The sequence below is a fragment of the Sinobaca qinghaiensis genome (assembly GCF_003610495.1).
GTDB lineage: Bacteria > Bacillota > Bacilli > Bacillales > Marinococcaceae > Sinobaca > Sinobaca qinghaiensis.
Window position 1 is genome coordinate 115,343 of record NZ_RAPK01000011.1, and the last position, 114,633, is coordinate 229,975.

Genomic DNA, 114,633 nt, shown 5'->3' on the forward strand with positions numbered 1-114,633 from the left:
AAATCTGCTCTTTCAGGCTGTTCGTTCCGCCTTTGTGCAATCTGACGCAGGCACTGTTCATTCGTTACGTTAAGGAACATCAGCTGATGATCGGCATGGACATCTGATGCCATCTCCAAAAACCACTTTCGCTGCTTTTGCGTATTAGCTGGAAAATCCATTACTACATTTGTACCGACATTTAATATATTTTGGACATGTTTTTTCACTAACGGTTTGATCAGCATCGAAAATTTTAGATAATCCTCAAATACTTCAATTTGATTTGGATAAAGAGAAGTGAGCCATTCATCCTCAGACAACAGGACCGCTTGTTTATCTATGGCCAGTTGTTTTGATTTCGTTGATTTACCCGCCCCCATTTTCCCACAGAAAAAGTACAGCGTCCCTGATTGTTTCATTCTTTTGAACCTCCTGGCCTATTTTACTGGCGTTTTACTGGCGGTATCGCACATCCTCTATTACCGCCACACCGTCCGTTCCTATCCGCAGAAGAACATGGCTGATTTCTCCTTCTGGTGCGGGATACGAATCAATTCCAAATTCTGTCCCATTCCAGCTATTAACTCTGCCGCGAAAAGAAGGAGATCCTGCTTCTTCTTTATCTGCTTTGATATCCAACAGCCGATAACTGTCATTTTCTGTTTCCTCCAATTGGGCGTGAACATAACTCCCTGACGGAAAGTTTTCCTCGTACGTACCGTCATAAATATTTATATAAGCTTGATTTTCTGCCTCTTCATACCCTGGACCGTAGTCTTCCACCTCCAGCCAGAGTACCTCTCCGTTTTGTAAGACCATTTCTTTTTGAACGGCTGGAATCAGCAGAATCACGGCAGCAAGCAGCACCGCAGCAGCCGGCAGTTTCCCTAAGCGCAGCGGTGCTTCTTTTAAAAGAGGCTGCTTTTTCTTTTCCAGTATATACGCAGTGAGGAGAAATCCCACTCCGAGAAGAAAAAGAGTAAATGCCAGATGAACATACGTCCAGAAAAGATCAACATACTGGGTAAAAAGAAAAACGAACCAGAGTACAGCCGTGATGGTGACAGCGATGCTGTCTTTTTGCCGCACCTGAACATAGAGCAGGCCGGTAAGCAGCAAAAAGTAGCCGAACAGATAGCTCCAGTAGAGAAGCTCCGTCTCTATTACGGTATAAGGAAGCTGAAACAAAAGCATCAGAGCCGCAAGGTATCCGAGCAGATAAAGCAGTCGAATGGAAAGCCGCCAATATGCTTCTGCAGCAATCAGGATATTCAGGCCGGCAGCCGTCCAGACCACGGCATGTGTGTTCTCCACTAACAGGAAAAGCCAGGTAAGCAGGGCTGCGTTGGCTAATCCATATACAACGATCCGGTAAAAAGGACGATCATCACGCATCCAAATCCATCCGGTTAACGCAAGCAGAGGAAGCATCTGCCAGACAGCCGCGTCTGCACTCAAAACCACTAGTTGAATCATACTGAAAAATACGATGGCCTGTGCAAAAGAGGAATCAAGTTTTCTTTTCCACAGCACAAAACTGAACAGGACCAGAATGCTCACAAACAGCACAGCAGGCAGCGCCTCAAATAAAAACAGGCCGACAAAACCACTGAAGGCGCCTGCCGCTATTAACGCTCCAACTAAAGTCACTGTATGCAGAAAAAATAATTTAGACTGCATGCTCCGGCCGCGTTTTGCAAACGAAGAAATGAGTTTCACACTGCCGTAGACAGCCCCGGCAGCAAAGAGAAAAATAATAATAAAAACGGCTCCGCTGTAGATATCCATCATCGTAATAAACAGAAACTGAAAAGCGTACAGGCCCGTAAATACAATCGTTATTTTAAGCGTAGCAGGTCTGCGGCGCACCGCATAAAAGGACACTGCGAGAATGGCAAGATACGCTGTACCTGCGAACACCTCCACTTCCGGAAGCACGTAACGCACCGCACCGCAGAATGGAAACCAAAGAACAGCAGTAAACCAGGCATGCTGCAGCAAAACATCTTTCCCTTTTCTTAGACTCCACCAGTAGATAGATGCGTTGACAGCCGACGCTGCTAACAGACCTATCAGCGTGCCCGCTTCCGGCCAGTTATAATACACCGGGAAAATAATGGTCCAGAGAAGCGTCTGAAACAGCAGAAATCGAAGTACGAGCAGGGATCGCATTTTTACTTGAAGCGTCACGACCATTACGGGAAGCAGCCAGAAGAACAGCAGCCACCAGCTTTCTGCCTGGGAATGGTAAATGGTCCCTATCAGTGCAATAGCAGGACCTAGGCAGATATATCCCGCCAACAAGCTCAATCCACTGAAGAAAGAAAACTTTTTCCGGCAGAGATAGGCCAGCACGAAAAGCAGTAAAAGAAAACCAAATACAACACCTGCCTGCTCCACCCGATCAAATAAATGCCACCAGCTCTCCATATAAACCAAAGCCGCAGCAATAAGCAAAGCCATGCCTAACACGTACGTCCATTGAACCATTCCAGCTTCCCTCGTTCTCATCGCAGCTTCCTCTCCACCCTGTCCAGTGTGTAAGTCCTTCCTTTTTATAATTGCATTCGTGATGTCTTAGGATATGTTTATTATACTTCAGCATTTCTTTTATTGGATAATTTTTGAAATTATTTTTTAAAAATTATCATTTCGAATTATTATTCAGCATAAACTCTTTTAACACGGCAGCCAGTCTATCCTCAGCTTCCAAAGCCAGGCTGTGGCCGCACTCTTCAAATAACTCGGCGCGCTCCACGTTTTCTGCCGCATGCTGCATTTGTCCTTCCACCAGTTCCCCAAAAAATTCAGGAGCACCAATAGTAAGAATGCGCAGATCCAGCTTCTTTTTTAAGAGGGTTTCATTAATTTCTGCATTCTTAAGACCGGCCCGGTATGTTTCCAAACAACCTCTCAGTCCGCCCGGCGCCGACAGCTTTGCAATCCATTCATCAAGTGCCTCATTCGTAATAGCATTAGGGTTCCACGTTTCCTGCTTGATCCAGAACTCCCAGAATTCACGCTCATGTCCGCTGATCAGCATCTCGGGAATATGGGGAATCCAAAAGAATGGGATATGCCAGAGCCATACGCCTTTCAAGTTATATTGAGCGGAGACATTTTCCGGCGTGAAGTTCGACCATTCTTCCAGCCCCTGTCCGGATAGAAGCATTTCGGCAAAACACAGTGCCTTTACACGTTCTGGATAACTTGCTGCCAATGCGTAGGCAAATTCTGCTCCGCGGTCTTCCCCGTGCAGGTAAAACTGCTCATGTCCCAGGCCTGTCATGAGTTCTGCCATATCTTTTGCATTCGTTAACGAGTCGTACCCTTCCTCTGCCGGCGGCTTGTCCGTATCGCCAAACCCGCGGAGGTCCGGAGCTACTACCGTAAAATGTTCTGTTAATAAAGGAAAAAGTTTATACCAGTAATAGTGGGTTTTCGGTGTCCCATGAAGCAGCAGCAGCGGCTCTCCCTTTCCTGCCGTGATATAGTGCATTCGAATTCCATTAACTCTTGCTCTGCCATGCTTTACAGGGTGTCCATTATGATCATACATTTCAGCCATCTTATTCAGCTCCTTATTCTGTTTTTTCAGCGGCATTATAAATTAAAGATAACGCTTTCAAAAAAAGATAATTTAACCGCTCTTCTTTTTAGTATAAGGGCTTTTAAAAATGCTGCCTATAAAAAAAGCGCCTTCCGTATTGGAAAGCGCTGCTGTTTTACGTGGTTTTCGTACGTTCCCGATCCAGGGCGTTCTCTTTTTCCTGCACGCGCTCCTGCCAGTATTCTTTATCCCAGTCGGCAAGCTGTTCTTCAGCTACCGCGTCTTCCATATAGCGGGAAAAGGAAGTCACTTCCTGAAGCACACGATGGTTTCCTGTTTTTATGAGCATCGTCAACGCTTCTACACACGCCCCCATAACAGAAATATCGTTCTGGCCGTACAGTCTGATCTGGTAAAAGCTTTTGTACAAATATTCTTTATAAGGCTTTACGGGCATCACTAGACGCAGCTGCCCTTCATCATCCGTAAAATACTGATCGTTCGTGTGGACATGGCTTAGTTCGGATAATAATGCCCCAATACGATTGATACAATTTGCCGCTGTATGGGGATCATTTATGGCCGGCGAAATCGCCCGCAGCGCAATTTCTACAATTTTCTGCATCGAAAACTCGATATCCTGATCATTGCTTCTTTCTTCTCCCACTAATAGAAAACTTCTTAATTTCTCAGGCGGAATATCATGCTTTGACCAGCATCGGAACAGAGCCTCTCCGCGGTGCACATAATCGCCAACATGAAACAGGCTCTCGAACACGCCTTCCTGATGTTTCGCCCAGTAGATCAGCTCTTTCATTTTGACCATGTTCGTATAGCCTGAGCGTTCAGCGTAAATGATCGTTTCTTCTCCCTTACGGAAATCGCTGTTCCATTCGCTAAAGCCATCTATCCCTTTATACGTGTACGTCTCTGCGATGACTTTAGAAGCATCGGAGCGGATATGGCTAATTAGATGATTGACCTGCAGCCACTGGGTGGAGTGGTATATAAAGACAATAAAAAAAGCCAGACAGCATAGTGCAACCAGGACGGTAAGCATCGGCATAAGAATCTGGTTGTTGCCTTCGCTCGAGAAAAGCAGCATGTTCACGAGAGTAAACAGAACGCCGAATGTAAAAACGCCGAGCGTATGCTGTGTAGTTGGACTCTTCATGAAGTCCTGCAGAGCCCGTGGCGTAAACTGGGTGGAATATGTCGTCAGTACGACCATAATTGATGAAAAGCTGATCGTCGTCAGCGTCAGTAATGCTGTTACCAGGGCACTGTACATTGAAGTCGCTGTATTATCCGTAACCAAAAGCATGGCTGGAACATTGTTATAAATCGGCCGAAGCACCTGCTGATCCATAATAGAAGCTCCAATGACGATAATTAAGCTGAGTACGGCGTAGCACCCCGGGATAAACCAAAATTTATCCCTGATTTGTATGTACCATCTCTGGTGCTTCATGACTTCCCTCCTCTTTCTAACGTGCAATCCGTCTATTGTAAAGGAAATCATTCAGCAATGCATTGGGTTTACCTTATAAAAATATTTTGTATAACCATTAGTTTCATGTATTCTTACAAAGTGAATTTTTTTCAAAGTAAATATATGTTAATTTAATACATATACTTTCTTAAATTATAGATAAAAATCATCATTAATAAGAAAGCGGGGACGACAATGACTATAAGATTTTTGGATATAAACGATGTTTATGATTTTCGTGAGCTGCGAATAAAAGGATTGCAGACCGACCCAACAGCCTTTGGTTCTACATATGATAGAGAAATTAACCTGCCTTTGGAAAAATTCGAAGAACGTTTGAAGCATTCACCGAACCAATTTACGGTAGGTTGTTTTCACAGAAATAAATTGATTTGCAGCGCTTCTTTTATAAGGCATTCTGCTGATAAATTCAAACATAAGGGGATGATAGTAGCTGTATATTGTGAGGAAGAATACAGAGGCTCCGGCGCGGCTAAGAAAACTATTCAATTTCTACTAACAAATGCTAAAAAGCTTCCTGGTTTGGAAATACTACATATAACCGTTGTGTCTGACAATATAAGAGCCAAACACTTTTATACGAATATTGGTTTTCAAAAGTACGGACAGGAGCCTCGAGCTTTATTTTATAAGAACCGTTACTATGATGAAGATTTGATGTATCTGGAGATACAGAAAGGATAACTTATTATGGCTAGTTTTTATGGGAGCTTATCTGCAGAAGTGTATGATTTTGATAAATATATAGGTAAATCCTATGGAGACGTAGAGTATTATTCTGAAAGATTACGCGGCACAACAGGGAAAATCCTGGAGCCTGCAGTCGGAAATGGAAGAATACTGCTCCCGCTGCTGGAAAAAGGCTTATATGTAGAGGGTTTTGATCTTTCTACTAACATGCTCGATCTGTGCAGACAACATTTGACAGAGAGAAAATTGCAGGCAGCATTATTCCTATTAGACATGGCTGAATTCGAATTAAATGAACGTTATGGTGCCGTGATCGTACCTACGGGCTCTTTTCTGCTTGTGCACAATAGATCGGAATCTATTTCAGCACTGCAATGTTTTTACCGTCATTTAAATAAGGGAGGTCGATTAATGATAGATATCTTCCTACCAGAAAATTTCAATCCCGGTTTTATATCCAAACGAACATTCGAAAATGAACGCAATGAAACAATTACTCTAGAAGAAACGTTAGTTGAGGTCGATTACATTCATCAAGTTACCTGGAGTCACCACAAATATGAAAAGTGGAACAATAATAAGTTAGTGGATACAGAGCTGGAGGTCTTTCCTCTTAGATGGTATGGCGTAGAAGAATTCGCTCTTGTATTAAAAGAAATTGGCTTCAGGGAGATCGTTGTATCTGCTGACTATAACTATGGCAGCTATCCCGACAATGACACCCGGATGATAACTTTCGAAGCTGTGAAATATTAGCTGCACGATTATTTGAAATCAATTTCTATGAGATCGAAACAGTGATAATCTGTGTTAAAATTCACTTAATACTCTGTAAAGGAAGTGTCCTTGTATGTCTTTCTCCTTAGATCAAACAGACGAAGCCATTATGTACTACTTAAAACAGAATGCGAGGGAATCTTATTCAGCCATCGCTCGATCCTTAAACGTCAGCGAAGGTACAGTACGCTCCAGGATAAATAAAATGCTGGAGGACGAAGTTTTTGAATATGTTATTCATACGGATCCGAAAAAAATTGGTCTGGACGTCCAGGCGATTTTTGGTATCAACACCAGGCTTGGAATGCAGGATACAATAGCTGAAAAGCTTCAGGCTTTTGACTCCGTACGCTTTGTAGGTGCTTTTTCCGGTACCCATGATCTGATGCTGCAGGCCTACTTTTCTGAGAATGATGATTTGGTCTCGTTCATTAATACAGATTTGGCGGCCCTGGACGGAATTATTGATATCGATGTGAACGTCGAACTCAAACAGTATAAGGATAGTTTTACATACTAGATCTTCAAACTGCTAAAGCTTTTTAAATAAAAAAGAATTGTCTTTCTCTCATTCATTTAACCAGAAGCAATAAATCATTTACTTAGAAAGATTCAAAGGAGGCTGCTATGAGTTCTGTGGTAATGATCGGTCCTATCTGCAGCGGGAAAAGTACAGTTTCCGCTTTACTAGCTGATATGTTACAGAGTCCTCGCTGTTGCATGGATAGTATACGTTTTTCCTATTATAAAGAGTTAGGCTTCAGTGAAGAAAAACAAGAGCATATAAGAAAAAAGGAAGGGTTTCCCGGCGTATATCAATATTGGAAACCTTTTGAAGCCCATGCTGTTAAGCGGGCTCTTGAAGATTTTCCGGACCATATTCATGATTTTGGGGCCGGACACTCCGTACAAGAGGAACAAGGCAGTGCATCTGTAGTCAAAAAAGCACTACATGCTGCCGAAGTGTTTCTTCTTCTCCCCTCTCCGGATATAGAAAAATCTAAGAATATTCTACGCCAGCAACTTTTACATCGCACACATAACCCGGCTGTACTAGATATTAATGATTATTTTGCTGAGCATGGCATGAATCGAGAACTGGCTGATCATATCATTTATACAGATAATAAATCTGCACAGACAGTAGGAATCGAAATAAAAAAGATTTTACAAGAATCTGCCAGACACGCTTGAAATACATATGCGGTATTGCTTAGAAACAGCAACACCTTACATACCTGGTAATTGTATTGAACAGCTTCACCTTAAAAATAACTAATAACATCAATAATTTTAACCAAATAGTACATACAATATGAGAGCCACCACAATTAATAATAAAATTCCCTTCGGCCCCATACTGTTGGAAACTTCTGATACCCCTCCCGTCTGAGAGCGTTCGAAAGCATCTCTTGCATTGCCTCCTGGATTATTTTTATACTCTTCCAGTCTTTTATCGTCTGCTTGTTTTCTTTTATCTTTAGAACCGATAGTACCCCTCTTTTCTAAAAGATTCATAAGTTTGTTATACCGCTCTTTTGTCTAGTGGTCGCTTTAGCTGCTAGTTAAATTATAGATAAAGTGCACCATGGGTAAGTATATAAGACCTTCTTAACCATTAGAGGTTAGAAGGTCTTTTTTCATTTTTTTGAGAATACCACTGCGTGTGAAATACTGCTTATCCATACTAAAAAGCTTATTAACACACCGAATGCAACAATAATATTTTCACTGCTGAAAGCCATAAAAATGGTAGGGATATACCCTGCAGCAAAAAGGATGCCTAATACCATTCTGCCAAGATAAAATTGACCCATACCTGGAAAAAGAAAGGATAAGAGGCCGGCTAACCAAGTCTTTTTCATACTTTAGCTCCTTTTTGTTTTTATTTAAGAATTTCATTTAATTATTTAAATATCTTTTTTCACTGCTTGCCCTATCACCAGATAAGCTGCAATAAAGCCGAAGATTCCCAGCAATACAGGAACTGCTGTAATCGAGAAAAGAGTGGCACCGCTTGTGTCTACTGCTGATGACAGCAGGGCAACAATAACAATAGAAGAAATAATCGTTGCCGGTACCGAATATTTTATCATCCCGAAAAACAATGGGATTAAAGACAGTCCTGCACAGGCAACAGCAAGCACCATTAAGTGAACCAGATAATCAGAAGGCAGCGTAAACCCGAGCTCGATAGGGGTGAACATATACATGCGATTAAAAATAGCAAAGCTGTAGTAGACAATCATCACCGACATAGTTACGAAAAAAAAAGTCAGGACGCTCACAATGATCAGTTTGACCAAAAGTATTTTTTTTCGGCTGATCGGATACATAAAGAGAAATGAAATCGTTTTGTTCTTAAACTCTTCAATAATTATCTGTGATAATAAAACGGAAGCATAGATGATAAAAGCTGCAATGACGAACAGTTCAATCAATATTCGAATGTCTTCAGCGTTTGCTAAGAACTCAGCCGCTGCCTCTGGTTCGATACCGAGTACCATGAGCATGCCGATGATAGCTGCATTTATCAGTAAAAAACTCAATGCTATACTTTTTATATTCATCCTTTTTAGTTCCAGCTTGATCAAATTAAACATTCGACTGCCCTCCTTCTATGAGCTGCAGAAAATAGTCCTCGAGGGGCTGTTTTTTATGATGAATGGACTGGATTTCAACCTGGTTTTGATTCATTGACTGAATGATATCATTTTGTGAAATATAATCTTCGTAAATTTGAATAATGCCCTTATCTTCTTTCACAAGGAAGTTATGCAGTTTTAATTCATTTTCAAGTACGAAAGCAGCTTTTGGGTAGTCTTTAACACTCATTTCCAAATGAACGGTGTGGGTACTGCGTATCTCTTCCATAGATGCTTCTTTAATCAGCTTCCCTTTGCTGATAACACCGATCGTATCGGCAATTTGCTCAATCTCCGCCAAATTGTGGCTTGAGATCAGTAATGTGATGCCATACTGCCGGCTGAGCTTTATAAATAAGTCACGTATCTCATGCATTCCAACAGGATCCAGACCGTTCACCGGTTCATCTAATATAAGAAACTCAGGTTTCGTAATAATAGCGCGTGCGATACCGAGCCGCTGCTTCATGCCAAGAGAAAAATCTTTAACAGATTTATTGTCTGCATTTACTAAATTCACCAATTTTAATGTCTCGGAGATGGCCTTTTTATCGTAATAACCCATATACTCGCAGTGAATCTCCAAATTTTTTCTGGCGGTAAGCTTTTCATAAAATATGGGGTATTCAATAATGCTCCCCATTCTCTTCAACTGTTCATAAAACGTATCTTTCACTTTCTCTTCAAATATTTCAATTTCTCCTCCAGAGGGCTTTACCAAATTAGTAATCATTTTCATAATAGTTGTTTTACCTGCACCATTAGGTCCCAGAAAACCATAAATTTCTCCGCGTCGTATGTTCATACTAACTTCAGATACTACTTCTTCGCCTCGATAAACCTTTGTCAGCTGGTGTGTTCTAAGAATATAAGCCATGCTGCATTCTCCTCTCTTACTTCCTAGACTCACTTTAGCAAAAGGTTCTGTCATTTTACTTACTTAATCCTTAAGGATTTCTTACGTTTTATATTTTTTGAATGTAATGGTAAAAACCGTTTTGTCAAAAGGCGAACTGAAAAAATCAATGCTCCCATTCATCCGTTCTACCAGCCTTTTAGCAATTGTCAGTCCAAGTCCGCTGCCTTTAGTGGAAGAATCTCTTGCGTCTTCCAAAGTGTATAGACGTTCGAAAATTTTATGCGCATCTTTTTCCTTAATTCCTCTGCCCTTATCCCAAACTTCAATCTTTACTTGATCAACTTCTTGACACAGCGTCAGGCCCAGCACATTTCCATCTTTCCCATAGCGGATGGCATTGGATACTAAATTATCCAGAACACGTATAAGAGCTTCTCCATCGGCATCGATGAATACGGCTTCTTCCGGTATATCGATCATCACGTTAAAGCCGTTGACGGTTAATGTATCATAATAGCCAAGAATGGTTTTTCTGCAGATTTCGCCTGCATTAATTTTCTTCATTTTAATTGGCCAGTCATTTGATTCCAGCTTCGCCAAATCAAAAAAATGGCTAATCAGGTTACTTACTTCAACTACTTTTCTATTCACCTTTGCCAGCAGTTCCTCCTGCTCTTCACGCGTATATCTTTTGTCGTGCTGAATCGTCTCGATATACCCTAGAATAACAGTCAGTGGTGTTTTTAAATCATGAGAAACGTTGGACAGCATGCGGTTCATAGAGGTTCTCACCCGGATACCGTCAGCCATATACTCCTGATGATAATCAAGCAGCGAATTGATTCTGTTTAGCAGCTCTTTCAATGACTTTTCATTGGTTATAACGCGAAGCCTTTCAGTCGACTGCTTCTCAATAATCTCGTCCAGCTTTCTTGAAACATAAGGAAGGTCTTCTGTTATCATCTTTTTAATCTTGTAGTATCGATAACTGACAAATAGCAGCAGTCCTAAAAGAATCCCGCTCAAATAGATCATTTTTCAACCTCAATTTTGTAGCCGATACCCCAAATTGTTTTTATGTATTTTGGTGAAGAAGGATCTTCTTCAATTTTTTCTCTAAGTCGGCGAATATGCACATTAATAACGTTGTCATCCCCGTAATAGACTTCTTTCCATACGCTTTCAAACAGCTGGCCTTTCGTAAAAACCTGATTTGGATTGGTGGCAAGCAATTTTAAAATCTGAAATTCCTTAGCCGTCAAATTTAACTCTCTGCCTTCTCTTTTAACTGAAAAGTAAGAAAGATTTATTTCTAAACCGCCTATTTGTACCTTTTGCTCTGAATGATTCAAAGCTGTGTGACTATACTGCTGGGACCGTCGTAACGCTGCCCTTACCCTGGCTGTCATTTCAATTAAGGAGAAAGGTTTGGCAATATAATCATCTGCCCCAAATCCAAGCCCCAGTGCCTTATCCAAATCGCTGCCTTTGGCAGACATGATCAAAATGGGCAGCATGCTTTCTTTTCGAATCGTCTGAAGTATATCCAGTCCATTTGCAGTGGGGAGCATTAAATCCAAAATGACTAAATCGTATGTTCCTTTTGAAAAAAGACGCAGGGCTTCATTACCATCAAAGGCTGAGGTCATCTTATATCCTTCTTTTTGCATATGATTTAATACCATTTCATGAATTTCCTGGTCATCCTCTATAAGTAGAATAGAGTCGTTCATTATCATCACTTCTCTCTTTTTAACGTATTACTACCACGTATCTATATAAATTCATATTATATGATAGCCGGCTAAAAAGAAACTTAACCCATATCTGGTAAATGATATACTTTATTCACTGATGATTCTTTTAAGTACAGCGTTAATGAGCCTGTCATAGGGCTTAAATGAGTCATTATATTCTAAAAATATGTTCAAGGAGTGTCACTTTAAGTGCTATATTGCACGCGTTTTGTAACATAGATGATAGATTCTGTTAACTATACAATGTAATAATAAACTACCGGTAATCAAATTCGGATCATAGAAATAAGTAAGCCAAGATGCCTTATTTTTGTATAGAGTCTAAAAAACCAGTGATCTTGTAAAAGAGCACTAGTTTTTAGAAATATAATTTTTACTTAAAGTGGTAACGCCAAAAGAGTAAAAAGTCACCGATGACCATACGTAAATAATTAGAAACGTTTATAATTATCATAAGAGAACGCTGTCTAATTGATAAAGGAACGCATTAAAGATGTGGAGGCGATGATGAAATGAAAAGTTCTGTCATGAGTGCTGAGAGGTTGACACTAATAGGAATGAATAGGGACGATGTCCAAAATTTAATGAAAAAATTCTCCGACCCAGTGGCGATGCAGTATTACGCATCCAAAAAAGCTGCTGAACGAATTAGTATGACTGTTGAAAAGACCGTTCAACAATGTTGATTACGCAAGCACTTTTAAGAGGGGGCATACCACTTATTATTTTGGGAGGTATTGCTTTTTTATTATATTTCCAAGGCGAGTATGGTGATGCTAAAGGAACATTTGTGGCCAGTCTAATAGCTTTTTTTGTGGGTGCAGCTACTGTTATTTATGACATTGATCATTGGAGTTTTACTAAGCAAAGTGGTGTTCATTTTTTAATCATGTTAATAACAGTTTATCCGATTCTATTGTTGAGTGGCTGGTTTACAATTACTTCTATATTGGATGCATTTATAATTTTCCTCCTTTTTGTTTCAGTTGGTGTAGTTATATGGATGGTGATGTGTATACTAGCTAAAATATTCTCTTGGTAAATATTCAAGAGATATTCGGTTAACGAAGTACTATTGTTAAAGGTTACAACAGCTATAAAATGATCGAACTTTTTTATAAGGCTCTGTTAAAAGCTAGTGTTGATATTTATAGAAAAGACGGAAGTTTCGTTTGATTTTATTGTCTTATTGAACTAACGCTCTCCGTTACTTCAATAACGAGATTCAAAATTCATTAAAACATTTTCGACAATTCCTTTTTGTATGCCTTCTTCTTATTCATAGAGGTCAGTAGTTAATCATTGATAAATAGGTCATCGACAGTAGTACATAAAATAGAAGCCAAATTAAAAGCTAATTGTGATGCAGGGTCATATTTGTTGTTTTCTATCGCGTTTATTGATTGTATTGATACTTCACATTGTTTCGCAATTTCATCCTGAGACAACTTTTTTGCTTCTCTGAGTTCGCGGATACGATTTTTCATTACTATGCACTCTATTTCTTTTTAAAATATAGCAGGGTAATGAGATTGATTATGGAAATATATACTATAAAAGAAAAAGGCTGTATACCTCCGTAATACCATCAATCCAACGATTAATATAAATAGAGTTTCCCAGTGGAAATAATAATGCAAATGAGAACGGTACTATTTATAAATGATAAAGAATCCAGTAATCTTAGAATAAGAAGTTGCTGGGTTCTTTAATCATTTACGCAAAATAAAGCTCGAAATTGATGCAAGTTAACTCTTGAAGTGACAAAGGAGTTCTATAAATGCTGCAATTAAATGGAACATTAATAACACTATCAGAACCAACAGAATCGGATATTAAAGCGCTGTATTTTTGGAAATACGAAGAGCAGAAACAAGAAGCTAAAAAGTGGAACGCTCCCTATATTCAAGAAAAGATGTTAACAGAACAGGAATATTTCAATACCTGGTATCATCCTCATCACATCATCGATTCCGTTCCCCATTCTCTCGTTATTAAAGTGAATAATATTCCTATAGGCTATGTCGGTTCTTATTGGGTTGATAAAGCTACCCAGTGGCTGGAAATTGGGATTGTCATTTATGATTCCAGCTATTGGAATGGTGGTTTCGGCAGTGAAGCCTTTTATTTATGGATCGGATACTTATTTAAAGAAACCCGCCTCCATCGATTAGGCATTTCCACCTGGTCCGGGAACAAAAGAATGATACAAGCAGCAAAAAAATCCGGAATGGTTGAAGAAGCAAGGATCCGCCAGGCTCGAATAGTAAACAACGAATATTTTGATGCAGTAAAGATGGGAATATTAAAAAGCGAATGGGAGACTTTTCACAACTGAAATAATATTATGAGGAAAAGATATGTATACGATAGGAGGATATGTATGACAATAGAGGATATGTTAAAAGAAATTCCGGTTTTGGAAACCGACCGGCTTTTATTAAGAAAAATAATATTAACTGATGTCGATGATATCTTTGAATTTTCTTCCGATCCGGAAGTCGCTTATCATATGACATGGGAAGCAAATAGATCAAGACAGGAAACATTAACCAACTTTTTAAAACCAGTAATAAAAGGCTACGATTCAGGCTCAAGCGCGGAATGGGCTGTTGTACATAAGGAGAGCGGGAAAGTTATTGGTACGTGCTCACTAATTGATTGGTCGAATGAACATCATAAGGCAGAAATTGCCTATGTACTAAATAGACAATACTGGGGCTCTGGATTTACTACGGAAGCAGGTAATGAGGTAATTAAATATGGATTCAATACTCTCCAGCTAAATCGTATGGAGGGCCGTTGTGATATTGATAACCCTGGTTCTGAGAAAGTGATGTTAAAGCTTGGTATGCAATATGAAGGGCTTCTGAGAAAAAATGAATTTATAAAGGGAACCTTTCGGGATACTAAAATATTCTCCCTACTAAATGATGACTTTTAAGGCAACACATTACTTTTAATCTGAAAATATCGGGGAGAATAACATAAAAAAACCACCTCTAGGGTGGCCTTTTTCTAGTGCTTGATTAGTAACGTTCCAATTCTAATAAATTATTCCCTGTCTCATCATCGGGGCTGGTTCTTATATGCTTTCCAGAATCTCCTGAATTTTTTACGGAAACAATATCTGCTTTTTTATTTTCCAATGTATAGTAAAAGCTTTGCGCATTTCCATCAATTTCTCTAACTACCTGGGAAACAGATTTTGTAGAGCCTCCCGCAAGTTTTACTTCATTAATACCGGCTTCGCCCTGATTTTCATCCTCAAGGTGTACTGCAATTACTTCTGTCATACATATTACCTCCTAATTTGGTGACGCTCGGAAACTTTACCCTGAAAATAAAAAAATATAACGTATTTTCCTATTTTTAGTTTGAAAAAATCTCAAAAAAATACAAATAGAACAAGAGAATCGACCTTATGTAACACTCGTTCATGTGAAAAGGCTCCAAGAATAACATATTCTCAGAGCCTTCTTTGTGCCTTTTATAATGTCAGGTCATCTACCCTTGCCTCACCAGCATACTGCTTCACAGCATCAATACCATGTTGACAGCTCTGCTTCGTTGTATACCGCTCACTTACTGCAACAACTTCTCCATTAGGCGCTTTTAGTACAAAATAGAACTGTACATCTTTGCTTTCTTTGATTTCAAATTTACTCATTTGAAGCCGCCCTTCTTTATATAAATTTAATAGAAATCCGTTCAAGACTTTCTTTCATGTCTTCCGGCACATTTTTCTCAAAACGGGGATGAATGACAAAGTAATCATTACGCCAGATATCCGTAATGTTCCAGGTGTGCAGCACGTTCCCGTTCATGTCTTTTATATAGAAGATCATTTGATCCTGTTTGTGAACCTTCCCGTACCTTTTTTTCCAGCCATTATACGGGAAAAAGAATCCATAAATATGATCAGCAGTCTGCTTTTCCCCATGCGTTTGTTCTAAACTAATGTTCAACGTTAGTCTTTCACTAGTTTTCATCACGACAATTTCTCCTTTTTTAATTAGTATAGTGTTTTTTCTGACTCAGACGGCCCTTTGCAACAAAAAATGCTCGATCATCGGTTTCTTTTCTGCGTATTTTTTGTAGAACAACCGTATATCTTATTCCTTCTATCACGAGCTCATATGGGGAATTTGTTTCAAGGGCATCTTGAATCGCAAACACTACCTTACCAATAGGACTTCCCCCGGCTTCTCGTTCATTTAAAGCACTCTTCATTGCTTTGTTTTTTCTTCTTTTAGAAATAAGAGGATATTTAAAATGCATCAAAATGACACCGCACGTCACGACCCCGTTTTCCAAAAATAAGGCTGAACTGGGCTTAACAGCCATGTGTTCTCCCCCTTTCTTTTTAAAAGTCATGCCAGCATATTTTAGAATGAAAAAAACAAATGAACCAGGTGTTCCTTATCGATATAGGCACAAATGCTATAGTTCAATTCATAAGGATGAAAGTGCCAAGCCCTATAGCAATAAGGATAATAAATGCAATAACCATATACGTCGTTAAGCTGTTCATGCTGCTCCCTCTCTTCCTATCGAGGAACGATATCTGATTCTTTTGTTTTAATAAGCAAATGAAGTCGTTCTTCCAAGACTGGCAAAAAGGACACTTTCGTAATAATCCATTCCCGGGGGTGATAGGGAGCAATGGCCTGATAAAGTTCCTCCTCCGTAATAAAACAAACAAGCTGGTATCCCTGTTCCCTCCAAGGCTTGAGATCAGTTAAAGTACCAACGATAATTTCCTGGTTCTGTCTACGGCAAAGATAAGCTACCAAAGGGATATTGTTCATAGAAAACTTCCTTTCTAATCTTACAGACTACTTTCATATCTGAAATTATTAGGCTATCCGGAGCCATGGACTCTACCGGCTTTTATATTTTACGAAATATTCTAATTCAATCTGAATGTAAATAAGATGTTTTTGTCCGTTGCCCGAAAGGTCATTGGATATCTCTTGGGTGATGTTCTTGAACTAACTGCTGTAATTTTGGTGTCGATGTTAGCTGCATATAGTGAGTATGCCCCATCGATTCTTGGATCATAGCAACAGAAATCAAATTCCTCTGCTGTAACTGAAGGATAAGATTGCGAAGACGGATTCCATTGTCATTTTCATTAGAGATAAAAATCCATACATGGACAGAATGATGAAAAAGAACAGAAGAGATGTTATACCCAATATATTCATCTATTTTTTTCATCAGCTGTAACTCTTTTTGTTGAATGATCATTTCCTCCTTTTCCGTAATAGTCCATAAAAAAAGCCACACCTGCCTTTAGAGAGCGGTGTGGCTTGGACAACAAACTTCCTTGTTTGCTGATCGCATACCATAGGTTTATAGAACGGCCGCGCCGAACATTTGATGCTTATATAAAGAACAATTCCCTTTATAAAGAAAATCTAATCATAAATCATCTTTTATTTTAGCTTAGCGTTCATATTAGTATTATTTAAATAGATGGAGGTTTTTTCTAAAATACGAACATCCTTTTCCCATTCCAGCTGCAAAGCGGAAGGATAAGAGATGAACGTAATAATTATTTCCTGAGAACGATAAACCTGGAGGGCCTGTACCAATTCTTCCACTTCATGAAACAAGTTTTCCGTTGTTTTTCCCGTGATTCTTTTAATTTCTGGTTCCGTTCCCACAAATACTTCATTACTTGCAACAACATAGATAAAAGCTAATATTGTCATGATCATCCCTCCTTTGTATGTAACATGAAAAAAAGCCACATCTGCCCTGAGTAGGAGATGTGGCTTGGAAAACAAACGTTATTGTCTGCTATCTGTACCATAGGTGTATAGTACGGCTGAACCGCAATTTTTACTTTTTTATTGTATCGTACTTTTGTTTCTACTTCAATCCATTTTTGGTTTTCCTTCCCTTTTTTTACGATGTTCTTTGGGATTTTCTAAGCCGATCAGTAAATATCCTTTGTCTTTCTGAAAATGCCAGTCGACAAATGTTTCGTGAATCTTCTGCTGTAACAGGCTTTCCAGCACATGCTTAGCAAATAAATTTTTTTCCAGCGGCCGCTTCACAATTTTTAAAGTTTCTCCGTAGTTTTGTTCGATCAATGCATTTTCAATTTCAACAAAAATGCCAATTCGCTCTACTAAAATCAATCGGGGACTTAACCAAAACAAATTGGTTTCCTCCGGTTCCTTCTGCACTTTTTTGCTAAGCGCAATAATCTCGCGCCGAAACATGTTTTGGTTTAATTCTTTAGGCCAGGAAAACGTATCCAGTTGCTTCGGGGAAACATCGAGTGCAATCCACACCATACCCGTACATTTCTTATTCTTCCGAAAATTCCAATCATAATACATATCCAGAACCGTCTCGTCGGTTTCCTCCTCCACAATCTGCTGAATGACAGGAAGAACTTTAATCATCATCTGTTCACGTAATTGCTCTAGCTGCAGCTGCTTGTCCTGGTGCAGTAATACTTCTTCCATAGGAGCCAGAAACCCTTGTAAATGAATCGTTACAAAAGGGGGGGTAATCATTACGTATATGCTTTCAGGACCTTTCCCAAACTGCGTTTGAAACATTTTTCCTAATCGTTTTGCTGCCTGCTGTTCGTTTTTTTCGTCTATTTGCATCTAAGGCGTCCCCCTTTCAAAAAAAAAAGCCTTTATTATATCTACCTTTTTCTAAAAATGTATAAACAAAAAAACTCACATGCCTGCCCCCCGGGGAAACAAACATGTGATTACTTCTATGAGAAGGAACCTTTGTTTGCCCCTTTCGCTCTTAGTATATACCAATGAACTCTTTTCCCATACGAATCAAGAAAGTAATTTGGTTTCATTTAAGAACAAAGAGACAAATAGAACTTAAGTAGAGTTTTAAAATGTACTTTTATTAATGGATCACCATAGTTACAAATAATACGAGAAAAGGTGAAATATAGGCAGATAAAAAAGATATCCAATTGTGATTATTGTCCAGCAGGAAATGGAACCAAATTTCCGAAAAGTCATAGCTGCCCCTTATGAACGTGACGTATAAAAAGAAACATTAATATACTTTTTGCAGACCTTGCAGATTTTATTAGTTCTACTTCTCTATTTACTTATTTACCCTTGAAGTCTTTCAAATATAGTTAAAATATAAAAAAGGCTGTTCCAAAATGGAGCAGTTTCTTTGTCGTTTTGTGGAAACTCTGGATCCAGTAAAGCTCTTTGTTATATTATCTGCTAAATGTATCTGCGAAACCTCAATGAACACATCATTAAATTAGTTATTATGCATAAACAAATATTAAATCTTTAATCAAAATGACTAATGAACTCTCCCTGTGGAGTCACTAGTATAAAACGTAAGAAATTCATATAAAGGTGGACATAAGATGAAAGAACGTATTGAAAAGATGGATGCAAAGCAGTCGCATCCGCACAAAAAGAAAAAGTTTCAAATGCCGCACATCTACGTAATCTTATTTATTTTTATTGCTTTAGCAGCGCTTGCTACTTACATAGTGCCTGCCGGTTCGTTTGAAGAAATACCCGGACCGGAAGGCAGAACGATGATTGATCCTGATTCCTATCAGGAGATTGCTTCCGATCCAATAGGTCTCGTTGATTTTATGCTCGCTGTGCCTAATGGACTGGTAGCCGCAGCTGAAGTGGTGTTTTTCACTTTTGTTATCGGCGGTATGTTTATGGTAATCCGCAACACCGGCATTATTGAAATAGCCGTTGATCGATTAACCAGGAGATTTTCAAATAAAAGCCTGGCAATTGTACCCGTCCTTATGTTTGTTTTTGCTTTTATATGCAGCCTGATAGGCACTCAGGAACTCAGTCTTGTCTATGTACCCGTTATTTTACCATTGATGATTGCTTTAAAGTATGACTCGGTAACCGCGGCAGCAATTGCGTTGATCGCAACTACGGCTGGATTCACAGCCGGCTTTCTAAACCCTATTAATACGGGACTCGGGCAGCAGGTTGCAGATGTGCCGCTTTATTCAGGACTGGGCGTGCGTATTGCCCTGTTTCTTACTCTAACAGTGATTGGCAGTCTCTGGGTGCTCAAATATGCGAGAAAAGTAAAACAACAGCCTGAAATGAGTCTAACCTATGAAGAAGACACAGAAAAACGATCGCTGTATCTACATACAGATGATACAAAAACCTATACTTTTCATACCCGTCAAAAAATTGCTTCTATTTTTATTTTCATATTCTTTGGCATCCTCGTATATGGGGTACTTGCCCAAGGCTGGTTCATGCTTGAAATGGCCGGGTTATTTATTATCATGGGTATCGTAGTCGGCATGATTGCCGGACTTACACCAACCGAGGTGTGCGAAGGGTTTAATGAAGGGTTTCGGGATGTGCTCGTAGGCGCGATGATTGTTGGTGTAGCGAGAGCGGTAGCTGTAGTGATGGAGGATGGACAAATCATGGACACTATTGTTCATGGACTGGGCACAGCGGTCGTTGGCATGCCGGTTATCCTTAGTGCTGTCGGTATGTTTATTATCCAGTTTTTTTTCAACTTTCTAGTGCCTTCAGGGAGCGGCCAGGCGCTTGTCACCATGCCTATTATGGCTCCTCTCTCAGATCTTCTTGGGGTAACACGGCAGACATCAGTACTTGCTTATCAGCTGGGGGACGGACTGGGTAATATCATTTTCCCTACATCCGGCTACTTTATGGCCACCCTCGCTCTTGCAGGGGTACCCTGGCATAAGTGGGTAAAATTTTATTTTCCGCTGCTTCTCATCTGGATGGGTATTGCTATGATTTTCTTAATAGCGGCTCAGATCCTGCAGTGGAACGGCTGAATCGACTTACGTTTTCTATTTACAGTTATTCCAATCACATAGATATATTAAAAAGCCTTTCTCTCACTGGAGAAAGGCTTTTACATGGTCTACACTATAATTTTTATATTTCTTTTTCCCAGTTGTCTTTTTCTTCCTCTCTCATCGCTTCTGCTGTTTTGTCCGGATAAGCGGTCCTAAACTTATGAGAATGTTTCGGAATTATGTTTACCATCTCAGCAATCATGTCTTCCGGGTCATATTGATCTGCCATGGCCTGGTCCTTTTCCTTCATTTTTTCCTTTGGCGTATAATGTATCTCCTCATCGTACCATTCCCATTTCTCCTCCACCGCCCGGTCATTAAATCCCGTAGAAAAGGGGCCTGGGTTAATGGTTGCTACCTGTACATTAAACTCCTTCATTTCCTGATACATTGATTTTGCGATGGCTTCCAACGCATGCTTTGAAGCGGCATAAAGTCCTGTGTATTCAGAAGCCATCACCCCGGCCATAGAAGACATGAATATGATTTTTCCGCTGCGTTTTTCTACAAAGTGAGCAGCTGCTATTCGAGCGGTCTCCAGGGTACTGAAAACATTTACTTCGAATAGATTTCGAAACGCTGACATTGGTACCTCTCCGAGCGGGCCTCCTTCATTTACAGCAGCATTTGCTACAAATACATCATAGTCATACCGATGCATTCTCTCGCGGTCAGCCGGATTTGTAATATCCATTTTAAATATTTCCATCTCTACGTTCGCTTTAGCTGCCGCTTCCTTTAACGACGTAACCTGAGGGTGGTTTTCCACCGACGCGACAACGTGATGGCCCTCCTTAGCCAGTCCCAAAGCCGCTCCTTTCGCCAGTCCTGTTCCAGCTCCGGTAAAAAAGATTTTTTTACTCATTTGATTGACCTCCATTTGGTTTTATAATTACACATTTGTTTTTTTCACCTATATTTTTTCGCTGAAAATAAAAAGGGATGAACTAAAAAACTTACCCCTATCAGGCGAAAAGAAAACCAGCTCTATTTATATACAAATAATATAATACCGCTTTAAAGATGCTAATAAACAAATAGATAACCATTTATTCCTTTATATCTCCGCTGATTATTAGTACAGATATGAATATAGTCAGGCTATTTTAATTTTTACGGACTATTAAAACCAAAAATTCCCAGAAAAATAATAAACAAATGTAAAAATGTAATGATTATATTTATACTAATTAAGAAAAAACGATATTCTTTTTTTGAAAAAATCCCAAAAAGCATTCCTAAAACTGCAAATGATATTGGAATAAAATTACTTATTACTCCAGAATTATTGTATATAACATCTATACCTAGTGACGTTACAAGAATTGGCAACACTGATAAAAATAGAAATAACCAAGATAATATAGTACATAGTAATTTAGTCAAAAAATCATCCTTTAGGAAGGTTATGTTTTTAAGAACGATGATATCATTCTCTTTTATTAATAGTTGGCGATATAAATTAAAATTTGACTATATGCTTATATATCTAAGTATATCGCCATCACATCTCAGTTGTAAGAAAAATGATCATCGTCCCTGTCTTTAAAGTCTTCCCCCAAAATTTCATTCGTAGTTACCTTCCCTCGTGTGTACAAAGAAATTGATAAAGCAAAATCGCGGCCCTGGACAAGGTGGAAAAATCTTTGACATAAGAAAAAGCCCGGCGCGGAAACTGCTTCTCCGGCCGGTCTTTTTAGATGGGAATGATGCATCACTGCTTAGCTATTACCCTTTTACTCAGCAGAAGCTTTTTCGATAAGCCCTTTAATGTCGGTGTTGTTCATATAACCGGTGAAGTGCTCACTGCCGGCGCCTGCAGCAAAGACTGGAACCATCTCCCCTGTATGCCCGCCAGTATCACTCTCTACACGTATTTCGGTGTCGAGAGCACCTACACTATTATGATCTGCAATGATGGAGCCAATTTCCCAGCCCACCTGATATTCGGGATATACCTCCCCTTCATCGTCTTCAATATTCGTACGGAATGCCTCTAATTCTTCGTTTGTTATATCAATATCTGCGTATTCCGAGAATACCTGCTGAATACTTTCATAGGTGTATTCATCAGAACCATCCTGGGTCTCAAGCTGCTGGGCCATATATTCTGGAGACACTTCAATATTTTTCAGGCTGTCCACATCCATATTTTCTGTCGCAGACATGCCAAGCGTTTCATGATCGGAAAGTACAACGACAAGCGTGTCATCGCGATCTTCCGCCCAGGTAACGACCTGTTCAACTGTTTGATCAAATTCAATCATTTCCTGCCACACACCGGTAGCGTCAGCCGCGTGGGCAGCGTGGTCAATCCGAGCGCCTTCGATCATCATAAAGAAGCCGTCATCGTCCTGTGAAAGTACATTCAGTCCAGACTTTGTCATAGCCTGGAGGGACGGTTCTTCGCTTTCGACCTCATCTTTGTCCGTTTTATAGTTCATGTACGAATCATTAAATAGACCGAGCAGTTTATCCGGGGTTTCAGCTTCTTTGAGTTCTTCTTCAGTAGTTGCATATTCATAGCCGCTTTTCTGAAAATCATCCACGAGCCTGTCTTCACTTTCCTCTTCATCCGCCCCGAAAAATTCACCGCCGCCCCCAAGCAGGACATCATATTCCTCTTCGTACTGCTGCATGGCAATGTCCTCTTCGCTTCCGCGGTCAGCCACGCTTGCAGTGAATGCTGCCGGAGTGGCATCTGTAACCGTATTATTGGAAACAACGCCCACCTTTTTTCCATCGTCCTGATACTGATCCAAAATACTGTCTACTTCATTGTCGTTCTCATCGACTCCGATGCTTCCATTATTTGTTTTCGTACCGGTAGCGATTGCGGTGCCGGCAGCGGCTGAATCAGTTACATTGTTATCAGCCGAGTATGTGCTGATCATACCTGTATGTTCAAGCGATTCCATGAATAGTTCGCCTTCTTTGCCGTATTCAAGCATAGAAGCGATTTCCATCTGCCCCATTCCCATGCCGTCTCCAACCATTACAATCACATTTTCAGGCACATCTTCCTTAGCATTTTTACTGCGGTGTTCGACTCCATTTTCATTGGCGTTATCATTAACTGATCCGCTTGCATGAAGAAGGCTCCCTGAGCTGATAACCATTCCCGCGAAAAACCCTAAGGTTAATTTTTTTGAAAAATACATTCTGCCCCTCCTGTTAATAATTCATAATTTTTGTTATTTTTTGAAATTTCATTTAATGATAAATGAGCTGATGGAGGCTGTCAACATTATCAAAATTTTTTAGCCAGGTATTCAATAGATTCACCTCAAATTATAAATATTGAAATAATTAACAAATTTTACTTTACGCTAACAGTTAATATTAAAAATAGAAAAAAGAATAATCAAATCAGTAGAATGAAGAGTGGATACTATTTTTAAACATGAAATCAACACCATCGAAGAAAGGCAACAAAAACATAAAAAGAAATCATACATGAAAAGAAGAATGATATTAACACTTAGCTTAGTGTAGCCATAGTAATTCTAATCAATTTAGGATCCTACCTTTGCGGTAAAAACAATCCAATATATGTAATAACCCCATTTGCCGAACACGATATCATACTTCTTTTTATAAAGAATAATTATTGAATGTTAATATATTCTTTCTGGATAGCGTTTTCTCTGCTTGTTTGATTCTAGTTTCCACTTTTTTATGAAGGATCTTCCTCTTTTCTGCTGTATATTTCATACGCAGCACAGCCAAGCAATAAACCCAGTCCGACCCCCAAACTAAGGGTATATTGGAATGACATTGTAAATAATGCGCTGCTCAGCATGCCGACAAAGAAGCCAAAAGCATTCCTAATGGAATCAAACTATCCAGCAAATCCTGCGCCTGTTTTGTTTTTTTTCTGTAGAGTGTCCCTCGTTCGTTTTTACCTTTCATCTGTTTAATGACAAATAATGCGCTGCCGCTCACAATAATCACTGGCAGTAAGATAAGCGTTATTTCTATAAAAAAACCCATGTCAAAATCCCCACCCTTTTTAATCAGTCAACGCCTGGGTTCTAATCGTTGATTTATCTATTGGAATAAATTCGACGAATAACCGTATACCTGAATATTTGCGGTAGGAAGCAGCCAACCAGCTATCGTTTATCAGAAAGCCAATTTCTTTCTGATTTTGGATACTTAGAGATGCTTATATACAAAAGTAAGATAAGTAAAACACTCATCACATTTACTACAGTAATGAGTGTTTCATTGTTTGAAAGTATAGTAATAAGAAAACTTATAAAAACGGTTCCTAATATAAAAAATGGAGCTCTATGGGCTAAGAATTTCATTTTACGTTTCTCCTTTTGTTAACTTGTGTACCGTACATACGCTTCAAAGGAATATATACATTTTAAAAGTTTGGTGAATAGATATAGATTGACCTCTCTTAAAACGTACATTTAGCAACAATGATTCACATGCTGGATACCTCTACGCAGAGCATCTTCCGTTAATACAGCTCCGCTTCCTTCTTTTGCGCCCGCGGCGCTCGATATACAAGCAGCACAACTGCCATGGCAATCACAACGAGCGCACTGCCGGCCCAGGAAGTGGCCACGACGGCCGACTGCTCTACGACAACGCCGCCGAGAATTGATCCTAACGCAATGCCGACTTGAAGTGCCGAGGTATTAACACTCTGCTGGATGTCTGACGTTTCTGGTGCAACGGCGATCAAATAGCTCTGCTGCGCCGGGGCAATCGACCAGCTGAGAATGCCCCAGATGACAACCGCTGCAATAAAGAGCGGCATCGAGTTTGTTGTAAACGGCAGGATGAATAAAATGACCGCAAACGATGCAATGAATGTGAGCGACATTTTTTTGGAGCCGAACTGGTCGGTCAACCAGCCTCCCACACCTCCTCCGGAGACCGCGGCTGCCCCGAAGATGAAAAATATAGCGCTGATCCAGAATGAGTTCAGTCCCATTGTTTCCTGCATGAACGGGTTAAAATAGCCATATAATGTATAGTGGCCGGCAAGGACGAGCAGCGTTACGCTGTGGATTCCTACAATTTTGATATCTTTAAGCGAGCTGATTTGCTGACCGATCGTAACTACCTGCACCGGCTGCATACGCGGCAGGAAACGAAGCATTATTGCTCCAATCAACACTGACAATACGGCTATTAAAACAAAAATAATCCGCCAGCCAAACGCTTCACCGATAAGTACGCCGAGCGGCACTCCTAACACGAGCGCCGAGCTGACGCCCATCGTTACAACTCCAATGCTGCGGGAGCGGTATTTCGCTTCTACCAGCTTCGGTGCCATCGTAAGCGCGAGCACAATAATCAGCGCCGCGCTGGCCGCCGTTACGAAACGAGCCGCCATCAGCATCGTAAACGTTGGGGCCAGGCTTGCCCCAATATTAGCAATGGCAAACACAGCAAGCGCCCACATATATACTTTTTTACGCTCTACATTTGATGTAAACGACAAAAGCAATGGTCCCGCTACGGCAAAAACAAGGGCAAATATCGTAATCAGCTGGCCGGCAATCGCAATGGACACCGATAGATCCTCCGCAATAATGGGAAGAATGCCGCTGACAATTAGTTCGACCATGCCGACGATAAACGCCGACACCGCCAGTAAATAAACATGTGAATTCATAGCATAGTGACCTTCGAAAGAAACTTTCGTCTTTCGTTCCCTTCTATTCTAAAATTTTCTATTCACTTCATCCATGAATAGATTTCTTCTCTAATTAGTGCTTCAACTATTTCATTGTCTATATTACCTTTTTTAAAAAGAATGTGCATGGCTATACCATCGACTATTGCATATGTTCGTGCAATCAACAGTTTTTCATCCACATTTTCATTCAATACGTTTTCCTTTCTAAACAATTGTATACACTTTTTTATGAGCAGTTCTATGTCATCTTCAACGACAGAATCATTTTGTAAATGCAGCTCATAGTTAAAGGCCATCCAAACGACCATATCCGCATACCGCTCAGCATCCAACGGTATAACAGCAAGTATGCTGCTCAACACTCGATCAGTAACTAATAGGTTTTCATCCATTAGAATAACTTCAATTCGTTTTCGTACCTTATAAATCACTCTATCCATAACTGCTTTTAACAACTCAGAATGAATGGGGAAATAATAACGAATCTGCCCCGGGGCCATATTAGCCAAGTTTGCAATTTTTCTGATACTTGCGCCTTTTGAACCTTCATTTACTATCGATTGCCAGGCATAATTAACAATCTCCTTCTTTCTGCTATCATGATCAACAATTCTTGGCATTGCTATCCCCCAAATATTTGAGTAATAATTTGTATTGGAAAGTTCATTAGTCCATGAATGAGAATCAAAACCCAGACATTTCTATACTTTGCCCATAAAAATCCTAAAAATAGTCCAATTACGCCTTGATAGACAATTGCATTTGTTATCGCAAGGTCCAAAGAGCCGCCGCCTTGTATTGCAGTATGCCAGAGCGCCCATAACATTGCGGTTGCACAAACGGCCGGCCATGTTCCTAACAGAACTTCCAATCTTGTTTGCAGCCATACCCGATAAAAAAGTTCTTCTAAAACGCTATTTAATATAAAGGAAACCGCAGCTCCAATGAATAAATACAGCAGACCTATCTCATAATCAGCATTACTTGTAAGCGATAATGGACTGAAGAAATACATATAGATCCATAAAACGGCGACAAGCATTGGATACAGCCATTGAACGGGCTTTGCATAGGATTGATTCATAGGAGGTGCTGGAACTATTTTTATGATAATGAAAGGAATAATAAAAAGAAAAAGCAGTTTATATAAGTAAAAGTAATCAAATACAGATTCCTCAGGTGTCAGCATCATTGCAATTAGAAATAGCAGTCCCATAATAAATAAAATAGTGGCTTGTAATCGTAGTTTTTTGATAGGTGACTGGGAAAATGGATTATTGGAAGCTTTTTGTTTTGGCAGCAGGTAAAGTAATAAAGCAGGAAGACCCACAACGACCCATATCTGAAAAAAAGAAGTGAGTTCTTCATAATCTGCGCTGGTTTTTATCATTCCATTGTTTCGGATAATAAGCCATATTGCTGACACAATAATTATTGTGAAGGTCAGCCAGACGATCCAGGTGTACGACTTATATCTTTTCATAGCGCCCCCCCTCATTTAATTAATACAGTTGTATTAATTAAAATTACCACATATATGGTAACAAAAGGAACTATTTTATATAAATTAATTACATAATAACGAATATCAAAACCTTTTCATTATGTTTATAAACTCGTGCTCTTAGTAATGAATAAATCATTTATTCATTTCCTGGCTCTCTTCATCATATTTCACACACCCAAAATCATGGTGCCCAACATCATATATAAAAATGGAAAGAAAAAAAGAACACCGTTTACTAGTGCTCCTATTAACGCCATCCGATGACCTTTCTCTTTATAAACCTTCCATGCCAACGCAAAACCAACAGGACCGCTTATCAAAGGAAAAAAGACGGCAACTCCTTCGTTGCCGGTAGATGTGATCGAAAAGAAAAAATGAAAAAGCAGATAGACTGAAAGTATCGCCAGACCGATCGAACCAATCGTTCGTTCATGCATAAGGTTTCCTCATTTCAGTCAAGATATATTGTTCATTCACTTTTGGCTGTAGTTTATCACTATTTCCTGCTTCGTTTGTTCAAGTGGTAAGTGTATGGTGAATTGGTTTGTTTCATGCCAGATAATATCATCGTTTGTTGGAGAAAAATTATCTACACCATCGTTTGTTTTTATATCTGCTATTTGTTCCGCATACCAATGATTATGTATCTGATAGATATCATTTTGGATATTATGCAGAATATCTTTTTGAAGAATAGCAAAGCGATATTGATTATTGGGAGATGAAAAAAAGATCGTTTCATTGCTGTTTATTGAAAGAGCAAAGGCTAAACAGAAAAGGAGAGATCCAGTAAATCCAGAAACTACCAAAAAAACAATAAGATATTTATTATATATAAAAGAAAGGAAAAGAGCCATGAGTAAGAGGAAGAAAAGATATAAAAAACCGCTAACTATCGCCTCTTGGGTAAGAAAAGTATGAAATAATATGGTTGGAAATATGTATATATCATTTAATAGTGCTATATAAAGAGAAAGAGCAACCGTACCGAAACATAGAGACAATATGAGTAAGATTTTTATTATTGTTTTATTCATATAAATAAAACCCCTCTACATTCATGTTATACAACCTGCTTTATATATATGAAAGATTTTCTACCTTGCTATATATAAGTTATTTTGATTCTTTTTTTATGTTTCTTTTTAAATACGTTAGATAAATATAGAAATAGAGGCTTAACAAAATTCCATAGATAATAAAAAATGTAAACGTAAACTCATCCAATAGGCTTACAGCAACTACTCCTATCAAAAATAAAAAAGGCGCTCCTCGTTTTGTTCTTTGATATTTTTCAGTTAACGTAAGGTTTTTATACCAAATTTTGTTTCGTTTAGGCTGATCGCTCAAATTCTCTTCTCCTCCTATCTCGATTCCTCATAGTCCAACAGTTATTTGAGAATGCCTTTATTTTCATATTGAAGGATGATAAAGAGATAAACAAAGCTGGTGATGCATCTCAAAATTTTGAGCTTAAAACTAATTTTGAGGATGCGCCAGCTATGCCTTCAAAAGCCTCTTATCTCCTTTTCTGTTTGAGAAATCGTACATTTGAGGGTTATCTTACCCGAATAATTTCTTTCTCCTCTTCCTCTCCATAAACGGGTAGTTCAAACACCTGCTCCTGCGGATATCCTCCTGAAATACGAACAATAATCTCTTCCCCCTTGGAGAACTCGTACTGAGACATATTCATACTGTAATACCCGTCCTCCTCCACGTGTGCCTCTGCGATCGTTCGATCAGCTGAATTTTCTGCATTAGGAAATTCAAATCGAATAGATTCTTCCGGGCCGACTCTGCCTTCATAAGATCTGGTATTTTCATGTACACCCGGAAGCAGTAATTGATCAAAAACACGATCCATTACATGTTCTTCATCTACAGCAAGATTACGGTGATGAGATTCTCTTTCTTCCGGGCTCATCGATGCAATTTCACTGACAGTTATTTCTGTTTCCGATGTCTCATTTTCGTTCTCCTCGTTTTCTTCTTCCATGCCCGGGGTTTCGTTTTTCACTTCTCCGGACATTTTATCAATCGAATACCAACGCAGCGTTTGAGTTCCCTGGCGCTCCGCATCTTCTGGTCCAAATGTGAACACCTGGGCATGGTATACGTTCTCTTCTTCCTCTCTATCTTCTACCATGAGTTTAACTTCTTCTGCGTCAAAGTCTTCGTGGCCTTCAATATAGTCAAATACAATTCCTGAAACCTCGACTTTGGCAATTTCACCTTCTTGATTGTTCTCATTAGTGGATTCATCCTCTTCAGATACCTCGTTATCGCCGCTGCTGGTGTCCTCCGTTTCCGCTTCCTGTTGTTCCTTTTCCGTATTACCGGCCCCTTCGTTTTCTTCTGAAGTATTCTCGTCAGATGTACTGTTGTGATTTTCCTGACTTTCGGAATTATTCTCGTCATCAGTCTCCTGGTTTTTGGATTCATCCTGCTCTTGTTCCCTATTCTCGTTAGCTGTTGTTTTTTCCTGTTCTTCCTGCTCTTCCACATTGGTTTCACCAGACGTTTCGCTATTTTCTTCGTCTGGCCCGCAGGCTGATAAGACGAACATACCTACTAATGCTGCTGCCAGTGTTTTCTTCATCTTAAATACCCCTTTTATGTAAATTAATGGTGTTTTATTCTATTCACTAAAACATCTTCATATAAACTATGGAACCTTCTTACAATTTTTAAGAAGAAAAAAACTGCCTAAAATAAGGCAGCTTCTGTTTAAATAGCGAATATAGTCTTTATACCTTAGACATTCTTTTATGAAATCTTTCTTTGATAATAACGATAGCTTGAACTAATAATATCCCAATAATCGTAAAAGCTATGTAACGCGGATACACATAACCAAGAAAACTATCAACATACAGTGCTATGATCAATCCATAAAATGCAATGTAAAAAATAACAGTACTATTCATCTTGTAAGATCACTCCATCCATTGGCAGCAGTGTTTTCAATGATCTTGTTTTTCATGCTGTCTTTTTTTGATTTTAATCTCATATGTATTTTGGTGATTTGAATAATAATCCCACAAAAAAAGAAGCTATACCGGTGGTTTTCTCTTCTTTTCTCATTTGTTAAGATCGCTCAATTTTAACAAGTTTTCTCTCTGTTAATATAAAGACCGGTAGAAAAGAAAGAACTACCCATCCTAATTCAAAAAATAAATAATATTCTTGGCTATAAGTTGTAAACATTAAGACTATGCCTATTAAAATATTAAGAACTCCCATTAAACGCAATATTTTTGCAGAATATTCTTGAGAAACATCCCATAGCTTTTGATTTTTCTTAGATCGTTGAGTACGGTAGCCATATACGTTATTTATGCGGGCAGGACTAGAAATTTTTAAAACAATACCTGCCACTAAAGTGCCCAGACCAGTAAGAAATACTAACATTCTTATCACCTTTTAATCTATTGCTGAATTTTATGTAATAACCCTCAAAGTTTAAGAAAACCTATTTTTAAATTAACTTTTTACTAATTTCATAAGCATAATAAATCCGTAATTTTGAAGACAGCTCACCTGGAACCCTTTCTTCATTTCAAAAATCAGCTTTCTATGTTCTTTAACCATTCACGCAATTTTCTTTTTGGATAATAAACGTTGTTATTTATTGTAATATGGGGAATACTCGGGTGCTCAGCTATCATATGCTTTGCATCTTCTTTAGAAACCCCTATAAAATAATGAAGATCGTTCTCTTTAATGAGCTCATGATCTTCATCAAATGAATCAAAAATGTTTGCAGCATCTGGATTTTTAAAGTTTTTTAATCCATCTCCTATCAAATAGCCCGCTATAGCAATTCCTAATCCCAACCATATAAAATCCATCTAAACTCCTCCATTTTACTTCTTATTGATTTTAAGATTTTTTAATATAAATCAGCCATAATTATTTTTTTCGTTCATTTGGACGTTTGGTGCTGTCTATGAAATGAACCATTAAAAACGGAAATACAATAACCAAAGCCCCCGCCAACATCCAAAAAGATGACTGACTTAATTCAACGACACCTATAAAAGAACCAATTAAATAAATCACTATCGTTGCAGTTCCCCCAACAATTGGATAGAGGTAATGCTCTTTTTTTACTCTTTTTGAATTCAATAGATCACTCCTTTCGACTTTGTTAGTCCAATAACTCTTGAATGCACTATGTAACCTTGAATTTAAAAAAGGAAATGACCAATGAAGTTATAAATGACAATTCCCACTGCAACACCCAGCATCCTAAAAAGAAATTTCTTCACGTTGCAAGCCTCCTTATTACCTTCTATAAATTTGACGAACATATTAGAAAACAAGCTTAAGATCTTAATTTTTCATGCTGAAATTAATGTTAACATTTTCCATATTATTTCTCTATCCTATCGTTTGAATCAACTTTCCTCAGTTAAATAACACCTTCTAAGCCTAAAAAAAGCTGATCTATACATCTATATTAAATACGTTCTAACTTTTGGAATTTTAATTATCATTCTTTTTCATCGATTTGCTCCAAAAATAGAGCGCTATACCTAAAGCTATGGCACCTAACACTTCTATCATGTCTGGCTCCCCTTTCGTGTGTTTGAACATATTTTTTTGCATTTGGCAGTTGCTCTCCCACTATTTACAAAGCTATGCCAACCTCAGCCATTGTCTTCGCTTTATTTACTCTATTAAATGAACAAGGTATACTGGACTCAGGTTATCAAACCAAAGTAAATAAATGAAACTTTTTCTTTTTATATAAAATTTTTACATAAAACAGCATCCATTTATAAGAGGCTTTTCTTTCGAAGCCTGTTCTTCATGATAAGCTAATCCTTTTTATTTAAAAACGCGTAACCTTACGCTGAGAGGTGGATTCGCATGGGAATAAAAACAAATGCTGCACTGCTTTCTTCTTTGCTTTTGCTTTCACTCCCAATGAACGCTCATGCATTTGAACTCACGATCCCGGAAGCGGAAATTGACGCTTTTCTGCAGGAAGATGGAAGCGTGCAGGTGGAAGAATCATTCACTTATGATTTTGAAGGAGATTTCAATGGCGTTGTCAGGACGTTGAATCACCCGGAATACGCATCTATTGAAAACTTACAGGCATTTGAAAACGGAGAACCTCTGGAAATTGAGACGGAAGAGGAAATCGTGCACCGCATTCTCCGTCCTGGAGAGGATGACCGTTTTACCGTCGATCTGGAGTACACCATTGAGGACGGCGTGGAACGTTACGATGATCTCGGCGAGTTTTACTGGGCGTTCTTTGACGAATCCAACGAAACCGATTACGAGTCCATGCAGATCCGTGTGCATCCCCCGGGAGCCTCAGAAGAAATAGAAGCAATCGGCTACGATGAAGCCGAAAATTCGGAACAAATAACTGATGAATACGTGCTGTTTGATATGGAAGAGGTAGAAAGCGGAGAAAATGCAGATGTACGTGCTGCATTTGATGGGGAATTATTTGAAGGGGTAACCAGAACTGCTGATGGCTCCGCTGCAGAATCTATTCAAGAGGAAAAGGAAGAACAGGAAGAAGCCGCAGCAGCTTCTGCTGCCAGACAGGATTTTCTATCTACTATGGCACCTATAGCCATTCCTGCCCTTGCCCTGTTATTTCTAAGCGTGATATATGTGGATCGGAGAAAATACAGCCACTTGAAACAAAGCGCCTACTCCAATAATCTTACCCCCGGAGCGCCGCCTCTGCAGATGAGTATGCCTGCTACGATGTATTATGTACGCCCTGCTGTGTCGTCAGAAATACTCACCGCTTCCCTGCTCGATCTTGTCAGGCAGGATAAAGTAACACAGGAAGGTAAAGACAGCTTTCGTCTGGAAAGCCGGGAGAATTTAATGACGCATGAGAAAATCCTCGTTTCCATGTTGTTTGATGAAATGGGCAGAGATGGTGTATTTCAGCTTTCGGACATGTCCGATTATTTAAAAGACGAAACGAATTATGAAACCTTTGAAGCGAAAAAAGCAGAATGGCAGAAAGCCGTTATTGCAGAAAAGGAAGAAGCCGATTTAAAAATTAATAAACTCGGTTTCAAGATGGGTCTCGGAGTCGCTGCTATAATTACTTTAGCTTTTGGTATTATATTTCTTGCGAACGGAATGCTCGTGCCATTTCTCCTCCTGCTTGTGTTATTTCTGTTTGTTTTCGGCTATGCGTTAGTTTACCAGCCCCGCACGGAAAAAGGATGGAAACTGCTCCGGGACTGGAAGGATTACAAAGACGAAGTAGACCGCTATGAAACAGAAGACTGGAAGACTCTTCCACCGGAGGAGCAGAAGATTGCTTTTATTTACGGACTCGGCCTGAATCTGAAATCCGTAAAGAACATGAGTGGAGATCTAACAAAGGAATTTTCGACAGCTCCCGAAGCTTCCGCAGGATACACCAGCAACATTCCTATATTTATGACAGCCGGTTTCCTGGCCAGTACGCAGTTCGAGTCTTCGACTGCAGAAGCGGCAGGCTCCTTCAGCAGTTCCGGCACCGGCGGAATTGGAGGAGGCGGTGGTATAGGCGGCGGTGGTGGAGGCTCCGGCGGGTTTTAACTTAAATTTAGAATCCAATCATTTTCATATGATTGGATTCTTTTAGTTTATATTTTCATGCCTTATTTCTATTTTTTAAACGTATCTCTCACATACACTTTAATAAACACTAGAATCGTGAATATCGCTATTAAACCAACGCCTGTTACAAGAAGAATGGGATATTCTATTACCTCGTACAGCGCAAGCAGGAACACCGCTAAAGAAATACCGTACATCACAACCCCCATAAACTTGCATAAGGCGACTTCATCGTACTTTTCTTTTTCACTATCGGACAGTATATTATAGCCTGCAATAAGAAAAGACCCCTTTCCTCTTGAAAGAAGAAAAGCTGCCGCTGAAAAAAGAACAGGCAAAACAAACAGACCTGTAGTCATTTCCCTGACCCTCCTGCACCATAAAGAATTGATTTTAAATCATATGTAAGCGGCTTTAATTCTCCTTCTTCAATATGAAAAATTTCATCACAAAATTCCTTAATATCTTCAAAATGACGGCTTGTAAGTAGAATAGTTCGTTCGGAATTCTGCAGTTTTTTTATGATTCTTTTTAGATCATTGTTCGTTTGATAATCCAGGGAACTAAACAATCCGTCCAGTACAAGGATGTCCTGATTTTCCATAATGACCTGGGCGAGACCAAGTTTTAGCTTCATCCCCCTGGAGTAATTTTTCACTTTCGTTTTATCAGCAGGATTCAAATCAACTAATCTCATCGCGCCTTCAATCTCATTTTTTGTTATTTTATTGTTTATGGCTGCTAAGAACTGGAGATTCTTCAACCCATTATAGATTTCTATGTAGCCCGGGCTATCAATAAATATCCCAATACTTCCGTTAACATCGATACTATTTTCAGACACGTTCCCACGGATTTCAACCGTACCCTCATCAGGCTTCGTGATACCACATATTGTCTTCGTTAATACAGACTTTCCACTTTCTCTGCTCCCAACAATACCGATCGTTTTTCCTTTTTTTATAGACAACTCAATATTTTTAAGAACCGATTGGCCCGCTAACGTTTTAGATACATGAGAAACGTTAATCATCGTTGTCATGTCTTTTATCCTCCCTCTATTAAAAAAATGGCTTCATCTTCCATGAATAATTAATACAATAGATGGTTGAAGCAGCCACCACCTTTTTATGAACTATATAGAATAAACCGATCTTTTTTTAATAAAACGCATATAAAAAATAAATACGCCTATTAGTAATAGCACTAATAAAGGACCTGTTATGAATGAAAATATATTTACTGCCGAAACTGTAATAGTGGTAGGCTCAAAGGCTGTGACTAATCGATAAGCTTCCAGCTGCAAAACGGCCAAAGTAAAATTTTCGATATTTGTGTACAGAAAAGGCCCGCCTAAAATGAGAAATAAATTATTCGTATACATACTGAAAACAAACCCCATTGCTGCCATTAAAGCTGTTAACACTCCCTTCCATATGCTCATTAAAAAACCGTAAACCAGAGGCTGATTCACAAATACAGAGCCAAATATATGATTATTCTCAACAGAGGCAAATGTTTCTCCCGTCGCTGGATCATATCTGGAATAAACAACGTCAATAGGGCTGTTTATGAATAACACCGTTAAAACGCCTGCAAATGAGAGAATAAACATGATAGCAAAAGCACTTCCACTCATAATAAATCCTTTTACAAACAGGTATTTCTTTATATTAACTCTTGGGATTATATAATTAATAAAGTTGTTTTTTCTTTCATAGTACAGAACCCAGCCAGTTGGTACTACGGCAATTAATGCAAACATAAAATTAAAAATCGGCATACCAACTTCCCAGGCTTCAAGCTGTTCTTCCAATGCAAATCTTTTGTAAAAGCTGCTGCACAAATAAATAGACAGCACAGTACACATAATCATGGTAATCAATACCGGCCATTTCACTTTATGCCATTCAAGAGATAGTAAATTTTTCATATATGAATCCCCCCTCGATGAACACTTTAAGGAATACCGGCTGTCAAAACAAGATAATTGAAACAAACATTTCATTTAAAGGAATTAGTATTTTTTGTTCCTTTAAAAATATTGTTTATGCCTTAAAATTGAACACCCAGCGTAATGAAAGAAGTTTCTTTATGTTCGTTTCGGGCAATAATCCTGCCATTATACTTTCCAGCAATCTCTTTTACATGATACAGCCCATATCCTCTTTCAATAGAATGCTCAGTTTTCGTGGAGTAACCCAATTCAAATAACTGCATAAACTGATCATTGCTCATAGCATCAGCAGGATTGCTGACAGTTACTTCTAATTGTTCATTAACTGCTTTAAATGAAACATATACAATGTCTCCACTTGATCCTGCCTCCATCGCATTATCAATCAGAATTCCTAACACTTCCATTAAATCTATGTCTTCGCATGGTAATCGGGAGATAGAAACTTCCCGTTTAATTTCGACATGAATATTCAGCTGTTCTGCTCTTTTCACTTTTGTATAAAGAAAACCGGCAATAACATGGTGATCAATATTTAACAGCTCATATTGTCCATTTTTTAAATATGCATTTTTAATATAGTCCTGCATTTTCACCCGCGCCACTTGAATATCATCTGTCGTCTCTACAAGGCTTGAGACTGCCAGAAGTCTATTTGAGTATTCATGTTGTTTTGCACGGACTTCCACGACCAGTTCATTAATAATGGGAACGTATTGTTCCGTTGTACGCATTCGGTTCTCCATCATTTCTGACTTCCGCTGCTCTGTTAACAGCCAACTAAGGAAAGCAAGAACGAAAAATAAAATAAGCAACAGCTGCATTCGGTTTTGAAATAAAAGGACAGATTGAAAATCAGCTGATATAACCATGCTTAACAGCAGAATAAAAACGTTTATAATCATCAGCTTCGTAAATACGCTGGATGTACTTTTTAAGAATCTACTTATTTTCGTAGAAAACTTCCAATACAATATAAAAACAAAAAATAATGTAATATAGCGAAACCCATCACCCTGCCATGCGAAAATATCACTTATGCCAAGACTCAGCATTCGAATAATAAACCAGATAACAAAAGCAAGAAGAGTAATAATAAAGGTCTCTAAATGATTTAATTTAAACGTTACGCTATTCATTAATAAGAGGACGCACAGCATAACAACTGTTCCCTGCAGAGAGTTTACAGGAAGAAGCTCATAATTTTGGAATCCGATGTTGCTTAGAGCTCCACTTTCTCCAGCAGTAACATTTAATCTGAAGAAAAATATATACAGAAAGAAAATGAAGCACCAAACTCCCATTTTTTTCACATCAGCTATTCTTTCTCTGCCAAACAAAAACATTATAATACCCATCGAAAAAGTGTCTAAGCCGCCCTGAAGCACGAGTGATTCCATCGTTATTTTATTTCCTTTAACAAGGGTTCTCTATATTTAGTTCCAATTGGAATAGTTTGATTAACCCCGCTGAGTTTTACGGTATTTTCTACCTTGTTAATACGCTCAATGAACTCTGCATTAATAATAAAACTTTTATGACATTGCTGAAAACTGCCATTTTTTAAGAGCTCCGCAATGTTTTTCAACGTATAGCCAGCAATGGTTTCTGTCACTAACCCGCCCTCGAATGTTTTCATATGAATTGCCATTTTTTTTCGAAATGATTCCACAAATACGATATCGTTTAAACGATATTCAAATATCATACCTTTTTGCTCAATTCGGATTGTCCTTATTCTGGGCTGCATGCTGCGTATGTAATCAAAAACTTCGTTGAACGCCTGTTTAACTTCTTCTATCGTAAATGGCTTGATTAAATAGCTGTAACATTTCAGTTCACGATAAGCATGAAGTTCTTCTGTCGCAATAGCGGTCGCAAAAATCATAGGTGTATGCTTATACTCTGCCAATCTACGCAGTTCTTTTGCCAGATCGGTTCCTTTGTAGTCCTGAAGTTGAATATCAATAATAAACAGAGAAATAGTATACTCCCGGGCTAACTGCAGGGCTCTTGCTGCACTTACGGAGAAAAGAATACGAAGGTCGGCATCGATTTCCAGTAAAGCCTTCTTTAAATATTCTTGAATATTTTCATCATCTTCAATAATTAATATATGATCCATTTGCTTATACCTCATTTAACAAAATTTTAATGTCTTCTTCTACAGGTACCAGTTTTGATTTTACTATAGGAAGAATTATGTAACCTTCTGCTCTTTTTAAGAGATTAACATTTTCATTCCTCTTCTTGATTTAACGCAGCGGTCCAATGATAAGGCTGAATCTCTGCCAGCGTTTTAAAAATGATTTCATTTTCCCCTGGTATCGTTACGGCAGCTTTAACATCGGCTCCCCAATAAAACAACCGTTCCTGGCAAATCCCGCAGGGAGAGAGAACCTCAAAGGCAGACTGTTCATCATCCCGGGCTATACACAGAGAGTGCGTTACTTTTTGTCCTAATTTATGAGCCTCTAATATGGCTCCGGTTTCCATACAAAGCTCTGTCGCAGCGTTGATCACTTCCGGAGCTATACTCGTTAATACTGTGCCGTCCTCCAGTCTTATTGCTGCTGCCCCTCCCCAGCCGAGAGGATATTTCTTTTCAACCAAATCGGCCGCTTCTTTGTATAACGTATGTGCCGTGTTCATGTTTATCTTCCTCCATAAGTAAATTGCGCTCTAATAAATGTTAACATTTTCCATCATTTTTCTCTATTATGCTCAATAGCCAAATAAATTTTCAAACAGTACCTTGCAATGAATAGTAGTGAGTGCTATATTATTTACAACAGTACTGAATAATAAACAGTAGTGGGAAATGAGGTGTATGAACGGCTGTGAATATCCAATTTAAAAAAGGGGTTCTGGAACTTTGTATTCTTGTTATTTTAGATAAAAAAGACTGCTATGGCTATGAGCTGGTACAAACCGTCTCCAGGCATATAGCGATCTCTGAGGGCTCCGTGTACCCGCTTCTGCGAAGGCTGACAAAGGAAGAATATTTCACCACTTATTTACAGGAATCAACAGAAGGTCCTCCGCGCAAATACTACAGTCTGACCACAAAAGGAAAAACATATCTCAAGCAGCTGATTGAAGAATGGAATGAATTTTCCACAGGGGTTAATCAAATTATAAAAGCAGGTGTAAACGATGAATAAGCAGCAGTTCATGAAAGAGCTGAATCGTTCTTTAAAAAAGCTGCCGGACGAAGAACGCCGGGATATTTCCCAGGACTTTGAAGAACATTTCTTTATAGGAAAACAGGAAGGGCAGTCAGAAGAGGACATTTCCTCCTCTCTTGGCTCCCCCGGGCAGATTGGAAAAGAAATGCTGGCTGTTTATCATTTAGACCAGGTTCAATCTGCAGCTTCCACAGGAAATATGTTTCGCGCTATATGGGCAGTAGCGGGTTTAAGCTTCTTCAATCTTATTATCGTACTTGGTCCTTTTATTGGGCTGCTCGGCCTTGTTCTTGCCGGATGGGCTGTAGGTATTTCTTTTACCGTTTCTCCTGTTTTAGTGCTGGCGGAATTAATAGTTAACCCCGAGGCAAGCAGCATATTCGAATTTTTTATGTCCCTTACGCTCGCAGGAATCGGCCTCTTGATTTCATTTGGAATGCTTAAGCTGACAAAATGGCTGACAAAAACGTTTATTTGGTACTTGCACTATAATATGCGTCTGGTGAAAGGTGGAGCAAAATATGAGTACAGGTAAAAAAATTATTTTTGTGTCCTTTATCTTGATTTTCATTGGTATAGCCGGGAGTATATTCTCCTTTAATCAGCTCGACTCCAAAGCGTATTCGGCTGAAAAAACACTGGATGAACCTTTTACCAATCTTTCCATAGATATAAACAATGACAGCATAGAACTGCTGGCGACAGAAGACTCTGTTACCCGTATGGAGATACAGGGTTTGGATTCGGAAAACTCTGATGAGGAAGTCACAATGGAAGTACGAGATGACACCTTATTTATTGAATCGGCAGACAGCCCCCAATTATTCAATATTGGCCTTTTTTCCGAAGAAGCTAAGCTGACGGTTTATCTGCCTGAAACCACCTATCAGTCTGTGGTCATGAAAACAGATAACGGCAATCTTCATGCCTCCCGGCTTGACGTCGAATCGATGATAGCGGACACGAACAATGGAAATATCGGGCTTGAAGAAATGACGGGCTCACGCACTGAAGTAAATACAGCCAATGGAAATGTTGAAATAACAGAGGTTTCGGGAGAGATATCAGGTACATCAAATAATGGAGACATCACGTTTTCAACAAGTGCGATTGAAAATCCTATAAACCTGGAAACGGATAACGGAAACATTGAAATAAGCACCGAAACGAAACCGGCCAATGCCGACTTTGCTATCAAAACCGATAATGGTACTGCTCGTTTATTCGGTGAAGATAATTCCAAAGAAGTTTTTGGAGAAGGCGAAATCCCTGTAACGCTGCGTTCCCATAATGGTGATATTACTGTTGACCACTAAGCAGCTATATCAAAGAAAGTCCCAGTGCTTAAAAGCATTGCGCCTTTCTTTTTTATTTAGCCGATCCTTCTTAGGATGCTTCCCCCATCATTACGCCGGCTCAAAATAACGGTTCTTCCTGGTTGGAGAGTGTTAGATATATTGGATATAAAGCCAAATATACTGGCAGTGCTATTAAAAAAGCGATTACGGCAGCAATGGAAGGCCCCCAGACAAAATTAAAAGCAAATACAATAAACAGAGTTAAGAATACCAGCCCGCTTGACACCTTTCTTGAGCGTGACGTCGGATATTGCGTTGATTTGCAGTACGGGCACGTCATCCCCTGTTGGACAGCAAAGGAACTTTTCACCGTTTCCCACCATCCCCACGTGTGTTTACAGCTCTGGCATACAGGCATGCAATTCCTCCTTTATGTAAAAAGTAAACAGTTCCCCGGTCTGACATTATTTTTATCAGTCCTTCTCCTCCTTACTTTATCTGTAAGCGGCTTACTACCATTCGAAGAAAAATTTTAAAGACATCGTTATGGCGGAGTAAATCAAAACGGCAATCAAAAAAGAGGGATAGTGCGTGTCTTTTTCACTTGGCAGTTCATGTTTAAATACGGTAAAAATCATCGCTCCTGAAACAAGGGCAAAAATAAATGATCTAAAAAGAGGAATCAGATCAATATTTAAAGCAACTATCCAGCCTATCGCAATTCCCGATCCAAGCATGTACCGGCCGTACTTAGTATATTCCTGGGGAAACTCCCGCCACATTTCGTGAGCTACCGCAATGAAGTGAAGCCCAATCGCTATACAATAAAAAACCGCCTCAATACCAGATACTTCAAAGGACAAAACGGTGTAGGAAACGAGGGCATTGTATAACGCATAAAAGGAAATGGCTGACCAGAAAGAAGAGGTGTGGGATATATAGTTCTGCTTAATAATAATTTGTATACCCAGAAAAAGAACAACGCCAATAAGCCCGGCAAAATAAACTTCTGATTCCATTGTAAAGTGTCGGTATGGTTCTTCAATATCGGTCTGTTCTTTATGCAGCGTCGGCAGCAGATATATAAAAATATAAGAGACCGCCAGTCCTCCTGAAAATGAAAACCATTTCATCCGCATAACCTTTCCAGAAGGGATCAGAGCACCTGCAAAAAAATGGATGATGATAAAAACAATACCAACGATAAATGGAATAAGCATAGGCGAACCCTCCGTCAGATAGGCTTCAAAGATATAACACTACTATTCTTACAGTATAAGGATAAATTCAGTTGTTTATGTAAGTGATCTTCTCCCGGTACCTATTATTCGATCCAGCGCTATCGTTCTGGTAAAATACCCTTACAGCAGTATCGAGGAGGTATGATCATGAAAGAAACAAATCACCTGACTCTTGAAGGTATCGACCGCATTGTAGAGATGGCATGGGAGGACCGGACTCCCTTTGATATGATTGAAGTGCAGTTCGGTTTAAAGGAGAAAGACGTGATTAAGCTTATGAGAAAAGAGATGAAAGCATCATCTTTCCGCATGTGGCGCAAACGGATGAATAACCGCAGCACTAAGCACGCAGCACTGCGCTCAAAAGAAGTAAAGCGGTTCCGCTCCCCAAACCAAAAGCCTTTATCGTACTAAAATTGAACCAATTCAGGAGCAGGTTCTGGATTGGTTTTTAATCTGCTTTGTTAATTGTTACTACTTATACTAGTTGGAAATCGATCTGCTTCTTTTTTTATCTACAATTATTAGTACGGTCAGAACAGCTACGCTTAAGAGAACCATAAACAAAAAGGATAAATACAGTGTCATAAATCCTCCAAATACTTCATCAAATTCCAGCAGCGCTTTGTCAGGATCGTATACTCCCCCGCCGGAAATATACCTGGCAATTTCAAGGTACATCAGATGATAATAAATGCTCATCCATAAAGACCCTGTATATTCGCGATACAGCTGCAGGGCGATCCCGAACGCAAAGAGCAATATAAAATAATCGATAGTCAGCTGCATCGGCTGATTGAAAAATAGAGCGGCTAATGACATCGCCAGTAGAGGCACACACATGAAAAGAAGCAGCTGCAGAAATAAGGAAATAATAAATCGATATTTCTTCCGCAGCTCTGAAAATATCAAGCCTCGAATGAACACTTCCTCCGGGAATGCCTCATACATAAATGCCGTAATGGTGTTAATCAAAACGGCAAGCAGAATAGGGCCAGTCAGATTAAAGCGGACGTTTTCAATGCCTCCAAACAATGCAGCGGTGACAATCCCTGATAGAAGCAGAAACAATGGCAGTGCTGTCCCAATGAACCATTTAGCAACGGAGTCGGCTTTTGTTAAACCGATGTCTTTAAACAAATCAGGATTTTTTGCTTTCAGCCAGTACAGAACGACAAGAGTCAAGCCGGTAAACATAATGCCCTGAAGGAAAAGCGCTGTCTCTCGGTTCATTCCCTCTGTTTCGATTAAATAGCGGCCGGTATTTCCCGATACGAATAGAAATATAGATACCAGGAAAAAATACAAGATTAATCGACTGACTTTATACGTTGATTTTTTCAACTAGCTTCCCCCTCTATTAAAGCCCGGGTGGTTTCGTAAGATATCTCTTCATTTATCAGATTTATCATTCTAAATACGACTTGTCTTCTACAGAGTAACTGAATAATAATTGTAAACTAAAATCAAAAAAGGAGTCAGCCAATGGATTTAAGTACAAAAAGAGGATGGACGTATTTTAGTATTGCGTTATTTACCTTAGGTGTAGTTTTCTTTTCACTTCGTTCTTCTCCTGTAAATATCAATGATGTAACAGAATACATTCTTTATTCTTTGCAATGGGGAGTAATTCTTTTTGGAATAATATGCTTAGTTTTTCGATTGTTTTTTTCTAAATTTATTGGGAAGCAGTAATTGAAAACTGGAACTCTACTATTAAGCGGTACCTGCTCAGCGGTCGTTTTTTTTTCCTTCATGACCCTATACCAGATTTCCACTTGTTTTGCGGTTTCAATGGTCCGCAGCTTTTCCAGTCGAATCTCTAATTCTTCCAAGTGGTCAAATAAGCGCACCCCCTGTCCAAGAATAATAGGTGCAAACGCAACCTGCAGGTCATCCGCCAAATTCGCTTTTAATAACTGCTGGCCAACGTCAGCCCCGAGTACTACCACATCTTTTTCTTTGGCTGCCTGTTTAGCCTGATGAACCGCGCTTTCGATACCATCTGTTACAAACGTTATGGTAAGGTTCTCATTTTCCTTTGGATGGTTAGCCGGTGGATGATGGGTCAATATAAACAAAGGTACCTGAAATTCATAATCATCTGCATAGGCATCCGGATCCTCACTCATATCAAAAGTATTCCGCCCCATCACTACCGCTCCCGTTTTTGCCATCTCCGCTTGAATTACTTCATTCGGCTCAAAGCTCTCGTAAAGCTTTCCCAGTTTTCCATCCCGGTCGCTGATATACCCATCCACCGATAAGATCATTCCCAAGCATACCCTTCCCATGTTCTTCCCCTCCATTTTTCTTTATTGGTGTCCGTCTAACACTATTATGCCAGTCGGAGAAACCCGTCTCTTTTATGTATTCTTCTTTGACGTCCTATAACCCTTTCAAGAAATAAATCGACTGCTTTCAAGTTAAAAAAGATGGGATTTATAACGTGCAGACAATATAAAAAAAGCCCGTAAAGTCATGTATGACCTTTACGAGCGCTATTATAAACTTTTACTTAATTGGTAGTTTTCTGCTGCAGGAACTCTTCGGTTGAGGTCACTTCTGCATACATGCCATGCAGTGCGCCTACAAATGAGTAATGAACCTGTTCGGCTGAAGTGGTTTTGTTTTGATACGTCAACTCTTTTGTCGCGCAGGCATCTTCGATAAGCGTTGTTTCATAGCCTAAATCTACTGCTGCCCGAACGGTAGCATCAATACACATATGGGTCATCATCCCTGCCACTACTACCTTCGTTATACCTTTTTCTTTTAATTGGCTCTCTAATTCCGTGTTTAAGAAGCTGTTTGGAAAGTTTTTGACGATGATTTTTTCATCTTTCAATGGCTGAACCGTTTCATGATGTTCCGCTCCCTCTGTATTCGGAAGAAAGAAACCTAAAGAGGAATCGCCTGCGATATGCTGAACATGGAAAATATGGTCGTTGTGGTTTTCTCTAAACCATTCAATAACTTTAGCGGCATTTGCAGCTGCAATGTCAGGATTACTTAGTTCCATTTTGCCACCTGGAAAATAGTCTTTTTGAATATCGACAACGATTAAAGCTGTACTCATTTACTTCACCCCTTGCTGAGTTTTTCATACAAGTTAATCATATACTTAATTTCAATTTAAATCGATGGAAGTGATCTATGTAAAATATGCAGCTTTCGTTTGTAAATGTTGAGACAAAAGACATGTAAATTATTATAGCTGCTTTAGCAATTTTTATTATGCTAAAGTAGCGCATTACAGTTTAGTCTTCTTTTCTATCGAGCTTGCATAAAATAAGATTGACAACGAGGCAATAGAAGGATACATTATAAGAAATAACTTAATATCCTTTGGAAAAAGGGGAGTAGCTTTTTCAATAAAATCGTCAGGACGGGAGAAATCCCCGGTTTTATTGGCAGCCTTGTGCTGTTTGCGAGACCTTTACCTATGAGACGGGTAAAGGCTTTTTTGTGCCTTCACCGCCTCAGCGGTGAAGGTTTTTTGTGTGGATGCACAATAAAACGTATCGCGGCAGGGTAACGGGTTTATCTAAAAAAGGAGAAGATAAACATGGAACTTAGTCTGCTGATGGAATACGGATGGGTGCTTATTGTCCTGATCCTTATTGAGGGAGTGCTGGCTGCTGATAATGCGCTCGTACTCGCTGTAATGGTCAAAAGACTCCCACCGGAACAAAGGAAAAAAGCGTTATTTTACGGCCTGGCCGGCGCATTTGTCTTTCGTATTGCCTCTTTATTCATTATCTCGTTTCTCATTGACGTATGGCAGGTACAGGCCATTGGAGCTCTCTATCTCTTATTGATTGCGCTCCATCATATTATCCGGAAAGTCTGGTTCCATAAAGAAGGTGCAGCGGAAAAAAAGACGCAGGAAAACGAAGAAAAACCTGCCGGGTTCTGGCGTACCGTAGCAAAAGTGGAAGTAGCAGATATTGCCTTTGCGGTTGATTCTATTCTCGCCGCCGTCGCTCTGGCGGTGACTCTGCCCCGGACCAACCTGCCCATGATCGGCGGAATGGACGGCGGGCAGTTTCTTGTTATTCTGACGGGTGGACTGATCGGGGTGGTCATTATGCGATTTGCTGCGGGGTATTTTGTCACCTTGCTGGAAAGCAGACCTGGTCTTGAAATTGCTGCATTCGCTATTGTCGGCTGGGTTGGGGTAAAGCTGATGGTTCACACTCTTTCTCATCCTGCCTTAGCAGTGCTCCCAGAACATTTTGCAGAATCCACTCTATGGAAATTATCTTTCTATATCGTGCTGGTAGGTATTGCAGCACTCGGATGGATACTGTCTAAGGATAAAGGGGCACCACAGAACAAGGCAGCACTTAAAGAAAGCTCTGTCAGCCAAAAATAGAGCATACCTCTATGAGTCAGGCTCCCCCATAGCTAATTCTGTATAACCGTTCGATTCTCGCGCAAATAAAATCGACACCCGCGTTCCACAAATGCATCCTATGACTTTATAAGAAATAAATAACATTTTACTACCGAAATTATCTAAAATAACAGGAGTGATACCAGACATGAATGCATTTAACACAAACGATCAAAAGAAAAAACTGGATTCTAAGACCATAACTCGTATAGCATCCGGTATAGCCATACTTTTACTAATCAGCAGTTTGTATTTAATTATGTTTAACTCTGCCATATTGTCTACCGGAGTAGTAGGGTATGCCGTTGTATTGTTATTTATCGTACTCCTTGTATTATATGTGGTGAGTTTAACGACTGGAGAACTTTTTGCAGATTATATGATTCAAAAACGCCAAAATAGAAGCTAGACATCATGGTTTTCCTTCAAATAGGAGTTCATGAAAGAGATATCAAAACCCCCTTCTTCAGGAGAATCTTTCTGGAGAAGGGGGTTTTCCTGTTATATCATACCGTCATTTCAAAAGGATGAATAAAGATAACCATTTGTTCCTATCTGCTATCAATTGGTTTTTTCTACTATTTCCATTCTATATTTTTCTTCCTAACAGTTTGGCCATGATAAGAAACACTACTCCAACTATTCCCATCCAATAGACAGGCAGGACTACCGTTGGGCCAAAAGAAGGCAGCCATAAATACATTGCTAAGACGATCACTCCTGGAAAAACAGCGAACATTAAACCAGATAATATATATTCCTTTATTTTAGAGGTATGCCGAAAACACGACCACTGAATATATCGAAAGACGCTATACGCTAAAATCGCCAAGGCTGCCACTCCCATTATTAACCCAACGATCGTCGTCCCCAGGCTGTAGGTCTTCGTTTGCTCCAAATGATGAAACCCATAGGCAAGGATCGTTTGAATCAACCCACTGGTAAACAAGTAAAACCCTAAAAAATAGCAGATCCCCATCATGAATAAGGCCCTTACTTTTTTCGGGAGCGCCTGCGGAAGTTCACCGACAATCTCCCTGGCATATTGTTTGGGGTCGGAACCAAACAGTTCCCTGCTATCTCTTCCTTCTTCCTGCAAAATAAGAAGATGATCCAATAATTCCATTAAAACTTCTTCGGTCTCTGCTTCGCTTTTATCAAATGAAAGACGAACGTATACAAGCATATCTTCATACACTTTTTTATTTTCCACATTTAACTGCTCTCGTTTTTCGTTGTTTTCATCCACCAGCGTATTCACTTATGATCCCCCCCTATCCAGTAATTGGTCAACTGGTGATTTAAGCGAATTCCAATTTTGTCGAAAGGCTTCCAATGAAGCTTCTCCTGCCGACGTCAACGTATAGTATTTTCGATTTGGTCCACTGTCAGAAGCTCTCATTTCTCCATGAATCAGCTTTTCTTTTTGCAATCGCAGCAGCAGCGGATAAATAGACCCTTCCTTAACATCGATGCCCTGCTGTTGTAACTTAACCGCTAATTCATATCCGTAGACGGTTTCCCGGGAAATAATAGCTAAGATACATCCTTCCAATATCCCCTTCAATAACTGACTGCGTTCGTTCATTTCTCCACCTACCTTGTATGGCATGGTACTTAACCAATACATAACCTGCTTTCGTTAGCGAAGCAGGTTATGCTTTATATATAGATACTTATCAGCTAACTTGTTATACAACATAGTTAAATATTAACGGCTTTGAAATAAAAAAGCAATGGCACGTTACTGAAAACTAAAGAATAAACCGTTTTTTTATTATCGGATTACTGATCGAATCATCTACATAACATTTAAACAAGATCATTTATATTCAGCCAAATATTAAATATGATATCATCGCCTTCCTAATAAAATGAGTGATTATTAAGGCATAACAAATCCATGTGTCTCTTTTTTCAAATATAGATGCGTTATTAAAGGTTCTAAAGTAAAACTATATAGCACATATATCTTCAATCCCAGCGAAGATTAAACCAATGATCATCCATTGCGCTTATATGCTTCTATACTTAAGTTAACAGCTTAGCTCATTGCCTGGATCGATATATTTAACCTTAAAATTTCCTCCCTACCTCTTTTTTTATCACTGCTATTTCCCCCTTTAATAATCCAACTAAAATGGTACACTAATTACCTTTAATTGGATAGGTAGGTTTATATTTGAAAAATAGTTATAAGATCTAGGAATTATCAATATATATCAAGCCCAGCTTTTCTTATAGCAGGACCATTACTTTTTTATAACTCTAAACTACTAATAAAAGAACGTATAATACTTCTCATTAGTAAACAAAAAAATTAATACAGTTAATAATTTTCGAAAAGGTGTTAACTTTTTGGATGGAAAAAAGTCTTATACGTGAAGGGAGGGGAATCATTGCATTCACAGGAAGAATTCGTTCGGGCTTTACATAAAAAAACAGATGTTATCTATAAGTACTTAGTAAAGATAGGAGCCGCCCCAAAGGATGCAGAAGATATTGTCCAGGAATCGTTATACAAGTTGATGCTATATATCGATTCCATCGATCCAACTAAAGCATACAGCTGGCTGTTTCGGGTAGCGATTAATCAATACTATGATTTATGCCGCCGGCAGAATAAGGAAATACAAACGTCTTTCGAACATCTTGAGTTTGTAGATGACTCCTTCCTGCCTGAAGACTTTGTTGCACAAGATGAAATGAGAAAAGAGATCCAGGTCACCCTCGACCAATTACCACCTCTTCAAAAGCAGCTGCTTTTACTCAAATATGAGATGGAATTAAGCTATGCAGATATGGCAGAACTGTTGAATTTAAATCCGGGAACGGTAAAAACCTATTTATTTCGAGCCAGGCAAACATTTAAAAAACGGTATAAAAAGGAGTAGGAAAACTATGGCAGACAAGAAAAATACTAAAGAAAACGAATTAGACAAGCTGTTCGATCCAAATAATTCCAATGATTCGTTTTCAAAAATTATTGGAAAAGCCCGTAGAAGAAGCATCATTCGGAATATTCTCATCTCCATTTCTGTCTTGTTTTTCTTGATTATTTTGGTGGGTTTTTCTTGGCTTTCTATTATGAGATGGAGTGAAACCAACGCCATTCGTGATATCGAGTTATTCAACAGGATCACCAATCCAAACGTAGAGGAGTCCGGTAGCCAGCAGCAGGGCAATAGCTTTTTCGAAGGAATTCTGCGATTTAATCGATACAAGGAAGTCGAAGGAATTCCTGTGGATTGGAGTGAAGAGGTCATGACATACAGCCTGTTTGGCGGCGTCAGTGGATTCGCCGGCAGTCATTCCCCTGTTCAACTGCAAGAGGAAGGCGAAGATCAAGTAAACGTATATGACCGGGAAACCAAGCAACGAATGATGAGCTTTTATCACCCCAAGGTAGCGTATGATCAATTAGCTAATGGCGTAAAGGAGTTGGAAAACTATCCGGAAGACACCGTAGCGGAAGTAGCTTTATCCTTCGATCAGACCTACAGCCCTTCGGAGATTGAAGAAGCGATGCCGGAAGAAATCAATGTGAAATGGCATTGGACCGATACGTACTCCGCTGCTGATATAGAGCGTAAAAACGAAGGAATAGAAGAGCAGAACGGAAGTGGAGCTCCTGAACTGGCCACACAGATCTACGGATTTGATGCATCCATGGAAGCAGAGGGTTTTATTGATACGATTGAAACGGGATTGAGTATCGAAAATGGGAAATATGTTGGTGAATACGAACGGATTCATAATAATCTAACAGAAGAGGACTCCCGACTAACGGAAGAAAATGTAGAAGTCATTGGCGCAGTGGTTACGGGAAGCGTAGAGGATCTCCAACTGCTGGAAGACTCAACTATGATCCGCTCCTCTACACTGGGTGTTACCGCCAATCCGTATCAGTAACTAGAAAAAGAGATGCAGCTTAAATATCACAAGAGTTAGGTTAATTAGGGCTTCTCTTCTCCGGTACACTACCGAACACATGTCAGCCGATCAGCTAAATAAATAACTTTAGCTATACGAGATCACTACCTACATTTTTGTTAGAACTCTTCTCGTCTTTTACATGTAGGGAATCGTTCTTTTTTGGTGATCACCTTTGACAGAGAGGTTTTCTCTAGAGGAAAACGGGTAAACAGAGCGTATAAGAGGGGGATTTTTATCAGCTAGGAGGCAATTTCACTGATGGAATTCCAGAAATTTGTGACAAGAGTGCAAAGTACATTTAATGTACGGGATACGGAAAGAAAAGTAGTAGAAGGCTTGGCGTTTATTCGGGATTTGATAAATGATCTGGCTAAGCAGGTAGATATAGACAATGAGGATTTTTCTGCTGTGGGAAGAGGCGCAGTGTCGTCTATCCATCTTAAAAGCAAAACTTTGGAATTTCGAACGCTGGACTATAAAACTATTGTTGTGCAATTATCGGATACGGAGGAAGAGATATACCGAAAAGAGATAGACTATTTATACCTACCAAATGACAAAGACGAGCTGGTCAGTAATCACTATAAGATTCCATTAAGCGAAAACTTGATGAAAAAATATTTAAACCGGTTTGAAGATGATTTGATGAAATAAAGCGTTCTTTTACTATATTGTTTAATGCGGTCTTTCTCCTATTGAGAAAGACCTTTTTTATATTCAGACTCTTTCTTGATTACATTATTATCATTTATCAAATTTTTGAGAATTTCTAACAAAAATCAGACTTAGTTATTTAATGTGAGAAAAAACTGATAGGTATCATTGATTTTTGATAATACTGGCCCTGGTCCAAAAATGTGGGATCGAGCTTATACTCTTTATACATATGTTCCTTTAAGTAGATATAATCCAGCTGAATCAAAGGATAATAAATTTATTCGAGACCATGGACATGAGTGGACATAAGCGGAATTATGAGTCTTTTCAATGACAATCACTATTATGCGCCTAAATACTTTTCACCAAAAGCTCGATAAAGCTGGAAATAGACCAGCCTTAACAAGATAAAGAGAATTAAAGATATTCTTAAATTATGAATAAACTTTTGTATCATTAGTTATGTTTTCAATCTTAATAAAATCGAACTCTGCTTCGTAGCCTTCTCCTTGTGGACTGCAAGCATAAATACCAACCATAATACTCTCTGTCTTTTCTGCTAGGTGAGCTATTCTTATTTGACTCCACGACATACCATTTAACGAATAATCAACATAGTAATTATCTTCTCTTCTAGTTATTCGGTAATAAAGTGAAGACTGTTCTTCTAAAAATTCCTGACTAGACCAATCAGAATAACCTTGATTGGTTACAACGACACCTAGTTTACTATTATCATCTGGTATATATTCAACAGACGTCTTTAACCAAGTATCACTTGAAAATCGTACCATTAAACCTGCTTGGTCGTATCTATTTTCTGGATTGGATTTTACCTTAGTAGTTACTCTAAAATCCCCTTCTACTTCACAATACAAAAAATGTCCATTATCAGCTTGAAAACCATAATGTGTTTTTTGCCAAAAATCTGTTTGCTTGTCAGTTTTAATAACTAAGTTTGAATCTTTGTAATTAAGCTTCCATTCTTTAGGTGGAGATAACCAGACTAAATTTTTCTCTATTTCGGTATTGTTAAACTTCTCTATCAATATGATGCTATCATTCATAATTACTGCCACCTTTACTTGTATATTTAATTCTTGAAAATGAACGAAATCCGGCATTTAACCCATCACGATTCAATCAACGGTTTCAGAGAACGTCTCTCTCACGATGAAACAGACCCGCCGCTGCTTATCAAGGTCTTCCACCCGAGAAGATCTAGTTTATTCTATCGGGATAGAGACCACAGACTCTTCCCATCAAACACGTAGAGGCTTTTCAAAGAATGAAACCAAATAATAAAACCTTCCCTGCATCTTCTGGACATCCATTCTATACAGTGCCATACGATCCAAAAGCTTACATGCATGCCCGCGACTTCTCTTCCCCGTTTTTCGGTACATTAGAGGATCTCGTAAAGGGAAAAGCTCCCGGTGTGATGGGTGGCTATTTTTCACCTATTTCCAAACCGATATAGCAGATACCTAAATTTAATAGTAGAGCAAGGTTAGGAAATAGGAAAGGAAGAATGAATAGGAATAAAAGTTTCTAAAAATTAAGACTCATAGGAAGCGGAAATGATCGCCCAAGCCGTTTTTGTTACTGAACTCGATATTACAGTGGAGAAAGAATAAAAAAGAATAAGTGGAATATTTAACATAATCGCGGTTATCCGACGTTTTTTCTATACTATAAAAAAGAGAAAAAATCTGCAGTCAGCAGCATCTTCTCTCTTTTTCTGTTTGTAGAATTATACTTTTACGAACTCCATATATAAAATAGATTAGCATTCGATATATTGTCAGAGCCGGTCACAAAAAGGCTCTGATTATGTTAGGACGACTTTTCACATATATTATCTAATTGCACCAAATACTTGAAGATAAAATGAACGGATGCTATCCGAAATTATTAATTACATAGCACACATTAATAGAATCCAATATAAACATACAATACAATATAACTCAGTATCAGGCTAATAACAAAAAGAACGGATTTAATTGGAGCAAATTGAAAGGCAGAGCTGGTATCTCCCATAGGGGTTTTTTTCCATAAAAACATCATCATATCTCCAAAAATATAAACGATATTAAAAACAAAGGATCCACCAACGATAAAATTAGCAAGCCCAGGGTTATCAAAAAAAGAATAAATAAAAAAAGCAATACAAAGAAAAATAATCGTTTGTAAAATAAACCCACCCATAACGAACAGAAACGATCTTTTTCCATCTGGGTCATAGGTGAAATAGGTACGAATAAACTCTCCCTCTTCGTCATTTGGTTTGATCCAGTTTTTATGTTGATCTCGTAAGACAACGTGGGCCGGATATTGGAATAACCTGATTCGTATATTTTCCTGAGGTATTTTTACTAAGAATCTTCCTACAGTATAGTGACCCAGTTCATGAGACCAAATGTGAGTGAGTAGTAATATATAACCTCCTGAAATCCAAAATAAAATATCCACGTTATTCCTCCAATAATAAAATTGTCCATAATTGCATAAGACTTATTCCATTATTTCGCCTATTTGCTGAATTTTCACACCCGAACTATTAAGATAATTGCATCAAACCATACTCAAAGGCCATATCAGGAGTTTTAAACAACTTTCTTATGAAAATAGATTATCTTCTTTATTCAATGATTTTTGACATAACCGTTAGCTGCGGTTGAAAGCCATATTTTTTATACATCTTATCTGCTGAGTTTCCTGCTACAATTTTCAAATCAATTATTTCTACATCATTTCTTTGAAATTCTTTCATGGCCCAGTCCATTAATAAACGACCGTAACCTCGGTTTCTATATTTTTTATTTACATATAAATAGTCTAACGTTCCACTTTTTCTTTCAAAACTAATTTTACAAAATCCAATGATTTCTCCATCCAGCAACAAACCATTCACTATACCAGAGGACTCCCTCATTTGTTTTTTCATCGTATTTAACGTTTCATGATATGGTTTTAACGGATAAATGCTATTAAAATGAGTTGATACTTTATTGTGATAAGCAGCTAATTCTATCAAGCAGCTTTCTAAAAGATCAATCTCTTCTATGTTTAATACTCTCTGTTCCAAACTAAACAACTCCCTATATAATCATTATATGAATCAAAAACCCTCATGTTTTTTATACTGGTTTGATCTTATTTATAAGAAAAGGTTATTATGTATACCTACCTAAAAAATAAGCTAGAACAGAAAGCAGGTGAATTATGCATTCTTATCTATTTCAAGTCTTAGCTATCGTAGGATTTATCTTATTTTTGACAGCTCTTTATATTCAATCTTCTGGTCTTATCATCGGTGCGATTCTTTTAATGATAACTCCTTTTGTTCGAAATATTTATACTCGATTGAAAAATGGGGAAATAATAAGAGCAATTTTAGCTGTAGTCATCGTCACCATCGTAGCTTTTATTGCAATCGGTGCTATGTAAATTAAAAATAGCTTGTCCAAAGGACGATATAACATCGTTTTAGAAGCTGTGATGCTACATATTAAACAAGGAAATGAAGTATAGCAGAAAGATAGTTTCGTTATAAGCTGCTAAAATAGCGTAATGTATTTCACATAAATAAAGTGACAAACAGGAGATATATTATGAAAAAACTTGAAACAGAAAGACTTTATTTAAGAGAATTAGTAATGGAAGATAAAGATGCATTGTATAACATTCTTTCTGATCCTGAAACGATGCAATATTATCCCCAAACCTTTGACGAAGTTAAAGTAAAACGTTGGATTCAATGGAATATGGATAATTATCAAAAATATAATCATGGCCTATGGGCAGTCATTCTAAAAAATAATGATGAATTTATTGGAGAATGTGGGATTACTATGCAGGAAATAGAAAATGAAATAGTACCAGAGATTGGATTTCATATTCAAAAGAACTATTGGAACAAAGGATATGCAACCGAAGCAGCGATTGCCTGCAGAGATTATGCGTTTAATACTCTAAATTACTCTAAAATATTTTCATACACTACCCTTAGAAATATCCCCTCTCAAAAAATCGCAAAGAAACTTGGAATGCAAACATACAAAATTTTTGAGAAAAACGATGAAAATCAGATTGCTCAAATAGTATTTAATACTAAGCAGGATAAAAATCGAAGTAAATAATATCCTACTAATTGATTTAACAGTATCATTATTTTGGAAACGATCAAATAGGAGGAATCGTTAATGAAATCCGTAAAGGTGTATCATTATGATGCGTTTAGCAAGGAACCAAATAAGGGAAACCCGGCAGGAGTCGTGGTAAACAGCGAGGAACTATCAGATGCACAAATGCAGGAAGTCGCTTTTAAAGTCGGATTTAATGAAACAGCTTTTCCCGTTTCTTCCGAAGCAGCAGACCTCCGAATACGTTTTTTCACACCCAGGCATGAAATGAATTTATGCGGCCATGCTACCGTGGCTACGATGCATGCGTTACATACCCAAGGGGTCCTGGAGGATAAAACAGAATTCACCGTGGAAACGAAAGCCGGCATTTCACCTATCACTATTCAATCAACGGTTTCAGGGGACGTCTCTATCACGATGAAACAGGCCCCGCCGCTTTTCGAGGAATTCACAGGATCCCGAGAAGATCTAGCTTATTCTATCGGGATAGATGCCAGTGATATCCATGACACTTTCCCCATTCTATACGGAAGCACTGGTGCCTGGACCTTATTACTCCCCATCAAAAACATAGAGGCTTTTCAAAGAATGAAACCAAACAATCAAGCCTTCCCTGCGATTTTGAAAGAACGACCTGCATCTTCTGTGCATCCATTCTGCACAGAGACATACGATCCAAAAGCGGACATGCATGCCCGCCACTTCTCTTCCCCGTTTTCCGGTACATTCGAGGACCCCGTAACGGGAACAGCTTCCGGTGTGATGGGTGCCTATTTTTCTACCTACATCCAAACCCATATAGCAGATCCCCTCCATTTAATAGTAGAGCAGGGTCAGGAAATAGGAAAGGATGGGCGAGTAGGAATCAAAGTCTCTAAGAATCAAGACGCACTAGAGGTGGAAATGACCGGCCAAGCCGTTTTTGTTACTGATTTCGATATTACGTTGGACAAAGAATAGAATGGAGAGAAGATGCTGATCAAAGCACCTTCTCTTCTTTTCCAATTTTTAAAAAAGTTATAATTTTTAATACAGTATCTATCTATAATAAAAACATCATGTAAACCGATCATGTAGAAACATTGATATTCAGCATTTTCTACTGAGCTTTTTAAGTCTACTCTAACAAATCCAAAAGAAAAAAATAAAACAAGTGTTTTAAAGAATGATATCGTTTTGCTGCAAACCATATCAATGGCCAGGCTGCTAAAGCTGCAATACATAGAGCTCCCCCTAAGAAACCCCAGGCAATGCCTTCCCATCCTCCGGCAAATAGACCGTATATCCCCATACCTACTCCCATAACAAGAAAAATCCAGACAGGAAGCAGGATCCATCGGTGGAAGGAAAAAATCCGGTACAGAATGATAGCTCCTATACCCATCAGAAAGACTTCAAATAGAACTATATAGAGAAATACTTCCATCCCATTCATCCGTTCCCTCCTCCCTTTTGAAAAACAAAAGAGAACATTTCTTTATCTCTCACACGCTTATGATAAACGTACCTACTATCTTATAAAGACAGGAACTGTATTATTATCATAGTAAACTCATGCACTCATTTATTTACTAGCCTTCGATTTTTCTTTTTTATAAAGTATGTAGAAAAATAGTGAAATGAATAGACAAGCGATAAAAGCTCCTATTTGTATTTCGTTTGGAAATATGAAAGAGAGTATTAAAAAAGAAGTTCCTATAAGTAGAATCACTAAAGATAACATGAGATTTGGACTGTTCATTTTCGCACCTCCACTCACTGGAATACCGGGAACACGGTTTTTTCTTTCGCAATGTTAACCTATCTCATCAACGTATAATGAAAAGGATATTTGATGGGAATTTTGTTTATTCTTAATGATCCCTAAAAAAGAAATTTTTCTTTTTCTATAGCTCTAAAGGGAAAAAATAAACAACCACTCTGTTTTAATATTTAAGGATCATTAAAACCAAAAATACCAGCGAAAATAATCAATAAATGTAAAAGCATAATTAAAGTATTAATACTTATTAAAAAGAAACGAAACTGTTTTTTTGATAAAACACCAAAAAATATTCCTAATATAGAAAACAGTATTGGCATAAAAATAGTTAATTCATCAAAGACATTATATAAAAGTAAAAAATCTATTCCTAGTGACGTACTGAAAAACGGAAATACTGACAAAAACAGAAAAAGCCAAGATAGTATAGTAGATATTAATTTAATCAACTAATCACCCTTTATAAGTGAAGTGTCATTTTATTTTGAGTCTTATATTATATCATTCTAATAAATTGGTTCAATTATCAATCAAGGAATCTTGGTATAGTAATCCGTTTTCTATACCTTTTTTGCTTATTACAGTAAATCTATATTTCTCCAATAATCCCTGTCATTAACACAATCCAACTTATTCAAAGCAGCTCGAATACAAATAGGGAGAAAAGAGGCTGATAAAAGCACCTCTTCTCTCCTTTTTTATTTGTAAAATATAACTTTTTCGAGCTCTATAAACTTCGGGAAGTCAAAGTGAAATAATATTGGTTCTTTCCTTTTCATTTTATGCACAAAAAAAAATAAATGGCTAGAGTCTCCTACCGTTTATTTCTTATGCACGAAAAAAGAAAATGATTATTGTATATGACGATAAAATGAAAATCTATGCAAATTAATTATACCAGCTCAAAAGAATATTATGCTCGAACACTTCCTTATACCTAAAGGAGATTAATATTATTCAATGAAAAAACCCTTCTATGTTTCTTCCCATTCACTGTTCGTCAATTAATCATCCTCTTGTACTTCAAATATTTTATGTTCTATCGTTTTTTTACAACAAAGGATAGCCTGCCGTTTATAGATACAAAATTTCTCTTATGCTAGACTGGAATGATATTCTATATTCGGAAATTAAAAATAGTGCCAAGGAGTGGATATGTCATTGATGAAGTGTATTGTCACGGCCAAGTGAGTAAACAAGAATTTGTGATGTACAATTTATTTCATGCAAGAAAGAGATTTCTTATCAGTACGGCGAGTTTATTTTTATTAATGTGGCTCTTATTTGCGATGCTTACAAATTCCACAGAAATGTTTGGTGACAACTTTCCCGTTCTGGGAATTTCTATTTTCGGTGGATTGGTATATGTCATAGCCGTTTTTGCTTTCCAAAAATCAATTGCTAAGAAAACATACGAAAAAGACCCAACCGAGAGGATGCATATTACCTATTTCATAAGTGCAAAGGAGATATTTTTGCAGCATGAAAAAGGAAGAAGGACATTTGTCTGGGACGATGTGTACAAGGCCCACATCCGAAAAGATAAGTATCTCTTGTATATGGGACCACATAAAGCATTACTGGTCCCTTTCCGCTTCTTCGAATCAGATAAAGAGAAACAAGCTTTCGAAGAATTAATGAAAACCGAGTTAAGTGCTGACCAAGTAGCATGGAAAAAGAAAAAGACGTCCTCTACCTCTTCGTGAGGAAGTGCGTCTTTTTTGTTAAGAGCAGCAAATTACGGCATAATCAACAGCACCTTCCGGGATATATATTTCATCTCCTTTGATTTTATATGGAATATTATGTTCTTCTAGGCTTTCAACATTTGTATTTCCGTGTTCTCCGAATTGTACATATACTTCCTCATACTCTGCTTAGCATCTCCCAGTCCTATAATCAGTATTAATATCGTTATAATACTTAACTTCATAGTACAACACCCTCTCTTATTCGAAAACACAAAAACAATTCAATAATTTCATCATTTTTTATTAAAGATTTATAAACAACACCTTTATAAAATTACAATAGGAACAGTGTGCAGAAAATTGCTTAGCGTTGTAAATACGCATTGTCTTGACAATATCCTGCTATTTTTACCTGTTCCTAAAAATTTAATTTTGTGAACGGATATTAGCTTGTTTGATCTTATATATACCAGAAAGTCATTTTCATTTATTTCTTTAGGCTATAGTATTTACAATAAATTTCCATAATGTTAGGTTCATTATAGGAGGTGGAGAAATGGGTGTTATAGTAGGCGCTAGATAAGCCACTTTTACCGGTACTCCAGTAGGCTTATGGAGACTAATCTAGAGACAGGCGATACTGCAACATACTGCTTCGACTAATAATGGCAAATAAAAACGTTATTCAACCAAGTACGTTTCTTATCATGATTACAGGGATATTGATAGGAATTATCTTTTTAGTTCCTGCTATAGGAGCTTTATCTCTTATCTTTATCCTTCCACCGATTGTATTACTAGGAATTTTATTTGTTATTAATAAACAATAAGATCAAAACTCATATAAAAAACCGTAAATAAAAAAACCCGAATTAAGAACAAGTAATAAAACGTCATGATTTGGATTTCAGTTCCATTTCAAACAGTAATTTTTTATGTTATCTTCCAGAATAAGGAGAATAATCTTGAAAAAAATAAACATACCTTTTGCTTTTTACATATATCTTACTATACTTGGGCTTTTTCTTATTCTTTTTGATTTGCCTTCCGTTCCATATTTTATGCTTTATATGGTCATAGGACTTACACTTGGAAACTCTATTATTATTATTTTTTATAGAGAAAAATTTAGCCTTCATAGCTTACTTGGTGGAATATTTCTGGTTATGGGTTTAATACTATTTTATATGGCTTCCTCGGAATTGACAGGAGCAATCATGAACGGCGATTTTTCTTGGTTTTATTTAATACATCTTTTAATTAGTTTTATCTTATTGTGGGAAAGTACTAGAAATAAAAAAAACATTAGTACAAGCAAGGGATAGATTAAAGGAGAATAATATTATGAAAAACATTAACAAACCAATCATTGGTTATCTGCTAATAGGAATCGTAAGTACATTTCTTATATTGTCTAATATACCTATTCTCCCCTCTTCTATTTTTTTCGGAATTAGTATTGGTCTTATTAGTTACCTATTTTTGGGTAAAAGAGAGGAATTCAAATTCGCTAAAACTTTTAACATAATCATAATTATTATTGGATTCCTTCTTGTCTTTCTTTCCATAATCACTTTAGATCCTAACGCATTCCCATGGTTTCACATCATAGCAGGAGCTCTTTTAATTTGGATTGGCATACAAAGAACAAGAAATATCCAATCAAATTAAGATCTTATTGCCTGTACTCCAAATAATACATATACATGTATCATAGGAACGCTTTTCATGATGCACCATATTTAAATTGGTTGTTCTTTTGAAAAAACAAGAGCCTCTTTATAAAGAATGAAACATTTAATGACAGAAGGAATTGGATGAAAAAGAGTGCTTTACTTATCGTCGATTTCCAAAAAGCATTTGAGAATAAAAAAATAGGGAGCGTGGAAAAGTAATGGAAATCTTTGTTGTAATAGCAGTTTTCTTTATTGGGTTAATTATCTGGGCTTTTTATGACTCTAAAAAGAAAAAAGAATAGAAAACTTAAAACTCCGATAAAAATAGTGTAATTAAATCATACATTAGTTACATAAGCTATTAGGAATAAGAGTGAAGGACTTCTATATAATTAGGAGTCCTTTTATAATATCGGGCCTGCAAAAATAAAGAAAAGACACCGTGACAGCATGCCTTCTCTTAATATAGTTGCTGTTAAGAACAAAAAAAGAGCTGCTTCACAAGAAGTAGCTCTTTCTTGTGTTAGCGGCAGACAATAAAGCTCAAAAATAAATCAAGAAAAAAAGGTGATATTATCTTTAAAAGTAACACTAATCCCATTGAAGAAAGAGAACAAAAACAGAAAAAGAAATCCTACATGAAAAGAAGAATGATATTAACATTTAGCTTAATAGGCATCGTACTTCTTATCAATTTAGGCTCCTACCTTTTTGGATATGATGACAGTTGGCTGACAGATTTTCTAGAGGAGTATAGTAGAGATTAAGTAGTATAAATTGTCTAACTTTAAGAAAGAAGCTATTCACAAATAGGATAGCTTCTTTTCACATCTCATATTTAATTAATCCTCCCACATAATAACAACCTATCAAAATAACCGTTCCACTACATCAGACACATACCCATAAATATAAATATTAGCGATAGGCAGCAGCCAACCTGCTATGATTGTGAGGATAAACCACCGTTTCGATTTTTTCTTATGGGTATAGAACGTCATAAGTAATCCCACAATCCAGCCTACCGAAAGAAGAATGCCATAGTCGTTCACTCCATCCCCTTCAGCGATGAACCCGGTCATTTTTATGGAAACAATAAAAAACGTGAACATTCCACTTAATGCAATATTCATCACCAGGAGAAAAGTATATGCACTTGACGTATAGATAGAACTCCTCCTTTTTGTTTCATTTCTGTTTTCTATTTTTCACAACTCTTCTAAACGTTAGGATGATACCAATGATAAAGAAAAAGACTGATATGTTCATTACTACAGGGTAATACCCTCTACTCAAATAAATTTCTTCAACAAATAGCCTGCATATTTGGGCAATTATAATTAATACACCTGCTAATAAAACAAATGGATGTAAAGGATAGAATGATCTTATAAATTTTCTCATTGCATAAAATCCCCCCATAATAATCTTCTGTCTGTATCATTACATTAAACCGGTTTTTTAATCTTATGCAGAGTTCGTTCTAATCGACCACTGTGTCTCCTATGGTATCCTTTGTTATCCCTATTGGTGTAGACCAAAACGTTTGATAGTTTAACTATCCGCTTAGTCTTTTTATAAAAGAAGGAGATACTCCTCTATGATTAGAAAAGTATTGGTTCAAAACAATGCTTCTTCTTCGTTGGAAAGCTGCAGGTACCAGGGAAATATCGATAAATAAATAGGCAGGACGATAAAAAAAGCAAGAATCGAGGCTGCCGATGGTCCTAAAAAGAAATTCAGCAGCACTATCATTAGCACACCGAGAAAAGAGAACCCACTAGATAGTTTTCTCGTACGAGCGGTTGGGTATTGCTCTGTCTGGCAGTGCGGGCAAATCATATAAGTTCGGATAGTGAACGATTTCTTTGTCACATGCCACCAACTCCATGTATGAAAACAATATTGACATTCAGGCATCCAATACCTCCTTACTATGTAAAAATTATCCTATGATACATGGTAACATTCTCAACTAAAATAATTCCATTCCCCCCTAAATAGTTTCTTTACGTAATCGAGCTTATTAGAATCTAATGAAATAGAAAGGGAGAGAAGGGGCTGCTTAAAGCACCTCATCTCTCCCTTTCTATTTGTAAAAGAGTACTGATTTTAAGAATAGTAACTATATTATATTTAAACCGATCATTTGGAAACATTGATATCCAGCATTTTTAACATATTGGTCTCATATAAGTCTCCTTAGGTCCAAAGATGACAATGGTAAGGTCAGCAAGATAACAGACGTCCATTAAAGTTGATTGATTAGATCGGAGAACTCTATATCGCAGTATATCATTGACCTTATACTTACTTTTGCTTTCTTATCATCCTGGTATAGGGAAAGGTTACAAAAAGGAAAAAGCACTAACGGCAATAACGTTAATACTATTTATAAACATATGATGAAGAATTGGCGGGTAAATGCTATCGTACTTATGATATAAGTATCCAAATGACAGTCCCGCGACAAGCAGTGCTGGCATAATGAGAGTTACGGGATGAGCCAGTAAGAAAAGAACCGAACTCAACAATATCGCGATGAAAGTATTATATTTCGTCTTTAAGGCTTGTAGTATCCCTCCACGAAAGATAATTTCTTCTATAAGTGGCGTGACTAAAGCAATGGCTATAAATACTGCAAAGATTGTAAATAGATTGATTTCCAAGGAAGCGGTACCGTTTTGCGTCTCGGGGAGATTATGAGTATCACCGCCGAAATAAATCAGTATAAAAATTAACTGGGTCGCAATCATAAGTATCCATAACAAAGGTATCTGCCATGTTAACTTCACGAGCTGCTTTTTCTTTAAGCGCCTGAACCCTAATGCTTCCCACGTTAACTTATTTTTCTTTATCATGTATTTGTTGATGCACAAAACAACCACAACAAAAATAATGATGCTTATTGTTCCAATAGAGAATTCAAGACCATTAGAAAAATGGCCAAGAACAGCAATGACCAGTACACTTGATATTATTATCCATGCCAGACTAATCATGGCAGTTTTTAATACATCCCATAAGCTGAACCTCATTATTTCAACCTCCAATCCTAAAAGTACATCTTTTTTCCTTTGTTGCTGTTCGTATTTTCGATGCTTTGACCCCTTTTCTATATATTATTGGGGATGAAATGATTAAAATAAGCCTTCTTTTGTATTTGATAATCTGTGGAAAAAGGGATACACCATTTGGTAGCATCCAAAAAGAATGACTAACACCGTTATAGGTGGGATTAGGGAATCCAATCTGATAACCATCGTCAGAAAGACGAAAAAAATAGCGTAACACATAACAAAATCGAATTTAATTGTACCGCTGGTAGGATACTGCTTTACCTGGCAACAAGGGCAAACTATATATTTTCGAATATTGAAGGAATTTTTGGCCACGTCCCACCATGTCCAGGTACGGGAACAGTTCTGACATATTGGTCTCATATAAGCCTCCTTATACAGGATAATATTGATGAGTATTCTCCTTAACTCCCACGTTTTTCTCTCTTTTCACACCTGATATTACCATTTATTCCCTTCCTTGTTAACAGTTCCTTGTCTTCTCGTAAGAGTAGTAGCAAAATAATTAAACAATAGAGAAGAAAACTATTTCGCTTTTCAAGTAAGAAATCCTAATGGATAAAACCGAGCGTAACCCTTTTAGATTATGCTCGGTTTTATTTTAAATACTTTATTACGCTCACTGGTGTTTACTGTTATACAGTCTTCCATTATCGGGGGCGATCACGGAATAACATATGTAGAAAATGAGTAAATTTTTTAAAAATGAATGCTTATTTATTTCTCCTTTTTTCTTCTAATTTTTGAGTAAAGAGAAGCAGAAAAGAGCCGGCTATGAGCATTAGCATACTGGACAACATGAAAAAGATTATGAGAGACACGTTACTTCTACTCCTTTGTTTCCTCTTGGACGATCCACTTTCCTTTCTTTAATTGATACCCTTGTTGGGTCATCGAGAAGAAGTAGCCTCCTAATATAATGAGTAAAGAAACGGCAGCAATGATACCACCTATTAACATACTCATCCATAATCCTTCAAAGGTAAAAAGAAAGCCTGTCATAAGGATAGTTAAAATAGCAAAATAGACGATCGGATTTTTTGTACCATCGAAGTCTTGATCAAATGTTGTCATGCTCTCTTTCTTGAAATGCTTATACACGGTAAACCGAAAAAAGAAGCTAATAGTCGCACCAACTGCTAACCCTGTCAGCATACTATCTGCTGCTGTGGCTACGCCGAAAAAAACGGCAAAAGTAAAAATCCCTAATATAAAACTCAATCCGTGGAAAATAGCGTTTTTTTTCTTCAATATCATCTTTCCTTTCTATTACTATTTGATTCCCTAAAGATTATAATGTATTCCTTTAATTGATTTAATAACCAGGTATGTCTTGCTATGTAGTAAATTAGCCTAGAAGATTCAACATTGCTCATTTCTTCTTTTCAAAAATGCAGTCTCCAGAAATAGTGAATGGATGTATAGCTCCTCCTCTTTTCGAAGCATCCGTTTTAAGAGCTGATATTTTCTCTCTGAACATACCCCTACTGACTTCGTCTATAAAAATACTCGTTTTCAGATGCCTTTGTGTCATTCATTTCTTGCAATTGTCGTCCTTCATTTTGATCTTTGCAGCTCACTTTTATGTATGCCTAGTGCCGATGTTCCATATGCCCCCCTCTCTTTTCACATTCTCTCTGGAAAAGATACCGTTTCCGTTCATAAATGTACAGACAAAAGAAAAAACGACCGTAAAGTAAATTAACACTTTTACAGACGTTCATATTGATTCTTTTTCTTTGTATTTTCACCGTTCCTAAAAGGGTACTTTTACAAACATAAATTTAAGAAGAATTGAGTTTGAAGAAAAATGATATAATAAACAGTAATTACCATAATTAAGTAATTCTTATTAATTTATGGATTAAAATATTATTCTATTTTTATTATCTTCAATATTCTCTAAAAAATTAAGACTTTGTTATTGTTGTAGTCTTTTGTTGATTTTAATGAATCACTTTAAGCTTTAGGAGATGAAAAAATGAACAAAAAAAATAGTAAGTTTTTTTATAAAAACTTATCGAGTAAAGAAAAATTAAATCGAAATATTTTGATGGGTATTTTATTTATTCCAGCATTTATACTCTACGTTATGATCGATGGATTTACTATGGATAAGATAATACCTTTGGTGGTCTTTCCCCTTCTCTTCTTGGTTTTTATACGGGGGAATTATAAAAATATGAAAAAAGAGGCTATTGAGTATTCCAAAGAACAAGCTAAGAAGAGTAAGTCTAAGCATCGTATTCAAGGCAAAGATGGTACATTTCGAGATGAAGATTCCTATGAAAACGATCCACATTAACCAAAAGGATAACTTTTCATTTAGCAGAACTTGTAGTTCTGCTTTTTTATTAATAACAATATTATTACATATCATAAATTATCAAAAAGTCTTCCCATACCAAAGGAGAGAAGATGTGCTTTCATCAGCCGGTAGTGACCCCAAAAGTTAGAGTAAAATCTAATGTTTGGGGTGTTTTTTCATGTCTAAAATGATGGGGTCACTCTACATTTTCTTTCCCTTTTTGTTTTTAAAAGTGTACTTTTACGGACAAATAAATAAAAGAGTCTATTCCATATAGCCTATACTAGATAAAACTTCTAAAAGATTTTTACTATTTTTTTGAAATAAAGCTTTATTTTAAGTAGAATACATACCGTTAGTTGATACATAACTAAATTTAGTTAGGAGGATCTCTATGGAAAACGTTACATTTCATGGCCAATTAAGTCAAAAAGAGTATACTTTGTTCCTTTTATTTGATACTCGAAGAAGACTTGTCACAACATCCATCCCCCTTTTCCTTCTTCTTTTTATTTTTTTGGTATTGATGGATATGGTTAATGTCTACTCTCTTTCTTGGTTAGCTGTCTTTTCTTGGTCGTTCATTCTTACGCTTGTATATTATGTTTTAGCCATATGTACACTGTATTTTTCAGCAAAAAAAAGTTACCAAACAGATCCCTATACAAAGCGTTATAATACCTATTCTATTAATGAAGAATTTATGTTTCAACAAAATGATAGAGCAGAAGCAAAACATATTTGGACAGATATGCATCGTGTATTTGAGTTTGCAGATATGTTTATCCTTTACTTAGCTCCTAGAAGAGCCCTGGTTTTACCTCATCGATTTTTTGAATCAAATAAAGACAAGCAGGCATTTGAAGAAATCTTGAAACAGCGTGTAAATAAAGACCAACTGCATCTTAAAAACCATTCATAATACCTTCACCGGATAGCATCAAAATTTTAACCATTTACAAAACCAAGCATACTTCGTATGTCCATTAATGGACGAGGTATTGCCATTATTTCCTTCTTTCCCGAGTCCTAGTTCAATGCAGAATGGAGCTGAATATTAATTTTTTATCTAAATGGACCCTTTTTCAAGCGTTGGTCATCGTTATATTATTCAGCTATTTTTATGTGATAGAAACGTTTTCGAGTAAAGGAACTGCACCTCCGTTAAATGGCAGTTTCACCGCCGTAAATTCTGTCTATTTACTACTGCTTTTTATTTCCGTCGTAATCCTTTGTTTTTATTTCCTTTTTTTCTTTCAACAAAAGAAAAACAGAGCGTTTCTCTACTATCCCATATGGAGTAGAGTACCTTTAGTAACCATCATCACTGGTGTCCTCTCATTTGTCGTTTTTATTTTCATAGATCTATCGGCAGACATTTATTCTTTAGTCCAGAGTTACGGTTTCTTATTGTAAGTATTCCTATCTTATTTTCTTTTCCTTCTTTATATTTTCATCTTTTCGATGCTTTCTACATTTATGATGAAGGATCAAACGAAAGAAAAGGCGCTGCACCTCTCTCCTTTTGTTACTGTAGGTATCTTCATTATATTGTTTTTAGTCATGTAAAAATAAGTTTACATAATCACGGTATTCGACGTTTTTTATACTATTAGGAGGAAAAATTTGATGGCTTCTACGTTTAAATAAAGAATAAACTTGCTTTTATTTTTATATATAGGAGAGTTCAATGTGATACTTAAATGGCTGATTTACCAACTATACATTCCTTATGTAAAGCATCACATTAAACATATGAATGCTAGGGGAAAGCATGAAAAACGGATAAAAGAATTAATGCAAACGTTGGAAGACCTTTTAATAAAGGCAAAAATCTTAAAACTTCAAGGCACGAAAGGAGATAAGACCCCTCCAGGAAAAGCCGCTTTGGAATTGGTTGACGCCTTTTTATATTATCAGGATAAGAGAGACCAGCCTGATTTTCATCTTCTCGCAGCTAGAAAATGGGCTCCTCCGAAACGAAAAAAAGGTCAATGGGCGAAAAAAATCACCATCATAAGTTTTGCATTAAGCCTTCTTGTATGGACAGCGTCAGTGTTTCAAAATAACGTTGGGCAAAGTCTTTCTCTATTGATATACACAGGATTTATTTATTTTCCAATTATGACCTTGATTGCCTCCATGTTCGCCGGAAGAAAATATTTCTTTCGAATCGGCTTATCCAGTCTGGTTCTCACGCTACTGGTTATGGGAATGTTGTACTGAGGTTCTGCTGAACGAAAAAACATTTCCCAAAGGAGTTATGATGAAGATACTATTGATACCTATACTCTGCCTAACATTTATATCAGCTGCCTGCTCTTCTGCAGAACATGGGCGGCTGGAACCCCTCGAGGTGGAAGAAACGGAGTTTGGAACCATTTCCACCTATTATCAGGAAGAAGATATTACCGATATAGAAACAGGACCGATTTCTATAGAAGTAGCGAAAATCATTGTTTCAAGTGCGGATGTAGAGAAGGAAGAGGCACAAGTTCTCACTTCCGATGAAGAATCGGAGCAAGTAGCATTTATGTTGTTTGTCTCTACAAAAGACGAAAATATCTTATTCAGCCCGGACCACCTCACGCTGGAAACCAGTAAAGGAGAAATCATTCAAAAACCAGATGATTATTTAAGTGACACCGTAGATATCCAATATCTTGAGGAGCGAGAAGTTCCGAGACGAATTACATACCCCGTTCAAGAGTCTGAAGCAGCTGAGTTAAATGAAGTTTCTTTGAACATTAAAGCTCCTACTGATTTAGAAGGAAATGCTTTAGATGAAGACACCACCCTGACGATCGATTTAACGACATCACCTTAAATTCATTTGAATGGATTCGTAAGGATAACTAGTTTACGAAAAGAATAATTCAGCACCATATAGAAGTTCGAAGTGTCTAAAACTTCTACATATAAGGATAGTGCCCATTTTCAGTTATAAAAAGACGACCTCCAGTATTTGTTGCAATAGTAGAGGTCGTTTTTTAACGAACAAAATTTATGAAGCTACTTTAAATTCTATTTTCCCGCATTTCCCATCTTTTTTTTATAATGTAAAAGAATGACGGGAATAACAATAGCCCATAAAATAGTATATAAGATCAAAGAGGAAAATTTGAAATTACCCATTAAAATAGGAGCTAGACCTAATAAAAATAAAAAGGGAATGCCCTTTTTTATTCTTTGATACTTTTCTGACGGTGTAAGGTTTTTAAATAATATTTTATTTCTTTCGTTACGCTTACTCAATATATTCTTCCTTTCAAAGGTATCTATTTCTTATAATGATAGTCGATCATTGTCTTTACTTCTTGAATATCTTTTTCAGATTCAAAAAAATGAAACGGTAGAATAATAGCTTTATTCGTTGAAATATAAAGCAAAAACATATCCCAGGTGCGAACCACTTTGTATACATCTTCCCAGCTATATTCGTTGTGTTCCCCTTCCCTGTATTGGATGATTTTAGATGTAGTGATGGAGTATGTATGCAGCTTTTCACTTGCCGCATCCCCCTTATACTTTTTTCCAGCTTGAAAATACAACGCCATCATAGATATAGAAAATACAGTGCCGACAATTACAACAGAAAAGAATAAAACCAATCCTGTTTCAAATTCTAACGATAAATAACCATTCACCACATACAAGAAAAAATATACTGTTGCCCATAAAAGAAGAAACTGAATGGCCAATTCTTTTCTACGATTTAAAAAAATAAATGTAATGAAATCTTTCTTGGTCAATCTTCCCTGACAGACACACTCTCTCATACGCTGGACCTCCCCCACCACTTATTGCTACAACCCAGAAAACAAAAGTCAGGTAAATGAACTGCTTCGTGCCAGGATAGCTCTGTTCTTCCTCATTTTTGCCAAGCCTGTTTCATCGGTCCTAGTTTTATCGTTATTTCCTGCTTCGTTTCTCCAGGCGAAAGCTGAATGGTGAACTGATTTGTTTCCCGCCACCTAATGTCATAGTCCTTTCGAGAAAACGAGTCTTCCAGTCCATTTGTCGATACGCTTGCAATTTGTACAGCGTAAAGATAGTTATGTATCTTATAGATATCATGTCTGGTATGATGTAGAACATCTTTTTGCATTATAGCAAAGCGATATTGATTATCTGGAGACGAAAAGAAGATCGTTTCATTATTGTTTATTGAAAGAGCAAAGGCTAAACAGAACAGGAAAAATCCAGTAAATCCAGTAACCACCAAAAAAACAAGAAGATATTTATTATTTATCAAAGAAAAGACAAAAACCAGAAGAAAAAGGAGGAAAAGAAATAACAAAACGGTAACTATTGCCTCTTGGGTAAGAAACGAATAAAATAATACAGCAGGAAATACATAGACATCATGTATTAGCGCGATAAAAAGAGAAAGCGCAGCCGTACCGCAGCATAAAGAGAAAAGAAGAAAGATGTATTTTTTCTTACGCATAAAGATGAACGCTCCCTTTATTCATATGGTATTCATAGAGCTTGCTTTCCTTTCTATAATCATTTCTATCCCTCGTCAGATCCTCTGCATACCTAGTAAAAAGCTCCTCTCAGAACAAAAAGAATCACCTGAGTTATGGTGCTGCATTCAATTGAAACGTCCCCACCGCTTCTTCATACAGCTCTTTTAATTCATCATAGTCCTCCCTTTCATTAAACAGATTGTAGCGCGCAATATGAATGCGATGGTCGGTTTCCATCGCAAACAAATATTCTTCATACGTTTCCATCTTCACTCGAACCCCTGTCGTAAAATCGCCCATATCAAAAGAAGAATCCAGCAGCACTACCTCTTCTACTTTATCTTCGGGATACAGCCTAGCTAAGGCTTCTTTATTGGCTTGAGCAATTTCGCTTTCTGAAAAATAGGGGGACGGTAAATCCTGGGGAAACACTTCGAATCTGGTATCCGTCTCTACGTAATCCTGAACATTTGTTTTCGCTTTTTTTTCCAACGATGGATAAGTTTTTTTCACCCGATATAATCTTGCGGGAAAAGCTTCTTCCAGTACAAATTCGTCCGGAAAAGCAGGGAGTGTTATCGAATAGCCGTCTTCTCTGCCAGCGCCCGGTTCATTGTTTGCGACGGGATCATAGACGACCTCCTGCACGGCACGCGTTTTATCAGGTCTGCTTTCCCAGGAAGCTGGATCATCGAACGTGAGGCTGGAGATTGCTTCGAGCGCCTCTAGTTGAATCCGGTCTATTTTCTCTGTCTCCAGAGGAATACGTACTCTTGCTAAAACTATGATATCCTCGTGCATACCGTAATATTCGATCTCTCTGTAGTGTTCTTTGTCCGATTGAAAGGCATACGCGAACGGTCCCATGTCGGTACTATCTGCCTCCAGTACTTCATACGCTTCCCCTTCATCAGCAAAATCGCTGCTGGTTGATGTCTTGTTTCGCTGCAAAAATGCCTCCGGGTCTTCCAAACCTCGCATTGAAGCAAAGACTTCTATTACTGCTTCCTGATCATAATGGTAGGTATCATATTCTTTTTCCGATACATAAGCAATGTCTTCTGGTTGATACGTAAACGTTATACCATCGACATCCGTAAAGTAATCATGCATCACTTCAAAATTCTCCGGCTTGTTCATTTTGAATAAGGGCTGACCACTATTGTAGCCTATGTATTCTGTTGGTTCTTCTTCAGGATTGCTTGTGTGTTCTGCCGAAGGAGATGGTTCCTCTGCCTCCTCTTTAGGAGAGGAACTCTCATGAGAAGACGATGGTTCTTCTTCATTGACGCACGCTGCGAGAAGCAAAAAAGCCAATGGAAAAAATAATACTGGGCGCTGCATCTTTTTCTCTCCTTTTTTCAATTTCCAGCTATCCATAATACGACGAATGAACATATATTATCCCACATATGGAAATTACTGAATATGTTGAACGAGGATAGTCTTATAGCTCTAATCATTTTCCCTTATTTAATATCTAGCAAAACGTTTATTCCGTATGATTTCATACAGTTCATGCTCTCTTTTGTCTCTCTGGTTTTTTGTGCTTCTCCCCTGTGTGTCCTTATAAAAAGCGCACTAGTCGATCATTCGAAAAGATTCTTTGCTAGGCGACTTTTGAAATAACATATCCTTTTACGTAGAATGTACTCTATAGAATGGTACCTAACCAAATATACTTCCAGTTAGGATGTGCGATATGGAAAGCGTCACCTGCCGCGGTCAAGTAAGCAAAAAAGAGTTTATGATGTTTTATTTGTTTCATGTACGAAAAAGACTGGCCTTTCAATCATTTGCCTTCCTTCTTCTTTTATTGATTTCTTTTACCTATTTAAGCAGCTCCACCGATATAGTGAGGAATACGTTTCCCGTTTTCAGCTATTCGATCGTCGTTGCTTTATTATATAGCGCCGCCCAGTTGGGATTAACGGCTTTCTCTGCCCACAAGGACTACGAAGGCGATTCTTACATAAGGCGTGATGTTACGCACGTGATCAATGAAGAGCTTTTAATCCAACAAAGCAATAAGGGAGATAAACTAAATAATTGGGACGATGTTCACGAAGTCTTTACGCGGAAGGATAAGTATTTGATTTATATAGGTCCTTATCGAGCCGTCATTCTGCCGTTTCGTTTTTTTGCATCGACCAAGGATCGGCAAGCTTTAGAAAATATCATGAAACAGCGTTTGAAAAAGAAGCAATTGCATCTAAAAAAAGCTCCATGAAAGAAAATCAAATAAAAGTTTTTAACTAATAACTAACAGAATCTTTAATGAAAAAGGAGTGAACACCAATATACAGCCTCCTCGCTTTCCTTGTGGTGCAGTCTTTTTATTTGGTAAGCTCGCTTTCATTCATATACTGGCACCGATTTTGTTTTCTTCTGGAAGTGGCTATGCGATAGATAGACCCCGAGCAAGGTAATGCCCCCGCCTATCAGGGTGACGACTGTTGGTGTTTCCCCCAGCCAGATCCAGGCCAGAAGAAAAGATAACACCGGTGTTACATACAGGGCACTCGTAGCTTCAGAGGCGCCGGAATGTATCGTCAAATACGCTAATGTAAAGTAGGGCAGGACCGTCGGAAAGACGCCCAAGTACACCACGACCCATGTAACCTCTAACGGTGCCTCCCCTATCGCCTGTCCGAGACCAGGAAAGAAAATCAGCATCCATAACGTGCCGGCCCAAATCGCATACATCGTAAATGGGATGACTCCGTATTTTGTTAAGTAGGCGTGTTGAAAAACAAAATACACGCTTTCTGCCAGCGCCGCCAGCAGAATAATCCACACTCCCGTCTGCCAGGTAAACGAAGAGCCACTGCCTTCCAAGGAGATCATCGCAATCCCTCCCAAACTAATCAACGCCCCGATCCATTTCATCCATCCCAGTTTTTCCCGAAAAAAGGCCGTGACTAAAAAGGCTGCAAACAACGGCGTTGTAGACACCAATAAACTGGCCGGTCCAGCCTCGACGGTTTGTTCTCCTATATTCAAGGCCGTATGGTACACGCTGAACCCCAATCCTCCCAGGACTAGGATCACCGGCCAGTCTCGAACCTTCGGGAGGGAGATGCGAAGACAGGCCGCGACGAGGACTAATACAACAGAACCAATTAGCAGCCGGAGTAACGACAGATGCTGAGGAGAAAAAGCCGTCAGCGCCACACGAATGGCTGGAAATGCAGAAGCCCATAAAAAGATGGTAACGATATACGCCAGAAACAGCGTGCCCTTGTTTGGATGTGTCATGTTTTCCTCCTCCTATTTTCTGCTTCTTACCCAACCACTAGTATCAGCGAATGAGCGATAGTTTTATGATAATATGGAGGAGACAACATGTCTTCAACAGGTGAACTCATTTTCTACCCAACCAATTTCCTGTGAAGATAACAAGGAGAAATCAATGAACGAAACAAAACACGTGCACATCGTGACATTTATCAAGGATAAGATAAAAAAAGGCGAATGGACCATCGGCAGTCGTCTGCCCAGCCAACGGCAATTAGCTCTTCTATTTGAGGTGAACCGGAGTACGATCGTAACCGCCCTGGAGGAATTGACTGCCGAAGGATTAATTCAAGGAAAAACAGGCGTGGCCACGGTAGTGATCAACAATACCTGGACCCTTTTGGAGGGTAACGTGCCCTCCACCTGGAACAAAAATATCAAGCTTGGGGGTCATCAGGCCAGCAGTGTGTTAGTACAGGAGATTAACGAGGCAGAGTCGGATCCCCGTTTGATTCAACTGAGTAAAGGGGAATTAGCACCCGATCTGTTTCCTTTACAGCAAATGAAAGAAGTCCTCCATCGCGTGTCCGATCAGTTAACCTCTTTCGGCTATGAAGAACCAAAGGGCAACCGGCAGCTGCGGGAAGCTGTGAGCGTCCATTTAAAAAAGAGAGGCATCAATGCCTCTCCTTCCTCCATTCTGATTGTTTCGGGAGCCCTGCAGGCTCTCCACCTTATCTCTGTCGGCCTGTTGCAGCAAGGCTCGACCGTTTACGTGGAAAAACCGTCCTATGTCTATTCGCTGGCGGTGTTTCAGTCGGCCGGGGTCCAGTTAAAAGGACTTCCCATCGACAGAGAGGGTCTTTCCTTAGAGGCATTACAGAAAGTACCCTTCCGTCCCGGCCATTCCGTGCTGTACACGAACCCTACCTACCATAATCCGACCAGCTCTCTCATGAGCCTCAGCCGTCGAAAGACCCTTCGTGCGGTATGTGAAGAAAAACAGCTACCGATGATCGAAGACGACGTGTACCGAGACTTGTGGCTGGATGAACCCCCTCCCCCTGCGCTAAAAGCAAGGGACACCACGGGCAGTATGTTATACCTGGGCAGTTTTTCGAAATCTCTCAGTGCCGGTCTGCGCATTGGCTGGGTGGTGGGTCCTGATGCCGTCATCGACCGGCTGGCCGATTTAAAAATGCAGTCCGATTATGGCTCCAGCAGCCTGTCGCAATATGCAGCGACGGAATGGCTGACAAGCGGCCTGTACGAGGAGCATCTGACAACGATAAGAGAAGCGTTGATCTACCGACGAACGCTTTTCGTTCAGGCTCTAGAAACCTACTTAGCACCTTATGCCACCTGGACCGTTCCCACGGGCGGGTTCTTTATCTGGATTCAATTACATCAAGCGATCGACGCCCGTTCGTTGTTTTCCCAGGCGAAGGAAGCCGGCCTGTTGTTGAATCCGGGAAGTATTTATGCTGAACCCTCCGGCAGCTACATCCGTTTGTCCTACGCTTATGCTTCGCACTCCGAATTACAGGAAGGCATTCGACGATTAGCTCTTATCATTAAAACAGCCATAGAAAAATAAGTTCACTTTCTAAAGAGATATGAACACCCCATTAAAGTAGACCTCTAAATTACCATCAACTAAAAACAGGCTGAATATGATAGAAGGATACTTTATTTTAAGGTTCTTCTCTTTTTGATTTGCAGACGTCTGTTTTTAGAAAAGGTGTTTATTTTAGAAGGAACTGGTTTTCTATATTCTCTGTAAAGAATATAGGAGGAGCAAATCCAATCGGATGGCAGGCGCCCTTGCGTATGAAATACATATATAACAAATTATTTAGTGAACTAGCCAAAAATATACGAAAAGGGTGTTAACTTTTTAGGTGGATGAAAGTCTTATACATGAAGGGAGGGGAATTTTTGCATGCACAGGAGGAATTTGTCCGGGCTTTACATAAAAAATCAGATATCATCTTTAAGTACTTAGTAAAAATAGGGGCCGCCCCAAAGGATGCAGAAGATATTGTTCAGGAGTCGTTATATAAATTAATGTTATACATTGATTCCATCGAGCCTGCGAAAGCTTACAGCTGGCTGTTCCGGGTAGCGATCAATCAATACTATGATGTGTGCCGCAGGCAGAAGAAGGAAATACAGACGTCTTTTGAACATCTGGAGTTTGTAGATGAATCCTTCCTGCCTGAAGACTTTGTTGCCCAAGGGGAAATGAGAAAAGAGATCCAGGTCACCCTTGACCAATTACCACCCCTTCAAAAGCAGCTGCTTTTACTCAAATACGAGATGGAATTAAGTTATGCAGATATGGCAGAACTGTTGAATTTAAATCCAGGAACGGTAAAAACCTATTTATTTCGAGCCAGGCAAACATTTAAAGAACGGTATAAAAAGGAGCAGTGAGACCATGGCAGACAAGAAAAATCCTAAAGAAAATGAATTAGACCAGCTGTTCGATCCAAATAATTCCGGTGATTCATTTTCAAAAATCATTGGAAAAGCTCGTAGAAGAAGCATCATTCGAAATATCCTCATCTCCATTTCTGTCTTGTTTTTCTTGATTATTTTGGTGGGTTTTTCTTGGCTTTCTATGATGAGATGGAGTGAAACCAACGCGATTCGTGATATCGAGTTATTCAACAGGATCACCAATCCAAACGTAGAGGAGTCCGGTAGCCAGCAGCAGGGCAATAGCTTTTTCGAAGGGATTCTGCGATTCAATCGATACAAGGAAGTCGAAGGGATTCCTGTGGATTGGAGTGAGGAGGTCATGACATACAGCCTGTTTGGCGGCGTCAGTGGATTCGCCGGCAGTCATTCCCCTGTTCAACTGCAAGAAGAAGGCGAAGATCAAGTAAACGTATATGACCGGGAAACCAAGCAACGAATGATGAGCTTTTATCACCCCAAGGTAGCGTATGATCAATTAGCTAATGGTGTAAAGGAGCTGGAAAACTATCCGGAAGACACCGCAGCGGAAGTAGCTTTATCCTTCGATCAGACCTACAGCCCTTCCGAGATTGAAGACGCGATGCCGGAAGCAATCAATGTGAAATGGTATTGGACCGATACGTACTCCGCTGCTGATATAGATCGTAAAAACGAAGGAATCGAAGAGCAGAACGGAAGTGGAGCTCCTGAACTGGCCACACAAATTTACGGATTTGATGCGTCCATGGAAACAGAAGGTTTTATTGATACGATTGAAACGGGATTACGTATCGAAAATGGGAAATATATTGGGGAATACGAACGGATTCATGACAATCTAACGGAAGAGGACTCCCCCCTAAAGGAAGAAAATGTAGAAGTCATTGGCGCAGTGGTTACGGGAAGCGTAGAGGATCTTCAACCGCTGGAAGACTCTACTATGATCCGCGCCTCTATATTGGGTGTTACCGCTAATCCGTATCAGTAACTAGAAAAAGAGATGCAACTTAAATATCAAAAAAGATATGTAAATAAGTGCTCCTCTTTTACTGATGATTAACATAATCCAATTTATTAGTACCTAATAAAAAGGAGAGTAGAGGCTATCGATGCACCTCTACTCTCTTTTTTATCTTCCTATTGGACTGGACGTTATCTTACTCATGATCCTCCCGCATTTCCTGTTTTTGGCCTTTATATGTATCTCTTAAAAACACCTCCACTTCGACGTAGTAGAGGCAACTAGAAATAGCGTTTCTTCGTCTAAGAGAACATTATCGTCACTTGACGCCGTCCTCCTCCCTAGAAGAAAAATTGGCTTCGCTTCATGTCTCCCGGCTTGCGAAATAGGAAAGGTGTCTTGATGGAGGCGGGAACTATCTTTTCATATTTCACTATCATTACTATCGCTTCACAAGCTATGGAGTTATATACGACGGTGAGAAGGTCCATAAATTAAATCTTCTATAGAGACCTTCAAGGCTTCAGAAAGTTTAGTTAAGAGTAAAAGACCTGGATTAGCGTTTTTGTTTTTTTCCAGTGTGCTCAAATAAGATACGGATATATTGGCTCTTTGAGCTAAGTCAGACAAAGATAACTGGTCTTTTTGACGATAAAACTTTATATTTTTGCCATTCATCATACCTTCCTTTCTTTATCAGGCATTAGCCTGATTCCATCCATGTTTTTCTATTATTCATCCTATTTTTTTAATTGGGCCTTTACGGGTATATATTCCATTCTCGTTCTTTCCTGCAAAAAAAGCCTGAACGCTTAAAATCTCCTCCCCTTCTTCTTATCATTTCTTAGATTCTTTATTCCTGTTGCTGTCATCATCAGCGCTCTGCATTGCCTTCCTCCAGGCAACAAAGCTTCAAAAAGAGGATCTATCTACGGATCTTATGCCTGTGTTTCTTATAAAACAGGAAAAAGGTTTTAGTTCCTTTCTAAACGGTAAAAGCATAAAAAACAGAAGAAAAGCTATAGATCTCACGGTCACCCATGTTTCTCTATATGGATGATGCCAACACTTATCTGCTAAATAACTAAAGGAGGAAATCAAATGACAATGAATCAAGAAAAGACACCAACCGATAAAAAGAAAAAAACAGCTCCGGTAGCTCTGCTATCTATTGCAGCTATAGGAGGGGGCGTTATGTGGCTGACAAAAAGGTCCCGTTCGAGTAGTACAAGCGATGGATCAGGATTAAAAGAAAAAGCAAAAGAAGCGAATAACCAGGTCGATAAAGAAGAACTCAAAAACCGTTCTAAAAGGGTCGGAACGCTTGTTAAAACCATCGCGACAAGCCTTCAGGAGATTTATGAAAAACAGGGAAAGGATCTCATGCAGCAGGCCCAACAGGTGAAAGAGCAAGCAGAACATGTCGCTTCAACGGCCAAAGAAGCCGGTGAGGAATTAAAAGAAGTCAAAGAAACCACCGTTCAAGAAACCAAAGAAGAAATACAGGGAGCCAAAGAGGATGTCCAGGGAGCTACAGAAGCTGCTCAAGAAGACCATTCATCTTCAACCAATAAGGATTCTTCAACTGCTACTTCTCGTCAGGCTGACGAGAAAAACGTATAGGAAAAGACCAGGAATAATGAGTTTAAGGTAGGTCGTCGAGAAAAGAACGTTCTTGACGACTTTTTATGGAAACTATATGAAAATAGACTCCTACTTACGAGAAAGGAAGAAAGACACTATTTATAAATTCTATAAATATAAAAGCTTTTGGATATGAAGTCCAAAAGCTCTTTTGTGGATACGTTTTCTGATCTGCATCTTTAACATAAATGATTGTTTATAAAAGGAGATTTTTCCTATACGATCAACCTTATATGTCCTCAACATGTAAATAAAGGGGGTTTTTGTTCCTGCGTCGAAATTATTATATATCAAGTAGTACACAGGAGGAGTGAAGGCGTGCTTTCTGAATCTGTTTTTATACGTATAGTATACGCCGAAAACAAGGACCCTTATTTGCATCTATTGATTTTTAGTAATACCGTCGCTCTGCTGAAAACGGCACTAAATGTAGCTCTTTTTCCCGGGTTTCAAAAAGGAGACGTATTTATCCTTGGAGAACAGGGCTTCCAGGTGTTTAATACTATTCTTTCTTACCTCGAAAACAAGCACGGCACGAAAACCATCACATTGGAATCTATCACCTATTATGTCAAAGCTACGTCTTTAGATACCATTAAGGATCTAGACAGAGACCACATAAACGATAGCGAACGAATAAACGTAGACACGTGCCTTATGTTATTAGACCAATGGACGGGCTCCCACGTCTCTTCTATGTTGAAACAACCAGACATTGATATTTGGATGTATTTAAGCGTTTTTCAACAGGAAAAGGCAAAAGAAAGCATTTTTTATTTACGGGACCATGGCTTTATTCTAATAACGTGGGTCCAGGCTGGAGACTGGGGTGGCACGTATATCAATATTGCGTCCACTAGTAAGCTGAAGGCATTTTACAAATAACATGTGAAGGAACAATATTTCACTAAACGATTAACATTTCCCCTTCTTTATTTTCATTCTTGGTTCCAACCCATGTATTTGTCGTTGAATAAAATACAATGACATATCTCTTTTGTACCTTTCCCTTCATATATATCCAGTCAATTAAAATATAATATCGGACGGAAGAGGTTATCTTTGTTTGCGATGAAAAGCTTTTTCTACAATACTTTATAAGGAGTAAGGGTTTTTGCCTCACTCAAATGACCTTTTGCGATAAAAAAAGCCTGATTATCGGTTTCTTTTTTGCTTATTTTGTGTAGAACAACGGTATACCTTATTTCTTCTATGATTAGTTCATAGGGATAATGTGTTTCAAGAGCGTCTTGAATCGCGAACATGATTTTTCCAGAAGTCTTTTTGCATGCTGAACATTCGCTAGAAGATTCTTTTTTCTCTTCGTCGTTTTCTTTTTTAGAAACAATAGAACGTTTGTAGCGCATAACAATCACCCAACATTTCGTTTTCCCATTTTCTAAAAACAATGCTGATTTGTACTTCGCAGCCATGTTTTCTCTCCTTTCTTTTGATAAGTCAGTCCCATCTCTCCTGAAATGTAAAAAACTAAACAAGGGACAGAGAGATCTTTTACCGACATGGTCACTAGCACGATTATTCAGCGATTCCCGCCGGTGGGGTTTATATAAAATAAAATCATACTGGTGAAAGCTTTTCCCTCATGAAAGAATACAATATCTTCTTTTTATCATTTTTTATCACGAATACAATTCATTAGCATGATGGTACCACGTACTATCAAAATGAGGATAATAAAAACTATGACCATATACGTTGTTAAACTGATCATGCTACTTCCCTTATCTTCCCATCGTGCCATTCTGCTTTTTTCAGATCATATATCAATCAATGGAACCAATACATTCTATTTGAGGAGGGATTTAAACACTCCAAACTAGATAAGAACTTCTTTTCTCCGAGAACCAACTTATAATCCTGTTACTCGCTTAGACAGATTATCCTGGTTAAAGAATCCCTTCTTCTTCCGTACATGATGTAGAGGATTTAAAAATAGGGAATGAGGAGGGACGATATTCGATTCTTTTGTTTTAATAAGCAACTGAAGTCGTTTTTGCACGACTGGTAGAAAGGAGACGGTTGTAATAATCCATTCCCTGAGGTGATAGGGGGAGATGGCCTCATAGAGTTCCTCTTCCCTCATAAAACAAACAAGCTGGTACCCTTGTTCCCGCCATGGTTTGAGATCACTTAATGTACCGACGATAATTTCCTGGTTCTGCCTGCGGCAAAGATATGCTACCAAAGGGGTAGTATTCATGTGGAACCTCCTTTTTTCAATCATACAGTCTGCATGTCTATTCGAAATTACGGGGGTCATTCAGAGTTCTTCTCTCTACCTAGATTTCCTATCCGGCGGTGCAGCTGGTTTTAGCCTCTGTCTTTGGCAGTATACGGGCTGTCCGCATGGATCAGTACCACTATATTTCCGCTGTCAATATCCTCGATATAAAGAAGCGCTTCTTCTTCTGAAAGGCCTAATCGGATCAATGTAGCTTTGGTGTGGCCTTCGGGTTCGATATCTTCCGACGCCCCAGAGAAAGATTCCTTTATGTTGTCCATAAAACGATGTTTTTCTTTGTTTGGCTGCTGATGATCTTCTACCTGAATATTCGTGTCTGTCTCTTCGGACAAAATGGTTCCCCGTGCTTTATCATTAAGAACGATAGACAGATTGCTGGGACGCATGCCCTGCTTTTTCAAATATTCAACGCTTTCTCTCGCTTCATGTGCGGTGTTGTACACCCCATGTAGTTTTGTTGCCATGGTATCGCACCTTCCTTTTTTTATCACCTACAAAAAATAAATCAGTTGAAACCAAATTTACAGGGTGACTTGAGTCCGTATTTTTCTTTTTCTTGATTTGGCATAATACGTGATCCATTCCATTTCTAACGGGGATCCTTTTTCTTCCTTTTTCATGTAGGTGATATTCATGTTATATACTTCTAACCGGTGATTTTCCAGGTGAAAAGATTCGCCGATCGTAACCCCTGTAAACGTTCCCTTTCCCAATTCATCGATTTGTTTAGAAGCCGCATCAGAAAAGAAAACAAAGATAAAATCATCATGGCTGTTATAGACGTAAATCAATTTAATCAGAACGCTATTCCACGCCATCATTGTATATCCCCTGGATGATGTTCTTGAGCTAACTGCTGTAATTTTGGTGTCGGGGTTAGCTGCATGTAACGAGGTTCCCCTGGCAGTACGTCAATTTCCGTAATAGTCTATAAAAAAAGCCACACCTGCCTTCGAAAGGCGGTGTGGCTTGGGCAACAAACGTTTTTGTTTGCTGACTATACCATAGGTTTATAGAACGACCGCGCCGTATGTTTTGCATCTATACAAATAATATTTCCTTATGAAAGAAAAGCTAATCATAAATCATTTTTTATTTTAGCTTAGCGCCTATGTTAGTGTGATTTACATAGATGAAGGCTTTTTCTAAGGTACAAGCATCTTTCTCCCATTCCTCTTGTAAAACGGAAGGATAAGAGAGGAACGTAATAATTATTTCCTGAGAACGATAAAGCTGGAGAGCCTGCACCAGCTTTTGCATATCTTTAAATGAACGGTCCATTACCTCTCCTGTGACAGCCTCAATTTCCTCTACTGTGCCCACTAATACTTCATTGTTTTGAACAACATGGACAAAAACGAAGGGTGTCATAGTTATTACTCCTTTTTATTATTCCATGAAAAAAGCCACATCTGCCCTGGGAAGGAGATGTGGCTTGGAAAACAAACGTCCTTGTTTGTTGTCAGAACCATATTTTATAGAACGGCCGAGCCGTTGTTTTCTTGATTCCTTTAGTTATATCTTACTTCACTTATAATATCAACCTAATTTTGGTTTTTTTCTTTTTTGTTTTCTTGCGGTTTTTCTAACCCAATCAGTAAATAGCCTTTGTCTTTCTGAAAGTGCCAGTCGACAAATGTTTCTTGAATTTTCTGCTGTAACAGGCTTTCCAGTACGTGCTTGGCAAATAAATTTTTTTCCAGCGGCCGCTTCACAATTTTTAACGTTTCCCCGTAGTTTTGTTCGATTAATGCATTTTCAATTTCAACAAAGATACCAATGCGTTCCACTAAAATCAATCGGGGACTTAGCCAAAATAGATTGGTTTCTACCGGTTCCTTCTGCACTTTTTTGCTGAGCGCAATAATCTCACGAAGAAACATGTTTTCGTTTAATTCTTGGGGCCAGGAAAACGTATCCAGCTGTTCCGGGGAAACATCAAGTGCAATCCACACCATCCCCGTACATTTCTTATTCTTCCGAAAATTCCAATCATAATACATGTCCAGCACCGTCTCGTCGGTTTCCTCTTCCACAATCTGCTGAATAACAGGGAGAATTTTAATCATCATCTGTTCGCGTAATTGTTCCAGCTGCAGCTGCTTGTCCTGATGCAGTAATACTTCTTCCATAGGAGCCAGAAACCCTTGTAAATGAATCGTTACAAAAGGGGGGGTAATCATTACGTAGATGCTTTCAGGACCTTTCCCAAACTGCGTTTGAAACATTTTTCCTAGTCGTTTTGCTGCCTGCTGTTCGTTTTTTTCGTTTATAGGCATCCAAGGCGTCTCCTTTCAAAAATGAGCCTTTATTATATTTACCTTTTTCTAAAAACCTCTAAACAAAAAATCACATGCCTGCCCCCCGGGGAAACAGACATGTGATCACTTCAATGAGAAGGAACCTTTGTTTGCCCCTTTCACTTTTAGTATATACCAACGAACTCTTTTCCTACACTAATCAAGAAGGAAGTTGAGCAAATTTTTATAGAACGTATAGAAAAATCTGTGATAAAGAATGTAGAATAACATTCTTAGTACTCCGCTGTCTTTTGTTAGGCAGAGACAAAAGTATACATACATAAAAAGACACCCTTATCATGCATCTATCAGATATAAAAAGCTAAAAAATAAGCCGAAAAAGGCCTATTCGCCTTTCTCGACTTATTAGTAAGCATTATTTCCTCTAATTACAGCCGGTCATATATGAAGTTAATGATGATTAGATCTATTTATCCAATCTTTATCTTTCTATCTTTGGTACCAACACATGGATGAGTGGGTGAATAGAAATAAAATGAAATCCCCCTTTTTATCCCCTCTGGCTTCATCAGCACTCACTTAGTTTGCAAAAAATTTTGAATTTAGTGTTTGTTATGAAAAATTCAGGGTATCATATTATTATCTCCATCCTCCCTTTAACAAGGCAAACATATTTTTGGGTATCGCTTTCCTTGTGGGAAAGCGATCTTTTTTTGGCTTGATTATCTTCCATTAACAGTACCCACTTTTTTGATAAATATAATAAACGCACTAGACAAATGAAAAGTTGTAAAATAGGTTATTTCGTTTTTATAAATGGAGATATAGAGCAATCATAGGTTTTAGAGAAAAACAAGACACGCCTTTTTCTCTTTGGCTGTCAAAAAAAAGACCACATAACGCTCGACAAGAAATACATAAAATAAACAAAAAAGAAGGGAAGCTTTATGACATTCGAAAAACGCCTAGCCGCCTTAGATAAAATACTAGATATTCGTCCACAAAATAAATCCAGAAAAAATAGCACAACGAACCGAAGCCGACTGGAAGTATTAGATCAATTAGAAGATGAACAGCAGGCCATCCTTCAAGAAATGGGAATCACTCTTTATCCCGACAATGAAGGGAGTCCTCTCATCGTAAACTTAGAGGACCAGTCTGTTCGGATGACAAAAGAAGAAAGAGGTGAAAAGGGAAAAGAAGTGATAAAAATTAGGGAGCAACAGGCTCGGATTATAAAAGAACTGGAACAATACCTTTGTCCAAAAATAGAAAAAGAAGAAGAAATCGACAAAGAACAGTGGCTGGAAGAAAAGTAAAACAACGTTTTGTACCTGAAAGAGCGGCACCTTCTTTCCTGTCTCTTCTATCTTCAAAAAGACACGTCGGAAATCGATCGGATCCCCGACGTGCGTTTGGTAATCTCTTCGTCATCTTCTCTCTTGGTACATAACCGGTCACATTTGCTTTCGATTTTGATGGGGAGGCTGCAACGCCAGCACCATCAAGCTCTTATCGCCCTGAAAATCCCAGTCCAGAAACGTATCGAGAATCGGCCGGTCCAGGAATGCCTCCAATCGAGCCTGGCTCACCATACGTCGTTCCATCGGACGCTTGACGCGCTGGAGCACTTCCGTGTAGCCTCCTTCAATCAGCTCTTTTTCAATCTGGACAAAAATGCCCGTCCGCTTAATCAAAATCAGGTGGTCGCTCAGCCAAAATGTTTCCGTCACAGCGGGTATTTTTTGGCCCCATTCGCTCATTTCTATGATCCTTTGCTCAAACGCCTGCTGATCCAAATGAGCTGGCCACAGGGGGCGTGCGTCCGACCGTTCGGCACGCAGGAGGCCGACCAGCACGCCTGTACGTTGATGAAGATTCCAATCAAAATACATTTCCTGCACACTTTCCCCCGTGATCTGCTCGATCTGTCGGCTTATTTCCGGCCGTAATCGCTCCATGAGAATATGCCGGGTTTCTTCCACCCGCTGGGTTTCCTTTTGTTGGACTAAAATTTCTTCCATTGGGGCTAAAAACCCCTGCACATGCATTAACAGGAAGGGCGGCTCCAGCGTGACATGCACAGACGTCGGTCCTTTTCCAAAATGGTCCCGCAGTACTCTCCCTATATAGGCGGCGATATCGGTCTGTTTGCTTATCGAATCGGTCATACCTTTTTCCTCCATTATAGACAACGAATTCATCCTTTCATTGCATGCCTTCATTTTTCCTATTACTCTACTAAAAATGGATATGAGGCAGGAATTTTTTCTCGCCACAGAGAGATTCTTTTGTCAAACGTTATAAGGAGTAGAGGCGCTTTGCGTCACTCAAGTGACCTTTTGCGATAAAAAACCCTGACCCTCCGTTTCTCTTTTACTTACCTTGTAACACCAACGGTATACCTTGTTTCTTCTAGAATTAATTCATAGGGGTGATATGTTTCAAGAGTGTCGTAAATCGCAAACAAAACTTTCCCAACCTTTCTTTTCCGATCGAAACGCCCGTTGGAAAAGCCCCCTTCATCTTTCTTTTTGTTTTTTTCTTTTTTGGAAACCATGGACCATCTGCATCGCATCGCATAACAATCACCCAACACTTCATTTTTCCATTTTCTAAACATAAGGCCGGCTTGTACTTCGCAGCCACCCGTTACCTCCTTTCTTGTTTTGTATAAGGCATAGCCACATAATATAGAACGTAAAAAAGCCGGCAGGAGACGGAGGGGTCTCTTGCCGGCGTATACACTAGCGCTAGTGTCCAGGTATCGCTGCCGGTGGGCAGCCATATGAAAGAAATAGTAGTAATCACTTTCCCTTTTTGAAGGAAGTTGAAACTTTCTTTCTATCGAAGTTATAGTCTTGGAACAGCGCCAACTTATGGTCGTTAAATAAGCCAGGTCTTCTAGTCGTGAAGATGCAAGGAAGGACCAGGCGACCTGTCTACCTCGACAAGAACCTATCTATCCCATCTAAAAAAATAAACTTTTTTGACACCATACTATAACCTATAATTACCCAACTATAGCTAACAGAATCAGAAATCAAACCTATTAAAGCAAGGACCATGCCCACTCTGAAAATAAAAACCGCTATTTTTTTTCCTGACATATCGATCCCCACCTAACCAACGTATAATAAAAAGGATACATGAATTCCCTTTAATTGGATAGATAGGTTTGTGTTTCCCAAATGGCTATCAAAAAAGAAAAGAATATGTGCTTTAATAAGCCTCTTCTTTTCCTCTTTGTTTGTAAAATCGTACTTTTAAGAACACTTTTATATTTAACTCTTTCCGATCGTTTTAAAAATCTTGTTGAATATTATTGTATTCTTTGTCTATCATTGGAGACAGCTATTCTGCATCTCCCTGTTGTACATTCGTGCTGATAGCTATATGCGTAAACCAGCTGTCCGGGGTCGTGCCGTGCCAGTGCTTTACCTTGGGAGCAATTTTGACAACGTCTCCTTCTTCTAGCATTCACACAATTGTGCTGAAAAGAAAAATCAATTTTTTTAACGATAACTTCGCTCGGTATTATTTACGACGATGATCCTTTTTTAACCTCCTTTTCGACATTCCATAAATGGAGCTCCCGTCATATATAGAACAGCATTTCACTATAAATTTGCAGTAGAATGCCCGTGTCTTTAATTAAAAAAACTTGCTTGAAAGAGCTTTCACATGATTTACTAAATAACATTAACCTTCGACAGGTTAAAAAAATTAACGGAGTGTGAACAGAATATGACAGTACGTCAAGCTGAGAACATGTTTTACACCTTACTTAACAACAAGTGGATGGGAAGCAGCAGTGGAGAAACTGTACCAATTTACTCTCCGGATGATAATGAAATCGTAGGGGAAGTTCCTTCTTTAAGCCAGGAGGAAGTCGGGAAGGCGATTCAACAAACGGCCGACATGCAGGAAACGTGGGAAGCCAAAGAAGGCCATGAACGTTCGGAGCTTCTTCACCGCTGGGCAGAAGAACTCGAAAAGATGACCGATGAGATCGGGGAAATGATTCATAAAGAAGTAGGCAAGACCTTTTCCGCAGGAAAAAGTGAAGTCAAGCGCACCGCCCAGCTGATCCGCCATACGGCCGAAGAAGGCCTGCGGACACACGGCAGCTTTATTCAGGGAGATGCCTTTCCCGGTGCTACGAAGCAGACAAAAGCGATGGTACAGAAAGTGCCTCACGGTGTCGTGCTGGCTATCTCGCCGTTTAACTACCCGGTGAATCTGGCAGCGTCCAAAATAGCACCGGCCCTGATTACAGGTAACACCGTGGTATTTAAGCCTGCAACACAGGGATCAATCAGCGGATTGTTAATGGTGGAAGCCCTTGTGAAAGCCGGTTTGCCGGAGGGCGTATTAAACGTCGTCACGGGAAGAGGTTCTGTGATTGGTGATTTTATCGTTACCCACCCTCTCATAGATATGATTACGTTTACCGGAGGAACTGCCACCGGAAAACATATTGCGAAAAAAGCATCGATGATTCCCGTCGTGCTTGAGCTTGGCGGAAAAGATCCCGCCATTGTACTGAAAGATGCCGATCTGGATAAAGCAGCCAAAGAAATAGTCAGCGGTGCGCTCAGCTATTCCGGACAGCGCTGCACGGCAATCAAGCGTGTTATGGTCGTGGACAGCGTTGCCGATGCGCTGATCGAAAAAGTAACAGACATCGTCTCCAGACTCAAAGTAGGCAGATCCAGCGAAGATGCTGATGTGACGCCGATGATCGATCAGAAATCAGCGGATTTTGTGACCAGCCTGATTCAGGATGCCCAGGAGAAAGGAGCAGCACTCGTTCTCGAAGGAAAGAGGGAAAAGAACCTTCTCGGCCCAACTCTTCTGGACCACGTCACCAAAGAGATGGATATCGCCTGGGAAGAACAGTTCGGCCCGGTGCTTCCCTTTATACGGGTAGAGAATGAAGCAGAAGCGATTGCGCTGGAAAAGCGGAACCAATACGGTCTGCAGGCCAGCGTCTTCACCAAAAATCTGGAGAACGCCTTCTCTATTTCAGACAAGCTGAATGTCGGCACGGTCCAGGTAAACGGCAAAACTTCACGCGGACCCGATCACTTCCCTTTCCTCGGCGTCAAGAATTCCGGACAGGGTGTCCAGGGAATCGGCAGAAGTATTGATTCGATGCTGCGCGATAAAGTGCTGGTGCTTAACCTTTAAATCGTTAAAAAGTTCCTATGGTTTTTTACTAATCGAAAGTTTTTAATAGAATTTTTCAGAATGTTGCATTTTATTTACTTTCTTTTTACCATCAGGAGCTGATCCATAAGGGTCAGCTTCTTTTCTATACTTGCAGATCTTGCGTTTTCATATAGGGAAATCTATTCTACCTCTAATACCAATCGTATCTCATTGATACGATTTTATTCCTTCACATATAAACATTCATTCCTCCTCCTTCCCTATAATTATTGAATGCTTAACATAATCACGGTTATGAGAAGCGGCTTGAATACAAAAAGGGAGAAAAGAGGCTGATCAAAGCACCTCTTCTGTCCCTTTTCATTTGTAAAATATACCTTTTTCTAACGCTATAGACTTCGAGAAGTTTAAGTAAAATGTTAAATGTTAAAATTATTTATATGAATGATTATAGCCACTTCAGTCATTTTCATGATGTTAAATTAGCGCATTATAGAAATGTTTATATAACTAGATAGGAGGCAAGAATTTTATGAAGCCAGTGGAATTGATATTAGGAGCAGTAACAGTACTATTATTCATCATTTCATTCATATCAGGTATCTCTCGACTATTTTTTTCGAATTTAACTTTCTTTTTTTCTTCAGGTTCGTTTTTAATTTCAGGAGGTTGCCTGCTTATACTATTAGCTTGGAATCGCAGGACACAAACGAAATCAAATAAACATACTAATTCTTCATTGGTCTCTAAAGCTATAGGATATGGATTAGGGGGAATTATAGTTGCTTATGGTGTTTTGATTGTATATAGGGACGTTCAATGACTTTTGAAAAAGGGAGAGAGGAGGCTGATCAAACCAACTCTTCTCTCTCTTTTTTCTAACTTTCTTTTTTTCTTCAAATTCGTTTTTAATTTCAGGAGGTTGCCTACTTATACTATTAGCTTGAAATCGCAGGACGCAAACGAAATTAAATAATCTTTTTGGTTATAAGCTTCTCAAGCCACCTTTACCGAGGAGCTGTTTTTTTCTTTTCTTTTTTATTGCTTAGTCTGGCCAGACGGAAAATTGTCACCACTATAATAAAAATTGCTAAAACGATCACCCACCATCTGCCATCATGGGAACCTATTTGCGTCACTAAAATCATGATACCTGCAATAAGAAACAGAATTTCATACAATTTGGATGACATATCGTCATCCCTCCTTTTTATAAGGCCCAGGGTCCGATAACGTTTACTGCGCTGCTTGTTCATATAAGTGTTGCGGGCTTCCACGTAGCTGGGCCCAGACTCGTCATATTGTTTTGATTAAGAAGAAGTAATGATACGGAAAGGATAGGAGGACTGAAGGATGGCTGTAACAATGAAGGATATTGCACGTGAAGCGGAAGTGTCTTCGGCTACTGTTTCTCATGTGATTAATGGTACCAAGAAAATTTCTGAACCTACACAAAATAAAATATTAGAACTTATAAAAAAGTATAACTATATTCCTAACTCCACCGCTAAAAACCTAAGAACCCAAAGCACAAAAACGGCTGCATTAATAGTATCCAGCCTTCCTGATACATTTATAACGGATATGGTCTATGGTGTGGAAGAACGGGCCAGAGAAGCCGGTTATAATTTATTGTTAGTTAATACCAATGAAGATGAAGAATACGAACAAAAAACAATTAACCTTCTTCATTCCAAGATGGTGGATGGCATTATTTTATCGCCAGCTGCTAAAAACCTATAGTATTTAAATAAATTTTCCTCTAATGATTTCCCTATTGTTTTAGTCAATCGTTATGCCAAAATTGTTCAACATATGCCCAGAGTAACGGGAGATAATATTCAAACTGGTTACGATGCTACCAAACATTTAATAGAGCACGGCCATAAACATATTGGTGTCATATACGGTGTATTCAATGTGTCTTCTACTAATGATCGGCTGGAAGGATACAAAACAGCCCTAAAGGAAAATAATATTTCTTTTCAAGAAAACTTTTTAGAACTTGGGCATGCAACTGTAGCTGGTGGCGCTACAGCCGTCGATAACCTGCTTAAAAGAGATCCAACTATTACTGCTTTATTTATACAAAATGACCTTATGACCATTGGTGTCATATCTCAACTAAAAAAATTAGGCATATCTATTCCAAATCAAATTGCTTTAATTGGATTTGGCGATTTTGCTTCCGCATCTATCATTGATCCTCCTATTACGACAATTGTACAGCCTTCCCAAAGACTTGGAATGTTGGCATTCGATACGTTAATGCAAAGAATTAATCATTCAGGATCCATAGAAAATCACTGTCTTTCCGCTTCACTTATACGAAGAAAATCTTGTGGTTGTCATTAGTTTTGACATTATGTAATTTCATTTTCTTATAAAGTAGAGAACTATTGACCCGTATTTTATCCTAGTATCAAAGAGAATAATTATAAACAAATTTAGCGAATGTAAAAAATCGTAAGGCAATACTTTTCAATTTATCCTTCAAAATAAAAAAGCCGTGAGCTGAATTTTTTCAGTTCACGGCTTTTTTAGATATAGGAACGATTGCTAGAGATTTTTTCGCCTCTTTTCCATCACTTCGGCGTTTCAGATAGGAAGACCCTCTATTTTAACCATACAAGCCGAAAATCACCAAAACTCCATTGAAATCCTAGTAGGCGGAAAAGTATTTTTAATTGCAAAAGGAGTTTGGTTATAAAAAGTTCAAACTCCGTCTTCCACTAAATTTTATGAAAGTACTTTGGTCATAATCAGGTCTACTTGTTCGTCATCTCCCATAAAAAAGGAATGAGAACCTGATTGGAGAAATCCTTTTTTCTGATAAAACGCAATGGCATTTTCATTTTCTTCCCAGACGCCCAGCCAGATTTTCTTTTTCTTTTGTTCCTGCGCAATTTCCATCGCTTTGTTCATTAGATGTTTTCCAAGACCGTGTTTCTGAAATTTCTTCTTCACGTAAATTCGTTCGACTTCGAGCGCTTCTTCGCCCATTGCTTCCGATTGAGCCTCGTCAGTATTGACCTTTAGGTAACCCGCGACCTCTTGACCTACATATACAAAAAAGAACTGCGAAGATCGATTGGCCAATTCGTGTTTTAATTGATTCAAGCTATAGGCTTTATCTAAATAAGCATTCAAATGTTCCGGTGAATTTTGTTCTTGAAAAGTCTCGATAAATGTTTCCACGCTGATTGTTTGCAAGGCTCGCGCATCTTCAAAAGTACACTTTAATATCGTTATCATCATTCGAACATGTCGCTCCTTTGGCTCATTAATAGTCTCGCTTGTGACCTTTTTTAACAGATTCCCAATCCTCCTCAATATTTTTTCGGATCCGCTCCAAAAGCTCGTAGGCAGTCGCCATTTCTTGTTCAGAAAAGCCCGTTAAGGCCACTTGATCGGAATATTCATTCTCTCTTTTGATGAAAGGATAGACCATTTTTCCCTTTTCTGTTGGAAACAGCTTTTTATTTTTTTTGCTGTGAGAATCTTCTTTCTTTTCAATAAAGCCGTTTATTTCTAGTTTTTGAATCGCACGGGTCGCCGTAGAGCGATCCACTTTGATCATTTCAACCACTTTTTCCTGAATGATTCCCGGGTTTTCACATATCCGCACCAAGTACAAATACTGTCCTTTCGTCAAGTTCAATTCTTTGAACTCGATGTTACTAATAGAATCTAAAGCGCGAGCTATCATACCGATTTCGCGTAAAATATCTTTCATAGTTGTCTCCTTGGTAATTATTTTTATTGCATATGCAACAAAAAAAGTCTATATACAATGTAAACTAAGTTTGTTGCAATTGCAACATATGATTAATAAAAATCTGAATCTAAAATGTACAAGGTTGTCTTCTAGAAGAAGAGCTTGGCCAATTTGATAATCTCGAAGGCATTTGTAAACACGTACTCGTTCATTCTAATGATCAAGCGGTCAAAACGGGAAGAGTTAAATATATAAGGAAGAGAGCAAAGTGAAATTTGTTTTCTACATCATTAGGATTTTACTAATACTTAATTTTTTCATGCCTCCTATTGAAAGGATATTGGACTGCATATCATTGAATTTAAACAAATCATTATATCAACTCGAAAAAGGAAGTGCTTTATAGGAAATAGATAATCAAAAACAGAAATTACAGTATCTCATTTCTCAAAAATAAGTGAAAAAACCAACACCCCAAACGTTAGATTTCACTCTAACATTTGGGGTGTGCTGTTAACCGTAATTTTAAATTATAATAATAAGAGAGTTTTTTATCTTATGCTTTTCCTGAGGTGCCGAATTCCCTGACTTTTTCTGTTACGGACTGTTTGACTGCTTCAATCGCTGGAAGAAGAACTAGACGCGGTTCATATACATTGGAATCTTCCATCAGCTTCTTCTTTACTGCTTTAGTCCAAGCTTGTATGTTTTCTGTGTTTACATTAATTTTGGCATGCCCCAGGGAAATCGCACGCTGAATTTGGTGAGCGGGAATGCCCGTCCCCCCGTGAAGGACCAAGGGCAGCTCCGTTTTCCGGGATATTGCTTCCATCTGCTCAAACCCGAGTTGGGGTTCTCCCTGGTAAGGTCCGTGTACAGATCCCAATGCTGCCGCCAAAGCATCAATTTCTGTCTCTTCTACTAAGCGGATACACTCTTCAACATCTGCGTATTTTATCCCGCCTACCAGGCCATCCTCCTGGCCTCCTACAGAGCCAACTTCCCCTTCCACTGAAATATTCCATTTACCAGCATAAGACACTACTTCTTTTGTCATGTTGATATTTTCTTCTATAGAATGATGCGAACCATCAATCATTACGGATGTAAATCCAGCATCTACCGCTTTCTTACAACGCTCTATGCTTTGTCCGTGATCAAGATGTAGAGCTACCGGTACAGTAATATTCAATTCTTCGTACAATGTACGAACCATTCCAGCCACATTTTTGAATCCCCCCAGAAAATCAACCATTCTATCGGATGCAGCGATGATCATTGGGGACTGTTCCTCTTGGGCCACTTCTAGAAAAGCAGGAATAAATTCAAGGTTATTAATGTTGTACTGTCCTACAGCATATCCTTCTTGTTTTGCCTTTTGAAGCATTTCTTTCATGGATACTAATGCCATATTTTTCACTTCCTTTTTGTTTATATGAACATCTTACCATTTTTTGATAAACTTTTGATAATAATTTGATAATATATTGAAAATATATGATATACTTTAGGAACTTTCCTTTTCATTTATACTCTGCTATCTTTAACATCAATAGATATCAGAAAGCAGTGGTGGATTACGTGATAAAAAGACAGCGAATAAATGAAATAAGGAAATATGTGGAATCTCACCAAGTAGCTTCGTTTGAGAATTTATCCGCTGAATTTAACGTTTCCCTTAACACCATCAGACGGGATGCTGAATCGCTCGTTCAGCAGGAATTAGTCAAAAAAGTTCATGGAGGCATTGCTGTTCCTGAATCCGGACTTTCTAAATATGAAGAAAGGGAGGGGCATAATGAGGCTGCTAAAAAAGCAATCGGCAGGGCAGCCGCAGATCTTGTGGAAGAAGGAGATATCATTTTTATCGATACGGGCACCACGACCGTTTGGATGGCTCCCTTTCTCGAAAACAAAAAAATAACCGTACTGACCAACAATTTGCATTTCATTAACGAAGCAAAAGAAGCGTCCGATTTAACCATTATTTCAACTGGAGGGTTGTTTGACCCCTCTACTCATTCCTTTATTAGCATAGACAATATAGAAGGAATCACATCCTACAATATCGACAAAGCATTTATGGCAGCAACCGGTATTTCATCGGAACGCAGCATTACCCATGCCTCTCCTCTTGAAAACAATATAAAAAAAGCAGTTGTTCAAAAAAGTTCGAGAACTTATATTCTTGCCGACCACTCAAAATTCGGAAATAAAGCGCTTATGACGTTTGCTTTGTTCAATGAGATAGAGGCTGTGATCACTGATGACGTTTCCTCTAAAGAAATAGAAGTCCTGCTGAATGAGTCCCACGTAAAAATTCACAAAACAGACGAAAATGAGAACATGGAGGAATAATATGCCCTTATTACGATTTGACATTATCGCTGGAAGAAGCGACCAGGAATTAAAAGAGTTATTGGATACGGTTCACCAGGCGATGGTAAACACGTTTGAAGTTCCTGAAACAGACCGTTATCAGATTGTAAACCAACATCAGGCAGAGGAAATGATTATTGAAGACACCGGCCTCGGATTCACCCGTACAAATGATGTTGTTATTATAAGCGTAACGAGCAAAACCCGTACAAATGAAAAGAAACAGGCTTTTTATCAGATGGCAGTGGAAAACCTGGAAAAAGAATGTGGTATTTCTCCGGAAAATGTCATGATAAACATCACCGAAAACGGGGAAGCAGACTGGAGCTTTGGAAACGGGGAAGCTCAGTTTTTAACAGGTAAACTTTAATAGAACTAAAAAAAGCACCAGGCTGCGAGCCTGGTGCTTTTTTTAGTTCTTTACATGAATTTGATTTAATACTTCTAAAGAAGTATCTTTAGCTGTCTGAATAGCTTCATCCGGGCTTAGCTTGTAATATTCCGGACGGAATAACTCAACGGATACCGCACCGTCAAATCCTCTTTCTACAGCTGTTGAGATAATTCCCTGCAGATCAATAGCCCCATGTCCCGGCCACACTCTATCTTCATCTGTTAAGAATCCAATAGGAAAATTCTCTGTGTCGTCAATATGAAGAATAAAAATCTTATCTCCATCTGCTTTTTGCAGATCCTGCATTTTAGATCCCATCGCATGGAAATGAAAGCAGTCCAGGACCAGTCCTACATTATCTTTTCCTACAGCTTCAACAATCTCATAGGCCTGGCCAAACGTGTTAATCGTACACTGCGGATGCCCTACAAACTCCACAGCTATTTTTATTCCATAGGGTTCAGCCAGCTCCGAGAACTCCTGCAATACGCTGATAGCACTTTTCTTAATATCCTCTTTTAAGATCTTTTCTTCCGTTACGAGGGGCACAGCAACGATATACGGTGCATTAATATGCTTTGCTTTTTCCAGCATATCCTTGAATTCTTTTACGTTTTCTTTGTGTTCACCATCTGTACGGTTGTTGAAAAAAACTAATGCATTCATAGCCAGCGGCTTTATATGGTTTTTTTCAAAATAAGATGCCAGATCTTCTATCGAATGCGTCTCCAGATACTCCGGTAGTTTATCCATCGTGCGGATTTCAATATAGTCATATCCATGCTTTTCACAAAGCTCTAAATCGGTTTCCAGATTGGAGTTTTCCAGTGTAGTAGCTTGGTTATAACAAAGTTTCACAGGCTGCTCTCCTCCAGTTTGGTTTTTTTGTAGAAATCCGGACGGTCCGGCAGTTCAATAACTTCTACCTGCTCAGAAGTCTGGGCTCTAACCCCTGCATCTCCTGTAACGGAGGCAATATAACCATCCCAGGAGGAAGGTCCCTGCGGTTCTCCTTTTTGGTTAATAGAGTCTATAAAGTCCTGAAACTCGTTGTTAAAAGCATCATTAAAGCGGTGCTGCCAATCCTGCAGAATTTTGTAACCGCGGACGCCGTCTTTACGATAACCAACACTTGGTACCTCAGGCAGCTTCACTACTCCCTCTTCCCCGATAACCTCACATTGAATGTCATAGCCAAATTGACAGTTAACAAAAATTTCTGCATGCATAATAATGCCGCTTTTTGTTTCGAATGTTACAATCTGCGGATCTTTCAAATGCTCGAGTGCTCTGCTGGACTTCTTTGGATACGTGACCTGAATAGACTTATAGTCATCTCCTACGAGCCAGTGAAGCGTGTCAATTTCATGAATCAGCGTGTCCAGAATCGCCATGTCTGTCGTATAGCGTTCTCCTACTTCCGGATTTCTGTGAGAGCAGCGAACCATCAAAGGCTCTCCGATAAAATTGTTGTCTATCGCTTCTTTCATCTGCAGGTAACCGCTATCATAACGACGCATAAAACCAACCTGGACAAGTCTTTTCCCCTGTTCCTGCTCGGCTGTCACAATACGCTCGCAGCCTTCGGACGTAGTAGCTAATGGTTTTTCTACAAAAACAAATTTACCTGCTTCGATTGCTTTTAATACTGTACCTTCATGAGCCGGTCCCCAGCTGGTGACCAGCACGGCCTTAACATTGGGATCATTGATTAACTCCGTATCATCTTTGTGTACAGAAGCATTAAGATTTAATTCTTTTACAATATTTCCGGCCAGTTCCTGGTTCACATCTGTAACAGCTACAATATCAGCCCCGGTCAGCTTGCGCGTAATACGCTTCATATGCTCCTGTCCAATGGCTCCAGTACCTACTACTCCAAATCCTAAATTCATAACTATTTCCTCCTAAATGTAATGCTTTTTATTTTCTGCACGCCTGGCCATTACTTGATTTTCTGTAAAAGCTCCGTATCCAAATACTTTCTTGCTTTTAAAGCATATTCGAGAGGGTGTGCCTTCTCAGGATCCTGTTCTGCTTCAATCACAATCCATCCTTTATATTCCTCTGCCAGAAGTTCCTCATACACTTTTGTAAAATCAATATCTCCGTCTCCGGGTACCGTGAACATACCCTCTAGAAAAGAGTCCATGAAAGAATAGTTCTTTTCTTTGCAGGCATTCATGATCGGATTTCTGACATCTTTAAAATGAACGTGTTCAATACGATTCATGTGCTTTTTCAGTAAAGGAAGGCATTCTTTATCTGAGACATAAATGTGACCGGTATCATATAATAAATGCACCTTATCCGGATCAGTAAGCTCCATCAGCCGGTCGATTTCTTCCAATGTCTGTACTCCTGTACCTAAATGATGGTGAAAAACAAGTTTCAGGTCATAGCGCGCTGCCATTTCACCCATGCTATTAAGACCTTCTGCCAATTTACTCCACTCTTCATCTGAAAAATACGGCTTTTCTTTAAATACATTTTTAGAGGTTCCCTGTATGCTGTAGGTTTGTTCGGATACTACGGCTACAGAGGCGCCCATCTCTTGTAAATAAGCGCAGTTCTCTTGAAACGCTTTCAACACTTCATCAATACCGTCCCTTATAATAAAGCTGGAAAACCATTTGCCTGCTATCGTTAAATTTCGTAAAGCCAGTTCTTTTTTTAAAATAGCAGGCTCAGGGAAGAAGCCGCCCACTTCTGTCCCTTCAAAACCTGCAATACATATATCTCCCAGTAAGTGCCCTAATGTATTGTCTTTACCTATCTCGGGCATATCATCATTTCTCCATCCAATTGGAGCAATTCCCCATTTAATATCCTGATGAGCCATGGTTTCCCTCCTTTAATACTTTTTCGCCCCGGTCAGCATTTTTTCTTTAAAGGAGTAGGCTTCTCTAATGCTTTCTTTTTCTGAAACGGCCGCTACTCCCAGGTTCCACCAGCTTCCTTCCGAACCATCGGTCATCGTCTTAGGAAGAACTTTCATTTCGATTAACGTAGAGCGCGACTGCGTTTTCGCATCGTTAATGGCTGCCTCGAGTTCTTCTTCGGTATTGGCTTTGTATACTTTTGCTCCGTAGCCTTCTGCTACTTTAGCGTAGTCAATATTCAATATTTGATTGTCTGCTGTGCGGAACTCACATTCATAGCTTCCCCCGCCGTGATCCATCTGCAGGTTATTAATGCATCCGTACCCTGCATTATCGAAAAGAAGAATATTTATTTTTTTATTGTATTGAAGGGAGGTTATAAGCTCTGAGTGAAGCATGAGAAAGCTTCCATCTCCAACCACCGCGTATACTTCTTTGTCAGGTTCTGCAAGCTTTACTCCAAGCGTTCCTGAAATTTCATAGCCCATACATGAGTATCCGTATTCTAAATGATACGTATTCGGCGTATTCGTCTCCCATAAGCGCTGCAGGTCTCCCGGCAGAGACCCTGCGGCACAAACAACGACAGCGTCTTCATCTACAGCTTCGTTTGCTTTCAGAAGCGCGTTGGTCTGGGGAAACTCCGTATTCAAGGCATCTGCGTACTCATTCATTATTTCCTGCGAAAAATGATTTTTTATTTCAGGATCGAAATTTTCTCTGTTAAACGATATGTGACGAAGTCTGTCCCGCTCCGTTTTCCATTCTTCTTTAACGCTTTCAATAAAGCTTCCATAATCACTTTTATAATCCTGCAGCAAAGGCATTAACTGTTCTAAAGCCGTACGTGCATCTGCCACTACTTGAAACGCATCTAATTTATAGGCCTGCATCCGGCTGACGTTGATATTTAGAAATTCTGCATTCTCGAAGTCAAATACGGTTTTCGAAGAGGTGGCAAAGTCTGTATATCTCGTTCCTATTCCTATAACAAGATCTGCCTCTGCCGCTGCTTTGTTGGCGGCTGACGTTCCTGTAATACCCAGGCCGCCCAGATTGTTTTTAAAGGAACATTCCACTGCTGACTTTCCTGCCTGTGTTTCTACGAGCGGAATGTGATACGTCTCGGAAAAAGTCATTAAAGTTTCTCTGGCTTCCGAGTACTTCACTCCTCCACCAACGACAATAAGAGGTTTTTTGCTGGCTTTAATTTTTTCAGCAGCCCCTTCAAGCTCTCTTTGAGTAGGTATAGCACGATTTACATAGTGTACCCGCTTTTGGAAGAATTCTTCTTCATAATCAAAAGCTTCTCCTTCCACATCCTGTGAGATACATACCGTAGCAGGGCCGGCCTTGGCAGGATCTGTCATCACTTCAAAAGCTCTTATTAAACTTGTCATCAGCTGTTCCGGGCGCTGTACGCGATCCCAGTATCTTGAGACAGGCTTTAATGCATCATTGGTTGTAATAGCCATGCTGTGCTCTTGTTCTACCTGCTGTAAAACCGGATCCGGCTGACGAGTCGCATAGGTGTCCGCAGGAAGCAGCAAAACAGGAATGTTATTCGCCAGGGCTGTAGCAGCAGGGGTAACAAGGTTCGCAGAGCCTGGACCGCTTGATGTGGTAACAGCATAGATTTTCTTACGCAGCATTTGTTTACTATAGGCAATGGCCGCATGAGACATGCCCTGTTCGTTTTTCCCCTGAATCACTTCCAGATTGCCCGCTTCCTGTTCTAGAGCCTGCCCGATACCTAATATGTTGCCATGTCCGAAGATATTAAAAATCCCTTGAACGAAAGGAAATTCTTCTCCATCTATATGAATATACTGCTGATTTAAAAACTTAACCAACGCCTGAGCTGTTGTTAATCGAATCGTTCCCATTGTTTATTCTCCTTTATACATACGTGTTATTTTCCTGGATTAACGCTTCAATTTCCGATACTTCCGGCATCGCTTCCGATGAACTGTGCTTGCTGACGACGATAGATGCTGAAGCACTGCCGTATTTTAAGGCAGATTCTACATCTTTTCCTGAGAGAATGGCATACAGAAAAGCTGATGCATAAGAATCTCCCGCGCCAAATGTTTTTAACACTTTTGTTTTGTAGGCCTTTCCCTGATAGCTTTTTCCGTCTTTTGTATAGGCATAAGAACCATCCACACCGTGCTTGATAACGACAAGCTCCGGCTCATGCTGAAATAAATAATCGATAGTCGTCTGATTATCTCCTTCCGAGGAAAGGTTTTCCATCATGTCATATTCCTCACGGGTTCCAATAACAATATCTGCTTTTTCCGCTACAAGAGAGTAATATACAGCTGTTTCTTCACGGGACTGCCACGTATACGGGCGATAATCCAATTCGAAAGCTACTTTAATATTATTTTTCTTTGCAAGATGCACTGCTTTTAGAGCTGCTTCTCTGGATGGACTTTGCGCTAAAGCCGTTCCGGAGATCAGGAAGATTTTTGCCTGCTTTATATACTCTTCCTGTACTTCAGATGTCGTAATATACAAATCCGCAGCATTTTCTCTGTACATTAGAATGCTGCATTCTTCCGGACTTAATATTTCCGTAAAAGCAAGCCCTGTTTTTCTTCCTTCCGTATCTTTTACCATCTGCGACGTATCAATGCCTTTACTGCTCATATACTGCTCGATAAAGCGTCCATGCTGATCATCGGGGATTTTTCCGATAAATCCTGCTTTCAGGCCAAGTTTGGAACATCCTATCGCGACATTTGCCGGCGATCCCCCAACGTATTTTTGAAAAGTCATCGTTTCTTCCATCGGACGGTTATATTCAACCGCGTTCAAATCAATGCAGGCTCGGCCAAAAGCAATGACATCAAACGCTTTGTTTTCCTCAAAAGATATAGCCATAGAACGAAATCTCCCTTTTTTTAAGTTTATATATTTTTTGCTATTTTAGAATCCATTCATGGTCCGGATCGTTATGGAACTTCCATACTCTTTCCGGCCCGGCCATCACATTTAGATAATAAGACGTGTAGCCGGCTGGGACACCCACAGGATGATACCCTTTCGGCACGATAACCATATCTCCATTTTCTACGGTCATCGTCTCATCGAGGGAACGGTCATCCGTATAGACCCTTTGGAAAACAAATCCCTGCGGCGGATCCTGCTCATGGTAATACGTTTCCTCCAGCAGCGATTCCTCTGGAAGATTGTCCTGGTCGTGCTTGTGAGGTGGATAGCTGGACCAGTTTCCGCTTTCCGTGAAAACCTCTACTACCAGGAGGCTGTTTGCGGACGGATCATTATCCGGCAGAATATTATGAACCAGTCTTTTATTGCTTCCTTCTCCCCGCTTTTCAACTCCCAAATCTGAAGCTTGTAACAATTTTGTAGGAAGCTGGCTTTTGGAGGGAGAATAACAGAGGGCCACCCTTGCAGACGTATCAGCCCTCACTTCAAAGGTTTGATCATTGGAAACATACACGCTGTCTGTGGGCTTTTTCTCAAAAACAGAATCTCTCGTGCCAATTTTCTCGAAAGTATTTTCTCCTTCCGTTACGGTGATTTTTCCAGTCACAGCCACAATGCAGCATTCCAGCTTTTCCAGTTTTTCTTGGTAGACGGATCCGGATTGCAGGTCAACCATTTTAAAACTTACATAATGAAGATCTGAATTATCTTCCGAAACCTCATGAATAAGAGAAATGCCATTGGCTTCTTTTTTATTTAATGGTTTACGAATAAGCTTACTCATTACAACTTCCTCCTCCATTACTGCAATCGATTACATTTTAAGAATAAATAATGCGTATAGAACATGAGAAAAGGGACAATTGCCGCATTCTTAATTTTCTATACGCATCGAAAAATTCACAATTTATTTTCTTCCTATTCAGAATAATGGTTGAAACGCTTTCAGTCAATACTTCTTTATAAAGTTCTTAGAGCTTCTCGTGCTGATTAAATTGATTTGATTGATTTTCTTGTAATATTTCTTCTTTACTCTTTGTGGTGTCTTTTCTAGCAGCAAGCCACGTTGCTTCAATTTCTTCAAGCGATTTATTTTTTGTTTCAGGTACAAATTTTAAAACGAAGAAGAAAGCAAATGTACTTACTAATCCGTAGATAAGGAATGTGCCTGTCCCAAAAGCTTCGTTTAATGGCGGGAAAGTAGACGAAGCAATCAAGTTTGCCCCCCAAACGGTTGTTACTGCCAACGCCATCGCCTGGCCTCTGATTTTATTAGGAAACAGCTCTGACAGCAGCACCCAGGTTACAGGCCCCCATGTCATTTGAAACAGTCCTACAAAAAGGAGAATAAAGATTAACGTACCAATTCCTTGAATACCCATGAAGAAAAGAGCGGATACAGCCATCAAACATATAGCACATCCTGCCGAGCCAAGAAGCAGCATAAACTTTCTTCCCTGGCGGTCAATAAGCCGAATAGCAATTAAGGAGACAGCTACGCTTATAACCCCTACGAATATTGTCTGCAGCATCGCGGTTGACTGCCCTGCTCCCAGATTTTCAAAAATTCGCGGAGCATAATACAAAATGATATTAATCCCAATAAATTGCTGCAGAGCAGCGACAGATACTCCAACAATTAATACGAGCTTTCCATAATAAAACATTCCTACTTTTTCTGTCTTTGTATTTAAGGAATGCTGGATTTCCTGCAGTGTATCCGCTGCCGCCTGTTTTGATCCATTTAATTTTTCCAAAAGATTAAAGGCCTTGTCATTTTCTTTCTTAAGTGCAAGATATCTCGGTGTTTCCGGTACAAATAAGAGAAGAAGGAAAAATAATGCTGCTGGGATTAATTCTGAAGCAAACATAAGTCTCCAGCCAATATCATTAATCCAATCTCCTGTTCTATTCAAAGTAATCAACCAGTTGACAAAATATACAACAGTCTGACCTACTACTACAGCCATGCTGTATAGTACAACCATTTTTCCACGAATTTTTTTAGGACTCATTTCACTAATGTAAATTGGAGCAATAGCCGAAGCTAAACCAACACCAATACCACCAATAATCCTGTAAAAATTGAATGTTGCCAGCAAAGCGACGCTTGGCTCTCCCATTGTGAAGAAAATCAATTCCGGATAGGCTGATCCTAGTGCAGAAAGAAAGAATAGAATGGCTGAAATAACTAATGTATTCTTCCGGCCGATTCTATTAGAGATGAGCCCTGAAACTAATGCACCTATGATACATCCAATTAATGCACTCGACACCGTAAGTCCGTGTATGAATGAACTCAAACCTAAGCTATCAACCAAATATAACTGTACGGACTGCTCTGCGCCTGCAATAACTGCCGTATCATAACCAAATAAAAGTCCCCCTAGAGAGGCTACTAAAGCTACAAACAAAATATATCGATACTTATTATTCTTCATGTTATACGAAGGATACCCTTCTTCCCCACTTTCTCCAATTTAATGTAATCGTTTTCAAATATTCATAAAAAATATAAACAATCACTGTCAACAGAAGATAAATTCCATTGTCTTCAAAACTTGAGAAGACAATGGTTTATTGTTATTTAATAGAGGTTTTAGTAATTAATTCTTCTTTGAGACGATCTAACATGAATAGGCTTGATTCTTCTGCACGGTGTTCTTCTCCGAAAACAGCTGACGTAACAATCCCATCAAAGTTAATTTCGCGAAGCTTGTTGAACAAAGCGTCCCAGTTTATATCCCCTTTTCCAATGTCGAGATGCTGATGGACTGTAGCATGTACGCCAGGCGGGTTTACGACATAACGCAGGCAGGAAGAAGCTTTGTGGTTGAATGTATCTGCGATATTAATATGCTTTAATTTATCTCCCGCATAGTCAATCATTGAAGCAATATCGCCTACTCCGTCATCATAAAAGAATGTATGAGGAACAGAATAGAAGTAACCCAGCCAATCTTTATCAAACCCGCGAATCATATCTACAGCAGCATTATTGTTTTCAATAAAATCATAAGGATGCGCTTGAATATGAACATTTAATCCTTCTTTTTCAATTGATGGGATCAATTCATGCATCGATTTTACAAACATCTGCTCACATTTATATGGCATATCATTCTGTCCTGTGAATTCCGAATTTAATATATTAACATCCAGTTCTACCGCAATTTCAATAACCCGCTTCCAGTTACGTACTGCGGCTTCCCGATCTTCTTCATCTGGACCTGCCCAGTGCTGCATTGGAAGAAGGGAGGAAAGCTTGACCCCTGTATCCCGCAGAGCATTCTTTAATTCTTTTATTCTTGCTTTATCTACACGAGGATACTTGTAAAAAGGCATAAAGTCATCACGCGGTGACAGTTCAATATATTCATATCCCATTTCGGCTACTTTATCCACCATTTTTGGAATAGGCATATGTCTAATCATATGCGGATCTAATGCGATTTTCATTGTTTATTCCTCCGATTCATCATTATTTTACATTTATTTTCGCTGTTACCAGCGGGCCGTCAGCATTTTCTTGCGCGTATAGAAGTTTACGCCATCTGTTCCATTCGCATGAAGATCCCCGTAAAAGGAATTTTTCCAACCGGAAAACGGGAAGAATGCCATTGGTGCCGGTACTCCTAAATTCACTCCAAGCATTCCTGCTTCAATTTCCTGTCTAAACTTTCTCACGCTGCTGCCACTGTCTGTATAAATGCACGCACCATTCGCAAAGTCCGATTTATTTGTCAGTTCGATTGCTTCATCAAGAGTGTCTACTCTTACAATGGATAGCACTGGAGCAAAAATTTCTTCTTTCCATATCGTCATATCTGTTGTTACATGATCAAATATTACCGGACCCAGGAAGTAGCCGTCTTCCAGCCCAACCGTTTTGTTTCGGCCGTCCAGCGCTAGCTCCGCACCTTCTTCTTCTCCTTTTTTAATATAATCTTCTGATTTTTTCTTATGGGATTCGCGGATAACCGGGCCCAGGAACACTCCTTCTTCTATGCCGTTACCAACCGTCATTCCATTTACTTCTTCTTTTAGTTTCTCCAGGAAAGGCTCAGCTACATCCCCAACAGTTACTACGACTGCAGCTGCCATGCATCTTTCGCCTGCCGAACCGTAAGCCGCACCTACAATCTGCTGAACAGCGCCTTCTAAATTGGCATCTGGAAGCACGATGGAATGGTTTTTAGCTCCGGCTAAAGCCTGTACACGTTTGCCGTAAGAAGTTCCTGTTTTATAAACATATTCAGCTACCGGCTGGGAACCTACGAAAGAGATCGCTTTAACTCCTTTATGTTCCAACAGGCCGTTCACGACATCATGAGCGCCGTGTACCACATTTAATACTCCGGCTGGTAGACCGGCTTCGGAAAATAGTTCAGCCAGTTTATTTGCCAGAAGAGGAGTTCTTTCTGATGGCTTTAATACGAATGTATTTCCGCAGGCAATAGCAAGTGGAAACATCCAGCACGGCACCATCATCGGAAAGTTAAATGGAGTAATTCCGCCGACGACACCAATAGGATACTTATACATCCCCGATTCAATACCTGTAGCTATATCCGGAAGCTGTTCTCCTTTCATTAAGGATGGGGCACATGCAGCAAACTCCACGCATTCAATTCCTCTTTGAACTTCCCCGTAAGCTTCACTGTAATTCTTACCGTTTTCTAATGTAATAAGACGAGCTAACTCATCCCAATTTTCAATTAACAGCTGCTGGTACTTAAATAAAACGCGTGCTCTTCTTGGTACGGGAGTATTGCTCCACATTTTGAAAGTTTTCTCAGCCACCTGGACTGCGTCATCGACATCTTCTTTATTAGAGATAGGCACATGCGCAATGATTTCTCCAGTGGCCGGATTGGGAATTTCCTCTGTTGCTGACGCTTTTGCATCAACCCATTTTCCATTAATATAATTTTGAAGATTCTGAACTGTTTTTGTAGTAGACATTTTAGTTCCCCTTTCAGTTTATGATAAGCAATAAATAAAATAGATTGGCTGTTGAAAATCATAATGTAATCGATTGCAATTGTGTGTATAAATAGAATACTAATTCATATAATCCCATTTGTAAACGCTTTTATTTGAATTAATTGATAATATTTTTGAAAACTCTAATTTTTATCAATTAAAAACATGAATTTTCATTGAATTAAAAGGGGGTTTGGAGAAAAAAGCAATCGATTACATTTTATAATAAAAATTTATAATCCGTCTAAATTTTATTTTTTACTAAGGTATTATTAGCATTTATTTCAGCTCCGCAGGTCTGTCTAACAATCAGCTGATTATCCAAAACATATTTCTTTTTAGAAAATGTCTCTTTCCTTATTAACTTTAAGAGCAGTTCCATCGCTTTGGTCCCAATATCATATTTAGGCTGGTCTATAGTAGTTAAATTCGGCGTAAAAATAGATGCCATTTCTATATTATCAAAGCCCACTACCGCTATATCTTCCGGTACATTCAATCCACTTTCTTTTATAGCATTGATTGCTCCTATAGCCATTTCATCATTAAAAACAAATACAGCACTAGGAGGGACTTCTAATGAAATCAGCTTCAGCATTTGATTGTAGCCTGATTTAATACTAAAGTCGCCTTCTTGTATATACAGTGGATTATTTTCTATATCATTACTAATTAAAGCCTGTTGAAATCCACGGAGTCTGTCTCTACTTAGAATTACATCCATTGGACCTGTAATATGAGCAATACGACTGTGCCCAAGGTCTATTAAGTGCTGGACGGCTTTTCTTGCACTGCTGATGTTATCTATAGAAACAGTGGGAATATTTAAACCATCCATATACTCACATGCTAGTACTACCGGGTAATTATCAGCAATATGGGCCAACTCTTGCTGATTACTCCTTGCAGTAAGCAGAATCATACCGTCCACCTGTTTTTGATAGAGAAGGCTTATATACTCCCTCTCTCTTTCAGGGTTATTTTCGGTATCTGCTAATATAACCTGATAATTGTTTTTTACTGCGTAATGCTCAATCCCCCGCAAAACCCCGGCAAAGAAAGCACTTGTAATATCAGGCACCACGACCATAATAATTTTAGTTTCCCTTGTTCTAAATTGCCTTGCTACTACGTGTGGCTGATAATTAAGTTCTTCAATTGCAGCTAATACCTTTTCTCTGGTTTTTTTGCTTACCATTGAAGGCTTGGTTAATACTCTTGACACAGTAGCAGTTGAAACATCTGCAAGTTTCGCTACATCATCCATCTTCATGTTCTTGTCCTCCTGCTATTTGAAAACGATTACATAAACCGTTCTTTAGAAATATTTATATATTTTATTTTACTTACTTTGGTTAAAATAAGCAATTAATGCTCAATCCAGAATCAAAGAGATTCTAATAAGAACCGAACTGTTTTAATTGAAACCGTAATATCATATTTATGGCGTTAGCAATTCGTTTCGTACACAGCTTGGGTGGCGCTCATTACTGGATCTATTGGATGTGCTATAAGTTTGTTTCGCGTCACTGCTTTAGGAGCTTTTAATATTTTTGGCATTTATACCCTAATATTTATAGTGTTATAGCGTGTGGCTCAAGCATACTTTATTAAAGGACCAGCCCATCGATAAGAATAATTACTTACATGCCGTATTAAAAGAAGAAATTAAACACCTTTTTTCTATTTTTATATAAGCATTGGCGTTTCATTACATCAATTTTCACACAATCCTAAGCCCCTGCAAAATTATGAACTCATCATAAAGTAAAAAATAATTATAATCTGTATCGTTAACATAACCGTGATTATCCGAAGCTTTTACTATACAAAAAGAAGAGAAGATGTGCTTTTATCAGCCTCTTCTCTCCTTCTTGTTTGTAAAATTGTACCTTTATAAATGCTTTTTTCCTCTTCTCTTCTTAAAAATTTCATCAAAAGTAATGGAGAGAATAAAAAGTGCCTATTTGTCCAGATAGCGAGTACTATTTTTTATTCAAAAAATTTCGAATGAAAATAATTAAAAACCTTTGAAGCTCGATGCCCTCGTAGTATATTATAATAAAAATAAACATGCATCCGGTAAGTATCGAACGCATGCGTAACAAGCCGTTTAATTTTTCATTTCCCTTTTTGCTTCGTTCATAGAGGAGTTTTTATCGTTACCCATTTAAAATTAAAACCTGCTGCCAGAAGCTGAACCTTTCGGAACAATGTGTTCGATTTCCGCCAGATCTTCTTTTGTTAGTATTACTTTTAAAGCACCATAGTTTTCTTGTATGCGTTCCAAGCGTTTGCTTCCTGGAATGGGCACAATCTGATCTCCTTGAGCCAAAAGCCATGCTAACGAAAGCTGCGCTGTAGTATATCCTTTTTGATCAGCAATTTCTTTAATGAGTGAAGCTGCTTTTACATTCTTAGCAAAGTTGTCACCCTGAAATCGGGAATACATTTGATGGGGATAGGTTTCTGAGAGATCCTCTGCTCGCTGGATGTTCCCCGTCAAAAAACCTCTTCCTAATGGGCTATATGGTACCAGTCCTATTTTCATGTCTTTTAAAAAAGGTAAGATTTCATCTTCTACATCTCTGCTCCATAAAGAATATTCCGTTTGGACAGCCGTTATTGGATGTACTGCATGAGCACGGCGGATGATTTCCACCGGTGCTTCAGAGAGCCCTATATAACGAATTTTACCTAGCTTTACGAGCTCAGCTAACGTACTGACAGTTTCTTCAATCGGTGTATGTGGATCGTAGCGGTGCTGATAATAAAGATCAATGTGGTTCAGGCCAAGGCTGTATAAGCTAGCATCCACTGACTTTTTGATATATGCCGGATCTCCCTTGTATCCATGACTATGAGTGGCACCAAATTTTGTGGCAACAATCGCCTCATCACGGCGACCCTTTAATGCTTTTCCTAGTAACTTTTCATTGTCCCCGAACCTCTGCTGTTGAAATCCTTCGTTTCCATAAAGGTCTGCTGTATCAAATAAGGTGATTCCCTGGTCTAAAGCACCGTGGATGGCTGAAATTGAATTTTGATTGTCTGGCATAGTCATCGTTCCTAGTCCAATAGCAGAAACCTCCAACCCTTCGTTTCCAAGCTTTCTTTTTTGTAAAGATTGATTAGTAAGCACTAGTGTATCCTCCTTTAATAAGTGGCGATAAAGCAATGTTAAATGTTTAGTATGATATGAACCACAGCTTGTTTATACTAGTAAGATTACTACTAGGATAAAATCCTGATAGGAGGTACAACTTCGTGCAATCCACTGTTCATTCGAAAGTATTCGGCGAGTATTTAAAGTCCAGGAGAGAACGAGTACAGCTAGATAAAGCCGACGTTGAAATCAATCGAAAAAGACGTAGGACACCGGGCCTGCGCCGGGAGGAAGTGGCATATTTAAGCCATATAAGTGTGACGTATTACACCTTATTAGAACAAGGAAAAAATATTCAGCCTTCACGGGACATTCTATTAAATATAAGTCGGGCATTGCAGTTAAATTCTGATGAAAAGGAGCACCTTTTTACGTTAGCTTACAATGATAATGAAGCACTCCTGCCTGTTGATAAACAATATCAAACGTCTTTGCAAGCTACAGTGGATGAGTTTCCGTTTCCTTCTTTTATTACAAATCAGAGGTCAAAAATCATATACTGGAATGAAGAAGCAGAGACAAAACTTTTTCCATTTTCCTCTTATAATGAGCGGCACTTACTTCAACTGTTGTTTCTAGAAAAAAATTTCCGGGAGCGTATATATAACATAGAGGAATTTTCAGCTTATTCGGTTGCTGTCTGGAGAACTATTTATGAACGGTTTCCAGAGGGTGAAATTTTAAATCATCTTTTAACAAAGCTAAAAGAACAAAGCCAGGTCTTTAAAAACCTATGGGAAATACATCATATCGAGCAAAAAAAGGTTAGTTTTATTTCTATAAGAGATGACCAAAACCAAATTACACAATACCGTATTCACTCTTCTATGCGAGTAGACGGGGATGAAGATTTAAATTGGTGTACCTATATTCCAATTTCTTAACATATTAAGATTTAACTTAATGCAATTCTTTTTTCTCTAATTGAATTAGCATGTAACTTCAAGTAGTTACACTACATGTGATGGACCCTTTTATATGTATTCCTCACTTATTTTCTTTTCCTATTTTATATTTTCATCTTTTCTGTCCTTTCTAAGGTTACGATGAAGGATCAAACGAAAGAAAAGATCTTACACCTCTCTCCTTTGGTAACGATATTTCTTCAATGCCGTATAAGTCACTAATTCCAAAAAGGGAATCATAAAATAATATTGAGCGGAAGTGGTGGATAATTCGTTCCACTTTTCCTTAAAATATATATCAAGCTTTGGCCAATTTGCAGCCAGATCTTTATAGGAATTTAGGATAACCTGTGCCGAAGGATCTTCATGGATAAGAGATCTCTCTATTCGATTCTGATAGGCCAGAGACTGCTCTCCGTCCCGGATAATAGAAAACACCGTATAGGATTGAATGATATCATCCTCTTTTGATTCCACATAATGGGAACCAATAAAGTAATTAGATGTTTCCTGCGTTCCAGCGTACGTCATCGACTCATCATCGTTTGTTTCATTTGCAGCCTCATCTGTGCTTTCACTGCTGGTATCCTCCTCCATTTCATAAGAAATTACTTCAACTTATATAGGAACTTTAATATAATATGAATATAGAAAGATTTTTCAGAATTGTTCTTAAACTAGCGTGCAGCGGTTGAACAAATCAAGTTTTTGTAAAAATGAAGGGGGAGTAAAAGATGAAAAATAATCGTTTTGAAGCTATTTATAAACAGGGCGCAATAGAACAGTTCAAAGTTATTCGTGATAATGAGACAGGGGTTCTGTACTTGCTGAATGGTAATGCTACTGGGGGCGGGTTAACTGTCATGGTTGACCAGGAAGGAAATCCATTAATAGATGAAGATTTTCAAAAACAGTAATGGATGAGTCAGCCTGCCATCATATCAATTTTTTTGATCGTATAAATTTCTTCTATTAACAAGGATTTAAAAGAATGAAATGGGGCTGGCCATTATTGGGACAGCCCCTTTCGTATATAAAAAAAGAAAGAGATTATCCTTTAATGATATGGTTAATTCATTAAAAGACAATATGTTGTTATCTGGTGTAAGTGGCTTTCCTTTATCTATATCTGTGATTGTCATGCCAAGTCGAACAAAATACGAGCATCCGGCACATTCCCATACGTAATGTCATTCATCGTGCCTCTGGCTTTTCGAAACGTCTGTACATCCTCTCTTCGTACACACACCTAAACGCCGGATAAGATGTTCTGTCTCTATGGTAGAGGCACTATCTACAGCATGAACATGCACCAGCAGCTTGGTGATTCTCTTATAAGCCTGGATATCAAGTTCTCTAATGGACTCAGCCTAAATAATAATTTCTGACGTCCCTTCTTCTACCTCTAAAAGGACCTGTTTCCAAAACACACGGGCTGCTTTTCTATTCTCTTCTTAATTTTTATTTTGCTTACATAATATCTCAATACATTGGTATCTACTACATACGTTTTCTTTAATCCAACGTCCGTCATACAGCCTTCATGGGCCTTTTATTCTTCCAGGATGGTTTTTATCATATGGATATTATCTTGTTTGATAGCGTCTTGTTTGCGCAGCAAATTTTCCAGGTTTTGACTGCCTGGGAACTGTTCGGTATGGATCATCCATTGGCCTTTATTCCCCATCTGTCTTTTTGCTTCAATATCTCCTTTTCAATAAAAAAAGCGCTATTTTTTGTTTCTCAACAATAAAAGACCGGAAAACCTCACGAGGTTTTCCGGTCCTTTATTTACGTTAGACGAACAGGAAGCCCCGTGAGTCCGCGCATGAGTATGCCCGGGCGCCATTCCAGGTCAGAAACAGCCGTATCTAGCTGCAGCCCAGGGAAGTGTTCCAACAGCGTATGCACGGCAACTTCGGCTTCCACTCTGGCAAGCGGTGCCCCGAGACAGAAGTGAATGCCTTTGCCGAAAGCAAGGTGTTTGCTCTGTCTGCGGGTGATATCGAAAACGTCCGGATCCTCAAATGCCTCCGGGTCGCGGTTGGCCGCATCGAGAGCCACGAGCACATGGTCCCCTTTGTGAATCGTTTTCCCTTGAAGTTCCAGCGTTTCAGCAGCCCAGCGGTCGGTGCTGAATTCGACCGGCCCCTCGAAACGGAGCATTTCTTCAATGGCCGGGCGAATGAGTTCTGGCTGCTGCTGTAACATGCGCATCTGCTCTGGGTGAGTCATCAAAGCAAACAGGCCGTTGGCAATGAGGTTTACCGTCGTTTCATGACCGGCGATAATTAACAGCGAAACGACGCCGTAAAGTTCCTGCTCGGAGAGACGGTCCCCTGCTTCCTCGGCCTGGATGAGCTTGCTGATCATGTCATCCTTTGGGTGTTCCCGCCTAGTAGCTATCCATTCCTGGAGATAAGTGGTGAATTCCTCGATATGCTGCTGAACTTTTTTAGCTTTGCCCGGATCATTGGATGCTTCGACGAGGGTGTTGGACCAGGTGCGGAATTTATCCCTGTCTTCACTTGGAACGCCGAGCATTTCGCAAATAACAATGATAGGGAGCGGAAAAGCAAAATCATCGATCAGATCTATCCGGGAGCGGCCCTGCATATCATCGATCAGTTCATTTGTTATTTCTGTAATCCTGCCCCGGAGCTCTTCGATCATTTTCGGTGTAAACGTCTGCTGAACGAGGCCGCGCAGTCGTTTATGATCTGGTGGATCTGCAAAAAGCATGTTTTGGGAAAAAATATTTTGCTGCGCTTCGGCACGTTCTTTTTCATCTAAAAAAACAGTGAAATCCTTAATGAAACGTGGGTCTTTCAATACAGCGACAGCGTCCTTATACCGAGTGACGATCCAGGCGTAATGACCCTCGGGCATCAAGACCCGGTGCACGGGATCGTGCTGCTGGAGAGAATGAAAGGCGGGGTACGGATCCTGTTTAAAGGCATGAGTAAATAAGTCGACTTCCCTGCTGTTGAAATCATTATCCATTATGATCGACTCCTTTGTAGTAGGCTTTAAAAGAAAAGACACCCAGATGTTCTAAGAAACACAGGCAGGTTAATTATACTCTCTTTTTTCGAAAGCCTCATCATAGTTGTGTGAAGAAGAAACCATTAAAATATAGGAAAATTCATTCTTTATAGAAATATAGCAAATTATAATCTATCATGAATGGAATTGTAAACGGAATGACCTTGAATGCATCTCCAAATAGACACGTGGCTGCAGAAGGGCCTGGTGGCATTTCAATTGTAGCTGACGACGCTGATACCGAAAAGAGACCGCACAAAACTTCCTTACACTTCATTATTTTTACGAAAAAATCAACACTATTCTTTATTTATTAGGTCATTCACCAAATAAAACATCAAAAATAGTTCTTTAGATCTAAAAAAATAGTGACATTTTAACTAATTACTTGTAACATTAATATTTGGAAAGAGATTAACATATTTAAAAATGAAGGGAGGAAAAGAGAATGGAGGAGAACATAAATCCAATAGAAGAAACAAAAGATACGAATATTAAACCAAGCCGCGTAATGAAATGGTCGTTCGGTGGTTTAGAAGCATTTTTAGGCATACCTATTTTAGGGGGCCTTGTTATTATCAGTCTGGCATGGGTGCCCCTTGCGATGATGCTGGTTTTACATATTATCGGCCTTGTATTTGCTAATAAAGAAAACAGAAGTAAAACCGGGCATATTTTAGGAATATTGGCTTCTGCACTTGGATGGATTCCAGGTGTCGGTATGGTACTGCATATTTTAGCAGCTATTTTCTTACTAATTGAAGCAGGTAAAAACAATTAATCAAAACCCATGCTGACAAATTCAATCGTTTGGACTGACCTGAATATCGCCCTGCGACAGCTTATGGTGTGGTATTTAAATAAAAAAGGAGAGCAAATGCTGCGCGAATCAGCACTTTCTTTCCTTTTTTTGTTTATGATAAAAGTAAAAAAGCGAATCAGGACTAATCCTGGTTCGCTTTTTTTCATTCTAATTTTTTACGCTATTTCTTGTGGTGCTCTGTTTTACTTATGACTTGGCTTCCTCTGCTGTTTTATTTTTCAAAAATAAATGTTCGCCAACAAATATTAATACAATAAATACGATAGAAAAAGCTACAATTAACCAGTCGGTATTCAATTTCACCCATGTGAAAGCCGCCAGTACTATGGCGTCCAAAATCAGTGCGGTTAATACAATTCCAGGGTTTGCATTAACTTTTTTACGTAAATGCTTATAAACACCCCAGTGTACAATCATATCCATTACAAGATATAGAATAACCCCTACAGAAGCGATCCTGGTCAAATCGAAAACCACTGTTAGAATCATCGCCAGCACTATTGTGTATACAAGTGTGTGTGTTTGGATTTTTCCAGGCATTCCAAAATGCTTGTGAGGAATTAACTCCATATCAGTCAGCATAGCGAGCATTCGTGAAACAGCAAAAACGCTGGCAATAATACCGGAAATGGTTGCTATAATAGCAATAGCAACAGTAAACCATACCCCGTAATTACCAAATGCAGGTCTGGCTGCTTCAGCAAGTGAATAGTTCTTGGCTTCAATAATGCTGCTGAGCGGTAAATTACTGGAAACGGCCCATGCTACAAGCAAATAAACAACGAGGCTTATTAAAATGGTCACGATTATTGCTCTTCCAACATTTTTCTTTGGCTTTACAATCTCTGAGCCGCTATTAGTAATTGTTGTAAAACCTTTAAATGAAAGAATTGTTAACGCCACAGCAGCAATCATACTAGCCCACGTAGAGTCAGGTGTCCTGCTTCCTCCTTCAGCAGGAATAACAGAAAATCCAGCTACCCATAATCCTCCCATTGCAAAAACGACCAAACCTATAATTTTCAAAAGGGAAATAATGGACGTAAACGTTTGTATAAAATTGTTGCCGGAAACATTCACTATAAAGGCAAATAAAAGCAATCCCACACCAAGAGCAGGAACAAGAAAACTTCCCTCCTCAATATTAAATATCTGCAACGTATACGT

General features: G+C 38.8%; 129 protein-coding genes and 1 pseudogene (2 of these 130 only partly in view). 43 read left to right on the forward strand and 87 right to left on the reverse strand.

What is annotated here, in order from left to right:
• The 4 genes from ATL39_RS14535 to ATL39_RS14550 all read right to left on the reverse strand — a co-directional run.
• Positions 1–401: the 5' portion of a P-loop nucleotide/nucleoside kinase family protein gene (locus tag ATL39_RS14535; protein WP_120194095.1), read on the reverse strand. 97 nt of this gene lie to the left of the window's left edge; only the first 401 of its 498 coding nucleotides appear in the window; the start codon lies at positions 399–401; its stop codon lies beyond the left edge, outside the window.
• Between the two features lie 34 nt (positions 402–435).
• Positions 436–2,493, reverse strand: a complete 2,058-nt coding sequence (locus ATL39_RS14540) for a DUF2157 domain-containing protein (protein WP_120194096.1) — start codon at positions 2,491–2,493, stop codon at positions 436–438.
• 136 nt (positions 2,494–2,629) lie between these two features.
• Complete coding sequence (locus tag ATL39_RS14545; RefSeq protein WP_120194097.1) at positions 2,630–3,550, reverse strand: alpha/beta fold hydrolase; 921 nt, start codon at positions 3,548–3,550, stop codon at positions 2,630–2,632.
• A gap of 157 nt (positions 3,551–3,707) precedes the next feature.
• Positions 3,708–5,003, reverse strand: coding sequence for a DUF2254 domain-containing protein (locus ATL39_RS14550; RefSeq protein WP_170146946.1), 1,296 nt, complete (start codon positions 5,001–5,003; stop codon positions 3,708–3,710).
• Positions 5,004–5,219: 216 nt separating this feature from the next.
• Between ATL39_RS14550 and ATL39_RS14555 the strand changes: the two genes are divergently transcribed.
• The 4 genes from ATL39_RS14555 (at position 5,220) to ATL39_RS14570 (ending at position 7,706) form a co-directional block, all read left to right on the forward strand.
• Positions 5,220–5,729 carry a GNAT family N-acetyltransferase gene (locus ATL39_RS14555; RefSeq protein ID WP_120194099.1) on the forward strand — a complete coding sequence of 170 codons (510 nt, stop codon included), beginning with the start codon at positions 5,220–5,222 and terminating at the stop codon, positions 5,727–5,729.
• A gap of 6 nt (positions 5,730–5,735) precedes the next feature.
• Positions 5,736–6,491, forward strand: coding sequence for a class I SAM-dependent methyltransferase (locus ATL39_RS14560; RefSeq protein ID WP_120194100.1), 756 nt, complete (start codon positions 5,736–5,738; stop codon positions 6,489–6,491).
• Between the two features lie 94 nt (positions 6,492–6,585).
• A complete protein-coding gene (locus ATL39_RS14565) occupies positions 6,586–7,032 on the forward strand; it encodes an Lrp/AsnC family transcriptional regulator (protein ID WP_120194101.1) in 447 nt (148 codons plus the stop codon).
• 107 nt (positions 7,033–7,139) lie between these two features.
• Positions 7,140–7,706, forward strand: coding sequence for a shikimate kinase (locus tag ATL39_RS14570; protein ID WP_120194102.1), 567 nt, complete (start codon positions 7,140–7,142; stop codon positions 7,704–7,706).
• A gap of 99 nt (positions 7,707–7,805) precedes the next feature.
• On the opposite strand, the gene ATL39_RS14575 is transcribed toward ATL39_RS14570, so the two are convergent.
• The 6 genes from ATL39_RS14575 to ATL39_RS14600 form a co-directional block, all read right to left on the reverse strand.
• Positions 7,806–8,030, reverse strand: coding sequence for a DUF6366 family protein (locus tag ATL39_RS14575; protein ID WP_120194103.1), 225 nt, complete (start codon positions 8,028–8,030; stop codon positions 7,806–7,808).
• A gap of 122 nt (positions 8,031–8,152) precedes the next feature.
• Positions 8,153–8,377 carry a sugar ABC transporter permease gene (locus tag ATL39_RS14580; protein ID WP_120194104.1) on the reverse strand — a complete coding sequence of 75 codons (225 nt, stop codon included), beginning with the start codon at positions 8,375–8,377 and terminating at the stop codon, positions 8,153–8,155.
• Positions 8,378–8,422: 45 nt separating this feature from the next.
• The gene (locus ATL39_RS14585; RefSeq protein ID WP_120194105.1) at positions 8,423–9,115 is read right to left on the reverse strand and encodes an ABC transporter permease; all 693 of its coding nucleotides are present in this window, start codon (positions 9,113–9,115) and stop codon (positions 8,423–8,425) included.
• Positions 9,108–10,034, reverse strand: coding sequence for an ABC transporter ATP-binding protein (locus tag ATL39_RS14590; RefSeq protein ID WP_120194106.1), 927 nt, complete (start codon positions 10,032–10,034; stop codon positions 9,108–9,110). The genes ATL39_RS14585 and ATL39_RS14590 overlap by 8 nt, the downstream gene beginning before the upstream one ends.
• An 81-nt stretch (positions 10,035–10,115) precedes the next feature.
• Positions 10,116–11,051 (reverse strand): sensor histidine kinase, encoded by a 936-nt coding sequence (locus ATL39_RS14595; RefSeq protein ID WP_120194107.1) that lies wholly within the window; start codon positions 11,049–11,051, stop codon positions 10,116–10,118.
• Positions 11,048–11,749, reverse strand: a complete 702-nt coding sequence (locus tag ATL39_RS14600) for a response regulator transcription factor (RefSeq protein WP_120194333.1) — start codon at positions 11,747–11,749, stop codon at positions 11,048–11,050. The genes ATL39_RS14595 and ATL39_RS14600 overlap by 4 nt, the downstream gene beginning before the upstream one ends.
• 703 nt (positions 11,750–12,452) lie before the next feature.
• Here ATL39_RS14600 and ATL39_RS14605 point away from each other — a divergent pair.
• Positions 12,453–12,815 (forward strand): DUF3021 family protein, encoded by a 363-nt coding sequence (locus ATL39_RS14605; RefSeq protein WP_245961004.1) that lies wholly within the window; start codon positions 12,453–12,455, stop codon positions 12,813–12,815.
• Between the two features lie 253 nt (positions 12,816–13,068).
• Here ATL39_RS14605 and ATL39_RS14610 read toward each other — a convergent pair whose 3' ends face one another.
• On the reverse strand, positions 13,069–13,260 hold the full coding sequence (locus ATL39_RS14610; protein WP_120194108.1) for a helix-turn-helix transcriptional regulator: 192 nt from the start codon (positions 13,258–13,260) through the stop codon (positions 13,069–13,071).
• 293 nt (positions 13,261–13,553) lie between these two features.
• Here ATL39_RS14610 and ATL39_RS14615 point away from each other — a divergent pair, with 293 nt between their 5' ends.
• A complete protein-coding gene (locus tag ATL39_RS14615; RefSeq protein WP_120194109.1) occupies positions 13,554–14,111 on the forward strand; it encodes a GNAT family N-acetyltransferase in 558 nt (185 codons plus the stop codon).
• Between the two features lie 45 nt (positions 14,112–14,156).
• Positions 14,157–14,717 (forward strand): GNAT family N-acetyltransferase, encoded by a 561-nt coding sequence (locus ATL39_RS14620; protein WP_245961005.1) that lies wholly within the window; start codon positions 14,157–14,159, stop codon positions 14,715–14,717.
• A gap of 85 nt (positions 14,718–14,802) precedes the next feature.
• On the opposite strand, the gene ATL39_RS14625 is transcribed toward ATL39_RS14620, so the two are convergent.
• The 8 genes from ATL39_RS14625 to ATL39_RS14660 form a co-directional block, all read right to left on the reverse strand.
• On the reverse strand, positions 14,803–15,069 hold the full coding sequence (locus tag ATL39_RS14625) for a DUF3892 domain-containing protein (RefSeq protein WP_120194111.1): 267 nt from the start codon (positions 15,067–15,069) through the stop codon (positions 14,803–14,805).
• Between the two features lie 194 nt (positions 15,070–15,263).
• Positions 15,264–15,443, reverse strand: a complete 180-nt coding sequence (locus ATL39_RS14630; protein WP_120194112.1) for a YegP family protein — start codon at positions 15,441–15,443, stop codon at positions 15,264–15,266.
• Positions 15,444–15,459: 16 nt separating this feature from the next.
• The gene (locus tag ATL39_RS14635) at positions 15,460–15,768 is read right to left on the reverse strand and encodes a hypothetical protein (protein WP_147419361.1); all 309 of its coding nucleotides are present in this window, start codon (positions 15,766–15,768) and stop codon (positions 15,460–15,462) included.
• Positions 15,769–15,784: 16 nt separating this feature from the next.
• Complete coding sequence (locus ATL39_RS14640; RefSeq protein WP_120194114.1) at positions 15,785–16,120, reverse strand: hypothetical protein; 336 nt, start codon at positions 16,118–16,120, stop codon at positions 15,785–15,787.
• A gap of 203 nt (positions 16,121–16,323) precedes the next feature.
• On the reverse strand, positions 16,324–16,584 hold the full coding sequence (locus tag ATL39_RS14645) for a hypothetical protein (RefSeq protein ID WP_120194115.1): 261 nt from the start codon (positions 16,582–16,584) through the stop codon (positions 16,324–16,326).
• 151 nt (positions 16,585–16,735) lie between these two features.
• Positions 16,736–17,026, reverse strand: a complete 291-nt coding sequence (locus ATL39_RS14650; protein WP_120194116.1) for a hypothetical protein — start codon at positions 17,024–17,026, stop codon at positions 16,736–16,738.
• A gap of 188 nt (positions 17,027–17,214) precedes the next feature.
• The gene (locus ATL39_RS14655; protein WP_120194117.1) at positions 17,215–17,493 is read right to left on the reverse strand and encodes a hypothetical protein; all 279 of its coding nucleotides are present in this window, start codon (positions 17,491–17,493) and stop codon (positions 17,215–17,217) included.
• A 165-nt stretch (positions 17,494–17,658) separates the two neighbouring features.
• Positions 17,659–18,405: a Na-translocating system protein MpsC family protein gene (locus ATL39_RS14660; protein WP_120194118.1), complete on the reverse strand. Its 747-nt coding sequence runs from the start codon at positions 18,403–18,405 to the stop codon at positions 17,659–17,661.
• A gap of 749 nt (positions 18,406–19,154) precedes the next feature.
• Between ATL39_RS14660 and ATL39_RS14665 the strand changes: the two genes are divergently transcribed.
• Entirely contained in the window at positions 19,155–20,597 is a 1,443-nt protein-coding gene (locus ATL39_RS14665; protein ID WP_170146947.1) for a YfcC family protein, read from the forward strand.
• 103 nt (positions 20,598–20,700) lie between these two features.
• Here ATL39_RS14665 and ATL39_RS14670 read toward each other — a convergent pair whose 3' ends face one another.
• From ATL39_RS14670 to ATL39_RS14740, 13 genes are all read right to left on the reverse strand, one after another.
• Positions 20,701–21,486, reverse strand: a complete 786-nt coding sequence (locus ATL39_RS14670; protein ID WP_120194119.1) for an SDR family oxidoreductase — start codon at positions 21,484–21,486, stop codon at positions 20,701–20,703.
• Positions 21,487–22,357: 871 nt separating this feature from the next.
• A complete protein-coding gene (locus ATL39_RS14675) occupies positions 22,358–23,782 on the reverse strand; it encodes an alkaline phosphatase (protein WP_245961006.1) in 1,425 nt (474 codons plus the stop codon).
• A gap of 634 nt (positions 23,783–24,416) precedes the next feature.
• Positions 24,417–24,614 carry a hypothetical protein gene (locus tag ATL39_RS17570; protein WP_245961007.1) on the reverse strand — a complete coding sequence of 66 codons (198 nt, stop codon included), beginning with the start codon at positions 24,612–24,614 and terminating at the stop codon, positions 24,417–24,419.
• A 481-nt stretch (positions 24,615–25,095) separates the two neighbouring features.
• Entirely contained in the window at positions 25,096–26,262 is a 1,167-nt protein-coding gene (locus tag ATL39_RS14690) for an MFS transporter (protein ID WP_120194121.1), read from the reverse strand.
• A 62-nt stretch (positions 26,263–26,324) separates the two neighbouring features.
• Entirely contained in the window at positions 26,325–26,906 is a 582-nt protein-coding gene (locus tag ATL39_RS14695; protein ID WP_120194122.1) for a TetR/AcrR family transcriptional regulator, read from the reverse strand.
• Positions 26,907–26,908: 2 nt separating this feature from the next.
• Entirely contained in the window at positions 26,909–27,769 is an 861-nt protein-coding gene (locus ATL39_RS14700; protein WP_170146948.1) for a CPBP family intramembrane glutamic endopeptidase, read from the reverse strand.
• A gap of 191 nt (positions 27,770–27,960) precedes the next feature.
• Positions 27,961–28,230 (reverse strand): hypothetical protein, encoded by a 270-nt coding sequence (locus tag ATL39_RS14705; RefSeq protein WP_120194124.1) that lies wholly within the window; start codon positions 28,228–28,230, stop codon positions 27,961–27,963.
• Between the two features lie 36 nt (positions 28,231–28,266).
• Entirely contained in the window at positions 28,267–28,830 is a 564-nt protein-coding gene (locus tag ATL39_RS14710) for a hypothetical protein (protein ID WP_120194125.1), read from the reverse strand.
• A 79-nt stretch (positions 28,831–28,909) separates the two neighbouring features.
• Entirely contained in the window at positions 28,910–29,143 is a 234-nt protein-coding gene (locus tag ATL39_RS14715; RefSeq protein ID WP_120194126.1) for a hypothetical protein, read from the reverse strand.
• 208 nt (positions 29,144–29,351) lie between these two features.
• On the reverse strand, positions 29,352–30,395 hold the full coding sequence (locus ATL39_RS14720; RefSeq protein WP_120194127.1) for a hypothetical protein: 1,044 nt from the start codon (positions 30,393–30,395) through the stop codon (positions 29,352–29,354).
• A gap of 488 nt (positions 30,396–30,883) precedes the next feature.
• On the reverse strand, positions 30,884–31,207 hold the full coding sequence (locus ATL39_RS14730; protein ID WP_120194129.1) for an SdpI family protein: 324 nt from the start codon (positions 31,205–31,207) through the stop codon (positions 30,884–30,886).
• Between the two features lie 155 nt (positions 31,208–31,362).
• Positions 31,363–31,647, reverse strand: coding sequence for a DNA-binding protein (locus ATL39_RS14735; protein ID WP_120194130.1), 285 nt, complete (start codon positions 31,645–31,647; stop codon positions 31,363–31,365).
• Between the two features lie 61 nt (positions 31,648–31,708).
• On the reverse strand, positions 31,709–31,924 hold the full coding sequence (locus ATL39_RS14740) for a hypothetical protein (protein ID WP_120194131.1): 216 nt from the start codon (positions 31,922–31,924) through the stop codon (positions 31,709–31,711).
• Between the two features lie 747 nt (positions 31,925–32,671).
• Between ATL39_RS14740 and ATL39_RS14745 the strand changes: the two genes are divergently transcribed.
• Positions 32,672–34,369, forward strand: a complete 1,698-nt coding sequence (locus tag ATL39_RS14745; protein ID WP_120194132.1) for a DUF2207 domain-containing protein — start codon at positions 32,672–32,674, stop codon at positions 34,367–34,369.
• A 68-nt stretch (positions 34,370–34,437) separates the two neighbouring features.
• Here ATL39_RS14745 and ATL39_RS14750 read toward each other — a convergent pair whose 3' ends face one another.
• The 6 genes from ATL39_RS14750 to ATL39_RS14775 form a co-directional block, all read right to left on the reverse strand.
• Positions 34,438–34,749: a DUF3784 domain-containing protein gene (locus tag ATL39_RS14750; protein WP_120194133.1), complete on the reverse strand. Its 312-nt coding sequence runs from the start codon at positions 34,747–34,749 to the stop codon at positions 34,438–34,440.
• Positions 34,746–35,432: an ATP-binding cassette domain-containing protein gene (locus tag ATL39_RS14755; RefSeq protein WP_120194134.1), complete on the reverse strand. Its 687-nt coding sequence runs from the start codon at positions 35,430–35,432 to the stop codon at positions 34,746–34,748. Before ATL39_RS14755 ends, ATL39_RS14750 begins: the two co-directional genes overlap by 4 nt.
• Before the next feature lie 93 nt (positions 35,433–35,525).
• Complete coding sequence (locus ATL39_RS14760; RefSeq protein WP_120194135.1) at positions 35,526–36,323, reverse strand: hypothetical protein; 798 nt, start codon at positions 36,321–36,323, stop codon at positions 35,526–35,528.
• A 122-nt stretch (positions 36,324–36,445) separates the two neighbouring features.
• A complete protein-coding gene (locus ATL39_RS14765; RefSeq protein ID WP_120194136.1) occupies positions 36,446–37,747 on the reverse strand; it encodes a sensor histidine kinase in 1,302 nt (433 codons plus the stop codon).
• A 2-nt stretch (positions 37,748–37,749) separates the two neighbouring features.
• Positions 37,750–38,472, reverse strand: coding sequence for a LytR/AlgR family response regulator transcription factor (locus tag ATL39_RS14770; protein ID WP_170146949.1), 723 nt, complete (start codon positions 38,470–38,472; stop codon positions 37,750–37,752).
• A gap of 113 nt (positions 38,473–38,585) precedes the next feature.
• The gene (locus ATL39_RS14775; RefSeq protein WP_120194138.1) at positions 38,586–38,999 is read right to left on the reverse strand and encodes a cytidine deaminase; all 414 of its coding nucleotides are present in this window, start codon (positions 38,997–38,999) and stop codon (positions 38,586–38,588) included.
• Positions 39,000–39,187: 188 nt separating this feature from the next.
• On the opposite strand from ATL39_RS14775, the gene ATL39_RS14780 reads away from it, so the two are divergent.
• From ATL39_RS14780 to ATL39_RS14790, 3 genes are read left to right on the forward strand one after another with little or no spacing between them, the layout of a single operon-like run.
• On the forward strand, positions 39,188–39,511 hold the full coding sequence (locus ATL39_RS14780; RefSeq protein WP_120194139.1) for a PadR family transcriptional regulator: 324 nt from the start codon (positions 39,188–39,190) through the stop codon (positions 39,509–39,511).
• Positions 39,504–40,070, forward strand: a complete 567-nt coding sequence (locus tag ATL39_RS14785) for an HAAS signaling domain-containing protein (protein WP_120194140.1) — start codon at positions 39,504–39,506, stop codon at positions 40,068–40,070. Before ATL39_RS14780 ends, ATL39_RS14785 begins: the two co-directional genes overlap by 8 nt.
• Positions 40,057–40,851 (forward strand): DUF4097 family beta strand repeat-containing protein, encoded by a 795-nt coding sequence (locus ATL39_RS14790; RefSeq protein WP_120194141.1) that lies wholly within the window; start codon positions 40,057–40,059, stop codon positions 40,849–40,851. The genes ATL39_RS14785 and ATL39_RS14790 overlap by 14 nt, the downstream gene beginning before the upstream one ends.
• 100 nt (positions 40,852–40,951) lie before the next feature.
• Here ATL39_RS14790 and ATL39_RS14795 read toward each other — a convergent pair whose 3' ends face one another.
• Both ATL39_RS14795 and ATL39_RS14800 read right to left on the reverse strand, forming a co-directional pair.
• The gene (locus ATL39_RS14795) at positions 40,952–41,251 is read right to left on the reverse strand and encodes a TIGR04104 family putative zinc finger protein (protein WP_120194142.1); all 300 of its coding nucleotides are present in this window, start codon (positions 41,249–41,251) and stop codon (positions 40,952–40,954) included.
• 94 nt (positions 41,252–41,345) lie between these two features.
• Entirely contained in the window at positions 41,346–42,053 is a 708-nt protein-coding gene (locus tag ATL39_RS14800; protein ID WP_120194143.1) for a hypothetical protein, read from the reverse strand.
• 168 nt (positions 42,054–42,221) lie between these two features.
• Between ATL39_RS14800 and ATL39_RS14805 the strand changes: the two genes are divergently transcribed.
• Positions 42,222–42,488, forward strand: a complete 267-nt coding sequence (locus tag ATL39_RS14805) for a TIGR03643 family protein (RefSeq protein ID WP_120194144.1) — start codon at positions 42,222–42,224, stop codon at positions 42,486–42,488.
• Positions 42,489–42,557: 69 nt separating this feature from the next.
• Here ATL39_RS14805 and ATL39_RS14810 read toward each other — a convergent pair whose 3' ends face one another.
• The 3 genes from ATL39_RS14810 to ATL39_RS14820 form a co-directional block, all read right to left on the reverse strand.
• A complete protein-coding gene (locus ATL39_RS14810; RefSeq protein WP_120194145.1) occupies positions 42,558–43,418 on the reverse strand; it encodes a CPBP family intramembrane glutamic endopeptidase in 861 nt (286 codons plus the stop codon).
• Positions 43,419–43,681: 263 nt separating this feature from the next.
• Positions 43,682–44,368: a dihydrofolate reductase family protein gene (locus tag ATL39_RS14815; RefSeq protein WP_120194146.1), complete on the reverse strand. Its 687-nt coding sequence runs from the start codon at positions 44,366–44,368 to the stop codon at positions 43,682–43,684.
• Between the two features lie 224 nt (positions 44,369–44,592).
• Positions 44,593–45,153, reverse strand: coding sequence for a cysteine hydrolase family protein (locus ATL39_RS14820; RefSeq protein ID WP_120194147.1), 561 nt, complete (start codon positions 45,151–45,153; stop codon positions 44,593–44,595).
• 489 nt (positions 45,154–45,642) lie between these two features.
• Here ATL39_RS14820 and ATL39_RS14825 point away from each other — a divergent pair, with 489 nt between their 5' ends.
• Positions 45,643–46,452: a TerC family protein gene (locus ATL39_RS14825; RefSeq protein WP_120194148.1), complete on the forward strand. Its 810-nt coding sequence runs from the start codon at positions 45,643–45,645 to the stop codon at positions 46,450–46,452.
• A 169-nt stretch (positions 46,453–46,621) separates the two neighbouring features.
• On the forward strand, positions 46,622–46,882 hold the full coding sequence (locus tag ATL39_RS14830; RefSeq protein ID WP_120194149.1) for a hypothetical protein: 261 nt from the start codon (positions 46,622–46,624) through the stop codon (positions 46,880–46,882).
• Between the two features lie 180 nt (positions 46,883–47,062).
• On the opposite strand, the gene ATL39_RS14835 is transcribed toward ATL39_RS14830, so the two are convergent.
• Positions 47,063–47,734, reverse strand: coding sequence for a DUF1129 family protein (locus ATL39_RS14835; RefSeq protein ID WP_120194150.1), 672 nt, complete (start codon positions 47,732–47,734; stop codon positions 47,063–47,065).
• Positions 47,735–48,061 (reverse strand): PadR family transcriptional regulator, encoded by a 327-nt coding sequence (locus tag ATL39_RS14840; protein ID WP_120194151.1) that lies wholly within the window; start codon positions 48,059–48,061, stop codon positions 47,735–47,737.
• Positions 48,062–48,872: 811 nt separating this feature from the next.
• Between ATL39_RS14840 and ATL39_RS14845 the strand changes: the two genes are divergently transcribed.
• From ATL39_RS14845 to ATL39_RS14855, 3 genes are all read left to right on the forward strand, one after another.
• Positions 48,873–49,367, forward strand: a complete 495-nt coding sequence (locus ATL39_RS14845; protein ID WP_120194152.1) for an RNA polymerase sigma factor — start codon at positions 48,873–48,875, stop codon at positions 49,365–49,367.
• A 7-nt stretch (positions 49,368–49,374) separates the two neighbouring features.
• On the forward strand, positions 49,375–50,385 hold the full coding sequence (locus ATL39_RS14850) for an anti sigma factor C-terminal domain-containing protein (protein ID WP_120194153.1): 1,011 nt from the start codon (positions 49,375–49,377) through the stop codon (positions 50,383–50,385).
• Between the two features lie 282 nt (positions 50,386–50,667).
• A complete protein-coding gene (locus ATL39_RS14855) occupies positions 50,668–51,063 on the forward strand; it encodes a hypothetical protein (RefSeq protein WP_120194154.1) in 396 nt (131 codons plus the stop codon).
• Between the two features lie 437 nt (positions 51,064–51,500).
• Here ATL39_RS14855 and ATL39_RS14860 read toward each other — a convergent pair whose 3' ends face one another.
• Entirely contained in the window at positions 51,501–52,133 is a 633-nt protein-coding gene (locus ATL39_RS14860; protein WP_120194155.1) for a DUF1349 domain-containing protein, read from the reverse strand.
• Between the two features lie 194 nt (positions 52,134–52,327).
• Here ATL39_RS14860 and ATL39_RS17705 point away from each other — a divergent pair, with 194 nt between their 5' ends.
• Positions 52,328–52,546, forward strand: a complete 219-nt coding sequence (locus ATL39_RS17705; protein ID WP_425453035.1) for a PhzF family phenazine biosynthesis protein — start codon at positions 52,328–52,330, stop codon at positions 52,544–52,546.
• 452 nt (positions 52,547–52,998) lie between these two features.
• Here the strand turns inward: ATL39_RS17705 and ATL39_RS14870 are convergent, their stop codons facing one another.
• Positions 52,999–53,541, reverse strand: coding sequence for a hypothetical protein (locus tag ATL39_RS14870; RefSeq protein ID WP_120194157.1), 543 nt, complete (start codon positions 53,539–53,541; stop codon positions 52,999–53,001).
• A gap of 169 nt (positions 53,542–53,710) precedes the next feature.
• Positions 53,711–54,157, reverse strand: a complete 447-nt coding sequence (locus ATL39_RS14875) for a GNAT family N-acetyltransferase (protein ID WP_120194158.1) — start codon at positions 54,155–54,157, stop codon at positions 53,711–53,713.
• 137 nt (positions 54,158–54,294) lie between these two features.
• Here ATL39_RS14875 and ATL39_RS14880 point away from each other — a divergent pair, with 137 nt between their 5' ends.
• From ATL39_RS14880 to ATL39_RS14890, 3 genes are all read left to right on the forward strand, one after another.
• On the forward strand, positions 54,295–54,519 hold the full coding sequence (locus ATL39_RS14880; protein ID WP_120194159.1) for a hypothetical protein: 225 nt from the start codon (positions 54,295–54,297) through the stop codon (positions 54,517–54,519).
• 164 nt (positions 54,520–54,683) lie between these two features.
• The gene (locus ATL39_RS14885) at positions 54,684–55,211 is read left to right on the forward strand and encodes a GNAT family N-acetyltransferase (protein WP_120194160.1); all 528 of its coding nucleotides are present in this window, start codon (positions 54,684–54,686) and stop codon (positions 55,209–55,211) included.
• A gap of 63 nt (positions 55,212–55,274) precedes the next feature.
• Positions 55,275–56,177 carry a PhzF family phenazine biosynthesis isomerase gene (locus ATL39_RS14890; protein ID WP_120194161.1) on the forward strand — a complete coding sequence of 301 codons (903 nt, stop codon included), beginning with the start codon at positions 55,275–55,277 and terminating at the stop codon, positions 56,175–56,177.
• A 157-nt stretch (positions 56,178–56,334) separates the two neighbouring features.
• Here the strand turns inward: ATL39_RS14890 and ATL39_RS14895 are convergent, their stop codons facing one another.
• Positions 56,335–56,652 (reverse strand): hypothetical protein, encoded by a 318-nt coding sequence (locus ATL39_RS14895; protein ID WP_120194162.1) that lies wholly within the window; start codon positions 56,650–56,652, stop codon positions 56,335–56,337.
• Positions 56,653–58,166: 1,514 nt separating this feature from the next.
• Between ATL39_RS14895 and ATL39_RS14900 the strand changes: the two genes are divergently transcribed.
• Both ATL39_RS14900 and ATL39_RS14905 read left to right on the forward strand, forming a co-directional pair.
• Positions 58,167–58,685, forward strand: coding sequence for a YcxB family protein (locus ATL39_RS14900; protein WP_170146950.1), 519 nt, complete (start codon positions 58,167–58,169; stop codon positions 58,683–58,685).
• 950 nt (positions 58,686–59,635) lie between these two features.
• Entirely contained in the window at positions 59,636–59,995 is a 360-nt protein-coding gene (locus ATL39_RS14905; protein ID WP_120194164.1) for a hypothetical protein, read from the forward strand.
• Between the two features lie 1,220 nt (positions 59,996–61,215).
• Here the strand turns inward: ATL39_RS14905 and ATL39_RS14915 are convergent.
• The 5 genes from ATL39_RS14915 to ATL39_RS14935 all read right to left on the reverse strand — a co-directional run bounded on the left by ATL39_RS14915 (position 61,216) and on the right by ATL39_RS14935 (position 64,677).
• Positions 61,216–61,458 carry a hypothetical protein gene (locus tag ATL39_RS14915; protein WP_120194166.1) on the reverse strand — a complete coding sequence of 81 codons (243 nt, stop codon included), beginning with the start codon at positions 61,456–61,458 and terminating at the stop codon, positions 61,216–61,218.
• A 508-nt stretch (positions 61,459–61,966) separates the two neighbouring features.
• Positions 61,967–62,266 carry a TIGR04104 family putative zinc finger protein gene (locus tag ATL39_RS14920; protein WP_120194167.1) on the reverse strand — a complete coding sequence of 100 codons (300 nt, stop codon included), beginning with the start codon at positions 62,264–62,266 and terminating at the stop codon, positions 61,967–61,969.
• A gap of 428 nt (positions 62,267–62,694) precedes the next feature.
• A complete protein-coding gene (locus ATL39_RS14925) occupies positions 62,695–63,384 on the reverse strand; it encodes a CPBP family intramembrane glutamic endopeptidase (RefSeq protein ID WP_120194168.1) in 690 nt (229 codons plus the stop codon).
• A gap of 102 nt (positions 63,385–63,486) precedes the next feature.
• On the reverse strand, positions 63,487–63,789 hold the full coding sequence (locus ATL39_RS17710; RefSeq protein WP_120194169.1) for a TIGR04104 family putative zinc finger protein: 303 nt from the start codon (positions 63,787–63,789) through the stop codon (positions 63,487–63,489).
• A gap of 465 nt (positions 63,790–64,254) precedes the next feature.
• Positions 64,255–64,677: a hypothetical protein gene (locus ATL39_RS14935; RefSeq protein WP_120194170.1), complete on the reverse strand. Its 423-nt coding sequence runs from the start codon at positions 64,675–64,677 to the stop codon at positions 64,255–64,257.
• A 730-nt stretch (positions 64,678–65,407) separates the two neighbouring features.
• On the opposite strand from ATL39_RS14935, the gene ATL39_RS14940 reads away from it, so the two are divergent.
• The 4 genes from ATL39_RS14940 (at position 65,408) to ATL39_RS14955 (ending at position 68,561) form a co-directional block, all read left to right on the forward strand.
• Positions 65,408–65,731 carry a DUF2188 domain-containing protein gene (locus ATL39_RS14940; RefSeq protein ID WP_120194171.1) on the forward strand — a complete coding sequence of 108 codons (324 nt, stop codon included), beginning with the start codon at positions 65,408–65,410 and terminating at the stop codon, positions 65,729–65,731.
• Between the two features lie 397 nt (positions 65,732–66,128).
• The gene (locus ATL39_RS14945; protein WP_120194172.1) at positions 66,129–66,656 is read left to right on the forward strand and encodes a YcxB family protein; all 528 of its coding nucleotides are present in this window, start codon (positions 66,129–66,131) and stop codon (positions 66,654–66,656) included.
• 770 nt (positions 66,657–67,426) lie between these two features.
• On the forward strand, positions 67,427–67,960 hold the full coding sequence (locus ATL39_RS14950) for a hypothetical protein (RefSeq protein ID WP_120194173.1): 534 nt from the start codon (positions 67,427–67,429) through the stop codon (positions 67,958–67,960).
• A 37-nt stretch (positions 67,961–67,997) separates the two neighbouring features.
• Positions 67,998–68,561 carry a hypothetical protein gene (locus ATL39_RS14955; protein ID WP_170146951.1) on the forward strand — a complete coding sequence of 188 codons (564 nt, stop codon included), beginning with the start codon at positions 67,998–68,000 and terminating at the stop codon, positions 68,559–68,561.
• 197 nt (positions 68,562–68,758) lie between these two features.
• On the opposite strand, the gene ATL39_RS14960 is transcribed toward ATL39_RS14955, so the two are convergent.
• From ATL39_RS14960 to ATL39_RS14975, 4 genes are all read right to left on the reverse strand, one after another.
• Positions 68,759–68,989, reverse strand: coding sequence for a hypothetical protein (locus ATL39_RS14960; protein ID WP_120194175.1), 231 nt, complete (start codon positions 68,987–68,989; stop codon positions 68,759–68,761).
• A gap of 23 nt (positions 68,990–69,012) precedes the next feature.
• Positions 69,013–69,513: a YcxB family protein gene (locus ATL39_RS14965; RefSeq protein WP_120194176.1), complete on the reverse strand. Its 501-nt coding sequence runs from the start codon at positions 69,511–69,513 to the stop codon at positions 69,013–69,015.
• Positions 69,514–69,605: 92 nt separating this feature from the next.
• A complete protein-coding gene (locus ATL39_RS14970; RefSeq protein ID WP_120194177.1) occupies positions 69,606–70,184 on the reverse strand; it encodes a hypothetical protein in 579 nt (192 codons plus the stop codon).
• Positions 70,185–70,317: 133 nt separating this feature from the next.
• On the reverse strand, positions 70,318–71,550 hold the full coding sequence (locus ATL39_RS14975) for a hypothetical protein (protein WP_120194178.1): 1,233 nt from the start codon (positions 71,548–71,550) through the stop codon (positions 70,318–70,320).
• A gap of 358 nt (positions 71,551–71,908) precedes the next feature.
• Between ATL39_RS14975 and ATL39_RS14980 the strand changes: the two genes are divergently transcribed.
• The gene (locus ATL39_RS14980) at positions 71,909–72,436 is read left to right on the forward strand and encodes a YcxB family protein (RefSeq protein ID WP_170146952.1); all 528 of its coding nucleotides are present in this window, start codon (positions 71,909–71,911) and stop codon (positions 72,434–72,436) included.
• A gap of 125 nt (positions 72,437–72,561) precedes the next feature.
• Here ATL39_RS14980 and ATL39_RS14985 read toward each other — a convergent pair whose 3' ends face one another.
• Positions 72,562–73,464, reverse strand: a complete 903-nt coding sequence (locus ATL39_RS14985) for a DMT family transporter (protein WP_120194180.1) — start codon at positions 73,462–73,464, stop codon at positions 72,562–72,564.
• A 154-nt stretch (positions 73,465–73,618) separates the two neighbouring features.
• Here ATL39_RS14985 and ATL39_RS14990 point away from each other — a divergent pair, with 154 nt between their 5' ends.
• The 3 genes from ATL39_RS14990 (at position 73,619) to ATL39_RS15000 (ending at position 76,894) form a co-directional block, all read left to right on the forward strand.
• The gene (locus ATL39_RS14990) at positions 73,619–75,040 is read left to right on the forward strand and encodes an aminotransferase-like domain-containing protein (RefSeq protein ID WP_120194181.1); all 1,422 of its coding nucleotides are present in this window, start codon (positions 73,619–73,621) and stop codon (positions 75,038–75,040) included.
• 341 nt (positions 75,041–75,381) lie between these two features.
• The gene (locus ATL39_RS14995; RefSeq protein WP_211326999.1) at positions 75,382–75,879 is read left to right on the forward strand and encodes an RNA polymerase sigma factor; all 498 of its coding nucleotides are present in this window, start codon (positions 75,382–75,384) and stop codon (positions 75,877–75,879) included.
• A gap of 4 nt (positions 75,880–75,883) precedes the next feature.
• Positions 75,884–76,894 (forward strand): anti sigma factor C-terminal domain-containing protein, encoded by a 1,011-nt coding sequence (locus tag ATL39_RS15000; RefSeq protein ID WP_120194183.1) that lies wholly within the window; start codon positions 75,884–75,886, stop codon positions 76,892–76,894.
• A 438-nt stretch (positions 76,895–77,332) separates the two neighbouring features.
• Here the strand turns inward: ATL39_RS15000 and ATL39_RS15005 are convergent, their stop codons facing one another.
• Entirely contained in the window at positions 77,333–77,548 is a 216-nt protein-coding gene (locus ATL39_RS15005) for a helix-turn-helix domain-containing protein (RefSeq protein WP_120194184.1), read from the reverse strand.
• A gap of 420 nt (positions 77,549–77,968) precedes the next feature.
• On the opposite strand from ATL39_RS15005, the gene ATL39_RS15010 reads away from it, so the two are divergent.
• Positions 77,969–78,490 carry a hypothetical protein gene (locus tag ATL39_RS15010; protein WP_120194185.1) on the forward strand — a complete coding sequence of 174 codons (522 nt, stop codon included), beginning with the start codon at positions 77,969–77,971 and terminating at the stop codon, positions 78,488–78,490.
• 339 nt (positions 78,491–78,829) lie between these two features.
• Entirely contained in the window at positions 78,830–79,396 is a 567-nt protein-coding gene (locus ATL39_RS15015; RefSeq protein ID WP_120194186.1) for a hypothetical protein, read from the forward strand.
• Positions 79,397–79,596: 200 nt separating this feature from the next.
• Here the strand turns inward: ATL39_RS15015 and ATL39_RS15020 are convergent, their stop codons facing one another.
• From ATL39_RS15020 to ATL39_RS15045, 6 genes are all read right to left on the reverse strand, one after another.
• On the reverse strand, positions 79,597–79,944 hold the full coding sequence (locus ATL39_RS15020) for a hypothetical protein (protein WP_120194187.1): 348 nt from the start codon (positions 79,942–79,944) through the stop codon (positions 79,597–79,599).
• 437 nt (positions 79,945–80,381) lie between these two features.
• The gene (locus ATL39_RS15025; RefSeq protein WP_120194188.1) at positions 80,382–80,732 is read right to left on the reverse strand and encodes a hypothetical protein; all 351 of its coding nucleotides are present in this window, start codon (positions 80,730–80,732) and stop codon (positions 80,382–80,384) included.
• 110 nt (positions 80,733–80,842) lie between these two features.
• Complete coding sequence (locus tag ATL39_RS15030) at positions 80,843–81,238, reverse strand: general stress protein (RefSeq protein WP_120194189.1); 396 nt, start codon at positions 81,236–81,238, stop codon at positions 80,843–80,845.
• A gap of 57 nt (positions 81,239–81,295) precedes the next feature.
• The gene (locus ATL39_RS15035; protein WP_120194190.1) at positions 81,296–81,595 is read right to left on the reverse strand and encodes a hypothetical protein; all 300 of its coding nucleotides are present in this window, start codon (positions 81,593–81,595) and stop codon (positions 81,296–81,298) included.
• A gap of 271 nt (positions 81,596–81,866) precedes the next feature.
• Positions 81,867–82,145, reverse strand: coding sequence for a hypothetical protein (locus ATL39_RS15040; protein WP_120194191.1), 279 nt, complete (start codon positions 82,143–82,145; stop codon positions 81,867–81,869).
• Between the two features lie 173 nt (positions 82,146–82,318).
• Positions 82,319–83,053 carry a Na-translocating system protein MpsC family protein gene (locus ATL39_RS15045; protein ID WP_120194192.1) on the reverse strand — a complete coding sequence of 245 codons (735 nt, stop codon included), beginning with the start codon at positions 83,051–83,053 and terminating at the stop codon, positions 82,319–82,321.
• A gap of 929 nt (positions 83,054–83,982) precedes the next feature.
• Between ATL39_RS15045 and ATL39_RS15050 the strand changes: the two genes are divergently transcribed.
• Positions 83,983–84,354, forward strand: coding sequence for a hypothetical protein (locus tag ATL39_RS15050; protein WP_120194193.1), 372 nt, complete (start codon positions 83,983–83,985; stop codon positions 84,352–84,354).
• A 138-nt stretch (positions 84,355–84,492) separates the two neighbouring features.
• Here the strand turns inward: ATL39_RS15050 and ATL39_RS15055 are convergent, their stop codons facing one another.
• From ATL39_RS15055 to ATL39_RS15065, 3 genes are all read right to left on the reverse strand, one after another.
• Positions 84,493–85,206, reverse strand: coding sequence for a Na-translocating system protein MpsC family protein (locus tag ATL39_RS15055; RefSeq protein WP_170146954.1), 714 nt, complete (start codon positions 85,204–85,206; stop codon positions 84,493–84,495).
• 209 nt (positions 85,207–85,415) lie between these two features.
• Positions 85,416–85,613 carry a hypothetical protein gene (locus ATL39_RS15060; RefSeq protein ID WP_170146955.1) on the reverse strand — a complete coding sequence of 66 codons (198 nt, stop codon included), beginning with the start codon at positions 85,611–85,613 and terminating at the stop codon, positions 85,416–85,418.
• Between the two features lie 776 nt (positions 85,614–86,389).
• The gene (locus ATL39_RS15065) at positions 86,390–86,515 is read right to left on the reverse strand and encodes a cupin domain-containing protein (RefSeq protein ID WP_425453034.1); all 126 of its coding nucleotides are present in this window, start codon (positions 86,513–86,515) and stop codon (positions 86,390–86,392) included.
• A gap of 267 nt (positions 86,516–86,782) precedes the next feature.
• Here ATL39_RS15065 and ATL39_RS15070 point away from each other — a divergent pair, with 267 nt between their 5' ends.
• Positions 86,783–88,228, forward strand: coding sequence for an NADP-dependent glyceraldehyde-3-phosphate dehydrogenase (locus ATL39_RS15070; protein ID WP_120194196.1), 1,446 nt, complete (start codon positions 86,783–86,785; stop codon positions 88,226–88,228).
• Between the two features lie 514 nt (positions 88,229–88,742).
• The gene (locus tag ATL39_RS15075) at positions 88,743–89,033 is read left to right on the forward strand and encodes a hypothetical protein (protein WP_120194197.1); all 291 of its coding nucleotides are present in this window, start codon (positions 88,743–88,745) and stop codon (positions 89,031–89,033) included.
• A gap of 184 nt (positions 89,034–89,217) precedes the next feature.
• Here ATL39_RS15075 and ATL39_RS15080 read toward each other — a convergent pair whose 3' ends face one another.
• A complete protein-coding gene (locus ATL39_RS15080; RefSeq protein ID WP_120194198.1) occupies positions 89,218–89,403 on the reverse strand; it encodes a hypothetical protein in 186 nt (61 codons plus the stop codon).
• A 172-nt stretch (positions 89,404–89,575) separates the two neighbouring features.
• On the opposite strand from ATL39_RS15080, the pseudogene ATL39_RS17575 reads away from it, so the two are divergent.
• Positions 89,576–90,565 (forward strand): annotated as a pseudogene (locus ATL39_RS17575) (LacI family DNA-binding transcriptional regulator).
• Positions 90,566–90,949: 384 nt separating this feature from the next.
• Here ATL39_RS17575 and paiA read toward each other — a convergent pair.
• The 3 genes from paiA to fba all read right to left on the reverse strand — a co-directional run bounded on the left by paiA (position 90,950) and on the right by fba (position 93,339).
• Positions 90,950–91,468 carry a spermidine/spermine N(1)-acetyltransferase gene (gene paiA, locus ATL39_RS15100; protein WP_120194201.1) on the reverse strand — a complete coding sequence of 173 codons (519 nt, stop codon included), beginning with the start codon at positions 91,466–91,468 and terminating at the stop codon, positions 90,950–90,952.
• 25 nt (positions 91,469–91,493) lie between these two features.
• The gene (locus tag ATL39_RS15105) at positions 91,494–91,946 is read right to left on the reverse strand and encodes a MarR family winged helix-turn-helix transcriptional regulator (protein ID WP_120194202.1); all 453 of its coding nucleotides are present in this window, start codon (positions 91,944–91,946) and stop codon (positions 91,494–91,496) included.
• 538 nt (positions 91,947–92,484) lie between these two features.
• Positions 92,485–93,339, reverse strand: a complete 855-nt coding sequence (fba, locus tag ATL39_RS15110) for a class II fructose-1,6-bisphosphate aldolase (protein ID WP_120194203.1) — start codon at positions 93,337–93,339, stop codon at positions 92,485–92,487.
• Between the two features lie 86 nt (positions 93,340–93,425).
• Between fba and ATL39_RS15115 the strand changes: the two genes are divergently transcribed.
• A complete protein-coding gene (locus ATL39_RS15115) occupies positions 93,426–94,286 on the forward strand; it encodes a DeoR/GlpR family DNA-binding transcription regulator (protein WP_120194204.1) in 861 nt (286 codons plus the stop codon).
• 1 nt (position 94,287) lies between these two features.
• Entirely contained in the window at positions 94,288–94,677 is a 390-nt protein-coding gene (locus ATL39_RS15120; RefSeq protein WP_120194205.1) for a tautomerase family protein, read from the forward strand.
• A gap of 42 nt (positions 94,678–94,719) precedes the next feature.
• Here the strand turns inward: ATL39_RS15120 and iolI are convergent, their stop codons facing one another.
• The 11 genes from iolI to ATL39_RS15175 all read right to left on the reverse strand — a co-directional run bounded on the left by iolI (position 94,720) and on the right by ATL39_RS15175 (position 108,669).
• Positions 94,720–95,559 carry a 2-keto-myo-inositol isomerase gene (gene iolI, locus ATL39_RS15125; protein ID WP_120194206.1) on the reverse strand — a complete coding sequence of 280 codons (840 nt, stop codon included), beginning with the start codon at positions 95,557–95,559 and terminating at the stop codon, positions 94,720–94,722.
• Complete coding sequence (gene iolG, locus ATL39_RS15130; protein ID WP_120194207.1) at positions 95,556–96,596, reverse strand: bifunctional inositol 2-dehydrogenase/D-chiro-inositol 1-dehydrogenase; 1,041 nt, start codon at positions 96,594–96,596, stop codon at positions 95,556–95,558. Before iolG ends, iolI begins: the two co-directional genes overlap by 4 nt.
• 50 nt (positions 96,597–96,646) lie before the next feature.
• Complete coding sequence (gene iolE, locus ATL39_RS15135; RefSeq protein ID WP_120194208.1) at positions 96,647–97,543, reverse strand: myo-inosose-2 dehydratase; 897 nt, start codon at positions 97,541–97,543, stop codon at positions 96,647–96,649.
• Positions 97,544–97,555: 12 nt separating this feature from the next.
• Entirely contained in the window at positions 97,556–99,469 is a 1,914-nt protein-coding gene (gene iolD, locus ATL39_RS15140; RefSeq protein ID WP_120194209.1) for a 3D-(3,5/4)-trihydroxycyclohexane-1,2-dione acylhydrolase (decyclizing), read from the reverse strand.
• A 13-nt stretch (positions 99,470–99,482) separates the two neighbouring features.
• Positions 99,483–100,472, reverse strand: coding sequence for a 5-dehydro-2-deoxygluconokinase (gene iolC, locus ATL39_RS15145; RefSeq protein WP_120194210.1), 990 nt, complete (start codon positions 100,470–100,472; stop codon positions 99,483–99,485).
• 40 nt (positions 100,473–100,512) lie between these two features.
• The gene (gene iolB, locus ATL39_RS15150; RefSeq protein ID WP_120194211.1) at positions 100,513–101,325 is read right to left on the reverse strand and encodes a 5-deoxy-glucuronate isomerase; all 813 of its coding nucleotides are present in this window, start codon (positions 101,323–101,325) and stop codon (positions 100,513–100,515) included.
• Positions 101,326–101,512: 187 nt separating this feature from the next.
• Complete coding sequence (locus tag ATL39_RS15155) at positions 101,513–102,982, reverse strand: sugar porter family MFS transporter (RefSeq protein ID WP_120194212.1); 1,470 nt, start codon at positions 102,980–102,982, stop codon at positions 101,513–101,515.
• 142 nt (positions 102,983–103,124) lie between these two features.
• Entirely contained in the window at positions 103,125–104,000 is an 876-nt protein-coding gene (locus ATL39_RS15160; protein WP_120194213.1) for a sugar phosphate isomerase/epimerase family protein, read from the reverse strand.
• Positions 104,001–104,045: 45 nt separating this feature from the next.
• Positions 104,046–105,506 carry a CoA-acylating methylmalonate-semialdehyde dehydrogenase gene (locus ATL39_RS15165; protein WP_120194214.1) on the reverse strand — a complete coding sequence of 487 codons (1,461 nt, stop codon included), beginning with the start codon at positions 105,504–105,506 and terminating at the stop codon, positions 104,046–104,048.
• Between the two features lie 265 nt (positions 105,507–105,771).
• Complete coding sequence (locus tag ATL39_RS15170; protein ID WP_120194215.1) at positions 105,772–106,800, reverse strand: LacI family DNA-binding transcriptional regulator; 1,029 nt, start codon at positions 106,798–106,800, stop codon at positions 105,772–105,774.
• Between the two features lie 903 nt (positions 106,801–107,703).
• Entirely contained in the window at positions 107,704–108,669 is a 966-nt protein-coding gene (locus tag ATL39_RS15175; RefSeq protein ID WP_281270898.1) for an aldo/keto reductase, read from the reverse strand.
• 125 nt (positions 108,670–108,794) lie between these two features.
• On the opposite strand from ATL39_RS15175, the gene ATL39_RS15180 reads away from it, so the two are divergent.
• Complete coding sequence (locus ATL39_RS15180) at positions 108,795–109,577, forward strand: MmyB family transcriptional regulator (RefSeq protein ID WP_120194216.1); 783 nt, start codon at positions 108,795–108,797, stop codon at positions 109,575–109,577.
• 189 nt (positions 109,578–109,766) lie between these two features.
• Here the strand turns inward: ATL39_RS15180 and ATL39_RS15185 are convergent, their stop codons facing one another.
• Positions 109,767–110,195 carry a hypothetical protein gene (locus tag ATL39_RS15185; protein WP_120194217.1) on the reverse strand — a complete coding sequence of 143 codons (429 nt, stop codon included), beginning with the start codon at positions 110,193–110,195 and terminating at the stop codon, positions 109,767–109,769.
• A 137-nt stretch (positions 110,196–110,332) separates the two neighbouring features.
• Between ATL39_RS15185 and ATL39_RS15190 the strand changes: the two genes are divergently transcribed.
• Complete coding sequence (locus ATL39_RS15190) at positions 110,333–110,515, forward strand: DUF6440 family protein (RefSeq protein ID WP_120194218.1); 183 nt, start codon at positions 110,333–110,335, stop codon at positions 110,513–110,515.
• Between the two features lie 874 nt (positions 110,516–111,389).
• Here ATL39_RS15190 and ATL39_RS15195 read toward each other — a convergent pair.
• Positions 111,390–112,601: a cytochrome P450 family protein gene (locus ATL39_RS15195; RefSeq protein WP_120194219.1), complete on the reverse strand. Its 1,212-nt coding sequence runs from the start codon at positions 112,599–112,601 to the stop codon at positions 111,390–111,392.
• Positions 112,602–113,091: 490 nt separating this feature from the next.
• Here ATL39_RS15195 and ATL39_RS15200 point away from each other — a divergent pair, with 490 nt between their 5' ends.
• On the forward strand, positions 113,092–113,424 hold the full coding sequence (locus ATL39_RS15200) for a hypothetical protein (protein WP_120194220.1): 333 nt from the start codon (positions 113,092–113,094) through the stop codon (positions 113,422–113,424).
• Positions 113,425–113,652: 228 nt separating this feature from the next.
• On the opposite strand, the gene ATL39_RS15210 is transcribed toward ATL39_RS15200, so the two are convergent.
• A protein-coding gene (locus tag ATL39_RS15210) for an APC family permease (protein ID WP_120194222.1) crosses the window boundary here: on the reverse strand, positions 113,653–114,633 show its 3' portion. It continues 330 nt past the right edge of the window; only the last 981 of its 1,311 coding nucleotides appear in the window; the start codon falls outside the window, past its right edge; the stop codon is at positions 113,653–113,655.

Coding starts and splice junctions, on each gene's coding strand:
- ATL39_RS14540 (WP_120194096.1), bottom strand. CDS start 2,493: ATGAGAACGAGGGAAGCTGGAATGGTTCAATGGACGTACGTGTTAGGC.
- ATL39_RS14545 (WP_120194097.1), bottom strand. CDS start 3,550: ATGGCTGAAATGTATGATCATAATGGACACCCTGTAAAGCATGGCAGA.
- ATL39_RS14550 (WP_170146946.1), bottom strand. CDS start 5,003: ATGAAGCACCAGAGATGGTACATACAAATCAGGGATAAATTTTGGTTT.
- ATL39_RS14555 (WP_120194099.1), top strand. CDS start 5,220: ATGACTATAAGATTTTTGGATATAAACGATGTTTATGATTTTCGTGAG.
- ATL39_RS14560 (WP_120194100.1), top strand. CDS start 5,736: ATGGCTAGTTTTTATGGGAGCTTATCTGCAGAAGTGTATGATTTTGAT.
- ATL39_RS14565 (WP_120194101.1), top strand. CDS start 6,586: ATGTCTTTCTCCTTAGATCAAACAGACGAAGCCATTATGTACTACTTA.
- ATL39_RS14570 (WP_120194102.1), top strand. CDS start 7,140: ATGAGTTCTGTGGTAATGATCGGTCCTATCTGCAGCGGGAAAAGTACA.
- ATL39_RS14575 (WP_120194103.1), bottom strand. CDS start 8,030: ATGAATCTTTTAGAAAAGAGGGGTACTATCGGTTCTAAAGATAAAAGA.
- ATL39_RS14580 (WP_120194104.1), bottom strand. CDS start 8,377: ATGAAAAAGACTTGGTTAGCCGGCCTCTTATCCTTTCTTTTTCCAGGT.
- ATL39_RS14585 (WP_120194105.1), bottom strand. CDS start 9,115: ATGTTTAATTTGATCAAGCTGGAACTAAAAAGGATGAATATAAAAAGT.
- ATL39_RS14590 (WP_120194106.1), bottom strand. CDS start 10,034: ATGGCTTATATTCTTAGAACACACCAGCTGACAAAGGTTTATCGAGGC.
- ATL39_RS14595 (WP_120194107.1), bottom strand. CDS start 11,051: ATGATCTATTTGAGCGGGATTCTTTTAGGACTGCTGCTATTTGTCAGT.
- ATL39_RS14600 (WP_120194333.1), bottom strand. CDS start 11,749: ATGAACGACTCTATTCTACTTATAGAGGATGACCAGGAAATTCATGAA.
- ATL39_RS14605 (WP_245961004.1), top strand. CDS start 12,453: ATGTTGATTACGCAAGCACTTTTAAGAGGGGGCATACCACTTATTATT.
- ATL39_RS14610 (WP_120194108.1), bottom strand. CDS start 13,260: ATGAAAAATCGTATCCGCGAACTCAGAGAAGCAAAAAAGTTGTCTCAG.
- ATL39_RS14615 (WP_120194109.1), top strand. CDS start 13,554: ATGCTGCAATTAAATGGAACATTAATAACACTATCAGAACCAACAGAA.
- ATL39_RS14620 (WP_245961005.1), top strand. CDS start 14,157: ATGACAATAGAGGATATGTTAAAAGAAATTCCGGTTTTGGAAACCGAC.
- ATL39_RS14625 (WP_120194111.1), bottom strand. CDS start 15,069: ATGACAGAAGTAATTGCAGTACACCTTGAGGATGAAAATCAGGGCGAA.
- ATL39_RS14630 (WP_120194112.1), bottom strand. CDS start 15,443: ATGAGTAAATTTGAAATCAAAGAAAGCAAAGATGTACAGTTCTATTTT.
- ATL39_RS14640 (WP_120194114.1), bottom strand. CDS start 16,120: ATGGCTGTTAAGCCCAGTTCAGCCTTATTTTTGGAAAACGGGGTCGTG.
- ATL39_RS14645 (WP_120194115.1), bottom strand. CDS start 16,584: ATGAACAATATCCCTTTGGTAGCTTATCTTTGCCGTAGACAGAACCAG.
- ATL39_RS14650 (WP_120194116.1), bottom strand. CDS start 17,026: ATGATCATTCAACAAAAAGAGTTACAGCTGATGAAAAAAATAGATGAA.
- ATL39_RS14655 (WP_120194117.1), bottom strand. CDS start 17,493: ATGACAATATTAGCTTTTATCTATGTTGTTGCAAGTAATGAAGTATTT.
- ATL39_RS14660 (WP_120194118.1), bottom strand. CDS start 18,405: ATGCAAATAGACGAAAAAAACGAACAGCAGGCAGCAAAACGATTAGGA.
- ATL39_RS14665 (WP_170146947.1), top strand. CDS start 19,155: ATGAAAGAACGTATTGAAAAGATGGATGCAAAGCAGTCGCATCCGCAC.
- ATL39_RS14670 (WP_120194119.1), bottom strand. CDS start 21,486: ATGAGTAAAAAAATCTTTTTTACCGGAGCTGGAACAGGACTGGCGAAA.
- ATL39_RS14675 (WP_245961006.1), bottom strand. CDS start 23,782: ATGTATTTTTCAAAAAAATTAACCTTAGGGTTTTTCGCGGGAATGGTT.
- ATL39_RS17570 (WP_245961007.1), bottom strand. CDS start 24,614: ATGGGTTTTTTTATAGAAATAACGCTTATCTTACTGCCAGTGATTATT.
- ATL39_RS14690 (WP_120194121.1), bottom strand. CDS start 26,262: ATGAATTCACATGTTTATTTACTGGCGGTGTCGGCGTTTATCGTCGGC.
- ATL39_RS14695 (WP_120194122.1), bottom strand. CDS start 26,906: ATGCCAAGAATTGTTGATCATGATAGCAGAAAGAAGGAGATTGTTAAT.
- ATL39_RS14700 (WP_170146948.1), bottom strand. CDS start 27,769: ATGAAAAGATATAAGTCGTACACCTGGATCGTCTGGCTGACCTTCACA.
- ATL39_RS14705 (WP_120194124.1), bottom strand. CDS start 28,230: ATGCATGAACGAACGATTGGTTCGATCGGTCTGGCGATACTTTCAGTC.
- ATL39_RS14710 (WP_120194125.1), bottom strand. CDS start 28,830: ATGAATAAAACAATAATAAAAATCTTACTCATATTGTCTCTATGTTTC.
- ATL39_RS14720 (WP_120194127.1), bottom strand. CDS start 30,395: ATGAAGAAAACACTGGCAGCAGCATTAGTAGGTATGTTCGTCTTATCA.
- ATL39_RS14730 (WP_120194129.1), bottom strand. CDS start 31,207: ATGTTAGTATTTCTTACTGGTCTGGGCACTTTAGTGGCAGGTATTGTT.
- ATL39_RS14735 (WP_120194130.1), bottom strand. CDS start 31,647: ATGGATTTTATATGGTTGGGATTAGGAATTGCTATAGCGGGCTATTTG.
- ATL39_RS14745 (WP_120194132.1), top strand. CDS start 32,672: ATGGGAATAAAAACAAATGCTGCACTGCTTTCTTCTTTGCTTTTGCTT.
- ATL39_RS14750 (WP_120194133.1), bottom strand. CDS start 34,749: ATGACTACAGGTCTGTTTGTTTTGCCTGTTCTTTTTTCAGCGGCAGCT.
- ATL39_RS14755 (WP_120194134.1), bottom strand. CDS start 35,432: ATGACAACGATGATTAACGTTTCTCATGTATCTAAAACGTTAGCGGGC.
- ATL39_RS14760 (WP_120194135.1), bottom strand. CDS start 36,323: ATGAAAAATTTACTATCTCTTGAATGGCATAAAGTGAAATGGCCGGTA.
- ATL39_RS14765 (WP_120194136.1), bottom strand. CDS start 37,747: ATGGAATCACTCGTGCTTCAGGGCGGCTTAGACACTTTTTCGATGGGT.
- ATL39_RS14770 (WP_170146949.1), bottom strand. CDS start 38,472: ATGGATCATATATTAATTATTGAAGATGATGAAAATATTCAAGAATAT.
- ATL39_RS14775 (WP_120194138.1), bottom strand. CDS start 38,999: ATGAACACGGCACATACGTTATACAAAGAAGCGGCCGATTTGGTTGAA.
- ATL39_RS14785 (WP_120194140.1), top strand. CDS start 39,504: ATGAATAAGCAGCAGTTCATGAAAGAGCTGAATCGTTCTTTAAAAAAG.
- ATL39_RS14790 (WP_120194141.1), top strand. CDS start 40,057: ATGAGTACAGGTAAAAAAATTATTTTTGTGTCCTTTATCTTGATTTTC.
- ATL39_RS14795 (WP_120194142.1), bottom strand. CDS start 41,251: ATGCCTGTATGCCAGAGCTGTAAACACACGTGGGGATGGTGGGAAACG.
- ATL39_RS14800 (WP_120194143.1), bottom strand. CDS start 42,053: ATGCTTATTCCATTTATCGTTGGTATTGTTTTTATCATCATCCATTTT.
- ATL39_RS14805 (WP_120194144.1), top strand. CDS start 42,222: ATGAAAGAAACAAATCACCTGACTCTTGAAGGTATCGACCGCATTGTA.
- ATL39_RS14815 (WP_120194146.1), bottom strand. CDS start 44,368: ATGGGAAGGGTATGCTTGGGAATGATCTTATCGGTGGATGGGTATATC.
- ATL39_RS14820 (WP_120194147.1), bottom strand. CDS start 45,153: ATGAGTACAGCTTTAATCGTTGTCGATATTCAAAAAGACTATTTTCCA.
- ATL39_RS14825 (WP_120194148.1), top strand. CDS start 45,643: ATGGAACTTAGTCTGCTGATGGAATACGGATGGGTGCTTATTGTCCTG.
- ATL39_RS14830 (WP_120194149.1), top strand. CDS start 46,622: ATGAATGCATTTAACACAAACGATCAAAAGAAAAAACTGGATTCTAAG.
- ATL39_RS14840 (WP_120194151.1), bottom strand. CDS start 48,061: ATGAACGAACGCAGTCAGTTATTGAAGGGGATATTGGAAGGATGTATC.
- ATL39_RS14850 (WP_120194153.1), top strand. CDS start 49,375: ATGGCAGACAAGAAAAATACTAAAGAAAACGAATTAGACAAGCTGTTC.
- ATL39_RS14855 (WP_120194154.1), top strand. CDS start 50,668: ATGGAATTCCAGAAATTTGTGACAAGAGTGCAAAGTACATTTAATGTA.
- ATL39_RS14860 (WP_120194155.1), bottom strand. CDS start 52,133: ATGAATGATAGCATCATATTGATAGAGAAGTTTAACAATACCGAAATA.
- ATL39_RS14880 (WP_120194159.1), top strand. CDS start 54,295: ATGCATTCTTATCTATTTCAAGTCTTAGCTATCGTAGGATTTATCTTA.
- ATL39_RS14885 (WP_120194160.1), top strand. CDS start 54,684: ATGAAAAAACTTGAAACAGAAAGACTTTATTTAAGAGAATTAGTAATG.
- ATL39_RS14890 (WP_120194161.1), top strand. CDS start 55,275: ATGAAATCCGTAAAGGTGTATCATTATGATGCGTTTAGCAAGGAACCA.
- ATL39_RS14895 (WP_120194162.1), bottom strand. CDS start 56,652: ATGAATGGGATGGAAGTATTTCTCTATATAGTTCTATTTGAAGTCTTT.
- ATL39_RS14915 (WP_120194166.1), bottom strand. CDS start 61,458: ATGTTCACGTTTTTTATTGTTTCCATAAAAATGACCGGGTTCATCGCT.
- ATL39_RS14920 (WP_120194167.1), bottom strand. CDS start 62,266: ATGCCTGAATGTCAATATTGTTTTCATACATGGAGTTGGTGGCATGTG.
- ATL39_RS14925 (WP_120194168.1), bottom strand. CDS start 63,384: ATGAGGTTCAGCTTATGGGATGTATTAAAAACTGCCATGATTAGTCTG.
- ATL39_RS17710 (WP_120194169.1), bottom strand. CDS start 63,789: ATGAGACCAATATGTCAGAACTGTTCCCGTACCTGGACATGGTGGGAC.
- ATL39_RS14940 (WP_120194171.1), top strand. CDS start 65,408: ATGAACAAAAAAAATAGTAAGTTTTTTTATAAAAACTTATCGAGTAAA.
- ATL39_RS14945 (WP_120194172.1), top strand. CDS start 66,129: ATGGAAAACGTTACATTTCATGGCCAATTAAGTCAAAAAGAGTATACT.
- ATL39_RS14955 (WP_170146951.1), top strand. CDS start 67,998: ATGATGAAGATACTATTGATACCTATACTCTGCCTAACATTTATATCA.
- ATL39_RS14965 (WP_120194176.1), bottom strand. CDS start 69,513: ATGAGAGAGTGTGTCTGTCAGGGAAGATTGACCAAGAAAGATTTCATT.
- ATL39_RS14970 (WP_120194177.1), bottom strand. CDS start 70,184: ATGCGTAAGAAAAAATACATCTTTCTTCTTTTCTCTTTATGCTGCGGT.
- ATL39_RS14975 (WP_120194178.1), bottom strand. CDS start 71,550: ATGCAGCGCCCAGTATTATTTTTTCCATTGGCTTTTTTGCTTCTCGCA.
- ATL39_RS14980 (WP_170146952.1), top strand. CDS start 71,909: ATGGAAAGCGTCACCTGCCGCGGTCAAGTAAGCAAAAAAGAGTTTATG.
- ATL39_RS14985 (WP_120194180.1), bottom strand. CDS start 73,464: ATGACACATCCAAACAAGGGCACGCTGTTTCTGGCGTATATCGTTACC.
- ATL39_RS14990 (WP_120194181.1), top strand. CDS start 73,619: ATGAACGAAACAAAACACGTGCACATCGTGACATTTATCAAGGATAAG.
- ATL39_RS15000 (WP_120194183.1), top strand. CDS start 75,884: ATGGCAGACAAGAAAAATCCTAAAGAAAATGAATTAGACCAGCTGTTC.
- ATL39_RS15005 (WP_120194184.1), bottom strand. CDS start 77,548: ATGATGAATGGCAAAAATATAAAGTTTTATCGTCAAAAAGACCAGTTA.
- ATL39_RS15010 (WP_120194185.1), top strand. CDS start 77,969: ATGACAATGAATCAAGAAAAGACACCAACCGATAAAAAGAAAAAAACA.
- ATL39_RS15020 (WP_120194187.1), bottom strand. CDS start 79,944: ATGGCTGCGAAGTACAAATCAGCATTGTTTTTAGAAAATGGGAAAACG.
- ATL39_RS15025 (WP_120194188.1), bottom strand. CDS start 80,732: ATGAATACTACCCCTTTGGTAGCATATCTTTGCCGCAGGCAGAACCAG.
- ATL39_RS15030 (WP_120194189.1), bottom strand. CDS start 81,238: ATGGCAACAAAACTACATGGGGTGTACAACACCGCACATGAAGCGAGA.
- ATL39_RS15035 (WP_120194190.1), bottom strand. CDS start 81,595: ATGATGGCGTGGAATAGCGTTCTGATTAAATTGATTTACGTCTATAAC.
- ATL39_RS15040 (WP_120194191.1), bottom strand. CDS start 82,145: ATGACACCCTTCGTTTTTGTCCATGTTGTTCAAAACAATGAAGTATTA.
- ATL39_RS15045 (WP_120194192.1), bottom strand. CDS start 83,053: ATGCCTATAAACGAAAAAAACGAACAGCAGGCAGCAAAACGACTAGGA.
- ATL39_RS15050 (WP_120194193.1), top strand. CDS start 83,983: ATGACATTCGAAAAACGCCTAGCCGCCTTAGATAAAATACTAGATATT.
- ATL39_RS15055 (WP_170146954.1), bottom strand. CDS start 85,206: ATGACCGATTCGATAAGCAAACAGACCGATATCGCCGCCTATATAGGG.
- ATL39_RS15060 (WP_170146955.1), bottom strand. CDS start 85,613: ATGCGATGCAGATGGTCCATGGTTTCCAAAAAAGAAAAAAACAAAAAG.
- ATL39_RS15065 (WP_425453034.1), bottom strand. CDS start 86,515: ATGCTAGAAGAAGGAGACGTTGTCAAAATTGCTCCCAAGGTAAAGCAC.
- ATL39_RS15070 (WP_120194196.1), top strand. CDS start 86,783: ATGACAGTACGTCAAGCTGAGAACATGTTTTACACCTTACTTAACAAC.
- ATL39_RS15075 (WP_120194197.1), top strand. CDS start 88,743: ATGAAGCCAGTGGAATTGATATTAGGAGCAGTAACAGTACTATTATTC.
- ATL39_RS15080 (WP_120194198.1), bottom strand. CDS start 89,403: ATGTCATCCAAATTGTATGAAATTCTGTTTCTTATTGCAGGTATCATG.
- paiA (WP_120194201.1), bottom strand. CDS start 91,468: ATGATGATAACGATATTAAAGTGTACTTTTGAAGATGCGCGAGCCTTG.
- ATL39_RS15105 (WP_120194202.1), bottom strand. CDS start 91,946: ATGAAAGATATTTTACGCGAAATCGGTATGATAGCTCGCGCTTTAGAT.
- fba (WP_120194203.1), bottom strand. CDS start 93,339: ATGGCATTAGTATCCATGAAAGAAATGCTTCAAAAGGCAAAACAAGAA.
- ATL39_RS15115 (WP_120194204.1), top strand. CDS start 93,426: ATGATATACTTTAGGAACTTTCCTTTTCATTTATACTCTGCTATCTTT.
- ATL39_RS15120 (WP_120194205.1), top strand. CDS start 94,288: ATGCCCTTATTACGATTTGACATTATCGCTGGAAGAAGCGACCAGGAA.
- iolG (WP_120194207.1), bottom strand. CDS start 96,596: ATGAATTTAGGATTTGGAGTAGTAGGTACTGGAGCCATTGGACAGGAG.
- iolE (WP_120194208.1), bottom strand. CDS start 97,543: ATGGCTCATCAGGATATTAAATGGGGAATTGCTCCAATTGGATGGAGA.
- iolD (WP_120194209.1), bottom strand. CDS start 99,469: ATGGGAACGATTCGATTAACAACAGCTCAGGCGTTGGTTAAGTTTTTA.
- iolC (WP_120194210.1), bottom strand. CDS start 100,472: ATGGCTATATCTTTTGAGGAAAACAAAGCGTTTGATGTCATTGCTTTT.
- iolB (WP_120194211.1), bottom strand. CDS start 101,325: ATGAGTAAGCTTATTCGTAAACCATTAAATAAAAAAGAAGCCAATGGC.
- ATL39_RS15155 (WP_120194212.1), bottom strand. CDS start 102,982: ATGAAGAATAATAAGTATCGATATATTTTGTTTGTAGCTTTAGTAGCC.
- ATL39_RS15160 (WP_120194213.1), bottom strand. CDS start 104,000: ATGAAAATCGCATTAGATCCGCATATGATTAGACATATGCCTATTCCA.
- ATL39_RS15165 (WP_120194214.1), bottom strand. CDS start 105,506: ATGTCTACTACAAAAACAGTTCAGAATCTTCAAAATTATATTAATGGA.
- ATL39_RS15170 (WP_120194215.1), bottom strand. CDS start 106,800: ATGAAGATGGATGATGTAGCGAAACTTGCAGATGTTTCAACTGCTACT.
- ATL39_RS15185 (WP_120194217.1), bottom strand. CDS start 110,195: ATGGAGGAGGATACCAGCAGTGAAAGCACAGATGAGGCTGCAAATGAA.
- ATL39_RS15190 (WP_120194218.1), top strand. CDS start 110,333: ATGAAAAATAATCGTTTTGAAGCTATTTATAAACAGGGCGCAATAGAA.
- ATL39_RS15195 (WP_120194219.1), bottom strand. CDS start 112,601: ATGGATAATGATTTCAACAGCAGGGAAGTCGACTTATTTACTCATGCC.
- ATL39_RS15200 (WP_120194220.1), top strand. CDS start 113,092: ATGGAGGAGAACATAAATCCAATAGAAGAAACAAAAGATACGAATATT.